This is a genomic window from Staphylococcus sp. HMSC056G08 (assembly GCF_001812305.1).
In the GTDB taxonomy this organism is placed as follows: domain Bacteria; phylum Bacillota; class Bacilli; order Staphylococcales; family Staphylococcaceae; genus Staphylococcus; species Staphylococcus simulans.
This window is the reverse complement of sequence record NZ_KV808449.1, coordinates 1-92093: the sequence shown is the minus strand read 5'-3', so window position 1 is coordinate 92093 and position 92093 is coordinate 1. Positions and strand designations below refer to the sequence as shown.

Here is a 92093-nt window from a genome sequence, read left to right as displayed (position 1 = left end):
GCTCACCAGTCCTATTTGACAGAGAGCCCTTTTTATTATGCTTGAGTATAACGTTTTAAATGTTTGGCAGTTAAGGTATCTGTTTGTAGGAAGTCTTTAGGCAAGCCGCTGAATAAGATTTGTCCTCCTTCTAAACCTGGACCTGGTCCGACATCAATGAGCCAATCCGCTTCACACATCATGGATAAGTTATGTTCAATCAGAATCACTGTATTCCCAGCTTCAATTAAATCATTGAAGCGATTCAATAATAGAGGAATGTCTTCTTCATGTAAACCTGTTGTCGGCTCATCAAAGATATAAACATAATCAGTTGTCGGTTCGACTAAATGCTGACTTAATTTAACGCGCTGAATCTCACCGCCAGATAAGGTGTCTAGCGGTTGACCGAGTGCCATATAATTTAATCCAGTTTGGCTTAATGACTCTAATGCATCTTCAATTTCTTGATGCCCTTTAAAGAATTCTAAACCTTCATCTACAGTTAAATTTAAAACATCCGCAATATTATAACCGTTAACTGTTGCTTCTAATACTTCAGGTTTATAGCGTTTACCATGACATACTTCACAAGTCTGAGAAAAATCAGCCATAAAGGCTAGTTCAGTTTTAATATACCCTTTACCGCCGCAATTGGGGCATGCGCCTTTAGAATTATAGCTGAACATCGCTTTGCTTAATCCGGTTTGTTGGCTGAAGAATTTTCGTACTTGATCAAAGACACCTAAATAAGTCAGTAGATTAGAACGGCTTGAACCTTGAACTGCTTTTTGATCAACAAAGATAGTGTGTTCATTATCTTCAAATCCTTTTTTGACCAAAGTACTCTTACCAGAACCTGCGACACCTGTCATAACCGTCATGACTTGTTTAGGTAAATCAACCGTGACATCTTTTAAATTATTTTCTGTAATTGGTCCGAGATGGAAATATCCTGCAGGTTGACGCACGTCATTTTTAAGGTGATGTGGTTTTCTTAACGCATGACCTGTCGCTGTATCAGATTCTAATAATGCTGGATAATCTCCTTCAAATGTAATTTCTCCACCATTCTTACCAGAACCTGGTCCCATATCAATGACATAATCCGCTTCTTTAATAACATCAGGATCATGTTCAACAATTAAAACAGTATTGCCTTTTTCTTTAAGTGATTGTAAAATAATATTGATTTTTTGTATATCTTCAGGATGCAAACCAACACTGGGTTCATCAATAATATAAACTAAATCAGATAAAGGACTATTCAAATGACGGATTAATTTAAGACGTTGTGCTTCTCCACCAGAAAGTGTTGTTGTGACACGGTCGAGTGTTAGATAGCTTAATCCTATGAAATCTAGGGCTTCAAGTTGTTTTCGAAGCGGCGCAATAATAAATTCTGCAGTTGGTTGATTCAATTGATCTAAAAAAGCCAAGTTCTCTTTAATTGTCATTTTAGTAAAATCAGAAATATTATAGCCATTGATTTTACAACTTAATACCTTTTGATTTAGTCTTTGTCCTTCACAAACAGGACATGTTTTAGTGGTAACGACGTGTTTTAAATGGCGTGCATAACGTTTTTTCGCAAAAGTTTTATCGCCTAAAAAGATACGGCTGAAACGCGGAATCAATCCCACATATTTCGCAGTTTTTCTCCATTCTTTCGGTGGATTTTTAAGCTTTGTCGGCTGTTGATATAAAAATAAATCAAGTTCTTCTTTGGTAAAGTCTTTTAACTTTTTGTCATTATCAAACAAACCGCTGTCGCGATATGCTTTTCCTCTTTCTTTATCCGGACCGAAAGAAGGGAAGTCGATGGCACCTTCATTTAATGACTTATCCCAATCTAACAATTCATCTAAATTAATTGATTCAATGTAACCTAAACCTTCACATTCTTTGCACATGCCTGATGGGCTGTTGAATGAAAAAACATCAGAATAACCTACAAAAGGTGTGCCGATACGTGACCATAATAAACGCACAGATGCGTATATGTCTGAAATTGTGCCGACTGTTGAGCGAGAGTTGCCGTTATAACGTTGTTGGCTGATTGTCATCGCAACAGGCAGATGGTCTATGTGATCGACGCTAGGTCTAGGTTGTTGATTAAGATGAAACTGTATGTAACTTGAATAAGTTTCGTTTAAAAGGTGTTCTGATTCAGCTGCGAGTGTATTAAAAACGAGTGAAGACTTTCCTGAACCAGAACGGCCTGTAAATACAGTTATGAAATGTTTCGGAATGTCTACATCGATGGATTTTAAATTATTCTGTGTCGCACCTTTGACACGGATATAATCTTGTTTCATCCTTTCATCCTCCTTGTTTGTATATGTGATACACATTCATTATGACATTGATTAATTGTATTCCCCAATATTCATTTATTACTACTTTTATTGCTTTTGATTTTTTGAATAGACAGTCATCCTATTAACCCAATTAACCTTAGTGAAAACTTTACATTCGTGATGACTGATTTCAACATTATGACGTTTACTATTTTGATTATTTTAGGAACAAAAATAGATTGTTATTTAATGAGAGTTGTAATAAAATTAGTTTATGTAGGGGCTTGCTTGAAATTATCAGAACAATTCACTAAACATCTTCGAAAAACATCAAGAAGGAGTGAATTTCACTATGAACAATAAAAACATAATTAATGATTTATCAAAATTCGTCACTGTAGCACAAAAAGTAAGAGAGGTCAGTGCTACAATTAAAAGTGAGTTTCAAATCACTTTTGAAGAACTCTTTATTTTAAACTACATTCACAGCAGTGAAAAAGAACGTACAGAGTTCAATGTAAAAGAAATCATTCAACTTTCCAACTTAAAACCATATTTTATTTCTAAAGCGATTCAAAAGCTTAAAGAGCGTAAACTCTTAACTAAAAAAAGAAATAAACATGATGAAAGAACCGTGATTTTAGTAGTTGATCCAGAGCAAAGAAAGGAAATCGAGGCTCTTTGTAAAGCGGTCAGCAAAGTATTTTAATCATAGGAGAAGTTGGGGAATTTAAGATTATTTCAACAGGCACAAAAAATTAGTAATAAAAAAGTGAGTTATTCATTGAGATAGCTCACTTTTTTATTTTTGTTTATTTTGTTCAATCGCATCTAACACTTGTTGAACACAAGCATCCATGTCCTTAAACACTTCATGTTTCTCCCAAAAACGTAAGACAGTATAACCCATTTCTTCTAATTTCTGATTCACTTCTTGATCTCTTTCCATATTGCGTTCTAATTTCGGTATCCAATATGAACGGTTCGTGTGGATTCTTTTTTGTTTAACATTTTCCCAATCATAACCATGCCAGAATTCCCCATCTACAAATACCATTACGTTATATTTAGTGATAGCGATATCTGGAGTGCCGGGTAACTTCTTATAATTCTTAAAATAACGGACACCTTGGTGCCATAAAGCTTTAGCAAGTTGTGTTTCAGCTTTGCCGCCTGTGCCTTTGATTTTAGACATCATCTTAGAACGATACGCTTTAGATTCAACCATATAAATTTACCTCATACATATAAGACGTTCTATATTGATATTCCCGAAAAAACCTGTTGTTATGCAGCATCACGCAGATAATAACATAAACATACAACGATGATATTTAATGCTTTTTCTAAAGGGTAGATACATAAAGTAAAGAAAATAATTATATGAAACAGAAGGAAGGGATAGTTTGAAACAACCATTCAAAGTTCTGAGAGATATTGTACATTTAATAACGCCGACAGCAGGGGGCACTTTGGTAGCAAAATATGCGACAAGCAATGCACGTCAAGTTTATCAAAAAGAAAAGAACCCGCCGTTTTCACCGCCAGGTATTACGTATCCCATTGTCTGGTCAGGTTTGTATCTTGCGATGGGCGTCGCATATATGATTGCACGTAACGCAAGTAAAGATAAATTTGTACCGATTTCACACTATACACAACTTGGTTTGAATTTCTTATGGTCTGTATTGTATTTCAAATATAAACTACGTGGAGCAGCAATGATTGAAAGTTATGCTTTATTCGCATCTGTTGTCGTCACGGCAGTCAATTTCTATAAAGCAGATAAACGCAGCGGCTTGTTAATGGTGCCTTATGCATTATGGTGTGCATTTGCGAGCTATCTTGCGACAGGAAGCTGGATTTTAAACAAAGATCAATAATTCATGTCATAATAAAAGTTGAAGGAAGTGAATCATATGGCAACAACATCAGTAATTTTAGGTGCCGGCGGTCAATTCGGCATGGCATGGGAAATCGGTTATTTAAGAGGTTTAGCTGAGAAAGGTTTAGACTTGAGAGATGCCGATGAATTTGTCGGAACATCTGCGGGTGCACAAGTGGGCACAGTTCTCGCATCAGAAGCAGACTGGGAAACAATATGGGAAGAACAACTAAACTATCAAAGAGAAGCTGAAAATCCATTAACGGATGATGATTTAGCAGATATCTTTGCGCAATTTGATCAATTAGAGAAAAATGCGCGTACTGTAGAAGAATGGATTGATGGTATGAGTCAGATGGCTATGCATCCTAAAGTAGATTTGCCTGAAACAGAACGACTCAATATGATCAGAAACAGCTTAGGCAATACGGTTTCGGGCTGGACACTTAAAATCAAAATTGTAGTGACAGAAGTAGAAACAAATCAACGTCGTGTATTTGATGAAAACTCTGATGTACCGTTAGTTAAAGCTATTGCGGCGAGTGGCGCATTCCAAGGGGCTTATCCGACGATTCAACTGCATGATAAACACTATTATGATGGCGGTTCTTATTCTATGGATAATCCAGATGTCAGTGAAGCGGATAAAGTTGTGGTATTAGCTGCGAATTTACCAGTGAAAACACCGTATGCATTATCTGGTTTAGTGGACCATATGCAAGAACGAGGTCAAAGTGTGTATACAGTCAAACCAGATAGCACTGTAATGAGTATTCTGGAAAAATATGATTATAATACAATGAATGGTGCATTACGTAAAGAAGTAGCTGAAGCTGCACGCCAACAAGGACATGAAGAAGCACAAGCGCTTAAAGCATTTTGGAACAAACTGTAACTTATAAAATTATGTATGTAAAAAGGACGGTTATCAAAGAATGAATAACCGTCCTTTAGTTTGCAATCAGGTGTATAACTTGATTGCTATTAATATTTTCTTAAGAAATCTACATCTCTGTCATAATATTTTCTGACAAGTTGTTGTTGCACGTCATTTAGAATATCTAAAATTAAATCAGTTTGATGTGCAAGAATACGGATAATGATACCATGTGTCGCAAGTTCAGTAATACCGATTCTGCAGTCTTCTTGTTTCGCATAAGGTGCCATAATCTCATAAAGTTCTTCAACTGTTTCTTTATTCGCATCTGGATGAATGAAATAGCAAGACCCTAGATGAGAATAACCTTCCATATAACCTAAAGCATCTACACGATTTTTATTTGGATCCAACAACAAGTTATCATAAACGACTAATTCACCGTCAACGAAAATTTCATTAAGCAGGTGAAGATAGTCATACGTAAAGTGCGCTTCATCTGGAGAATAACCAGGCGTTAAGATATCGGTATAAAACATTGCGCCGGTTTTAGCCAGATGATACTGATTATGCTGATAAAACTTTGCATCTTTATAAGCTATAATCGGATCGCCTACATATTCCATATAAGCGTTATCTTCAATCGTGAACGTTTGGTACTGTTCAACATGATCTTTCAATGTTTTGTAGATTTTTGTTGCACCTTGCGATGTGAGTGTCGTTGCCGCATTTTCTTTCACTTTAATATTTAAGCGATAACGGTCTCCATCTAAATAGCCGCCGCCGACATTAACAATATAGAATGTCGGGATATTTGAGCCATTTAAATAAATAGGGCGAATCACTTTTAATGCTTGTTCAAAAAAGATATCGCGTGCTACAGAACGTTCACCGTCATTAAAGACGGTGATATCTAACTGTCCTGTCCATTGCTTTTCTTCAGACATTACTCTAGTCCTTTAAGCAGCACATCACGTTCAATCCAGTTAATCACATTGTCTAAACCTTCTTCTGTTTTAAGGTTTGTGAATGTGAATGGACGATCACCACGGAAAGTACGTGTATCTTCAGCCATTTGGTCTAAAGATGCGCCGACATAAGGTGCTAAATCTGTTTTGTTGATGATGAAGAAATCAGATTTAATCATACCTTGTCCGCCTTTACGTGGGATTTTTTCACCTTGTGCAACGTCGATAATGTAAATTGAGAAATCTACAAGTTCTGGACTGAATGTCGCAGCTAAGTTGTCGCCGCCTGATTCTACGAAAATCAATTCAATATCTTCATGACGTTCAACTAATTCATCAATTGCCGCAAAGTTCATTGAAGCATCTTCACGAATTGCTGTATGAGGGCAACCGCCAGTTTCAACTCCGATGATACGATCTGCAGGAAGTACGCCAGAATTTACTAAGATTTTTTCGTCTTCTTTTGTATAAATATCATTTGTAATAACACCGATGCTTAATTCTTTAGAAAGATGTTTTACTACTTTTTCTACAAGTTCGGTTTTACCTGCGCCTACAGGGCCGCCGACTCCGATTTTAATAGGTTGAGTCATAAGTCTTGCCTCCTAAGAAATAAAGATTCGTACATTCACTTTTTCATGTTCCATTTGATTGATTTCAAGTCCTGGTGCAGTGATGCCGAATTCAGATGCTTTAAGCTCAAAAATATGGTCGCGTGTTTGTTTCATAAAAGGAATCATCTGCGTCACAATACGTTGACCTGCAGTTTGTCCTAATGGAATGGCTCTGACCGCATTTTGAGTTAAAGATGAAACGTTTTGATATAAATAATAATCGATAATCATTTCAATATCGACACCGAGATAATGACCAAGCATTGTAAAGCAGATTGCTGGATGCAATTTCGCTTGTTTTGCTTGATATTGTTCGTGATACCAATGAATCCATTCACTATCGTAAAGTTCATCAGCTAGTTTCACCATACGTGTTCCCATTTGTTTGGTACCGACACGTGTTTCTCTCGGCATATTTTGAACAAATAATAAACGATCTAATTCTAACACTCTTTTTTCATCATTCTGATTCAGTGCTTCGTAAACGAAGCGCATCGCTAATCCATCCGCATATGTGAGTTGTTCACTTAAAAACAGTTTCAACCATTCTTGGAAGGACTGTTCATCATGAACAGTCCCACTTTGGATATAAGTTTCTAATCCGAATGAATGGCTGAAAGCACCTGTAGGGAATTGCGAATCGCAAAATTGAAACAAGCGTAAAGACGCATGATCAATCATGTGAATGTCCTATATGACGGAAGGCTTTGTTTACTTTGCGATCCTCACGTGAGTGGGGGATGCCTAATGATTTTAATAAATCTTCAACTAAATAATCGTATTGTACCAACATTTCACTTTCTGTGAATTGTGCAGGTAAATGACGGTTACCAAGTTGATGGGCAATATCTCCCATTTCTTGCAGTGAACGTGGTTTGATAACCAAAATATCTTCAGAATTGACATCAATCACGATACGGTTGTTGTCATCTTCATATAAGATATCGCCATACTGCAAGTCTACAGGGTTTTTTAAGCGGATTCCGATTTCATTACCGTGGTCAGTTTTGACACGTTGGATGCGTTTAACTAAATCAGAGTTTTCTAGATACACTTTTTCAGTGTGCTTTTGTTTTTCTTCAGGTGATAAATTGGCGATATTGCCAAGAATTTCTTCTACTATCATGAAAGCTTGCCTCCTAGAATAAGAAGTAACGTTGTGTTAATGGCAACTCTTTAGCAGGTTCGCTTGTGATTTTTTCGCCATCTACAAACACTTCATACGTTTGTGGATCTACGTCTAATTTTGGTGTTGCTGTATTGTTTTTCATATCTGTTTTACGTAGGTTACGGATATTTTTAACTGGACGGATTAAACGATGCAAGTTCAATTGACGTTGAATATCGTTCATATAAGCAATGTTTGATACGAATGTCATGTTTGTACCTGTCATGTTACCGCCAAGTTGACCGTACATTTTACGGAATTTAAGAGGTTCTGAGATTGGGATAGAACCATTTGCATCACCGTTGATTGCTGTACTGATCATTCCGCCTTTTAAGACAACATCAGGTTTTACACCAAAGAATGCAGGCTCCCAAATTACAATATCCGCAAGTTTGCCAGGTTCAATTGAACCGACATATTCAGAGATACCGTGTGTAATCGCAGGGTTGATTGTGTATTTTGCGATATAACGTTTGATACGGTTGTTGTCATTGTATTCTGAGTCGCCATCTAAATAACCGCGTTGTTCTTTCATACGGTGTGCGACTTGCCATGTACGTGTGATAACTTCACCGACACGACCCATTGCTTGTGAGTCAGAGCTGACCATACTGAATACACCCATATCTTGTAATACGTCTTCCGCTGCAATTGTTTCTTTACGGATACGTGAATCAGCGAATGCTACGTCTTCAGGAATAGAAGCGTTCAAGTGGTGTGTAATCATAACCATATCTAAGTGCTCATCAATTGTATTTGTTGTGTAAGGTAGTGTTGGGTTAGTAGATGATGGAAGGACATTAGGATAGCTTGCTGATTTGATTAAGTCAGGCGCATGTCCGCCACCAGCACCTTCAGTGTGGTACATATGAATAACACGGTCTTTGATTGCTTTCATCGTATCTTCCATGAAGCCCGCTTCATTCAACGTATCTGCGTGTAATGCGATTTGAACATCATAATCATCAGCTACATCTAATGCATGACTTAGCGCAGATGGTGTTGCTCCCCAGTCCTCATGGACTTTCAAGCCGATTGCGCCAGCGTGGATTTGTTCAATTAATGCTGTGTGGTTGTGTGCTTGTCCTTTACCAGTGAAACCAACGTTGACTGGTAAAGCTTCCGCTGCTTCTAACATACGGTGCATATGCCATGGACCTGGAGCAACCGTAGTGGCTTTAGAACCTTCAGAAGCACCAGTACCGCCGCCGATATGTGTTGTAACACCACTTTCAAGCGCAACCCATGATTGTTCAGGGTTAATAAAGTGTACGTGTGTATCAATACCGCCAGATGTTACGATCTTACCTTCAGCTGAAATGATATCAGTGTTTGCACCGATAATGATATTAACGTTGTCCATAATATCAGGGTTACCAGCTTTACCATATCTCATGATATAGCCGTTTTTAATTCCGATATCTGCTTTGTATACTTTATCGTAATCAATAATAACTGCGTTTGTAATAACAGTATCTGCAACATTACGGTCATCACGTGTTACGTTAGGGTTTTGAGCCATACCGTCACGCACAGATTTACCGCCGCCGAAAGTAGCTTCATCCCCATATGACGCATAGTCTTTTTCTACTCGTGCAAACAAGTTTGTATCAGCTAATCGAATAGAATCGCCGACAGTCGGACCATATAAACTTGTATATTGAGATTGTGTCATTTTAAAGCTCATCGATCATACCCACTTTCTTTATTCGCATTTTTCATTCCTTCGTCGTCTTTAATACCAGCGTTCGGATGATTATCGTCTACACGGAAGACACGATCTTCATCAATCGGTCCATTAACCATTCCTCGGAATCCGTAAATACGACGATTACCGTTATATTCCACAAGTTGTACTTTCTTTTCATCCCCAGGTTCAAAGCGTACAGCTGCGCCAGCTGGAATATCTAAATGTTTACCATATGCTTTCTCTCTATCAAATTTTAAGCCATCATTTACTTCAAAAAAATGATAATGAGAACCGACTTGAATAGGGCGGTCTCCTATATTTTTAACAACGATTACTGTTTCAGTAGAATCAGTACCTTTATTTATTTCTATTTCAGTACGTTTTACTATAATTTCACCAGGTCTCATAATATATAATCCCCCTTTAAACAATCGGATGATGTATCGTAATTAATTTTGTGCCGTCAGGGAATGTAGCTTCAACTTCGATGTCTGTGATCATATCTGCTACACCTTCCATTACATCATCCTTATTTAAAATTTGTCTACCGTAACTCATAAGGTCGGCAACGCTCTTACCATCTCTTGCACCTTCTAACATTTCGTAACTGATGATAGCTACCGCTTCAGGATAGTTTAATTTTAAACCGCGTTTTTGACGTCTGCGTGCAACGTCATTCGCAATAACCAACATCAATTTATCTTGTTCACGTTGAGTAAAATGCAAAGTAATCCCTTCTTTCATATATGTTAAATAATACTAATCCATTGTAAGACTCGACTTATCGATATACAAGAAATATATATTTGTGGTGCCAAATATAATTGCAAATTAACAAGTTAAGGCTTGAATATACACTTTAATTAACCCAAGGGAGTTTTACCTTTTTTGGTACATTTTCAAACAAACGTTGTATTTTAATCTAAAAAAATTATAAATAGAGAGCAATAGGTTTTATTCACAATCCTATTTTGTTAAAATTATAACTGTTTATAAATTTTGAGAAATCAGGTGAAGGATCGATGCGTCAATTAGTCGACGTTGTATTAAAGAATATCTCACAAGTATTATTGTTAAATAATGCTTGGACAGGGCTATTCATTTTAGCAGGTTTATTTGTAGCAAATTGGAAAGTAGGGCTAGCAGCATTGCTTTCTAGTTTGATTGCTTATGTATTAGCACCTTATACAAATTATTCCAAAGAAGAAATCAAAGAGGGGCTGGCTGGTTTTAATCCAGTGCTGACAGGTGTGGCTTTAACCATATTCTTAGTGCCAGACATTAAAGGTATTGGTATGACAGCACTTGCGGTTGTATTGACATTACCGCTTGGTGCCGCATTTCGTCATTTATTATCGCGTTTTGACTTGCCGATGTTGACCATGCCGTATGTGTTTATCAGTTGGATGTTTTTATTTATGTCCTTCCAATTCGAACACGTCAATGCTGGAGTTAATATTTTACCTTCTACGGTACGTGAGATTACATTTTCACATCACGCGATTAACGGTGTGATGACTTTCTTAGATGGCTTTAGTGAAATTTTCTTGGTGAAAAGTACAGTAGGGGGCTTATTGATACTGATTGGTATCTTTATTGCTTCTAAACGTGCAGGTATCTTCTCAGTCGTCGCAAATATCATCGGCGTTTTTGTGGTAATGTTATTTGGGGCGAACCATGATGATATAAATACAGGATTATATGGCTATAATGTTATCTTAGTAATATTAGCTTTAGGTGTTACCTTTAAAGAAACTTCTGTGTTTAACAAATATTTAAGTATGTTATTTGGTATTTTTATCACAGTGGTTGTACATGCTGGTTTAGTGACTTGGTTAAAACCATTCGGCTTGCCAGTATTCACATTACCGTTCATCGTCGCAACATGGTTGATGTTGATGGCAGGTAAACCAAATGTGATGCCTGTTGAAAGCGAAACTGAAAATAAATAATCTATAAACAAAACGGCTTACACAACCTGTTTACTGTGTAAGCCGTTTTTTTCATATTATTTAGAAGCTGCTTGTTCGAGTTTTTCTTTTAAATCTTTACGCATGAATTCTAATGTGTAAGGGTCGTTGAACCAGTATGTTTTCGCATCTACTTTGATGACATGTCCTTCTTTAACTGCTGGTAGGTTTTTCCAAAGGTTTGTTTGAGTATAAGATGGTTCAGCTTTGCCGGCACGTGTTGATACAATATAGTCGCCTGCATATTCAGGGATTTTCTCTTGTTTGATTTCTGCCCAACCATCTTTTTTAACTAGTTCTTTTTGTTTTTCTGGCATTTGTAAGCCGAATGCTTGATAAATCACTTCACCGCCGCGGCCCCAGTTTGGACCGTACGTATAAAGTTTTTTGTCGAATTCATCTAATAATGAGATTGTTGAATCTTTACCGATTTTATTTTGAATCTCTTTACCATCTTTTTTAGTTTCTTTTTTCCAATCCTCTGTCCATTTTTTAGCTTCGTCTTCTTTACCTAACAATTTACCTAGTTCAATTTGTTGATCTAAGTACTTATGTTTTGCGTAGTCGAAAACTACAGTAGGAGCTGCTTTTTGATATTTCTTGATGTTTTTATCTGTTGAATAAACAATGATTAAATCTGGTTTTTGTTTGATTACTTTTTCAACATCTTCGCTGCCAGTGGCGCCGATTTTTTCAACACCTTTGAATTTTTCTTTTAAGATAGGGCTGTCATCGACTTGGCTGTTGACTGCTACAACGTTACCGCCTAATTTTTTTACACCGCCAGCGTATGTAGGTGCAACAACCGCAATACGTTTAGGTTCTTTCGGAATATCTACTTTCTTACCGTTATCCATTGTATATGAACGTGTTTCTTTTTTTGAATCTTTTTGATCACTGGATTGTTTACCGCATGCTGCAAGCACAAGGACTAACACAATCAGTGGGATGAGTAATTTTTTCATCTTTATATCTTCCTCCTAATTGAAAACGATTATCGTTTAGCGTTATTCAAAATTATAAAGGGTATTCGCAGAAAGCACAATATAAATTTCTAAATAAATCAACATTTATTATTTGTTTAAAATGAAAAACACTATGTTCGACTATTGAACATAGTGTTAAGTCACTAGAATAAGTTGAGTTCTGATTTGGCAATATTTGTGTAAGCCGCATCTTCCATTGGCGGATTATGCAGACCAGCACGCATGTCACGATAATAGCGTTGAAGCGGGCGATCCATTTCTAAACTTTTCGCACCGACAATGCGCATTGCTAAATCGATGACTTTCAAACCTTGATTCATTACTAAAATTTTACTTGCGGAAGTTTCATTCCAAACAGGTGCATCAGGGGCTTCATGATACATACGGGCTGTAGACCATAAAAAGGCACGTGCTGAAAGTAATAACGACTCCATTTCACCGATTGATTGTTGGACAGTCGGAAGATGTCCGATAGGGTAATCAATACTATTCGGCTGATGTGTTTTGGCGAAGTCTTTCGCATAATCTGTCGCAGCTTGTGCAATACCTAAATACACACTTGGGATATGCAGAATCCAACCGTTCGGTCCTTTTGAACCGCCCGCAACTTCTACAAAGTTTTCTTGTGGTATATGCACATCTTCTAATACCAGGTCATGGCTTTCAGTCGCACGCATGCCGACCACATTCCAAGTTTCAGCAACAGACACTCCAGGCGTTTCTTTTTCAACTAAGAAGAAACCGAATTGGTCTGTGGCTTCATTGTAGCCGCTGACTAAGAAATGGGTTAAAGCTGGCAACATTGAAGTAAAAGTTTTAACGCCGTTTAAAACATATTCTGAACCTGAGCGTTTAGCGTGTGTTGAAGGTTTGCCGCCACGTGTCGGACTTCCAGTATCCGCTTCACTCACCGCTCTATTAATCAACGCACCTTCTTGAATAGCTTGTGCTAATTGATCGAGTAGGTGAGGCTCCCATTTTTGTTCTTCAAATATTTGTCCTGCAGTACTTAAATGCCAACCGATAGATAAAGCTGTGGCACCATCAATAGAACCTAAATAACTTTGGATGATAACCATATCTTCAATTGTCGCACCTTCACCGCCATAAGCTTTCGGCAAGGTTAATAAGGTATAACCTTCTTTAACGAGCCAATCAATATTCTCGTGAGGGAAGCGGCTATGCGCATCATTGTATGCTGCATGTGCTTGAAATTCGTCTTTGACTGATTGTAATTTTGTTAACCATTTACGTTGAATCTCTGTATGAATTAATCCTGATTCTAACAATGTCATTCCTCCTGACGTTTGTTGCCTTGTTAAGTTTAGTGTATCACTCGGAATAGAGAGTTGGTAGTTTTTAGCGGTCTGCATTTGTTTTACGAGAAAAGCTAGACATCATACAATTAAATTTCTGGTTAAATGCTTACTTTACATTTGTTGTGAATTTCAATTTAATAAGTAATATACATAAATTTTGGAGGTAGAACATGAAACAAATATATTTCAACCACGATGGCGGTGTAGATGATTTAGTGTCTCTCTTTTTATTACTACAGATGGAAGATGTTGAATTAATCGGTGTCAGCGCAATTGGTGCTGACAGTTATGTAGAACCCGCAGTGAGTGCGTCTATTAAAATTATTAACCGCTTTTCAGATAGAGATTTAAAAGTTGCCGCATCATCACAAAGAGGGAAGAATCCATTTCCTAAAGAATGGCGTATGCATGCCTTCTTTGTAGATGCATTACCAGTATTGAATGAATCACGTACTGAACAACGAGCATCGCAATCAGAACTTGAAGCATATGAAGATATAATAGAAAAATTAGAAGCAAGTACACAACCAGTGACCTTGTTATTTACTGGTCCTCTAACAGATTTGGCTAAAGCATTAGAGGTTGCTCCGCATATCACAGAAAAAATTGAACGCTTAGTATGGATGGGAGGGACATTCTTAACGAAAGGCAATGTTGAAGAACCTGAACATGATGGAACTGCAGAATGGAATGCCTTTTGGGATCCAGAAGCAGTCGCAACGGTTTTTGATACAGATATTGCGATTGATATGGTTGCGTTAGAAAGTACAAATAAAGTGCCGTTAACAATTGATGTCAGACAAATGTGGGCAGATCAACGTGATATTTTAGGTGTAGATTTCTTAGGTGTTTGTTATGCTGCAGTTCCGCCATTAACGCATTTTGTGACGAACTCTACGTATTTCTTATGGGATGTCTTAACAACAGCTTCTGTCGGAAAACCTGAGTTAGTACATGTTGAAGAAGTACAAACAGAAGTGATTACAAAAGGACCGAGTCAAGGACGAACTAAACGTGTTCAAGAGGGCGGCCGTACAATCAGATTAGTCGATGATGTGCACAGAGATGCATTCTTTGACTACATGACAAACCTTGCCGCAAAGGTTCGTGTCTAGACGTGTAAAATTATACAAATAAATGTTAACTTATCGTAAATTAAAGTTAACATATGTGATATAATCTTCCATGTAAGATTTTGAGGAGGTTATATTATGACAACAAAACATATCACATTTACTGCGATTATGACAGCTATTATCGCATTGCTTGGTCTGATTCCACCTATTCCGCTTCCATTCATGCCAGTACCGATTGTCTTGCAGAATGTCGGTATTTTTCTAGCAGGTATTCTTTTAGGCAAAAAGTATGGTACATTAAGCGTAATTGTATTTTTAATTTTAGCAGCGTGCGGTTTACCTGTACTATCAGGCGGTCGTGGCGGTATAGGAGTTTTTGCTGGTCCATCAGCAGGTTTCTTATTCTTATATCCAGTCGTCGCTTTCTTAATTGGGTATGCGCGCGATAAATCTATAGAACGAATCAATTTCGGTCGTTTATTTTTACCTACATTAATTGCGGGTGTCTTATTATTAGACATTGTCGGCACATTAATTATGGGCGTGATTACACATATGCCATTATCAAAAGCATTCTTTTTATCATTTGTCTTTATGCCGGGGGATATTATTAAAGCGATTATCGCATGCTTAATCGGTGCAGCATTATTGAATCACACACGCTTTAAACAATTGATTCGTTTCTGAGGTAGCAGAAAGAGGGATAAAGATGGGGCCGCTATCCATGCGATTAATTGATCAACCTGGAACGATTGCTTATGAAGATGAACAAAAGACGATTTATTTAACACCACAAGAACCTTTAACGTATTATACGAACAAATGGGTATATCATGACATGCCGACGTTTGAAACTTGGTTAGAAGATGTCAAAACACAAACACACGCACATCTCAAACAAGAGAGTCGCCATTTGGCATTTACTTTTCCAGAAAACACACCTTTAGATTCCACGTTTCGTACATATTTTGAACGAGAGAATTTTGATGTTGTGTTGTTAGAAATGTATGCGATCGAAGCACATGAGCTTGCAGGTGACATTCCAGATGGTTTAGATATCCGTTTTGTCGATATTTATCATTTGGATGATTATTTGAAAATCTGTCGTTATTTTTCACTGGATTACGGTAAAGACTACGCAGACGAAGTGGTTAAAACTTTAAGACAACAATTTGACGGCGCAACGAATGTGAAGCGGGTGATTGCTTATAAAGATAATCAACCAGTCGGCACATTAGATATGATTGAATCAGAAGAAACGATTGAAATCGATAGTTTCGGTGTGATCAAAGAAATGCGTGGACAAGGAATCGGACGTGCTATGCAGGGATTTGTCGCAAATTATGCCAAGCATAAACCTTTGATTTTAATCGCAGACGGTGAAGATACTGCCAAGGAAATGTATATTAAACAAGGCTATACCTTCATCAGTTATTGTTATAGTGTGATAAAAGAGAATATATAAGCAAACAAAAAAGCTGTGTTTCACAAGTTAATCTTGTGAGGACACAGCTTTTATTCGTTCTGGGTGACTATAAATATTGAAGTTGCCATCTCTGATAAATCCAATGGCTGTTATGTTTAAGTCATTCGCAAGCGTCACAGCTAACGTAGTCGGTGCGGATTTAGAAAGAATAACACCAACTCCGATTTTAGCCGCTTTAATCAGAATTTCTGATGAAATACGACCGCTGAAAATTAATACTTTGTCTCGAACAGGAATATGACGTTCAATACAGAAACCATATAACTTATCGAGTGCGTTATGTCGACCGATATCTTGACGGTGTTCAAAGAAAGCATCTCCGTCGCTGATGGCTGCGTTATGCAATCCGCCTGTACGTTTGAACAGTTTACTTGCAGTTTGTAGTCTCGTCATCATATTGATGACCTGTTGAGGTGTGAGTGTGATATTCGACAATGACGTCTTAGCTACTGCCGCATCATTTTGGAAATAAAACTCACGACTTTTACCGCAACATGAAGCAATCATGCGCTTGGTTGAATACTCGAAACGATCCCCTAAGTCTTTCGTTAATTCAACATGTGCAAACCCCTTGCTGTCATCTATTTGAATCGATTTCAATTCACTGCGTTTTAAAATTGCACCTTCAGACGCTAAAAAGCCCAGCACCAATTCTTCCATGTGGTCTGGACTGCAGATGACGGTTGCAAATTCTTCGCCATTAACCATGACAGTTAATGGAAATTCTGTAACATAACTATCAGTTGTTTCAAATAATTCTCCATCTTCAAAGCGGACAATTGTCTGATTCGTTAAAACATCTTTATCTTTATTCATATGCATGACTCCTTAATTTAACAATATACTACATCACTTCAATTTACAAAAAAGATTTGCATGAAATGTTTCATTATTTAAAATGAAAAGTTGTACAAGTAAACAGAGCGTAGTAAACTTAAAGTAAACAAAAGAGAGGTGTCAATTATGGCAAGTATTAGAGATATCGCAAAACAAGCGGGTGTCAGTCCAGGTACAGTGTCACGTGTACTTAATGAAGATCCGACATTGTCTGTAGCCGACAGTACAAGAACTCGTATTTTAAATACCGCAAAAGAACTTGAATATCACAAAGCAGAACGTGTAAATCGCCAAGTTCAAATCATTACTTATGCGTCTCGTAGACGAGAAATGGCTGACCCATTTCATCGTGAATTGCGTTTAGCAATAGAGTCTGAAATTAAGAAATTAAATTTAACATTAAAGAAGACACTTAGAATTGAAACAGGATTTAAAAAACAAGATTTACAAGATGTGAAAAAAGCAGGTGCAGTGTTAGTCATCGGTAATTTCTCATTGGATGCTTTAAAAGAAATTTATCGCCATAACCCTAATATGGTGGTGATTAATAATAAGCAAGTTCCTGATTATATCGATGCAGTGTACTCTGATCTAGAACAAGCCATGTATCAGCTGCTGAATCAAATCAGGGACACTTATCATGATGCACATATCGCTTATTATGGAGGCATACGTGAAGAACGTAATTTAGATGGGAAAGAAGCATATGAAAATGATGCAAGATATCACGCATATCTTTCTTGGTGTCAACAACATGATGAGATACCGAATGGCAATTTAATCGGTTGGGAACGAGAAGATGGTTTTGAAGCGATAACAGAAGCAGACACTATCCCAGATGTGTTGATAGCGGGTAATGATATGGTCGCAATTGGTCTAATTCAAGGCCTCCAACAAAGAGGTGTCACAATCCCTAAAGATGCTGGAGTTATCGGATTTAATGACTTAGATGTAAATCAATATGTAACACCATCATTGACGAGTGTGCGTATTGATATCGAGCAGTTTGGTAAAAGTGCTGTCTTAATGGCAAAAGAACGTATTCAAAAAACACGTCAATCTGCCATGCATATTGTGATACAAACGAAACAAATAGAGCGACAATCTTTTTCTTTTAAGAACTAATGAAAGTGTTGACAAAACATTTAGTAAACAAATAAACTTTAATTGTGTTTACTAATAAATTTACCTTGTGAGAGGAGTTATATTATGTTGGCATCTATGCAAACGCAATTTGAAAAGCATTTTGAAACAAAGCCAGATGTTGCCGCATTCGCACCAGGACGTATTAATTTGATCGGAGAGCATACAGATTATAATGGCGGTTATGTATTCCCAGCTGCTATTGAATTAGGCACATACGGTTTAGCACGTAAACGTGAAGATCGTACGATTCGTTTTTACTCTTTGAACTTTGAGGAAAAAGGTATTATTTCATTTTCATTAGATGATTTAGATTTCAATGCTGACCATAGTTGGGCGAACTATCCAAAAGGCATGGTTAAGTTTTTAATTGAAGCGGGTTACAAAATTGACTCAGGCTTTGATGTCATCGTTGAAGGTAACATTCCAAACGGCGCAAGTTTATCTTCTTCAGCTTCTATTGAAATGCTGACAGGTTGGTTAATGAAACAACTCTTTAACTTAGATGTAGAGCGCTTAGAATTAATTCAACTTGGACGTAAAGTAGAAAATAAATTTATCGGTGTCAATTCAGGTATTATGGACCAGTTCATTGTGGGTATGGGTCAAAAGGATCAAGCGATTTTATTAGATACGCATACGTTAGAGTATCATTATGTTCCAACTGAATTCGGAGATTACACGATTTCTATTATGAATACGAATAAGCGTCGTGAATTAGCAGAATCTAAATATAATGAACGGTTAGAAGAATGTCAGAAAGCATTAGCGTTACTTCAACAAGAATTGGATATTGAAGCGTTAGGACATTTAGACGTTGAAACGTTCGAAAAATATGCGCATTTAATTGAAGATGAAACGATACGTCGTCGTGCACGTCACGCAGTTACTGAAAACGCACGTGTTAAAGAAGCGTATGATGCTTTAGCGCAATCAGACTTTGAACGCTTTGGTGAATTATTAAACCAAAGCCATGCTTCATTGAAGGATGATTATGAAGTGACGGGCAAAGAGCTAGATACTTTAGCAGAATCTGCACAAAATGTTGATGGAGTCCTTGGTGCACGTATGACAGGTGCAGGATTCGCAGGATGTGCGATTGCTTTAGTTCATCAATCAAAAGTTAAAGATTTAGAAGATGAAGTCTCTCGTATTTATACAGACAAGATTGGTTATGCGCCATCGTTTTACCATGTCAATATCGGTGACGGCGTGAAAACAATCGAACTTTAAGGAGGAAAATCATGTCAGTTTTAGTATTAGGCGGTGCCGGTTATATCGGCAGCCATGCAGCGCATCAATTGATAGATGCTGGTTATGATGTCGCAGTGGTGGATAATTTAGGAACAGGTCATAGAGGTGCCGTGCCTAAAGCAGCACGTTTTTATGAAGGAGATATCCGTGACAGCGAATTCTTAAATCAAGTGTTCGCAACGGAAAATGTTGAAGGTGTCTTCCATTTTTGTGCTTATTCATTAGTTGGAGAATCGGTAGAGAAACCTTTAGATTATTTCAATAATAACGTCTATGGTATGCAAGTGTTGCTTGAAGTGATGAAAGCACATGATGTGAATGATATTGTCTTTTCTTCAACAGCAGCAGTTTATGGTGAACCAGATGTTGTCCCGATTACAGAGGATGCGAAAAAAGCACCGACCAACCCTTATGGCGAAAGTAAATTGATGATGGAAAAAATGATGCATTGGTGTCATAACGCATATGGTATGAACTATGCAGCATTACGTTACTTCAACGTCGCAGGTGCACGTGAAGATGGTACGATTGGTGAAGATCATAATCCGGAAACACATTTAATTCCTATTGTATTAGAAGCAGCGTTAGGACAACGAGATGCGATTACGATATTCGGTGTAGATTATGATACAGAAGATGGTTCATGTGTCAGAGATTATTTACATGTCACAGATTTAATTGAAGCGCATATTTTAGCGTATCGTTACTTAAAAGATGGCGGTGAGAGCGGCGCATTCAACTTAGGCAGCAGTCAAGGTTATTCTGTTATTGAAATTGTGGAAGCAGCACGCCAAGCGACTGGTGAAAAGATTAAATCAGAAATCGGCAAACGTCGTGCAGGTGATCCAAGTAAATTAATCGCTTCAAGTGATAAAGCACGTAACGTGTTAGGCTGGGAGCCGAAACATGATGATATTCATGAAATTATTGAAACTGCTTGGCATTGGCACCGCGCACATCCGAATGGCTACGAAGATAAATAAAAAGGGAGGCCGTATCATGAAGCTGAATCAACAGCTGATACAACGCTTTATTTCATATGCAGTAGAATATGGGGACTTTGAAAAGGAAGATGCTTTCTATATTCAAAACCTAGTGCTAGAGATTACACAAGCAGAAGATATCGAACATGAGGAGAGAGATATCTCAGAACTTGATACACCGAATGCGATTGCACAACACTGGATTAATCGAATGATTGAACATCACTTAATAGAAGATGCGGTATATCAAAAAGAAATGGTTGAAACGAAACTATTAGATTTAATCACACCGAAACCTTCAACTATTAATCGCAACTTTAGACAGTTGTATCAAGACAGCCCGGAGAAAGCGACGCAATATTTATATGATATTTGTATGCGCAACCACTATATTAAGGCAGATGCCATCGCACAAAATATTCATTTCTATACACCAACGAACTATGGTGACTTAGAAATTACAATTAATATGTCTAAACCTGAAAAAGATGCGAAAGAAATTGCGGCAGCAAGAGAAGCAAAACAAACAAGTTATCCTTTATGTGCGTTATGTATGGAAAATGAAGGTTACCAAGGTTCTGTAACCCAAGCAGCACGTCGTAATCACCGAATTGCGCGTATTAAGTTAGATGGAGAAGACTGGGGATTCCAATTTTCACCATACGCTTATTTCCCAGAACATAGTATCGTATTATCTGCACAACATGTGCCAATGAAGATCGGACGACAAACTTTTGTGAATTTATTAGACTTTGTGAAGCAATTTCCGCACTATTTTGCGGGATCTAATGCGGACTTGCCGATTGTAGGCGGTTCAATCTTGTCTCACAACCATTACCAAACAGGGCGCCACACTTTCCCGATGGATAATGCGACAGAAATAGAACGTTTTACTATTGATGATTATCCTGAAGTAGAAGCGGTGTTGTTAGATTGGCCGATGAGTGTAATCCGTTTAAAAGGTAATAATCAAGCACAACTCATTGATGCGGCAGAACATATTTTCAATCAATGGAATGCGTACAGTGATGAAAGTGTTCAAGTCAAAGCACAAAGTGAGGAGGGCGAACGTCATCATACCATCACACCGATTGCACGTTACCGTCAAGAAACAGGTCGTTTTGAATTAGATTTAGTACTAAGAGACAATCAAACATCAGAAGATTATCCAGATGGTATTTTCCATCCGCACCAAGATGTACAACACATTAAAAAAGAAAACATCGGTTTAATCGAAGTGATGGGAACTGCGATTTTACCAGCACGTTTAAAACATGAGCTTAAACAAGTCGAACAATATGTTTTAGGTGAAACTGATATAGATTTAGGTGTGCATCAAGATTTCGCAGATGAACTAAAAGAGAAACATCAATTTACACCTGAAAATGCTGAAGGTATTGTTTTAGATGCTGTAGGTCAGAAATTCAAACGTGTCTTAGAAGATGCAGGTGTGTTTAAACGTGATACTGAAGGCTTAGAAGCCTTTAAACGTTTTGTTCAAACTTTATAATTATAATCAAAAGGTCAATGTCATATTGGCCTTTTTTCTTGTGCGAATACAAAAGATAATGGTTAAATTCAAATTGGAATTTATGGACCGAAAGCGTATAATCGAGAGTGGATTAATCATTTTTAGGAGGCTTCTTCAAGATGAAGTTGAAATACTTTGCGGTTATACTGTTGAGCGTCTGCTTAGTTGTTGTTGGATGTTCAAATGATAAAAAAGAAACAAACAGTAATCAAAAAGAAAATACTTTACATGTCGCAGCTGCCGCAAGTTTAACGGATGTGACGAAAGATTTAGAAACAGCATTTAAGAAAAAACATTCAGATGTTGATATTACATTTAACTACGGCGGATCAGGATCGTTAAGACAACAAATTGAAAAAGGTGCACCTGTTGATGTGTTTATGTCAGCCAACACAAAAGATGTCCAAGCGTTAAAAGATAAGAAGAAAGCTGATAACACTTATGATTATGCGCGAAATCAACTTGTATTAATTGGTGAACAAGGCACTGATTTAAAATCAGTCAAAGGTTTAAAAGATGGACAAAAACTTGCGATAGGCGAAGTGAACTCTGTACCTGCAGGTAAATACGCAGAAGGTTACTTAAAAGACAATGGATTATACAGCAGCGTTAAAGATCATCTTGTCTTTGCGAAAGATGTCCGTCAAGTCTTGAATTATGTGGAAAAAGGGAACGCGCAACTCGGTTTTGTTTATAAAACGGATTTATATAAAAACAAAACTAAAAATGATAAAGTAAAAGAAATCGAATCGGTGAAATTAAAACAACCGATTGTTTATGAAGCCGGAACAACATCTGATAATAAGACAGCGAAAGCTTGGATTGAGTTCTTAAAATCAGATGAAGCGAAACAAATCTTAAAAGATTATCAATTTGAAGCGTAGGAGGAGTGGAAATGCCTGATTTAACGCCATTTTGGATATCAATTGAAGTGGCTGTAATCAGCACGATTATTGTAACAGTACTTGGGATTTTAATTTCAAGACTGTTATATCGACGTCGTGGACGTATTGTGACACTTCTTGAGAGTATTATTATCCTGCCGATTGTGTTACCTCCGACAGTCATGGGGTTCTTATTATTAATTGTTTTCTCACCACGAAGCCCTGTAGGCGCATTTATGACAAATGTTTTACATATGCCTGTCATATTCACAATCACTGGTGCAATTATTGCCTCTGTGATTGTCAGTTTTCCGTTAATGTATCAACATACGATTCAAGGTTTTAGAGGTATTAATCATAAAATGTTGAATACAGCACGAACAATGGGTGCAAGTGAAAATAAAATTTTCTTCAGACTGATTTTACCGCTATCAAAGCGTGCTATTTTATCTGGTGTGATGATGGCATTTGCGCGTGCAATCGGTGAGTTCGGCGCAACCTTAATGGTAGCGGGTTATATTCCAAATAAAACCAATACGTTGCCTTTAGAGATTTATTTCTTAGTTGAACAAGGCAAAGAGAACCAAGCTTGGCTATGGGTATTAGTATTAGTCGCATTTGCGATTACTGTTATTGGTACGATTAACTTAATGAACAAAGATCGTTATTTGGAGGTGGATTAAGATGTTGACCATCCAAATTACACATCAATTAAAAGGACAGTTACTGAAGTTAGATATTCAAGATACAGTACCTAAAATTTATGCGATACGAGGACCTTCAGGAGTGGGGAAAACGACTGTTTTGAATATGATCGCAGGCTTAAGGGCTGCAGATAACGCTTATATCAAAGTCAACGAACGTGTGTTAACGGATACGCAATCATCTGTGAATGTTAAAATTCAAGAGCGTCATTTAGGCTATTTATTTCAGGACTATCAATTGTTTCCGAATATGACAGTTTTTCAAAATATCACGTTTATGGCGCAACCTTCTGAACATATTACAGCGTTGATGCATCAATTAAACATCAGTTATTTACAAAAACAATTTCCAGCTAGATTATCAGGCGGGGAAGCACAACGTGTCGCATTAGCACGTGCATTAAGCACACGTCCTGATTTACTTTTATTAGATGAACCATTTTCTAGTTTGGATGATGCGACGAAAGAAGAAAGTATGCGTTTAGTGAAACGACTCTTTGATGAATGGCAAATCCCGATTATTTTTGTGACACATTCTAATTACGAAGCAGAACAATTGGCGGATGAAATTATAACGTTAAGTTCTGTACCAGCTGAATAATAAAAAGTTTCAATCCGGTCTGTCTTCTATTGGCATGACCGGATTTTAGGTGACATACTACAATTCGAACGATTGTAACACGTCTCTATTCGTCTTATAATAAAGACAATGCACTTTAAGAAAGGAATCGAAAGATGTCAGAACGTTATTCCAGACAAATTTTGTTTAAACATATAGGCAGAGAAGGCCAAGAGAAAATTGCGCAAAAACATGCGCTGATAATCGGCATGGGTGCATTAGGAACACACATTGCGGACGGTTTAGTCAGAGCGGGCATCAAACAGTTAACGATTGTTGATCGTGACTACATCGAGTTCAGCAACTTACAACGTCAAATGTTGTTTACAGAACAAGATGCGACAGACGCGATGCCGAAAGTGATTGCGGCGAAAGAAAAGCTGCAGGAAATCCGAAGTGATGTCATCATTGAGGCGCATATCGCTCAAGTCAATCCCCAGTTTCTAGAAACGCATGGAACTGAGGTAGATTTAATTTTAGATGCGACAGATAATTTCGATACACGTTTATTAGTGAATGATTTTGCGTATAAATATAATATACCTTGGATATATGGCGGGGTTGTACAAAGTACATATATCGAAGCATCTTTCATTCCTGGACAAACTCCGTGTTTCAATTGTCTGATGCCGCAATTACCAGTCATTAACATGACGTGTGATACAGTAGGGGTAATTCAACCAGCGGTAACCATGACCACGAGTTTACAAACACGTGATGCGTTAAAAATCCTGACTGAAACACCTTTTACGCCTAAATTAACTTATGGTGATATTTGGGAAGGGACACACTATACATTCGGGTTCAGTCGTATGTTTAAAGCTGATTGTCATACGTGTAGTGAACATGCGACCTATCCGCATTTAAATCATACTGATTTACAGTTTGCGACATTATGCGGAAGAGATACAGTTCAATACAATAATGAGGATATTACCCAGGAAATGTTGAAGGAATATCTTGAAACGCATCATATTAAGTATCATGCGAACCCTTATATGATTCGCTTCGAATTCAACAATCATCGAATCGTCAGTTTCTCAGGCGGACGCATGTTGATACATGGCATGACGAAACCTGAAGAAGCGATTAAATTAATGAACCAATTACTCGGTTGAGTAAAACACATAGGAGGCCTAATGAATGAAAAATGAACACGTGAATGTCAAATTAGATAGAACCATCAACGCAGCAGTCTTAACTGTGTCTGATACAAGAACAAAAGAAACAGATAAAGGCGGTAATTTAGCTAAAGAATTATTATCAGAGATTAATGTGGAAATTGCAGATGATCATTACACAATTGTCAAAGATGATAAACAAGCGATTACTGAACAAGTACAACAATGGTTGAATGAAGATGTGGATGTCATTATTACGACGGGCGGTACAGGTATCGCACAACGTGATGTGACGATTGAAGCAGTAACTCCTTTATTAACAAAAGAAATTGAAGGTTTCGGAGAGTTATTCAGATATTTAAGTTATGCTGAAGATGTGGGAACACGTGCTTTATTATCACGTGCTGTCGGCGGTACAGTAGGTGAACAATTGATTTTCTCATTGCCAGGTTCATCTGGTGCGGTAAGATTAGCGATTGAAAAATTAATTAAACCTGAATTGAATCATCTCATTCATGAATTAACAAAATAAAAGGCAATAAGAAGCGGTTAGATTTTACTCAGGTAGAAGACTAACCGCTTCTTCACTGTACTGTTTGATTGAATAAGGGAAAACACTGAAGCCAATCACTGATTTCATAAGATTTCATCAGTTTTTTCATCCATTCAGCCTATTTAACTTAAAGAATTCGCATTATATAATAGGAGTAACATGAAAAAAACGGAACGATTGTACGTTGTGACAGTAAAATCACAACGTCAATGGTTCCGTAGTGCTGTTGTGAAGTTCATGTTTACGTATAAAAAGGGTAAAACATGAACAACAACAGTTTATGATCTGCGGTAATCCCCGGATTTCCCGCCAGATTTTGAGATAAGGTAAGTTTCGCCGATGACCATCCCTTTATCAAGTGCTTTGGTCATATCGTAAACGGTTAAAGCCGTTGCTGAAGCGGCTGTGAGAGCTTCCATTTCTACACCGGTTTTACCTGATGTAGAGACTGTAGCTTCAATATTAAGTGTATATGACGATGTTGTATCCCATTCAAAGGCAATATCGATACCCGTCAGTGAGAGCGGATGACACATAGGAATAATCGTAGAGGTATTCTTAGCTGCCATGATTCCCGCGATTTGGGCAGTATTCAGCACATTACCTTTCTTATTTGTATGTTCTACAATTTGCTTGTAAATCGCTTCGTTAACAGTAATGCTTGAATGTGCTGTCGCAACACGTTTTGTGATGTCTTTATCAGAAACGTCGACCATTTTCGCATTACCTTGAGCGTTGATATGAGTAAATTCAGACATGTTATTCCTCCTCGCTTAGACATTATAGCATGAAATAAAATAGATGTTAGGAGCAGATAGTTTATGCCAGTTGAAAAAAGAAATCCAATTGCGGTAAAAGAAGCAATCAAACGTGTGGTAGCACAAGAATTTCGTACAGAAACACAACAAGTGCCTTTAAATGACAGTTTAGGATATATACTGTCTGAAGATATCGTGGCAACGTATGAAATTCCACGTTTTAATAAATCACCTTATGACGGCTTTGCGTTAAGAAGTGAAGATACAAAAGGTGCAAGCGGTGACAACCGTATTGAATTTGAAGTCATTGATCACATCGGTGCAGGCAGTGTGTCAGACAAAACAGTCGGACCGAACCAAGCTGTCCGTATTATGACAGGGGCAGAAATTCCAGCAGGTGCAGATGCAGTTGTGATGTTAGAACAAACACGTGAAGGTGAACATTCATTTACGATTCGTAAAACCTTCGAACATAATGAAAATATTTCATTAAAAGGTGAGGAAACAGAAGTCGGAGATGTCGTATTAAAAGAAGGCCAACGTATTAATGCTGGGGCTATCGCAGTACTTGCGACCTTCGGTTATACAGAAGTGCCTGTACGTCGCTTACCATCTGCAGCTATTATTGCGACAGGCAGTGAGTTATTAGATGTCGGTGATGAATTAGAACCAGGTAAAATCCGTAATTCCAATGGACCGATGATTCAAGGCTTACTAAATCAATTCGGCTTAGACTGTGAAGTTTATAAAATTCAAGAAGATGATTTCGACAGCAGTTTAGCAGTCGTTAAAGAAGCACTCGCTTCTCATGATATGGTCATCACAACAGGCGGTGTATCTGTTGGTGACTTCGACTATTTACCAGCTATCTACAAAGAAATCGGTGCAGAAGTATTATTCAATAAAGTACAAATGCGTCCAGGCAGTGTCACAACAGTTGCTGTCGCAAATAACCAATATTTATTTGGTTTATCAGGGAATCCATCTGCGTGCTATACAGGATTTGAATTGTTCGTAAAACCAGCAGTCTTAAATATGATGGGCGCGATTGAACGTTTCCCTCAAGTTGTAAAAGCCACATTGATGGAAGACTTCAAAAAAGCCAATCCATTCACACGTTTCATTCGTGCAAAAGCTACATTAAATGGTTTACAAACAACAGTAGTGCCTTCTGGTTTCAACAAATCAGGTGCGGTTGTCGCGATTGCACACAGTAATGCGATGATTATGTTGCCGAGCGGTACACGCGGCTTTGAAAAAGGCTACACAGTGGATGTCATTCTGACTGAAACAGATACCTTTGAAGAGGAATTAGCACTATGATTTTACAAATTGTGGGATATAAAAATTCTGGCAAAACAACCTTGATGGCAGAAACAGTTAAGTTTCTGAAAGCGCAAGGTTATCGTGTAGTGACGATTAAACATCATGGACATGGTAGTGAAGATATTACCTTACAAGCAGCAGAAGTCGATCATATGAAACATTTTGAAGCAGGGGCAGACCAAAGCATTGTGCAAGGTCATGCGTTAAGAGAAACAGTCACACGTACAACAGAACAAACTTTATCCCACATTATTGAATCAGCAGTCACGATTGATTATGATGTGTTACTAGTTGAAGGCTTTAAACAAGCGGATTATGATAAAGTGATTATTTATAGAGATGAAGCGGAATTAGTTTCTTTATCTGAGCTGAGTCATGTACAATATAAGTTACCGTTTCAAAAAAATACAAAGTTAAGTCATTTTAAAAAGTGGTTATTAACTTTTATCGATAGAAAAAAGGATGAGTCAAAATGAAACAATTTGAAGTTGTGACTGAGCCGATTCAAACAGAACCTTATCGAGACTTTACACTGACACCGCATCAAGGTGCAGTAGTGGTCTTTACAGGTCATGTTAGAGAATGGACAAAAGGCATTCGTACAGAACATCTTGAGTACGAAGCTTATGTGCCAATGGCTGAAAAAAAATTAGCTCAAATCGGCGATGAAATCAACGAACAATGGCCTGGCACGATTGTCAGCATTGTTCACCGTATCGGACCATTGCATATTTCCGATATTGCGGTATTAATCGCAGTTTCTTCACCACATAGAAAAGATGCCTATGCAGCAAATGAATATGCGATTGATCGTATTAAAGAAGTAGTGCCGATTTGGAAGAAAGAAATATGGGAAGATGGCGCACAATGGATCGGTCATCAACGTGGTTACCATGAAGATGCCATTGAAAGGGGGCAAACAGAATGAAAGTCCTTTATTTTGCGGAGATTAAAGAAATCTTACAAAAAGGTACAGAAGAATTTGAACTAGAGAATGAAATGACAGTAGAGGCGTTTAAAAAATATTTATTTGAAACGTATCCAGAAATCAGCGGCAAACAATTCCAAATCGCCTTGAATGAAGAATTTGTGCCAAATGATGAAATGATTCAACCTTCTGATGTCGTTGCGTTGATTCCACCGGTAAGCGGAGGTTAAGAAAGTGAAAGCAATTATTTTAGCAGGCGGACGTTCAGAACGTTTCGGTTCGCCTAAGGCATTTGCGAGGCTCAATGATAAAATGTTTTATCAACATATTATCGAAGCCTTGAATGAAGCCAATATGTTTAATGAGATTATCATTAGTTCTAGTGCGGAATTGGCTGATCAATTTGAAGATGTCAAAGTGGTCGTAGATGATGAAGAACATCAAGCGAAAGGACCGCTTTCAGGCATCTACTCAGTAATGAAGCAAGATTTTGAAGCAGAACTATTCTTTGTGATTTCAGTAGATACACCGTTAATCACAGAAAAAGCTGTCAGCACGTTATATCAATTTATGGTTGAACATGTCATCGAAGATCAGTTAGATATTGCGGGGTATGAAGAAGAGGGGTATCCGATTCCTACTATCGCATTTTATAGTCCGACGTGTTTACCAGTCATTGCACGTGCACTAGAATCTGATGATTATAGTATGAAACATGTTTATAATCAAGTCGCTTCTGATTGGCTGGATGTTCATGAGGTTGATACAAGACCTGATTGGTACCAAAATATTAACTACCAAGATGATTTAGCCAGAGTCAGAGATCAATCGCTTTGATGAGATGTATCAAGCGATAAGAGAGAAAGAAAAGGGGGTCAAAAGATGGTAAAACAAATAACAGATAAATTAGGTCGCCCGATTCGTGACTTAAGATTATCCGTGACAGATCGCTGTAATTTCCGCTGTGATTATTGTATGCCTAAAGAAATTTTCGGCGATGACTTTGTCTTTTTACCCAAAGATGAATTATTGACTTTTAGTGAAATGGAAAGAATTGCTCGCGTATATACTCGCCTAGGTGTGAAGAAGATTCGTATCACTGGCGGGGAACCTTTAATGCGTAGAGATTTATATAAATTAATTGCCGCTCTTAATGAAATCGACGGTGTAGAAGATATTGGTCTGACTACCAATGGTCTATTGTTGAAAAAACATGGACAAAAACTTTATGATGCAGGATTAAGACGTATCAATGTCAGCTTAGATGCTATTGATAACGAATTATTCCAATCTATCAATAACCGTAATATCAAAGCAGATACCATCCTAGAACAAATTGATTATGCAGTATCAATCGGTTTTAAAGTGAAAGTGAACGTTGTTGTGCAAAAAGGTATCAATGATGACCAAATTATCCCAATGATTCAGTACTTCAAAGACAAAAATATTGTTGTAAGATTTATTGAGTTTATGGATGTCGGCAATGACAATGGTTGGGACTTCAGTAAGGTTGTCACAAAAGATGAAATGCTTGCGATGGTCGAAGATGAATTTGATATTGAAGCGGTTGAACCGAAATATTATGGTGAAGTCGCAAAATATTATCGTCATAAAGATAACGGAGCACAGTTCGGTTTAATTACGAGTGTTTCTCAGTCATTCTGTTCAACATGTACGAGAGCACGCTTATCTTCTGATGGTAAATTCTATGGCTGCTTATTCAGCACAGTCGATGGATTTAACGTCAAAGAATTTATGCGTTCTGGTAAAACGGACGATGAATTACAAGCGAAATTCGAAGAGTTATGGCATATTCGTGATGACAGATATTCAGATGAACGAACTGAACAAACGGTCGCAAATCGCAGACGTAAGAAAATTAATATGAACTATATCGGCGGTTAAGTCGAATGAAATATATAATAAAAAGCACGTCTTTCTGATTTTTTTCGGAAAGGCGTGCTTTTTCATAATGATTACTTTGCGAAGGTTTCAAATTCTTTGATGACAGATGCGACGAATTCACGTTGTGTCTTATCTAATAAATAAAAGACTTGGCGTTCATCAGTTTCTGAACGCTCTTTTGCGATCAGTTCTCTTTTATAAAGTTTTCTTATTAATACATCAATTTTACTCGTATTCCATTTCATGTCGTAATGGAGGGTATCCCTCAATACTTTACCTGTAATTTTGTCAGTACCATTGAAGCGGTATAAAATAATGAACTCCTCCATGGTAAGATGATGTTCTGCTTTTAGCCAATATTTAATCTGGCTAAGTTTACATTCTGTCTCAATTAAATGATCAATTGTCTTTGACATTGATATTCCTCCTCTTGCCCTTTCATAGTTGTATTCCCCCAGGAATAATAATTATTTTACTTATTATATTATATAACGAATTTCAATATAAATCTATTCTCTTTAATTTACTATAATAGTAAAAAAAGTGCGTTATCACGGAAATTATGAACCGAAATTGAATATGTTGAAAGAAAAGTTGATTCAAGTGCTAAAAGTATAAAACAAGAAAATGACAAATGTCATAGAGAATTTATGACAAACGTTACTATGTTTACAATTTTTAAAAATATATCATTAAATCAAGGAAATAAAGAGGTGATTAAATGATAAAAGTAAACGGTGTAACTAAATCATTCCACAATACTAAAGCAATAGATCATGTTTCATTTGAAATAAAAGAAGGAGAATGTATCGCTTTAATAGGCGTAAATGGAGCAGGTAAGTCCACATTGATTGATTTGATTTTAGGTAATTTAGTTCCAGATGAAGGGCGTATTGAAAGGGATTCTGCTATACAAAATAATATCGGCGTATTATTTCAAAAATCAATCTTTAATGAATGGGTCAAAGTAAAAGAACTCTATGCGTTTTATTCATCGGTTTATAAAAAAGCGTTAGATTACAACAAGTTTAAAACATTGACCCAGTTTACTGATAAACAATTAAATCAATACGCGACTAAATTATCTGGAGGTCAACAACGTTTATTAGATTTTATATTGATGTTAACAGGACAACCTTTATTAATATTTTTAGATGAGCCGACGTCTGCGATGGATGCTAAAACGAGACGTTATTTCTGGAACATCATAAATGATTTGAAGGCTCGAGGTATTACCATATTATATACGACGCATTATATTGAAGAAGTAGAGAAGGTTGCGGATCGCGTTATCGTATTGAAACAAGGAAAGATAATGAATGATAGTTCACCTTCACAATTAAAACACCTTGATAAAACATCAACGATATATCTACCTGAACAATTTGAGTCAATCATTCAAAATCAAACTCAATTAAGTTATCAAAAGGATCAAAGTGAACTTCAAATCAAAACAGATGAGGTTCAAAAAGTTTTACAACAATTGATTGAAATAGATATAGATTTAAATGAGTTAGAAATTAAGAAAAGTTCATTAGAAGATTATGTATTTGAAAGTGAAGGGGAGATTCTATCATGATTTTTAAATATTTGAAATTAGATTGGACAATCACTTTGCGACAAAAAATATATCTTATTCTTTCAGTAGGGATGCCGTTAGTATTTTTCTTGATTTTCACTTCATTAACTAAAGTACCACAATCAGAAGCCAATCAAATTTATAAAGAAAGTTTGATGAGTATGACGGTCTTTAGTTTAACTAGTTATTGTTTGTTGACCTTCCCTGTTGAATTAGTACAGGATAAACAAAACGGATGGCAGAAAAAACTTTTTGCGACACCGATGACACCCATTAAATATTATGTAGCTAAAGTATTCAAAATCATGAGTCTTTTTTTATTTTCAATTATTCTGATGTTTAGTGTTGGAGGAATGATTAGACACATTCATATGTCTCTTAATGAATGGTTAGTATCAGGATTATTATTATGGATTGGATCCAGTTTATTTTTGTCCATAGGGTTATTACTGGCACAACATAAAGATGTGAAGCAAGCAAGTAGTATAGGTAATTTATTGTATCTTGTTTTAGCGATTGTGGGTGGATTATGGTTTCCTATTAGCTTGTTTCCTCAATGGCTAGCTTCTATCTCTCGATATATGCCGACCTACCGATTAAAACAGCTAGGATTAGATTTTATTCAGCATCAAACGATTAATATAGCGGCACTTGGTTTTCTTTTGGGGTATTGTATACTATTTATAATCATTGCTTTAGTTATTCAAAAGAAATCGGACGTGATGTAATGTCTTTTTTGCTTAGAAAAATAAAAGGAAACCCAATGGGCGTTGCGAGTTTTATTTACTTGTTGTTTCCAATTATCGCTTTATTTTATCAAGACATCAAAGGACCTAAAGTAATTGCTGTTATAGTGATTGCTGTATTCATAATTAATTATGGTATTTTAATTTTATCTGATGTTTATCAGTTTAAAGTGAAGCGGTTGATTGTATGGATGATTTATTTGATCGGCACACTTTATTTTTGTTGGGCAATGGGCAGCACATTTATCATGTTTTTCTTTTTTTGGTTCTTATGTGTTGCCGTATGTTTATGAAGCGACTGTAAAGTCAGTGGAAAGTATACTATTTTATATTGCTTTACTCATCGCATCTGGTCTTTCATTATACTTACTTCCAAAAGCTTTACCAATAGTTATCGTACTGATTCTTGTTGTAATCATTTCGTTGTTCATTAACTTTAGATTTATCGAAAATAAAAAAGTAAGGGCGCAAATGAAAGAGAAAAATCGTCACATCAATTTATTGATTGCTGAACAAGAACGTCAAAGAATCGGCCAAGATTTACATGATACGTTAGGTCATGTATTTGCCAGCTTGAGCATAAAATCTGAGCTTGCTTCTAAATTGATAGATCAAAATCCAGAAAAAGCCAAAGAGGAAATGTTAGCAGTTAATCAACTTTCTAAAGAGGCATTAAATAAAGTCAGAACTATTGTAGAACACCTGAAATTTCAAGATTTTGAAGAAGAAGTGAAGTCTGTAGATCAACTATTAAAACAAGCAGATATTACTTTTGATTTTGAGGGACAATCCATTGCTAGAACATTAAATAAAGGACAACAGTCTATATTAGCTATGCTATTGAGAGAAGCGGTCAATAATATTATTAAACATGCACATGCGACAAAAGTAACTGGTACATTAAAAGAAGCGCAACACATCATTACGTTGATAATTAGTGATAATGGCAAAGGTATCAGTAAACCTGAAGCTACACTGCATAGTATAAGAGAGCGTGCAGCATTATTAGATGGTGAAGTTACAATAAAATCTGAACAAGGTGTTACATTAATGATTCGAATTCCACGAGGTGATAATTTATGATAAATGTTGTTCTAGCTGAAGACCAAGAAATGCTGAGAAAAGCGATGGTTCAACTTATAGAGATGGATGGAAATATAAACATTATTGCTGATACTTCAAGTGGAGCAGAGGCATGGCAAATGATTGAATCCAATCAGCCTGACATTGCAATTCTAGATATTGAAATGCCGGAATTAACAGGTTTAGAAGTATTGAATAAAATAAGAGAAGCAAAGTTAAATACAAAAGTCATTATTGTAACGACGTTCAAAAGACCAGGTTATTTTGAAAGAGCAGTCGCAAATGATGTAGATGCTTATGTATTAAAAGAACGGTCCGTAGAAGAACTGATTCAGACCATGCATAATGTTATGGCAGGACAAAAAGAATATAGTGAAACATTGATGACTACATATTTTAATGAGAAAAATCCATTAACGCCTTCAGAACAATTAATACTGAAAGAAATTGGCAATGGTTATTCAAGTAAAGAAATTGCACAAAAGCTTTTTCTTTCAAACGGGACAGTTCGTAATTATACTTCTGTCATTATTGATAAAATGGAGACAGAAAATCGTTTTGATGCGTGGAAAAAAGCTATTGAAAAAGGATGGATTATATAAAAAAGTGCAGACCGTTTTGATCTGCACTTTTATAATTAAGCACGTTCTAAATATTTTACTTTGCGGCCATGTAGGACATAGTAAAGTCCTGCGGTAATAATAGTTAATATAGCCATGAAGCCATAAAGTTGTGCATAAGTAATAGATGAAGTGAAGACACCTAATACAGAAGGGCCGAAGCCGATACCGAAATCAATACCGATAAAGAAAGTAGAAGTGGCTAGGCCATATTTTTCTGGTGTCGTAACTTTGATCGCAATAGCTTGCATAAGTGATGATAAGTTACCGTAACCTACACCTAACGCTGCACCTGCAAGTAATAACATCCAGCCTGAATGTGCAAAGAATAAAAGCACAAAGCTGATAAGTAAGAAGAAATAAGATGGATAAACTACAACGTTTTCGTTTTTGTTATCCATTAAACGACCTGTAATTGGACGTGTGACTAATGATGTTAAGGCATAGAAAATAAAGAAGTAACTTGAAACTGCGACTAGATTGCGCTCTTCTGCGAAGAATTTTAAGAATGTCAGAATAGATGAGTAAGTCACACCAGTTACTAAAATTACAATCGCAATCGGTACTGCATCTTTAGCGATAAATTGACTTAAGCTGAAACCTTTTGATGGTTGAGTTTCAGAAACTTTAGTTGTTTCAAAATTGATATGAATGAAGAATGATAAAGCTAAACCAATGATACCTAATACTAAGCATAAAGCGAATAAGACATCAATGGAGTATTGATTTGATAATAATAAACCAAAGAAAGGTCCGACAGCTGTTCCGAGAACTAAACTGAGAGAGAACATGCTGATACCTTCACTTTTACGTTCAGGTGGTGTGATGTATGCAGCTATTGTTCCTGTCGCAGTAGTCGCTACTGCTGTCGCAACACCATTAATTAATCTGGTAAACATTAAGAAACCTAATGAACCTTCTATAAAGTAAAGGGCTTGCGTTACGATAAGAAAAATCAATCCTATAATTAATGTACGTTTAGGTCCCATCGCATTGACATATTTTCCTGTAATAAAACGGCCGATTAATGAGCCGACAATAAATAATCCGGTTACTAATCCGGATAAACTATCTGAAGCGCCAAATTCGTTTTTACTGTAGCCTGCAATGACAACGATTAACAGATACATACAAAGATAAACGAAGAAGTTGACGATAAAGTTCATATTGAAACTTTTAGTCCATATTGGTGCGTGTTGAGAATGATCCACGCGAAATCCCTCCTTAAAACTGATGTTTGATAGCTTTGAGCGTTCGAATGGTTTGCTCGATATCATCTTGACTAAGACCTGCTTCTTCAACGATTTGTTGTTGAAGAGCTGTTACTTTTTCGATGACTTCGTGGTAAATCTGATTACCTTTGTCTGTCAGACTTAATAGTTTTTGTCTTTTATCTTCCCCTGGTGTAACAGTCAGCAAGTCGTGTTCATGTAACACTTTTAATAATTTACGTGTTGATGGTTTTTCAATACAACGACGTTTAGAAATTTCGACAAGTGTTGTCGGTTCATGTAAGTAAATATCCTTTAGAACTAAAAATTGAGCAGTATGTAGCTGATACTGATCAAGTAAAGGTTGAACGCTTTTTACATAAGGTCTATATAATTCAGTAAAGCTATTAAATAATTGATTGATTTCCATGTTGTAGCTCCTTAAATTAAGATAGAGGTTGAGACCTCAGTAAAACGTCACAACCTCATATATAAACGAAATCAGTTTGATTTTTTTGCAGGGTAATTGATTGATTTCGTTAAAAAGGTTAGCTAAGCTAACTAATTTACTTTACTATTGTAGAAAATTCTCAAATAAAAATCAAGAGATTTTTTGAAATTAGTCTTTCAAAAGGCAATTCGATTCATAATTTGATAAGATGAAGAAAAATGAAGAGAGGATGGTCTAAATGGTTCAGTTGAAATTTGATCATATCATCCATTATATCAAGCATATTGATGAGTTTGAGTATCCAGGAGAAGTAATGAAGTTATCACCAGGCGGCTTACACAATCGCTATGGTACATATAATAAATTGGTTTATACAGATTTGGCTTATATTGAAATTATCGGTGTAAACGATGAAGAAAAGTTGAAGAAGGTTATTAAATCGAATGAAGGACGTGTATCTTTCGTTGCGAAAATCGTACAAGATAATTTCGAACAAGGCTTTAAAGCAATCGCCTTACGCACAAATGATTTAGACAAACTTAAAGATGAGTTTGAAGCGAAAGGGTTAGATGTCGTAGGACCAATTGAAATGGGCCGAGAAAATAAAAAAGGTGAACAAACGTCTTGGCGTTTATTATATTTGAATCAGCCGGATGCGAAATTGAAACCGCCGTTCTTTATAGAGTGGAATAAGTCAGAAGAAGAACGTGTTGAGGCGTTAGAAAATAGATTTCAACCGCAATTCAAAATAAAAGCCATTGAAATTCAAACCACACAACAAGCGTTAGTGGTCAATCAATGGCGGGATTGGTTTGGTATGGAAGTGGTATCTGAAAATGAAGAAATCACAACTTTAAAATTGCCTGATGAAGCGATTGAATATCGTATTCAATCAGGACGCAAAGACAAGTATGCGATTGTTATTCAAGATACAACCGCCGAAACACCTTATCATATCGTGACACGCGGTGGGGCTTATCACTTCGAACCTTAAAGTTTAGTACACATAATGATAAACTGCGTTCGCAATCATAATCGCATAAGTTAAAGCGATTAAGAATAAGATAATTGCTAGCCACATATCAACACGTGATTTACGCAATAAGACAAGATAAACAGCAGTTACTATAGAAAATGCGGTAAAGAATACACGCAAGCTGAGATTGTCTATTTGAACATGGTTGACTAATGTTATACTAATCACAATGATATTTAAAATAATCATGATAATTAAAAAGATATTTCTCACACTTTTCACCTCTGAATCTTTATAGTTTATAGGGTTACGTGAGGATACGACATGAAAGTCACTTAGTTTCATTGTATAATAAGTAGATAGTGTAAGGAAAATAAAGGAGATTTTTATTTTATGGAAAAGATGAATATCACGAACCAAGAACATGATGCATTTGTTAAATCTCATCCCAATGGTGATTTGCTTCAACTCACACAATGGGCAGAAACGAAAAAGCTGACTGGTTGGTACTCTAGACGTGTCGCAGTAGGTGAAGATGGAAAAGTTAAAGGTGTCGGTCAATTATTATTCAAGAAAATACCGAAACTACCTTATACACTTTGTTATGTCTCTAGAGGGTTCGTCGCAGATTATGATGATAAAGCAGTCATCGAAGCCCTCCTTCAATACACAAAAGAAATTGCTGAAGATGAAAAAGCCTATGCGATTAAAATCGATCCAGATGTAGAAGTGGATAAAGCAGGGGATGCTTTAGGTAATTTAAGACAATTAGGATTCAAACATAAAGGATTCAAAGAAGGCTTATCAAAAGATTACATTCAACCACGTATGACAATGATTACACCGATTGATAAAACAGATGATGAATTGATTCAAAGCTTTGAACGTCGTAACCGTTCAAAAGTACGTTTATCATTAAAACGTGGAACGAAAGTAGAACGTGCAGGTCGCGATCAACTTAAAATCTTCGCAGACTTGATGCGTATTACTGGGGAACGTGATGGTTTCTTGACACGTGATATCAGCTACTTTGAAAATATTTACGATGCATTATATCCTGACGGCGACGCAGAGTTATTCTTGGTTAAATTAGAACCAAAACCTGTATTGGCAGAGTTAAAAGGTGAAAATGCAGAAGTTGAACAAGATATTGAACGTCTGAAACAAAAGAAACAAGATAAAAAGACGTTGAATAAAATCAAAGATGCTGAAGCTAAAATTGCGCGTAACCAAAAATTAATCGATCAAATGGAAGAACTATACCAACGTGAGCCAGAAGGTGTTTATTTATCAGGCGCACTGCTTATGTTCTGTGGCCACAAATCATATTACTTATATGGTGCATCTTCAAATGATTATCGTGATTTCTTGCCGAACCATCATATGCAGTTTGAAATGATGCGTTATGCGCGTGAAAAAGGCGCTACAACATATGATTTCGGCGGTACAGATAATGACCCGGATAAAGACTCAGAACATTATGGTTTATGGGCATTTAAGAAAACATGGGGTACGTATTTAAGTGAAAAAATCGGTGAGTTTGATTATGTCTTAAATAAACCATTGTATTATATGATTGAAAAAGCAAAACCAGCATTAACAAAAGCTAAAATCAAAGTTTCTCGCAAAATAAAAGGCAGAAAATAATACAGTTAGACAACATATTTTCATAAGTATAGATAAAGGGGTTGAGACTAAAATTAGTCTCAATCTTTTTTCTTGGAAAAACCTAAAATGTTGAGTGAAATCAACGACCTTTTAAGGCGGGGTGTGTTAAATTTAAAGTAACGAGAAATGAGGAGGAAAGAGCGCATGATTAATCGTTTGCTGAAGTTCTCTTTAGGCAATAAATTCGCTGTATTTTTAATGGTTGTATTAGTCATCTTGGGCGGTGTCTATTCCAGTGTAAAAATGCGTTTAGAATTATTGCCTGATGTAGAAGAACCGATGATATCTGTCAATACTGTCTTACCGGGTGCTACACCTCAGACAGTACAAGAGGATATCAGTGATAAAATAGATAATCAAATCAGAGGCATGGCGCATGTCGAAAATGTCAAAAGCCAATCGTTAGAAAATGTTTCTATGGTCCAAGTCAGCTATGAAGATGGTACAGATATGGATAAGGCTGAAGAAGCATTAAAGAAAGAAATTGATAAACTTAAACTCACAGAGGATGCAAGGGAACCTGAATTAATGAGGAACAGTATGAATGCATTCCCTGTAGTTGTTTATTCATTTTCAGATAAAAATGGAAATTTAGAGAAAGCGACGAAAGCGATTGAGAAACAACTCATTCCGAAATTAGAAACTGTTGACGGTGTTCAAAATGTACAAATGAACGGTCAAACTGCACGTCAAGCAACGATTAAATTCAAACAAAGCGAATTACAAAAACGTGGTATGAGTGCTAAAGGTGTGGAGGACTATATTAAAAATGCTTCTGGCAAAACACCTTTAGGTTTATTCCAATTCGGTAAAAAAGAAAAATCCATTGTAGTGAATGGAGAATTCACTTCAGCAGATGCATTGAAAAACTTTGTAATTCCTGTCAGCGCAGCACAAGGAGAACAAGGCCAATCTGGGTCAGATGAAAGTTCAATGATGTCACAAGGTTCACAAGGACCACAAAGTAATGACATGGTGAAACTTTCAGATATCGCCGATGTAAAAATCGGACAAGAACGTGAGTCAATCTCCAGAACGAACGGTAAAGATGCGATTGATGTTCAAATCGTAAAAGCACAAGATGCCAATACTGTTCAAGTGAAAAAAGATACAGATGCGAAAATTAAAGCGTTTGTGAAAGATAATAAAGATTTAGCACAAACTAAGATTATGGATACCGCAAAACCAATCCAAGATTCTATTTATACAATGCTTGAAAAAGCGATTCTTGGTACGATAGTTGCGATTATTGTCATCTTATTATTCTTACGTAATATCAGAACAACAGCAATTTCAGTCGTTTCAATTCCAATGTCGTTATTAATTGCGATGATTGCCTTGAAGTTATCAGATGTCTCATTGAACATCTTGACTTTAGGTGCATTAACCGTCGCAATCGGACGTGTAATTGATGACTCTATTGTTGTTATTGAGAATATATACAGACGGATGTCCGATCCGAAAGAGCGAGAGAGCGGAGACAACTTGGTTATCAGCGCGACAGCTGAAGTATTCAAACCGATTATGTCTTCTACACTTGTAACGATTGTCGTCTTCTTACCATTAGTCTTTGTGGCTGGTTCAGTCGGGGAGATGTTTAGACCATTCGCACTCGCAATTACATTTAGTTTATTAGCATCATTACTAGTGTCTATCACTATTGTGCCGGCATTAGCTTCAACATTCTTTAAAAATGGTATCAAACAAAAACGTCAACGTTCGTTAGGTGCAGTAGGCCGAGGATACAAAAAAGTATTGAATTGGTCGTTAAACCATAAATGGATTGTCTTAATTATAACGACTGTTATTTTAATCGGCAGTATCGGATTAGGTGCTGCGAAAATAGGAACGAGCTTTATTTCCACAGGTGAAGATAAATTCATGGCGTTGACTTATACACCAAAACCTGGTGAAACAAAAGAACAAGTACTAAAAAATGCTGAACAAGTTCAAAAATATCTTAACAGTAAAGATAAAGTGAAGAAAGTTCAGTATTCACTAGGTGGTGCATCACCAATTGATCCGACAGGCAGTACAAACAATATGGCTGTGATGATTGAATATGCGAGTGATACGAAAAACTTTGATACAGAACCAGACAGAGTATTAAAACATATCGCAGGCTTTAAACAAGAAGGCGAATGGAAATACTTAGACATGGGTACTGGTGGCGGCAATAATGAAATTGAAGTCAAAGTATCTGGTCCATCAGGTCATGAAATCAAAGACACAGTGAAAGCAATCGAAGATAAAATGAAACAAACATCAGGTGTAGTGAACGTTAAATCCGATTTAACTGAAGTCTATGACCAATACACAATTGATGTTGATAAAAACAAAGCAACCGAAAAAGGCTTGTCAGCGGGTCAATTAGCGATGGGCTTAAATCAAAACATTCCAGAAACAACACTGACAACGATTAATGAAAAAGGTCATAAAGTCGATGTAAAAGTTGAAAAAGAAAAACAAACGAACTGGACCAAAGAGAAATTAAACAATCTTGAAATTCCGACACCGACAGGAGAAATGGTTCAGCTGAAATATATCGCAACATTAAAATCAACACAAACACCAAGTAAGTTGATTAAAGAAGATGGCGACTATACTACAACTGTAACAGGTAAAATCAGCGGTAAAGATGTCGGCGGTATTTCAATGAAAGTGATGGATAAAGTAAATAAAGTCGATAAACCAGCGAATGTTAAAATCAATTCAGGCGGTGCGACAGATGACATTAATAGAGCGATGACGCAATTAAGTCTAGCAATGATTGCGGCAGTTGTAATTGTCTATCTTGTACTCGTATTAACATTCAAAGGCGGCTTAGCACCATTTACCATCCTATTCTCACTTCCTTACATTGTGATTGGTGTGGTGTTAGCTTTAGTATTCACAGGAGAAACACTTTCTGTACCAAGTATGATCGGGGTCTTAATGTTAATAGGTATTGTCGTAACCAATGCGATTGTACTCATAGACCGAGTTATCAATAATGAGCATAAAGGTATGGAAATGAAAGAAGCGTTGTTAGAAGCGGGCGGAACGAGAATACGTCCAATCTTAATGACTGCACTTGCGACAATTGGCGCACTTGTACCGATGTTATTCGGACAAGACAGCTCTATCTTGATTTCCAAAGGTTTAGCCGCAACTGTAATAGGCGGATTGGTTTCTTCTACTATTCTTACACTGATAGTAGTACCAGTTATTTATGAAATTCTATTTACGCTGAAAGATAAAGTAACACATATGTTTAGCTCAAAACGTAAAAAAGAGAATTAAGTTTAAAATTTAAATAGCTAATCAAAAAAGTCCCTCAGCTCGTATAATACGCAGCTGAGGGGCTTTTCTTTCTTAATATAATACAAATGTTAAAATAGTACTGATCACGAAAATTAAAAGGGTCATCACATTTAATAAGAAGACACCTTTTTGATCGCCTTTTGAATACTTGAAGGCTGTAATCTCCACATTACCTACAAGCATCACAATGACCGCAAACTCCCACCATGCTACTGGAGGAACTGTTAAGTTAATCATTGCGACAATAAGGATGAGTAATCCACCCATGACCATGCGTAAAACACTACTGTAGATTGTATTCATTTTATAAATACTGATATAACTTACAAATAAATACAAAACGGGTAGTAATAATAGATAGAGTTGCATCGCGTGTACTTCCTTTCTGATAATCGCAAAACACGTTGAATCATGGCGTGTTTCTATTCAAGATGTCGATTTTATTGCTGTTTTATTTGTGAACGGACGTGTGCGATTTCATGTTCGATTTGTTCAAGCTGTTTAATCAATGGATCGACTTCTTGACCTGTTGATTCACGCTTTTCCAAATCGTCTTGCAGACGTACGTAATCTTGTTTTAATTCTGCTAATTGACTTTCTAAATCCAAAAGATACACCACCTTATTGATTTTTATTATCAATAATAATAGTATATCATGGAAAGATTAGAGATGTAATTACCGAGAAATGACATTTCATGACGAATGAATGTCTCAATGATAATAGAGAAAGAAGGGTGACTTATGACAGGCAAATTCGCAGTCATTGTTATATTGATCGCGCTTGGGTATTTACTCAAACGTATCAATATTTTAAAAGAAGAAGATAACCAAGTACTGGCTAAATTAGTGCTGAATGTGACGTTACCTGCATTAGTCATCGTCAATTTAAACAAAGCTGAACTGGATATTTCACTATCTGTATTACCGGTTATGATGGTCATTTACGGTATCATTGCGAAAGTTATCGCTATCAGCTTTTTCTTAAAATATGACAATGAGATGCGAGGTACCATCGGCATGATGATGGCATCACTGAATATCGGCTTATTTGCTTACCCGCTAGTACAAGCGATTTGGCCGAAAGTCGGCATGATTTATTTCGGTATGGCAGATATCGGCGGTGCGATTGTCATGTTCGGTATCACTTATTTTATAGGCAATTATTTCAGCAGCAGCGGAAATAATACTTTTAATCTTAGATTCCTTATATTGAATTTATTACGTTCTATTCCATTGATGACTTATTTGATGATGTTTGGTTTAAATATGAGTAACCTGCATTTACCAGATCCTGTTATCAATTTCTTAGATGTATTGGCACAAGCGAATATGCCGTTATCTATGATTCTCTTAGGTTTAATGTTGAACTTTAGAGTAGAACGTCGTTATTTACCGATTGCCTTGAAATATTTGGCCATTCATTATGGCTTTGGACTCATAGCGGGCTTACTCGTTTATTTCTTTTTACCAGTCTCTGACCAAATGATAAAAACGACTTTAATGGTCATTTGGTTGTTGCCAATCGGCGTTGCGGTCATACCTTACTCCATTCAATTCCAATACCGTACATTGCCTTTGATTGGCATGACCACCAACATGACGATTGTGATCAGTATCGTCATACTCTATTACTTCCAAATGTTTTTCGTATAATAAAAAAGGGATTGTCAATCATTACTTAAGTGGCTGACAATCCCTTTAAAATTTCTATTATTTTCTTCAATATTTTATTAGAAAGCATTATGCTTTTAATCCGCCGAGAATGAAAGCTGCGACGACAATTAATACAATCCCTGCAGTAATTCCAAGCATTTGACGTTTATCTTTACGTTCTTTCAGTATAAAGATACCGCCGAGTGTTGAAACGATTACTAGTAATTGTGAGAATGAGAAACTTGTTGCGACGCCGACTTTAGGTTGTGAGTAGAACAAGAATAAGTTACCAATGGCCCAAATCACACCTGGCAACAGGTTACGTAACGTATAGCGTGTAGACGTTTGGTGTTTCGCTGATAATAAGAAACCACCGATTGCCATACCAATTGATTGGAAGAATAAGGCATCTAAGCCATTAACGCTAAAGATTTGCGCCACAACAACATATACGACATAGCCGACTGTTGAAATTAATAAAATCACAATTGCTTTACCTAATTTAGATTGGCCTTCGCTCGATTCATTTTTACCTTTAAGTGAAGTCAATGCGATACCGCCCACTAATAAAATCATCGCTAATAGACCTAAAACGACTTGTGTTCCTGTACTCCATTCCCCTAGGAATATTGCGCTGAATAATGTAGTACCAACCAGCTGCATTCCTGTAGAAATCGGCATAGTTTTAGAAACACCGATTAAATCAACAGAGCGTAGTTGGTAACCTTGACCTAATGCCCAGAATGCACCAGAGATCAAACCGACAATAATGACTTTAGGTTCAAAACTAGAATGTCCTGTTAATAAGAGAACAATACCTACAATCAATGCGCCGAGTGTCGTGCCTCGGATTTGATTGTAAGGTCCGCCTCCAACAAGAACGTTAATTAAAACAACACTACCCCAAAAGAGGGCAGGCAGTAATGCGATAAGTAAATCCATCTTCTATCTTTTCCTTTCTATATTTAAACTTACCCCTTAATAAAATAAGAATAAAACAAAGACAAATAAATGGAAAATAAAACGTTTGCTATGAAGGTTAACCTCATAACAAACGCTTATATTATTTGATATATTTGAATTTTTTACGTTCTGAACGAATGTCGAAACCGAGTTCACTGAAGCGGTCTACTAATTGATCATTTTTACTACGTATTTTGAAATAGACTTTATTAATATCATCATATTTAAAAGCAAAGTTAATCGCATGACTTAATAAATTAAAAGCAATTCCTTCATAACGATAATCCGTATGAGATGAGAAATATTTAATTTCTGCTTTATTTTTATCAGGTTTGACTTGCAGATATAAGTAGCCTTTTAAAATACCTTCGCTGACAAAAAAGAATAAATGATTGTTCTCATCTAGTGTATTGACAATTTCAGAAGCAGACATTGCTTCACGACGGAAGTTTTTCTGATGTAAGCGATCGAAATGTGCGAAAAAAGCTTTGTGATATGGAATGATTTGACGTTCAGCCGCAGGACTTGTTTCAATTGTGTGATCAGTTGAAAGATAATAGTCAGTGAACGTATAGTGTGCATCAATGGATTTCATCAATGAACTTTTATAGTCGTCTGTAATATCAAATGAAAAATTGAAATGAGATTGATCAGGTTGATCTGCAATTAAAGTTTCAAAAAGGCTTTTAAAAGCTTGTGCATCTAATTGATCATTTGAATTGATGAACGGCCCAACCATTTTAAAATGGTTAGTATCATAGGAGAATCCACCCATCAGCATACGGACTTTGTCACTTTCGTCAATGAGCGCGTAGACGCCTGTGTCTTGTTTTAAAGCCTCAATACTTTGTGTCAATGAAACGTTTTTTTCGTGAAGCTTATAAATATAGGAACAATAGGATGTATCGGCTTGGTGAATAATACTTTGGATGTCTTGAACAGCTTCAATTTTAACGGCTTTCATAAGAACCTCCTTGGTTGTTATATAAAGAACACCTTTTTATTTATTATACTTTGTTTTGTGTTGAGATAAAAGCAAAGGTACGAGAAACAAGCACAATAAATCATGTTACAATAGAAATACGATTTTGAGAAAGGAAAATGAAGATGAAATCATTAATTCTAGCAGAGAAACCTTCTGTGGCCCGTGATATTGCGAACGCATTGAATGTACATCAAAAGCGCAATGGCTATTTTGAAAACAATCAATATATTGTGACATGGGCTTTAGGTCATCTGGTAACGAATGCAACTCCAGAACAATATGATTCGAAGTTTAAAACATGGGATTTGCAAGAACTGCCAATTATCCCAAAATATATGAAAACAGTCGTTATTCCAAAAACAAAGAAACAATTCAATACAGTCAAATCATTGATGTTAAAAGATGTAGTTAAAGAAATTATCATTGCGACTGATGCTGGAAGAGAAGGGGAGCTCGTTGCACGTTTGATTTTAGATAAGGTGCATAATAAGAAACCGATTAAACGTTTATGGATCAGTTCGATTACAGCCAAAGCGATTCGTAACGGGTTCAAACATTTAAAAGATGGTAAAGCATACTTGCCATTATATCGTGCAGCATTAGCACGTAGTGAGGCAGACTGGATTGTTGGGATTAATGCGACGCGCGCATTAACAACGAAGTATGATGCGCAGTTATCATTAGGTCGTGTTCAAACACCGACGATTCAACTTGTTCAAATGCGCCAAGATGAAATCAGACATTTTAGACCATCTAAATATTATACGTTTGAAGCACAAGTGGATGGACAAAACTTTAAGTTGATTTCAAAACAACGTATCTATGACAAACAAGTATTCACAGATATGGTTCAACAATTAGAACAACAAACGGGCATTGTTGAATCAGTAACATCAAAACGAAAGAAACAATATCCTGCGAAGTTGTTCAGTTTAACTGATTTACAACAAGAAGCTTATCAACGTTATCGTATGGGTGCGAAAGAAACACTGAATACACTTCAAAACTTATATGAACGTCATAAGTTGGTTACGTATCCAAGAACAGATTCGAACTATTTAACGGATGATATGGTAGAAACATTTAAAGAACGTTTACAAGCATTGCTTGCGACTGAGTATAAAGAAGCGGTGCGTCCATTAGTCAATAAACAGTTCAGTGCTAAAATGGGTATCGTAAATAATCAGAAGGTATCAGATCATCATGCGATTATTCCAACAGAAATTCGTCCTAACATGAATGACTTAAGCCAACGTGAACAAAAGGTCTATTTAATGATTGCAGAACGATTTATAGAGAACTTGTTGCCGCCGTATGAGTATGAAGCGGTCAAAGTTATCTTGAAGGTCGGTAAGCAGACCTTTGAATTGCAAGATAAAGTAACCTTGCAACTTGGTTTCAAACAATTACTAAATGAATCAACCACACAATCAGAACCAATACAATTTAAACAAGGTGCAACTTATAAAGTTCAACGTTTCCATATTCAAGAACATGAAACAACACCGCCGCCATACTTTAACGAGGGAACATTGTTAAAAGCAATGGAAAGTCCTCAAAAGTTCTTTGAACTAAAAAATAAAAAACATTCACAAACTCTGAAACAAACAGGCGGTATTGGTACGGTAGCAACACGTGCAGATATAATCGAAAAGTTGTTTAATATGAATACGATTGAAGCAAGAGATGGTCATATTAAAGTTACGTCTAAAGGACGCCAAATTTTAGAACTCGCACCACAATCACTTACTTCACCATTGCTTACAGCAGAATGGGAAGAAAAATTAACGCAAATTGAACAAGGTAAATATGATGCACGTCAGTTCATAAAAGAGATGAAACATTTTACTGAAACTATTGTGAATGAAATCAAAAACAGTGAACAGAAATATAAACATGATAACTTGACCACTACAGAATGTCCGACATGCGGTAAATTCATGATTAAAGTCAAAACAAAAAATGGTCAAATGCTTGTATGCCAAGACCCAGCATGTAAGACAAAGAAAAATGTACAACGTAAAACGAATGCACGTTGTCCAAACTGTCATAAGAAAATGACATTATTCGGTAAAGGTAAAAAAGCGACATATCGTTGTGTTTGCGGTCACTCTGAAACACAAGAACAAATGGATCAAAGACATAAGAATAAAGGTAAAGGCAAAGTATCTAAACGTGAGATGAAGAAATATATGGGTAAAGAAGAAATGAACAATAATCCATTCCAAGATGCTTTGAAGAATTTGAAACTTTAATTAGAAGACACACTCATTAACGAATTTTAACGAACAATATTTAAAAATATAGTGTTGAAATCGTTCGAAAATGAGTGTGTTTTTCAAATTTCTATTAAAATTGTTTGGTTTTTTCTTAAATCTTCATTGTATTTTCTTTGAATAGGGATTAGAATATTAAGGTATTTCATTTAAGGAGACTTTAAAGTGAAAAAATATTTCCAATTTGATAAGTATCAAACGAATTATCGTCGTGAGATTTTAGGCGGTTTAACAACTTTCTTATCTATGGCTTACATATTAGCTGTTAACCCGCAGATTTTAAGTTTAGCAGGTGTAAAAGGTATCCCAGATGATATGAAGATGGATCAGGGCGCAGTATTTGTTGCGACAGCCTTAGCTGCATTTGTGGGTTCATTATTTATGGGACTCATTGCTAGATATCCAATCGCATTAGCACCAGGTATGGGACTGAATGCATTCTTCGCATTTACTGTTGTGTTAACAATGGGGATTCCATGGCAAATCGGTTTAACAGGTGTGTTATGTTCAGGTATCTTCTTTGCGATATTAACCGTAACAGGACTCCGGGAGACCATTATTAACGCCATACCGTATGAGATGAAAATGGCTGTAACAGCGGGTATCGGTTTGTTTATTACCTTTGTTGGTTTACAAGGTGCAGGTATTATTGTGAATAATGATTCTACGCTTGTAACTTTAGGCCATATTACAGACGGTAAAGTATTATTAGCAGTATTTGGTATCATCGTAACGGTTGTACTTTATGCTAAAAAAGTACCGGGTGCTATCTTTATCGGTATGATTTTAACGTCAGCCGGCGGATTATTAACTGGTTTAATTCAAATGCCACATGCAGTAGTAGGAAAGATTCCAAGTATTGCGCCAACATTCGGTGCAGCATTTGAAGCATTTAAAGACCCAGGTCAATTATTTACAGTACAATTTTTAATTGTTATTTTAACGTTCTTGTTCATTGATTTCTTTGATACAGCAGGAACATTAGTGGCAGTGGCTTCACAAGCAGGTATGATGAAAGATAATAAATTACCTCGTGCAGGTCGTGCGTTATTCTCAGATTCTATCGCTACAATCGTAGGTTCTATTTTCGGTACAACAACAACGACTTCATACATTGAATCAACATCGGGTGTTGCTGTAGGTGCAAGAACTGGTTTTGCGAGTATTGTAACAGGTGTCTGTTTCTTATTAGCATTATTCTTCAGTCCATTAATGGCTGTTGTTACGAGTGCAGTCACAGCTCCAGCATTAATTGTAGTAGGGGTATTAATGGCAGGAAACTTATCACAAATTGATTGGAAGAAATTTGAATTGGCTGTTCCAGCGTTCATTACAATTATTATGATGCCACTATCTTATTCAATTGCGACAGGTATCGCATGTGGTTTCATCTTCTATCCAATTACAATGTTAGTGACGAAACGTCATAAAGAAGTACATCCAATTATGTATGTATTAATGGTGTTATTCATTTTATACTTCGTATTCGTACACGGTTAAAACAAACGATTAAGCAAGCTCATGAGATATGGGCTTGTTTTTTTATATATCAAAAAAAGACACTTGCACAATTCGCAAGTGTCTTACTGCAAGAGATAATATTAACCTTTACCACCCATGAACGCAGGGTAATTCGTCATACCGCCATCAACATAAATTGTTGTGCCGTGAATATAACTTGCTGCATCAGATGCTAAGAATAAAGCAACGTTAGCCACTTGCTCTGTTTCGCCAATTTCTCTTGCAGGAATCATTTTAAGGGTTTCTTCACGTGTTTCAGGATCAGAGAATTTCTCTTTCGTATGCTCTGTAACGACTGCACCTGGTGAAATGTTATTAATGCGGATACCGTATTGTGCATATTCCATAGACATTGTTTCCATCATACTTTTTAGGCCAGCTTTACTTGCTGAATAATTTACATAGTAAGGCCATGGAATGATGTCATGCACACTCGCTGTATTAATGATTACTCCTTTTTTATCTTCTTTAAGGAAGTATTTAACAGCTTCTCTTGAACCGATGAATGCACCTGTTAAGTTAACATCAAGTGCTTTTTGGAACTCTTCAACAGACATTTCATGTGAAGCAACAGGATTTTCAAATCCAGCGTTATTAATCATAATGTCTAAAGTGCCAAAATGTTTGATGGCTTGTTCTACAAGGCTGATGATATCTTCTTCGTTTGTAACATCACCTTGGACTGGTAAAGCTTGTCCACCGTGATCTTCGATTTCTTTTTTGAGTTTTTCTAACTCAGGTTCGTGTTTAGAAGAACGGTAATTTAAAACAACTTTCGCTTTTGCTTTACCAAACGCTTCAGCGTAAGCTTTACCAATTCCGCTGCCACTACCTGTGACAATAACTACTTTATTTTCTAAATCTTGATACATATCTCTTTCTCCTTTTATCTATATCATGCTTTATTTCTATTCAATATAGTTAAAAAGCAATATGTTTCATCGTTATTATGAACTCTATCAATATACCCGCTTCTAAAAATTAATAATCCAAACACCTTTAACTTCTAAAATAAATATAAATAGAAGCGTTTACATTACAATAGGAAGAAACTCATAAAATTACTTGTAAATATAAAAAGATACCGACAGATCTGCCGGTATTTATCTATAACTTATTTAATTCGACGTCCATGTTCATCATAAACAGCTCTCGCATTTCGATTTGGCATATAAATAGGAGTGCTCATGACAATAAACAAGAAGAACAACATTAAGAAGAATAAAATCCAATGTACAATCATTCCGACAAAAGGAACAATTGCGATAAACGAACCAGCGATTCCTAATAAAGGAATAATGACCATAGGACGAATTGTACTTTGGCTGTCAGCTAATAATGCGATAACGAGTAATAAATAGAAGAAAGCATTAATGATTAATGGCTGCCAACCAAATGAAACGATGATAGAACCTCCTAAGAAAGGAATGCCATATAAAAGTTCAGAGAGCAGCAAGATAATGCTTATAATGATTAATGCGATTCTTGTACTATGTTTCACTTTTAATCACCACCATTCATTTACTATTATATAGGATGTGAGTCGATTGAAAAAATATGAAGACTTAGAGAAAAAAATCTTTATACGGGTTGAAGTGTGCAATCATTTGCAGTAAAATATACTGGTATGTGTTAGAGAAAAAGTCTAACATAAAAAAAGTTACATGAAATGGTTGCAACTAAGCGCTGATTCGTGTAACATATCTAATGTTGGACTTTGAATACGCGATGAAGCGAAAGGTTACTGACACACCCGGCCGCTTTGCCATGGCGTTGTGTGAGATAGTTTTCGTGGAGAAGTCTATCACTAAATGTAGACGATATAAGGAGGGAAAATTATGGCAAAACAAAAAATCAGAATCAGATTAAAAGCTTATGATCACAGAGTAATTGATCAATCAGCTGAGAAAATTGTTGAAACAGCAAAACGTTCTGGTGCAGAAGTTTCTGGACCAATTCCATTACCAACTGAAAAATCAATTTACACTATCATCCGTGCGGTGCATAAGTACAAAGATTCTCGTGAGCAATTCGAACAACGTACTCATAAACGTTTAATCGACATTGTTAACCCTACACCAAAAACTGTTGATGCTCTTATGGGCTTAAACTTACCATCAGGTGTAGACATCGAAATTAAATTATAATAGAAAATCATAGGAGGTGGACTTTCGATGACCAAAGGAATCTTAGGAAGAAAAATCGGGATGACACAAGTATTCGGTGAAAACGGAGACTTAATCCCAGTAACTGTAGTAGAAGCAGGACAAAACGTAGTATTACAAAAGAAAACTGAAGAGGTAGACGGTTACAACGCTATCCAAGTAGGTTTTGAAGACAAACAAGCATACAAAAAAGACAGCAAGTCAAATAAATATGCTAATAAACCAGCTGAAGGTCACGCTAAAAAAGCTGACACAGCTCCTAAGCGCTTCATTCGTGAATTCAGAAACATCAATGTTGATGAATACGAAGTAGGTCAAGAAGTCTCAGTTGATACATTTGAAGCTGGGGACATCATTGACGTAACTGGAGTATCTAAAGGTAAAGGTTTCCAAGGCAATATCAAACGTCATGGCCACGGTCGTGGACCAATGTCTCACGGTTCTCATTTCCACAGAGCGCCAGGTTCTGTAGGTATGGCATCTGACGCATCTAAAGTATTTAAAGGTCACAAAATGCCAGGTCGTATGGGTGGCAACACAGTGACAGTACAAAACTTAGAAGTTGTACAAATCGATACAGAAAACAACGTTATCTTAGTTAAAGGTAATGTGCCTGGTCCTAAAAAAGGATTAGTAGAAATCAAAACTTCAATTAAAAAAGGTAACAAATAATTAATTAACGAAAGGAGGAAAATGCATAATGGCAAATTATGATGTATTAAAAGTAGACGGATCAAAAGCAGGTTCAGTTGAATTAAGCGATGCTGTATTCGCAATTGAACCAAACAAAGATGTTCTTTTCGAAGCAATTAACTTACAACGTGCTTCATTACGCCAAGGTACGCATTCGGTAAAAAACCGTTCAGCAGTACGCGGCGGTGGACGTAAACCATGGAGACAAAAAGGTACAGGACGTGCGCGTCAAGGTACTATCCGTGCTCCACAATGGCGTGGTGGCGGTATCGTATTCGGACCGACTCCAAGAAGCTATGCATACAAAATGCCTAAGAAAATGCGTCGTTTAGCATTACGTTCTGCATTATCTTTCAAAGTACAAGAAAATGAATTCAAAATTATTGATGCTTTCGGTTTAGAAGCACCAAAAACTAAAGAATTCACTAAAGTATTATCAAACTTAGAATTACCTAAAAAAGTTTTAGTAGTTACTGAATCAGAAGATGTAAATGTTGAATTATCAGCACGTAACATTCCTGGTGTTCAAATCACTACTGTAACTGGTTTAAACGTATTAGACATCACTAGCGCTGACAGTGTATTAATTACAGAAGCAGCTGCTAAAAAAGTTGAGGAGGTGCTCGGATAATGGAAGCAAGAGACGTTCTTAAGCGCCCCGTAATCACAGAAAAATCTTCAGAAGCAATGGCTGAAGACAAATACACTTTTGATGTAGATACACGTGCGAATAAAACACAAGTTAAAATTGCAGTTGAAGAAATTTTCGATGTTAAAGTAGACAAAGTAAATATCGTCAACTACAAAGCTAAGAAAAAACGTATGGGCCGTTACCAAGGCTATACAAACAGAAGACGCAAAGCGATCGTTACACTTAAAGAAGGATCAATCGATCTATTCAACTAAAAAATAAAATTACCAATAAGGAGGTAAGCGACAATGGCTCTTAAACATTATAAGCCGATTACAAATGGTCGTCGTAATATGACTTCATTGGATTTCGCTGAAATCACAAAAACGACTCCAGAAAAGTCATTATTACAACCGCTACCGAAAAAAGCGGGACGCAACAACCAAGGTAAAATGACAGTACGCCATCATGGTGGCGGACACAAACGTCAATACCGTGTTATTGATTTCAAACGTAACAAAGATGGGATCCCAGCAAAAGTTGATTCTATCCAATACGATCCAAACCGTTCAGCTAACATTGCATTGTTAGTATATGCAGATGGTGAAAAACGTTACATCATCGCTCCAAAAGGTTTGGTTGTAGGACAAACAGTAGAAAATGGTGAAGAAGCTGACATTAAAGTAGGTAACGCTTTACCATTAGCTAACATTCCAGTAGGTACTGTAGTTCACAATATCGAATTAAAACCTGGCCGTGGCGGACAAATCGCACGTTCAGCAGGTGCAAGTGCTCAAGTACTTGGTAAAGAAGGTAAATACGTATTAGTAAGACTTCGCTCAGGTGAGGTTCGTATGATTCTTTCAACTTGCCGTGCAACTGTAGGTCAAGTTGGTAACTTACAACATGAACTTGTTAACGTTGGTAAAGCCGGACGTTCTCGTTGGAAAGGTATCCGTCCAACAGTTCGTGGTTCTGTAATGAACCCTAACGATCACCCACACGGTGGTGGTGAAGGTCGTGCTCCAATCGGTATGCCATCACCAATGTCACCATGGGGTAAACCAACTCTTGGTAAGAAAACTCGTCGCGGTAAAAAATCATCAGATAAACTTATCGTACGTAGACGTAAAAGAAAATAATAACAACTTATTTGGGTGTGCGGCGTAATCGCTGCACGCACATAATAAGAAGGGAGGCGCCATAATGGCTCGTAGTATTAAAAAAGGACCTTTCGTCGATGACCACTTGATGAAAAAAGTGGAAGCGCAAGAAGGTAATCAGAAAAAAACTGTGATTAAAACTTGGTCACGTCGTTCAACTATTTTCCCTAACTTCATCGGTATTACTTTTGCAGTATACGATGGACGTAAACATGTACCTGTTTATGTAACTGAAGATATGGTTGGTCACAAATTAGGTGAATTTGCTCCAACTCGTACATTCAAAGGACATGCTGCAGACGACAAAAAAACAAGAAGATAAATACTTTCTATTAAGTAGAGGAGGAAGACCAAATGGAAGCAAAAGCGGTTGCTAGAACTATCAGAATCGCACCTCGTAAAGTCAGATTAGTTTTAGACTTAATCAGAGGCAAAAACGTTGGTGAAGCTGTTGCTATTTTAAAATTAACTAACAAAGCATCATCACCAGTTGTTGAAAAATTATTAATGTCCGCTTTAGCTAATGCAGAGCACAACTATGACATGAATACAGATGAATTAGTTGTTAAAGAAGCATATGCTAACGAAGGACCAACTTTAAAACGTTTCCGTCCACGTGCTCAAGGACGCGCAAGTGCAATTAACAAACGTACAAGCCACATTACAATTGTCGTAAGTGACGGCAAAGAAGAAGCTAAAGAAGCTTAATAAACTATCTAAGGAGGGAATACTGTGGGTCAAAAAATTAATCCAATCGGACTTCGTGTTGGTGTTATCCGTGATTGGGACGCTAAATGGTATGCTGAAAAAGATTTCGCTACTTTATTACATGAAGATTTAAAAATCCGTAAGTTCATCGATAACGAATTAAAAGAAGCATCAGTTTCTCACGTAGAAATCGAACGTGCTGCTAACCGTATCAATATTGCAATCCACACTGGTAAACCAGGTATGGTAATTGGTAAAGGCGGTTCAGAAATTGAAAAACTTCGTAACAAATTAAATAACTTAACTAACAAACGTGTACACATTAACGTGATCGAAATCAAAAAAGTTGATTTAGATGCTCGTTTAGTTGCTGAGAACATCGCTCGTCAATTAGAAAACCGTGCATCATTCCGTCGTGTACAAAAACAAGCTATTCAAAGAGCTATGAAACTAGGAGCTTTAGGTGTTAAAACTCAAGTTTCAGGTCGTTTAGGCGGAGCTGACATCGCTCGTGCTGAACAATATTCAGAAGGAACTGTTCCACTTCACACATTACGTGCTGACATTGACTACGCACATGCTGAAGCTGATACAACATACGGTAAACTTGGAGTTAAAGTATGGATCTATCGTGGAGAAGTTCTTCCTACTAAGAACAATAGTGAAGGAGGAAAATAATAATGTTGCTACCAAAACGCGTTAAATATCGTCGTCAACATCGTCCAAACACAAAAGGACGTTCTAAAGGCGGTAACTTTGTAACATTTGGTGAGTATGGATTACAAGCTACTACAACTTCTTGGATCACATCTCGTCAAATCGAATCTGCTCGTATTGCGATGACTCGTTATATGAAACGTGGCGGGAAAGTTTGGATTAAAATCTTCCCTCATACACCATATACTAAAAAACCTTTAGAAGTACGTATGGGTGCTGGTAAAGGTGCAGTAGAAGGCTGGATCGCAGTAGTTAAACCAGGTAGAATCTTATTTGAAGTTGCAGGCGTGTCAGAAGAAGTTGCACGCGAAGCATTACGTTTAGCAAGTCACAAACTTCCAGTTAAATCTAAGTTTGTAAAACGTGAAGAATTGGGTGGTGAATCAAATGAAAGCTAAGGAAATTAGAGACTTAACCACTTCAGAAATCGAAGAGCAAATCAAATCTTCAAAAGAAGAACTTTTTAACCTACGCTTTCAGTTAGCTACAGGACAATTAGAGGAAACTGCACGTATTCGTACAGTAAGAAAAACGATTGCACGTCTAAAAACTGTTGCTCGTGAAAGAGAAATTGAACAAAGTAAGGCTAATCAATAATAATTGAAAGAGGAGGTTACAAAAGTGAGCGAAAGAAATGATCGTAAAGTTTATGTAGGTAGAGTCGTATCAGACAAAATGGATAAAACTGTAACTGTACTTGTAGAGACTTACAAAACTCATAAATTATATGGTAAACGAGTAAAATATTCTAAAAAATATAAAACTCATGATGAAAACAATTCAGCTAAATTAGGAGACATCGTTAAGATTCAAGAAACTCGTCCTTTATCAGCAACAAAACGTTTTCGTTTAGTAGAAATTGTTGAAGAATCAGTTATTATTTAATCATTTAAAGATAAGGGAGGTTTAATTCATGATCCAACAAGAAACACGCTTGAAAGTAGCTGACAACTCAGGTGCTCGTGAAGTTCTAACAATCAAAGTATTAGGCGGATCTGGTCGTAAAACAGCGAACATCGGCGACGTAATTGTGTGTACTGTTAAAAATGCTACACCAGGAGGCGTTGTTAAAAAAGGTGAAGTTGTTAAAGCTGTTGTAGTACGTACTAAATCAGGAGTACGTCGTAAAGACGGTTCTTACATCAAATTTGATGAAAATGCATGTGTAGTTATTCGTGACGACAAGAGTCCACGCGGTACTCGTATCTTCGGACCAGTAGCTCGTGAATTACGTGACAGCAACTACATGAAAATTATTTCATTAGCACCAGAAGTACTATAATTTTAATAAATAAAATCTAAGGAGGTGCCCACATGCATATCAAAAAAGGTGACAACGTAATCGTTATCTCAGGTAAAGATAAAGGTAAAACAGGTGTTGTACAAGCAACAGAACCTAAAAAAGACCGTGTCGTTGTGGAAGGTGTGAACATCATTAAAAAGCACCAAAAACCGACTCAATTTAATCCAGAAGGTGGAATCTTAGAAACTGAAGCAGCTATTCATGTTTCTAACGTACAATTATTGGACCCAAAAACAAATGAACCAACTCGTGTAGGTTACAAATTTGTTGATGGTAAAAAAGTTCGTATCGCTAAAAAATCAGGCGAAGAAATCAAATCTAATAATTAATAACTAGTTGAAAGGAGGATCCACTTTGAGCCGTTTAAAAGAAAAATTCAATACAGAAGTTACTGAGAACTTAATGAAAGAATTCAACTATAGTTCAGTAATGGAAGTACCTAAAATCGATAAAATCGTTGTGAACATGGGTGTAGGTGACGCTGTTCAAAACTCTAAAGTATTAGACAATGCTGTTGAAGAGTTAACATTAATTACAGGTCAAAAACCATTAATCACAAAAGCTAAAAAATCAGTAGCAACATTCCGTTTACGTGAAGGTATGCCAATCGGAGCAAAAGTTACTCTTCGCGGAGAAAGAATGTATGAATTCCTTGATAAATTAATCTCAGTATCATTACCACGTGTACGTGACTTCCATGGTGTTTCTAAAAAAGCATTCGACGGTCGCGGTAACTACACATTAGGTATCAAAGAACAATTAATTTTCCCAGAAATCGATTATGATAAAGTAAGTAAAGTAAGAGGAATGGATATCGTTATTGTTACAACTGCTAACACTGACGAAGAAGCCCGTGCATTGTTAACTCAATTCGGTATGCCATTTCAAAAGTAAGCTCTAATATAAAGGAGGCTAATTAAGTGGCTAAAAAATCAATGGTTGTAAAACAAGCTAAAAAGCAAAAATTCCCAGTGCGCGAATACACTCGTTGTGAACGCTGTGGACGCCCACATTCTGTATACCGCAAATTTAAATTATGCCGTATCTGTTTCCGTGAATTAGCTTATAAAGGTCAAATCCCTGGCGTTCGTAAAGCTAGCTGGTAATTAAAGAGAGTCTTGAAAGGAGGCAACAATCTATGACAATGTCAGATCCAATCGCAGATATGCTAACTCGTGTAAGAAACGCAAACATGGTGCGTCATGAAAAAATCGAGTTGCCTGCGTCAAATATTAAAAAACAAATTGCTGAAATCCTTAAAAATGAAGGTTTCATTAAAAACGTTGAGTTCGTAGAAGATGATAAACAAGGTGTTTTACGTTTATTCCTTAAATATGGTCAAAACAACGAACGCGTTATCACAGGCTTAAAACGTATTTCTAAACCAGGTTTACGTGTCTATGCTAAAGCTGACGAAGTACCTAAAGTATTAAACGGTTTAGGTATCGCATTAGTTTCAACATCTGAAGGTATCGTAACTGACAGAGAAGCAAGAAAACGTAACGTAGGCGGAGAAGTATTAGCATACGTTTGGTAATAAATAATTAAGGAGGTGCCCGTAAATGAGCCGTGTAGGTAAGAAAATTATTGAAATTCCTAGCGATGTTACAGTAGACATCAAAGGTAATACAGTTACAGTAAAAGGTCCTAAAGGTGAATTATCACGTACTATGGATTCTAGCATGACTTACAAATTAGAAGACAACACATTAGAAGTTGTACGTCCATCTGATTCTCAAAAAGACAGAACAGTTCATGGAACAACTCGTGCGTTAATTAACAATATGGTACAAGGTGTAGCTAAAGGTTTCGAAAAAACTTTAGAACTTATCGGTGTTGGTTACCGTGCACAATTGCAAGGTAGCAACTTAGTACTTAACGTTGGTTATTCTCACCCAGTTGAATTCAAACCAGAAGATGGTATCACATTCACAGTTGAGAAAAACACAACAGTTAAAGTTGAAGGTATTTCTAAAGAATTAGTTGGTGCTACAGCATCTAAAATCCGTGCCGTAAGACCACCAGAACCTTATAAAGGTAAAGGTATCCGTTACCAAGGCGAATATGTTCGTCGTAAAGAAGGTAAAACTGGTAAATAATAAATAACTCTCTAATGAAAGGAGAATAAAGCATGATCAGCAAAATTGATAAAAATAAAGTACGCTTAAAAAGACATGCACGTGTACGTACTAACTTAACTGGTACTTCTGAAAAACCACGTTTAAACGTATATCGTTCTAACAAACACATCTATGCACAAATCATTGATGATACTAAAGGCGTAACTTTAGCTCAAGCATCAACTCAAGATAAAGATTTCGAAAATGAAACTGGTTCAAAAGTTGAATTATCAGCCAAAGTGGGCGAAGTAATCGCTAAGAAAGCAGTTGATAAAGGTATCACTGCAATCGTCTTCGACCGTGGAGGTTACTTATACCATGGACGTGTTAAAGCATTAGCAGATGCAGCACGTGAAAATGGCTTAGAATTTTAATCATAAAAGGAGGGACAAATAATGGCTCGCAGAGATGAAGAAAACAAAGAATTTGAAGAACGCGTTGTTACGATTAACCGTGTTGCGAAAGTTGTAAAAGGTGGACGTCGTTTCCGTTTCACTGCATTAGTAGTAGTTGGAGACAAAAATGGTCGTGTTGGATTCGGTACAGGTAAAGCACAAGAGGTACCAGAAGCGATCAAAAAAGCGGTAGAAGCTGCTAAAAAAGAATTAGTATCTGTAAACCGTGTTGAAGGTACAACACCACACACAATCACTGGCCGTTTCGGTTCAGGAAGTGTATTATTGAAACCAGCAGCACCTGGTACTGGGGTTATCGCCGGTGGACCAGTTCGTGCCGTATTAGAGTTAGCAGGTATCACTGATATCTTAAGTAAGTCATTAGGTTCTAACACACCAATTAACATGGTTCGTGCTACAATCAATGGTTTAGAAAATCTAAAAAGTGCTGAAGAAGTTGCGAAATTACGCGGCAAATCAGTAGAAGAATTATACAATTAAGGAGGGAAAATGAATAATGGCTAAATTACAAATTACCCTCACACGTAGTGTTATTGGTCGTCCAGAAACACAACGTAAAACTGTTGAAGCATTAGGTTTGAAAAAAACTAACTCTACAGTAGTTGTAGAAGACAACCCAGCTATCCGTGGACAAGTGAACAAAGTAAGTCACTTGCTAAAAGTTGAAGAATTAGACGCATAATTAGATAATATATAAGGAGGTGCCGTAATGAAATTACATGATTTACATCCAGCAGAAGGATCACGTAAAGAACGCAACCGCGTAGGTCGTGGTGCTGCTACAGGTAATGGTAAAACAAGTGGACGTGGTCAAAAAGGTCAAAAAGCACGTTCAGGTGGTAAAGTAAGACCAGGTTTCGAAGGTGGTCAATTACCATTATTCCGTCGTATCCCTAAACGCGGTTTCACAAACATCAACCGTAAAGAATACGCAGTTGTGAATTTAGACCAATTAAACCGTTTTGAAGAAGGTACAGAAGTTACTCCTGAACTTTTAATCGAAACAGGCGTAGTTAAAAACGCAAAAGCGGGTATCAAAGTATTAGGTAATGGTTCTCTAGAGAAAAAATTAACAGTAAAAGCACATAAATTCTCTGCATCTGCAGCTGAAGCAATTGATGCTAAAGGTGGAGCACACGAGGTGATCTAATGTTTGACACATTCGTAAACTTCTTTAAAACAAAAGAAGTGCGAAACAAGATCTTTTTTACGCTCGCAATGCTAGTTATTTTTAAAATAGGTACTTATATACCAGCGCCTGGAGTCAATCCAGCAGCGTTTGAAAGTCAACAAGGTTCTCAAGGTGTCACTGATCTATTGAATACATTCGGTGGGGGAGCCTTGAAGAACTTTTCCATTTTTGCAATGGGTATTATGCCCTACATCACTGCTTCAATCGTTATGCAGTTATTGCAAATGGATATAGTTCCTAAGTTTACAGAATGGGCCAAACAAGGTGACGTTGGTCGTAAGAAACTAAACAACGTTACGCGCTATTTTGCGATACTTTTGGCATTCATCCAATCAATAGGGATGGCATTCCAATTCAATAACTATCTTAAAGGTGCATTGATTGTTGATCCTTCACCTATGAGTTATTTGTTGATTGCAATTGTATTAACAGCAGGAACAGCTTTCTTATTATGGTTAGGTGAACAGATAACACAATATGGTGTAGGTAATGGTATTTCCATTATTATCTTCGCCGGTATCTTGTCTACTTTGCCATCATCACTGATTCAGTTCTATCAACAAGCCTTTGTAGGGCAAAGTGATACAACAATCGCATGGTTGCAAGTAGCAGGGCTAGTTATTGGTTTGATTTTACTAACAATGGGTGCTGTGTACGTATTACAAGCTGTTCGTAAGATACCTATTCAATATGCGAAAAAACAATCCGCTCAGCGTTTAGGACGAAATGCAACGTATTTGCCGTTGAAAGTTAACTCAGCAGGGGTTATCCCGGTTATCTTTGCTATGGCATTCTTCTTGTTACCGAGAACATTAACAATGTTCTTCCCTAAAGCTGACTGGGCGCAGCAAATTGCCAATACAGCCAATCCATCAAGTAACATCGGAATGGTAATTTATATTATCTTGATCATTGCATTCACTTATTTCTATGCATTTGTTCAAGTTAATCCAGAAAAAATGGCTGACAACCTTAAGAAACAAGGCAGTTATGTACCGGGTATCAGACCTGGTGAAAAAACTAAAAAGTATATTACCAAAGTTTTATATCGTTTAACTTTTGTAGGTTCTATCTTCTTAGCAGTTATCGCTATTTTACCGATTCTTGCTACTAAATTTATGAACTTACCGCAATCGATTCAAGTCGGCGGTACAAGCTTATTGATCGTTATCGGTGTTGCAATCGAAACTATGAAGAGCTTGGAAGCACAAGTTAACCAAAAAGAATATAAAGGCTTTGGTGGTAGATAATTTGTAGGAGGGCAATATGAATATCATCTTAATGGGTTTACCTGGCGCAGGTAAAGGAACTCAAGCGAGTGAAATTGTTAAGAAATTCCCTATTCCGCATATATCTACAGGTGATATGTTTAGAAAAGCTATCAAAGATGAAACTGAATTAGGTAAAGAAGCTAAGTCTTATATGGACCGTGGCGAACTTGTACCTGATGAAGTAACTGTGGGTATCGTTAAAGAAAGACTTTCTGAAGACGATGCGAAAAAAGGATTTTTATTAGATGGTTTCCCACGTACACTTGAACAAGCAGAAGCATTAAGTAAAATCATGACAGAACTTGGCAGAAAGATTGATGCAGTTATTAATATTGAAGTTCCGGAAGAAGAACTCATGAATCGTTTGACTGGACGTCGCGTTTGTGAAGTTTGCGGAACAACTTATCATCTTGTGTTCAATCCTCCAAAAGTGGATGGTGTTTGTGATCTTGATGGCGGTAAATTATACCAACGTGAAGATGACAATCCAGAAACAGTTGCAAAACGTTTAGAAGTTAACGTAAAACAGTCTAAACCTATCTTAGAATACTATGATAAAGAAGGCGTTTTGAAAAACGTTGACGGTTCTAAAGATATCCAAGAAGTAACTGGCTCAGTTATCGATATCTTGGAAGATCTTAAGTAATTCAACATTGCTGCTTGTATGTTGAATGAAGGCAGTCTGATATTGTTTGTCTCTCAGCCTAACGAATTATGAGTGACAGCATAACGATAATGATTCCCGATTTTTGTTCAACGTAATGATACAAGGGCAGTATGTCTAACATTTTCCAATAGACATTAACTAATAATGCAAAAGGGGGAATTGTTCTAATGGCAAAACAAGATGTAATTGAATTAGAAGGTACAGTAACAGATACTTTACCAAATGCAATGTTTAAAGTAGAATTAGAAAATGGTCATGAAATTTTAGCACATGTGAGTGGTAAAATTAGAATGAATTATATTCGTATTCTACCTGGCGACAAAGTAACAGTAGAAATGTCTCCGTATGATTTAACTCGCGGAAGAATCACTTATCGTTATAAATAATTCGTCACTCCATTATTACAGGGAGGTATTAAAATGAAAGTAAGACCATCAGTAAAACCTATTTGCGAAAAATGTAAAGTCATTAAACGTAAAGGTAAAGTAATGATCATTTGTGAAAATCCGAAACACAAACAAAGACAAGGTTAATAAAAGAGAGGTGTAAAATAATATGGCACGTATTGCAGGAGTCGATATTCCACGCGAAAAACGCGTTGTAATTTCATTAACTTATATTTACGGTATTGGTAAATCAACTGCTGAAAAAATCGTAGCAGAAGCTGGAGTTTCTCCACAAACTCGTACTAACGAATTAACTGACGATGAATTAGGTCGTCTTCGTGAAGTTGTAGACAGCTACAAAGTAGAAGGTGACTTACGTCGTGAGCAAAACTTAAACATCAAACGTTTAATGGAAATCTCATCTTACCGTGGTATCCGTCACCGTCGTGGCTTACCAGTTCGCGGTCAAAAAACTAAAAACAATGCTCGTACACGTAAAGGCCCAGTTAAAACTGTAGCTAACAAGAAAAAATAATAGGTAAAGGAGGAAAATATTAATGGCACGTAAACAAGTATCTCGTAAACGCAGAGTGAAAAAGAATGTTGAAAACGGTGTGGCTCACATTCGTTCAACTTTCAACAATACAATCGTAACAATCACTGATGAATTTGGTAACGCATTATCATGGTCATCAGCAGGTGCGCTTGGTTTCAAAGGTTCTAAAAAATCTACACCATTCGCAGCACAAATGGCTTCAGAAACTGCTTCAAAAGCAGCTATGGAACATGGCTTAAAATCTGTAGAAGTAACAGTAAAAGGACCTGGTCCAGGCCGTGAATCAGCTATCCGTGCATTGCAATCAGCAGGCTTAGAAGTAACAGCTATTAGAGACGTTACTCCAGTACCTCATAACGGTTGCCGTCCGCCAAAACGTCGTCGCGTATAATATTATTGTCAAGAAATAGTTATTTTCCGCAGATCACTAAGATAAACTGTATCTTATAAGTCGACGTAACCAAGGAGGATATGTAAATAATGATAGAAATTGAAAAACCTAGAATTGAGACAATTGAAATTAGTGAAGATGCTAAATTCGGTAAGTTTGTTGTTGAACCACTAGAACGTGGCTATGGCACTACGCTAGGAAACTCCTTACGTCGTATCCTACTATCTTCATTACCAGGTGCAGCCGTTAAGTACATCGAAATTGAGGGAGTTCTACACGAATTCTCAGCAATTGAAAATGTGGTTGAAGACGTATCTACAATCATTATGAATATTAAGAAACTAGCTCTTAAAATTTATTCTGAAGAAGATAAAACATTAGAAATCGATGTTAAAGATGAAGGCGAAGTAACTGCAGCTGACATTACTCATGATAGTGATGTTGAAATTTTAAACCCAGAGCTTAAAATTGCTACAGTTGCTAAAGGTGGACATTTAAAAATCCGTCTTGTTGCGAATAAGGGTAGAGGTTACGCATTAGCTGAACAAAATAATACTAGTGATTTACCAATTGGTGTTATACCAGTAGACTCTTTATACTCACCAGTAGAAAGAGTTAACTATACAGTAGAAAATACTCGTGTAGGTCAAAGCAGTGACTTTGATAAATTAACATTAGATGTATGGACTGATGGATCAATCACTCCACAAGAATCAGTTTCATTAGCAGCAAAAATTATGACTGAACACTTGAACATCTTTGTTGGACTCACTGATGAAGCGAAAAACGCTGAAATCATGATTGAGAAAGAAGAAGATCAAAAAGAAAAAGTACTTGAAATGTCTATCGAAGAATTAGACTTATCAGTACGTTCTTATAACTGTCTAAAACGTGCAGGCATCAACAGCGTTCAAGAATTGGCTGACAAATCTGAAGCAGATATGATGAAAGTACGTAATTTAGGTCGTAAATCTTTAGAAGAAGTAAAATACAAACTTGAAGACTTAGGTTTAGGTCTAAGAAAAGAAGATTGATAAAGGTAAAGGAGGTTAACTCATGGGTTACAGAAAATTAGGTCGTACATCTGATCAACGTAAAGCAATGTTACGTGACTTAGCTACTTCATTAATCGTTAATGAGCGTATTGAAACAACTGAAGCTCGCGCTAAAGAATTACGCGGTGTGGTTGATAAATTAATCACTTTAGGTAAAAAAGGAGATTTAGCTTCACGTCGTCAAGCAGCTAGAATCGTTCGTGATGTTGAAATCTTAAACGAAGATGAAACTACACAAACAGCTTTACAAAAATTATTCGGTGAAATTGCTCCTCGTTACACAGAACGCCAAGGCGGATACACTCGTGTACTTAAAGTAGGTCCTCGTCGCGGAGACGGTGCTGAAGCAGCAATTATCGAATTCGTTTAATTCCAACTTTAACTTGTAACAAAGCAACGATGATAAGTAGAAGCACACGATGGTGATGACATTGTGCGCTTATCATTGTACAAGTAAACACACTGAACTTATGAATATATAAAGCAAATGAGTGCAACGATAATGTTTGCCACATACAAATATTGTCTAGCTCAGAGTACCCCATTCACAGAACTTAATATTTTTTAAAGCGTGAACTCAATTATTGAATGGGGTGCGCGCTTTTTTATTTCGAAGCCCCTTTACTCTCTTTAGGTACAGGGGCTTTTGATACATAGTCTTGGATATACACATATCGTATATTCATGTACAATAAGTAGAGTGAAAATAAACAGAAGGGACAGAGTCATATTGAACACAGAGAACATTATTGAATTTAATGACGTGTCATTTCAATACCAAGGCGACGAATGGTTCACATTAAAAAATCTATCATTTAATATCCCTAAAGGTAAATGGACCTCTATTGTCGGTCATAATGGTTCAGGTAAATCTACCATCGCAAAACTGATGATGGGTATGATGCCGTTTCAAAAAGGGGAAATTCTTGTAAACGGTCAACCAATGACAGCTGATAATTTAGCAGAGATTCGTCAACACCTAGGCATAGTCTTTCAAAATCCTGAGAACCAATTTGTGGGCTCTACAGTTCAATATGATGTCGCATTCGGTTTAGAAAATTTCGAAGTCCCTTATGAAGAAATGCATCAAGCTGTCCCGCAAGTATTAAAAGAAGTTGAAATGTATGCGCAACGCAATCATGAACCACAAGCCTTATCAGGCGGACAAAAACAACGTGTTGCGATTGCTGGTGTATTAGTTTTAAGTCCTGATGTGATTATTTTAGATGAAGCCACATCTATGTTAGATCCTGAAGGCAAACAATCGCTGATGCAGCTGGTCAGACATTTGAACACTGAAAAAAATGTAACGATTATTTCGATTACACATGATTTAACTGAAACATTAGATTCAGATTATATGATTGTGATGAATCGTGGAGAGGTGTATGAAAAAGGTACACCAGAAGCAATTTTTGAGAAAGGAGCATCATTAACAGAAATAGGTTTAGATTTACCATTTCCAATGCGCATTAATTCATTGCTTGGTAACCCGTCTGAGTTTCTGACATATGATGCACTGGTGGCACGTTTATGAGTATAAAATTTAACGACGTCACATATGTGTACCAAAAAGGCACACCTTTTGAATATGAAGCATTACATCAAATCAATACAGAGTTTGAACCAGGACATTATTATGCGATTATTGGTCAGACAGGTTCAGGCAAATCTACATTAATCCAACATTTTAATGGCTTGTTAAAGCCCTCTTACGGCACCGTAGCGCTTGATGATTTAATTCTGAAGGCAAAGACTAAGGATAAAGCGATTCGCCCTATGAGACAACGTGTAGGGCTTGTCTTTCAATTTCCAGAATCACAACTCTTTGAAGATAGTGTAGAGCGTGAGATTCTGTTCGGTCCCAAAAATTTCAATATGAACTTAGACAAGGTAAAGGACTATGCATATCGCTTACTGATGAAATTAGGTTTTGATCGCGATGTGATGAACAAATCACCCTTTCAAATGTCTGGAGGACAAATGCGTAAAATTGCGATTGTTTCAATTCTTGCGATGGATCCAGACATCATTGTGTTAGATGAACCGACAGCAGGCTTAGATCCACACAGTCGAAAGCAAGTGATGGGTTTACTAAAACAGTTGCAGCAGGAAGGAAAGACTATCGTATTGGTAACTCATGACATGAATGACGTTGCACAATATGCAGATCGTATTAAAGTCTTACAAAAAGGAACGCTTGTATATGAGGGGACACCAAGAGCATTATTCAGTGATTCCGAGCGTATTAATGATTATTCATTGGATTTACCAGACATTGTGCAACTACAAAGAGACTTTGAACACAAACATCAGACTAAACTATCTGATACAGCATTAACTGACGAAGAGTTTATTGAACTCTATAGGGAGTGGCAGCGAAATGAAAAATAAATTTATCATTGGTCGCTATTTACCTCTGGATTCGATAGTACATCGTATGGATCCTAGAGCTAAATTAGCATTTGTCTTTTTCTATATTGTCTTAGTCTTTTTCTGTCATAGCTTCCCGATGTATGGGTGGATGTTGTTAGTGTTATTGATATTTATGTATTGTGGTAAAATCAAGCTGTTTTATTTATTAAAAGGCTTAACCCCAATACTGTTCTTTTTAATTTTTACGTTTTTAATGCATTTGTTTTTAACTAAAGGCGGAACGACGTTGTTCAGCTGGAAATTTATTTCGATTGATTCAGGTGGTATCAAAGAAGGGATCTTTATATCTATGCGGTTGATGTTCATTATGATGGCTTCAACGATTATGACTTTAACAACGAATCCGATCGCATTAACAGATGCCTTTGATAAAATTTTATCGCCGCTTAAAGTTGTAAAAGTCCCTGTACAACAATTAAGCATGATGATGTCCATTGCGCTACGTTTCATCCCAACGTTAATGGAAGAGTTAGATAAAATTATTTTAGCGCAAAAATCACGAGGATCTGAAATCAGTTCAGGTTCAATGGGACAAAGAATCAAAGCATTTATTCCATTACTGATTCCACTATTTATTTCTGCCTTTCAACGTGCAGAAGATTTAGCAATTGCGATGGAAGTACGTGGATATGATGTAAAATCAAAACGTACAAGTTTCCGTAAATTAGAATGGCATTGGAAAGATACTTTGCTTATCGGTTCATTGATTCCAATTGCGGTTATATTATTTGTATTAAAATATTTAGGAGTGTAGACGTGTGCGTATTTTAGTTAATATAGCGTATCAAGGAAGCAACTTCTTAGGCTTTCAGATTCAACAGCACGGTAGAACCGTGCAACAACAATTTGAGAAGATTTTAAAACGTATGCATAAGCGTCATGTACGTATCCATCCTTCAAGCAGAACAGATAGAGGGGTGCATGCGATGGAACAATATTTCCATTTTGATACAGAACTAGATATCGCACCTAAGCAATGGCAATATGCGATGAATAGCGCACTGCCTGACGACATTTATGTCAAAGAGGTATCAATCGTCGATGACGACTTTCATTGCCGCTATGACTGCGTAGGAAAGCGATATCGTTATATGGTGTATCAAGGTGCGCATCGCGATGTTTTTATGAGCGGTTTAAAAACTTATAATGATTATGACTTAGATTTAGATAAAATGAATCAAGCAGCACAACAATTTATCGGTACGCATGATTTTACAGGATTTTGTTCACAAAAGACCGAAGTAGAAAGTAAAGAGCGTACGCTTTATCAAAGTGAAATTATTAAAACAAAAAATGGCTTTGACTATGTTGTGACTGGCTCTGGTTTTCTATATAATATGGTACGTGTGTTAGTCGCGTTTTTAATCGAAGTCGGTAAAGGTAAGCGATCACCAGACGAAGTTCCAGGCTTATTAGAAGCGAAAGATCGTAATCAAGTACCGTTCACTGCACCCGCAGAAGGATTGTATTTAGAAAAGATATATTTATCACCAGAATCACTGATACAAGATTTTGGTTCAGATATAAAAATTCATCGCAAAAAATCATTGCAAAATGACTGATTCGTATTGACAAATACACTAATAAATTATACGATTATATGCGGTATTGTTTTATATCACCCCACGATAAGCCCCGGAAACTTATTGTGTTACTAGATATAGAAGCAAAGTCGAAACGAAATCAACAATCTGAAATTATCTGAGCTTTGAATCGTAACATTGATTTTTTAAAAAGCAACTCAACACGCAGTTATTATTAGGAGGACAATTATTATGCGTCAAACATTTATGGCTAATGAATCAAACATTGAGCGCAAATGGTATGTTATTGATGCGGCTGGCCAAACACTAGGTCGTTTATCATCAGAAGTAGCAACTATTTTACGCGGAAAACATAAAGTAACTTACACACCACACGTTGATAACGGTGACTATGTAATCATCATCAACGCTGGACAAATCGAAATGACTGGTAAAAAAGAATCTGACAAAGTTTACTACCGTCACTCAAACTACCCAGGTGGTATTAAATCAATCACAGCTGGTGAATTAAAAGAGAAAAACCCAGCACGTTTACTTGAAATTTCAATTAAAGGTATGTTACCAAGCAACCGTTTAGGTGAAAAACAAGGTAAAAAATTATTTGTATATGGTGGCGCTGAACATCCACACGCTGCACAACAACCAGAAAACTACGAGTTACGTGGTTAATTAGAAGGAGGAAATTACATTGGCACAAGTTGAATATAGAGGCACAGGCCGTCGTAAACACTCAGTAGCACGTGTACGTTTAGTACCAGGCGAAGGTAACATCACTGTAAACGGTGTTGACGTACGTGAATATTTACCATTCGAATCATTAATCTTAGACTTAAACCAACCATTCGAAGTTACAGAAACTCAAGGTAACTACGACGTTTTAGTTAACGTTAACGGTGGCGGTTTCACAGGTCAAGCACAAGCTATCCGTCACGGTATCGCTCGTGCATTATTAGAAGCAGATCCTGAATACAGAAGTTCTTTAAAACGCGCTGGATTACTTACTCGTGACCCACGTATGAAAGAACGTAAAAAACCAGGTCTTAAAAAAGCACGTCGTTCACCACAATTCTCAAAACGTTAATTGTTGGACAAACGATTACTATTATTCAAACACTTCCCAAGTTTGGGGAGTGTTTTTTTATGCCTGTAAAAGTTATTTACATATCGACCTTTTAGAAATTTTTTCATTTCTGGTATACTTTCATATCATTAATTCGCTGGTGCTTTCAATTCTAATTAATTAGTTGTGTGTGATATGATTATTTTAAAAGAAGGAGGCGGTAACATTGCATGAAAAAGTAGATATTTTAGTAACGCTAAATGAAAACTATTTGAAACCATTAAAGGTTATGTTGTTATCATTACATGATACGAATCCCCATTTATCATTTAAAGTTTGGTTGGTTCATGAGAAGATACCACAAAGTAAACTAATGCAGTTAGAAGAATTATTGTCATCATTTAATATGGAATTAGAAGAAGTTAAAGTACCGCCCAATTATTTTGGCAATGCGAAAACAGTTGAACGTTATCCTCAAGAAATGTACTTTAGATTAGCGTGTGGTGAATTACTGCCTGAATCAGTGACAAAAGTACTTTATTTAGATCCAGATATTTTAGTGATTAATACAATAGACGATTTATGGAATCTGAATTTAGAAAGGAATATATTTGCGGCAGCAACACATGAAGGATTTACAAAATTTTCACAAGGCATGAATAATCTACGTTTAGGTACGAAACAAGGTCAAGTATATTTCAATTCAGGAGTTATGTTGATTGATGTAGAAAAAGCAAGACAAGAAATAAGCATGGATGATATTTTTAATTTTATAGAGAAAAATAATCAATACTTATTATTACCTGATCAAGACGTTATGAATAGTTTGTATGGTGATAAGATTAAAGAAATACCGGAAGAAATTTGGAATTATGACACAAGACAAGCAAATATGTATTATACAAAAAGTGTAGGTAAGTACGATACACATTGGGTTGCCTATCATACTGTGTTCTTACATTTTTGTGGTCGTCCAAAACCTTGGGATAACAAAAGCAACAGTAGATTTACCATGTTATATCTTCAGTATCAAAAAAGATTAGAACAACTTGAAAACTTAAATGATTAAATAAAACTCAATACTTGAAAGAAGGGGACATCATGAAAAAAATCATCAGAAGTATTGCGAAATGTAAAATGTGCGGAGATATTATTGAATCTACACATAGACATGAAATGGTCAATTGTAAATGTGGTTGTATCTTTTTGGATGGAGGAACAGATTACCAAAGAGTACTGTGGAATCCTCAAGAAGGTAAAGGTAGTAAAATGGAAGATTATATTGATTTGAGTTTAACAATTTATGAAGAAGAGGATGAGGAGGACGAGAATAAAAAAGAATGAAAATATACTTTGTCAGACATTCATTAAGAGATAATAGTGTGAAAGAAGATGTCATTGCACCCTTAACTAAAGAAGGGCTGAATAAAGCAGAAGCATTGGCATCTTTTTTTGACGATAAAAACATTGAACAAATATACGCCAGTCCTTATCGTCGTGTGATGCAAACGATATTGCCAACTTCACAAAGGTTAAAGTTACCAATTCATAAAGAAGAAGGATTGCGTGAAAGAAAAATAGGACATTGGGTAGAAGACTTTTATGAATTTGCGGAAAAGCAGTGGCGAGATTTTGACTACAAGTTGGAAAATGGTGAGTCTTTAAATGAAGTACAAAATCGTATCGTTCAAACCTATGATCAAATTATAAAGAATAGTAATGTATCTACATTATTAATATGTGGACATGGCACCGCAATGTCACTGTTATTTAATCATTTAACTAAAGGCAAGTTTCAATATGAAGATTTCCTTCAGATGAAAATGCCTGCGATCTATGAATGGGATACGCAAACACAAATATTAACACATATTCAGTGATTAATCTGATAAAATTCAGTGAATATGCTAATATCGTCACTGATATTAAACAGTTATACTAGAAGAGATGAAATATAAGAATTGCAGGTGTTTGTGATGTTTAATATTAGTTCAGTTTCAAATGAGGTTAAAGAAGAAGTTAAAGGACTCATTGATCAACATATACATCAAGAAGATATTACTGACATGTTAATAGAACTCTCTCAAAACGAATCAAGCAGTAAAATAACAGAAGCACTTAGACAGCTTTACTTTATTGAAAAATTTACGTCTATGTATGAAATAGAACGTTTTGTCTCAACATATGAAAAGGTGACAAAACAATCACTGACAGAAATCACACTTTCAAATGATAAAACGCATCCACTGAATATCTTCAAACAAGAAATTAATATATTTAAGTCATTGCTTCAAGAAACAAGCGCTTTGTTAGATCAAGTAAAGGTGAATGAAACAGAAGCGATTGAATTATTTAAATGGAAAGTTCAAACACTTTCAGGTTTAATTCCACATTTTAATCGTAAAGAAAAGATTATCTTTCCTGTCATAGAACGAAGAGGAGAGTATATCTTACCGAGAAAAATGTGGGCTGATGATGATGTGATTCGTTTTGCGTTGAATAAACTACAAAAACGTGTAGCTAAACTTGAAGAAGTAGATTGGCGACATATTCAAAATGCTTATACTGAATTAGAAAGCAGTTTAACGGACATATTACGCCAAGAAGAGATACTATTCATCCCACTAATGCAGGAAGACATCAGTGCAGTTGAGTGGCAACAAATTGCGCAAGAAAGCAGTGCTTTTGGCTATGCGATAGAAGTTCCTGAGATATGGCACGATTCTGAAATAGAATTAACTTCTATTGACGCAAAATATGATGCAAAACAAGGGCAACAGAATTTGCGCTTTGGTGGAGGTTTCTTAACGACAAAAGAAGCGGACCTTATTTTAAATAACTTGCCAGTAGAAATTACGTTTGTAGATAAAAATGGCACTTTTAAGTATTTCAATGATTTAGTTGAAGCGTCTGACATGATGTTTATCCGTACACCTATCTCTATTGGAAGAAATGTGGCTAATTGTCATCCACCAAAAAGTTTAAGCAAAGTGATGCAGATTATTCGTGATTTGAAAACAAAACAAAAAAAGTCTGAATCCATGTGGTTTAAAAAAGGTAACCAATTCATTCACGTCACATACAAAGCTTTATTTGATGAAAAAGATGAATATATTGGTATTTTAGAATATGTACAAGATATTCAACCATTCTTTGAGTTACCACAAAAGTTCAAACGAGATGCGACTAAACAATAAACGTTAATTAATAATAAAATGAACAACCCACGAGTCCAATATTGATTCGTGGGTTGTTCATTTATCACAGTCGTTTTAAAGAAACGGTAAGAATTTTGACCAATAAGTAATCAAGTATAGCGGGAAATTCATACAGATATGAATTAATATCAGTAAGTAGATATTTCGATATTTGGCCCAGAAAAAGCCAAGGAATATCCCCGCAAGCGCATGTGTGACCAATGCTTGTGCTGACAAATCCAAAAGATTTCCTTGTCCTTGGATGCCCGCATGCCATAAAGACCAAAGTACTGTGCTGATACATACAGAAGACACTATACCCAAATGTTCTAAACGTGTTTGTAGCCACACACGGTAAAACACTTCTTCTAATACAGCATTCATTAATATTGAAATGATCGCAAATATCAGTACGAAAAGATAAGGTTCATCATAAGAGATATGAGATAAGTTGTTCAAAGGACTAAAATAGAGCACTAACCAAATTACATAGACAATAGGCGCAAGAGACCAATCAATCACTGGATTAGCTTTAGAGAGTATGGACAGTTTTTCTCGCTTAATAATCCATAAAGGAATCAACAACAATAATACAAATTTATAAATATAAAAGAGCTCAAAGTAGGGTTTAGGTGTAAGAAACACAAGTACGATATATAAAATACCTAATATGAGTAAAATACGTTCTGACTTCAAAGGTTTCTGAATAAGGGGTTGAAACTTAAAGTGTAAAGGTAAAACAAATAGCAAAACAAGTGGAATTAAATAGATCAACCAAATATTCATAAAATGAGTTTTATCCTTGGTATCTGCGCTCGTTTGAATCAAACCGTTTTGTGTAGTTTGTACATATAAGGCTGAAACCAAAATTAATAATAAAGTGACAATAGGAATCAATAAACGTAATTTATTTCTCTGCATGGCGTTCTCCTTAATATTAAATTGTAAAAGCATTTAAATAATAATACCCAATTTTATTTAATTTTGGTCCTTTAAACGTAAAAAATCCTCAAACCAATTTGATTTGAGGATTAAAGCAATATACGAATGTCGTTAGTAGAAAAAATTATTTTTTAAAGTTTGCTTGAAGATACTCATAAATTGCATCTGTATCAGTCAATTTAAAGAACTTTTCTAATTCAGCTTTATCTTGTTTTTCAAAGAACACGATAAGGTCTGATAATAAATGTACTTGAATTGCTTTTGTACCGTTTAAAATCACAAATAAGAATTCTACTGGTAAATCTTTATGAGGTGAACTCATATTTTGGAATACGATAGGGTTAGTTAATTTAACAGGTACAATTTTAGTTGTGTTTACAAATTCAGGTTCAGTATGTGGTACTGCCACATTAGGGTATGTTTCACTGATATTTGATAAGCTTAGGGCTGTTGGGTAATTTTTTTCACGATCTAAAACATGTTCTAAGAAATTGTCTTTTACATAACCTGCTTTTACTAATGCTTCTGATACTTCTGTTAGTACCGCTTCTTTACTATCCGCATTTGATACAAAAACGCTATCTTTTGAAAATAATTGAGTCATAAGTTGCTCCTTCTTCGTTAGTAAGTATTTTAATATTTATCTGGTCAATTAAAGTATAGGTAAATGAATAGATAGATGTCAATGTATTATGTGTTTTATACCACAATACATCCCACAATTTTAAAATATTTGTCATAAATAAACATCGATGTAAGACACCTACGTTTATTTTGATTATTATTTTATTTACCTTGTTCTTCGTAAATTTTATTTCGTTTTTTCATTTCAAATGCATACCAGATGAAAGCAAGTAAGTAGATTGCAAGTGCAACGATAGCGTAAACAATAAACATACCGCCACCATGTACTGCATGACCTACTAAATAACTTAAGAATTTTTCTAGTGGACCTTCCATAGTAGTGTGTGAAATTAATGTATCACTGCTTAATCCTTTAGGGAAAGCACCTGCTTTTTTAGCTGTCTCAGTTACGAATTCAGCTATTAATGTACCTGCCCATAAGAATAATGGTAATTCGATTGCGCCAATAATAATCATACGTAATAATTTACCTCGAGTAATAACAAGTAAAGCAGGGGTAACGCCCATTGCGATAATACCACCAAGTGGTAAAAGTTTATTACCTGGTAAAATCATTGCTTCTAATAACATGATAGGAGCTAATACGTTAGCTGCTGCCCAGATTTCTGCACGACCAGCAATGAATGGCCAGTCTAAACCGATGTTTAATTGGCGTCCTTTTAATTTACTGTTAGCAAAGTTTGAAATACCTTGAGATAAAGGTTCTACAGATGCGATGAACCAAGATCCGATTAAAGAGAATAACTCTAATGCAACAGCAGCAGTAAATGCTAAGGCAAAGATTTGAGTAGGTGATTGTCCTGCAAGTAAACCAACAAATACACCTAAATATAAACCAATGGCAAATTTAGAACCCCAGAAACCAATTTTGTTGTTCAATTTTGCAGCATCAAAATCATATTTATCTAACCAAGGGAAAACTTTATCAAAGATTTTATCCATGATTAACAAGAATGGGTTCATCATATAGTTCATATGAGTAGATGTCATAGGGTTTGATGATGGTACATTTAATAAGTCATTAAATGTCGGTTTCATTAAATCAGAGTTAATGATTTTCATAACGCCGATAAAGATAACTAATAGTGTTGCGACAAATAAATTTGCTCCGCAGTAAATCGCAAATAATCCTACAATAGATAAGTGCCAGATGTTAAAAATATCAACATCTAAAGTGTTAGTACGGTTAATGAATAATAAAACGATATTCACAATAACCATTACTGCTAAGAAATATAATGTGTAAGGGGAGCCCCAAGTAATAGTTGCTAATGGTGCCCAACCTACGTCAGTAATACTAAGAGATAATCCAGTACGTTCAACGAAATCTGTCATGGCTTGTGAGAATGCTGTTGTTAAGATCCCGATGATTGCACCGATACCTGTTAAAGCGATACCTAATTTCAAACCGCCTTCAAGAGATTTAGAAAGTTTTTTAGTGAAAATGAAGGTGATAATTGCAAGAATCACAGTCATTAATGGAGCAGCTCCTAAATCAATTAAAGGTTTGAATATGGTGTTGGCTAAATCAATAAGCGAGTTCATTTTATCCTCTCCTTGGTGATTGTTCTAAGTGGTTAAAATTATGAATTCTTATTTTTGAATAGATTTAATCGCATCTTCCATTGCTTGATAAACAGGTTCTGCCATAGCTGGCACACGATAAAGAATAGCACCTGCGTCAACAACCGGAATTGTAATAGGGAAGCTGAAATCAGTGTTAGCAATTTGAGCAAAGATGTCATATCCACTTAATAAGTCTTCGTTAACATCTTTAATCATTACTGCATCACAGCTAACTTGATAACCTCTTTTTGTTAATTCTTCTTCTAGTGCTGCTTTAATTTGGTGGCTTGAGTTAACACCTGCGCCACATGCTGCTAAAATTTTAATCATGATGTCTTCACTCCTAATTATTTAAAGTTTTTATCTAAGTAGTTATAGATGTCTGTTGAGTTATTAAAGTTGAAGAATTTAAGCATATCTTCTTCTTTTTGAGAATTGATAAAATCCATGATTCTAGCAAGTAACTGTGTTTGTTTAGCTTTATCGCTATTTAAGATAATGAATAAAAAAGATACTTCCAGATCATTGTGTGGTGAAATCATGTTTTTGAAATGAACAGGATGGTTCAATTTTACAGGTACGATTTTTGTAGTATTTACGTATTCTGATTCAGTATGTGGAATTGCAATATTGGCATACTTACCATTTAACAATGATAAATCCATGCCAGTAGGGTAGTTATGTTCTCTTTCGATTACATGTTCAAAGAAACTATCTTTTACATCTCCTTGTTTAACAAGAGCTTCTGATACCTCTTTGAAAATTTCTTCTTTTGAGTCTGCATCACTTACGAAAACAGTGTCCTCAAAAAATAGTTTAGTCATTTAGATGCACCTTCTTTGTTGGTTTGTGTTTCTTTATGTTTCCTTTTGTTCACTTAAAGTATAAAACCGCTTACTTGAAGCGTCAATACTTTTTAAAAGATGTAGGAAAGTTGCCATTATTAGTACATTTAAATTTAAATTTGAACAAAAAAAGACCCACAACATAGTGTTGTGAGTCCTTGAAAATTCATTAACTTTCCTCAATTTCCTTTAGTGCCAATTTAATATGTTCTAGATGATGGTTACCATGCCAAGCCATTTTAGCTACAAGATCTGCAAGTCTACCTTCACCTTCTTCAGGATGGTAGAACGTACGGTCAAATGCTTCGATAGGCAGGTCACGTAATAAGATGGCCCAACGTTTATGCATGCCGTCAATCAGTTCTAGTGAGTATTCTAAGGGTGCTTGATTGTCTGGAGCTTCAGCCCAAGCATCTTGTAGGAATGATGTGACAAATGGATGGTCTTCAGTCAATGTTTGTTTCGTACGAATAAAACCGTGCATGTGGCTATCAGCAATATGGTGAATTAAAGTTTGAACATCGAAACTGCCTTCACGATAGGTCGCATGACGTTCTTCTGCAGATGCGTTCGTTGTGAGTGTTGTGAGTATATCTGGCAATTCTTCAATCGCATCAATCCACGTGTTTAAATCTTCTACACTATAACGATCTGGTTTTTGGAACTTACCGATTGGAAATTGATTTTTCAGCATGGTTAATCACCTTTCATCAAATATTGAATGAAGTGCTAGTATATCACACGTGAATTTAAATAGATAATTGACTTATTTTACTTTAATATTCTGTATGAAAGACTAAGCTACTTGTAAGACACTATACCCTAATTGTTCTATTGTTTCGCTGATTTGTTCAGAAGAGATGATTGTGTCCTCATATTTAACTTTGACTTTACTGCTGTTGAATAAGACTTTTGCTGATTCAACACCTTCTGTTTTATTTAAAGCACCTTCAATTTTCTTGATACAAGTAGGGCATGTCAGGGTTTCTAATTGTAGTTTGAGTTGTTTCATTTAAATCTTCTCCTTTAATTTTAAATTTGATTAAACGCATAGCGTTGAATATTACAACTAAGACACTTGCTTCATGGATAAACATTCCAATCGCTAGGTTCACACCGCCGAGGAGTACACCGATGAGCAGTGCGAATACTGTCAGCATCGCAATCCAGATATTTTGTTTAATATTACGGTGTGTGGCTTTAGCTAATAAGAATGCATGAGCATATTGTTTTAAACGATCCGCCATTAATACGATATCTGCGGTTTCCATTGAAATATCTGTACCGCCATCTCCCATAGCTAAGCCGATATCTGCAGTCGCAATCGCAGGGGCATCGTTAATACCATCACCAGCCATCGCAACATGATAACCTTGATTTTGTAGTTGTTTAACGTAAGCTGTTTTATCTTCCGGTAATAAGCCTGCTTCAACCTCATCTATATCTAACTGTTCTGCTATCACACGTGCAGTATGTGCATTATCACCCGTTAACATAATGGTACGTTTCACACCATGTTGTTTCATTAGGTCAATGGCTTGTTTCGCATCTTCACGTACTTCATCTTTAATCGATAAAACAGCTGCTAGTTTTCCGTTAATTGCCGCAAAGACTAAAGTATGACCGGTTTGTTCTTCGTATAAGGCATCTTGTTCAGCTTGTGAAATATCAATATGGTGATCCTGCATCAAAGCACGGTTACCGACGATTAATTGTTGATGATCAACTTGACCTGCAATGCCTTTTCCTTTAATCGGCGTTGTTGATTCTACAACATAATCCGTCAACACATGATGTTGTTCAGCGTAACTTGTTATCGCATGGGCTAAGTGATGTTCAGAGGTTTGTTCTAAAGTACCGATTAAACCTAATAAATCATGAGGTGGATTATTATAAGTTTGTACACGTAAGAGTTCTGGTTGTCCTTTAGTCAATGTACCTGTTTTATCAAAGACCATCACATCAATATGTGCTAAGGTCTCCATAATGTCACTGCCTTTGATCAAAGCACCATGTTTTGCGCCATTACCTATACCCGCAACACTTGAAACAGGAGCACCGATAATTAATGCACCTGGGCATGCGATAACGAGGAAAGTAATTGCGAGATGCAAGTTCCAAGTGATAAGCCCAACAATAGCGGCTAATACAATGACAGCGGGTGTATACCATTTAGCGAAGCGGTCTAAGAAACGTTCGGTGTTAGATTTAGTTTCTTGAGCTTCTTCAATCAAATCAATAATCTTCGCAAACGCAGTATCTTCTCCGATTTTATCTGCAATCATTTCAACATAGCCAGATTCTAATATCGTACTGCTGTATAACGTATCTTGTTGACACTTTGTCAGTGGAACCGATTCACCTGTAATAGAAGCTTCGTTAAATGTACCTTCACCTTCAATGATGTGACCATCAACAGGTACACGGCTGCCTGCTGTTAATATAATGCGATCACCTCTTGAAACTTCTTCGATTGATACTAAAGTACGTGATCCATCTGCTTGTTTAATTAAGGCTTCTTCAGGTGATAATTCCGTTAAAGATTGAATGGAGCGACGTGTCCGTTCTAATGTCTTTTTCTCTAAATAACTTCCAAATAAGAATAGAAACGTTACAACAGCTGCCTCGATAAATTCACCAATAAAGAGTGCACCGATGACTGCGATACTAATCAGCAGTTCAATGCTGAACATTTTAAATCGTAGTGCCTGTATCGCACGTAATCCGATAGGCAACATCGCAATAGCAGTCGCAAAGATAAGCAAAGCATCTCCAATTACAGCAATATCTTTTAGAAAGATACGTATCAAGATGCCAGCTACAATGGCAATGAATGCGACTAATGTCAATGTTTGTTCATAACGATAAATCCATTTTGTAAACATCAAAAAACTCCTCCTCTCATATGAAGTGATGTCTGCTTTCACTTTTAATGATACGAGAGAAGGAGAGAAATAAAATTGACCTAGATCAATTTTTCAGTACTTTATAGGTATTGTGATTGATTTTGTCTAAAATACCTTCTTGTTCCAGTTGTTTGAAGGTACGATTTAGTGTTTCTGGCTGCATGCTTAAATAAGTCGCTAAATTCTTTTTAGTCATTGAAAGCTTTAATAAACCGTCTGTTGTCTCTAGTTGGATGTATTCCAGTAAACACTCTTTACTGCTCATCAATGCGATTTGTGTCGTCATCGTTTCAGATTGATTCAATCGTTCTGCCAAACCTTCAATCATTTTAATTCCGATTTCAGGATAATCTGTCATTAATTGATGAATAGAGGAATGGTTAATCGTACAAACATCACTGTCCTCTAACGCTTCTGCATACGTATTAGCACTATCTGATGCATTAAATAAAGTCAACTCACCTGTAAAATCACTATGTTCTAAAATACGGATTAATTGTTCATCCCCTTCATCCGTCAGTCTATAGATGCGTACTTTGCCGGAATGAATCACAAATAAAGTATGCACATCATCTCCAGCCATAAAGAGGTAATCGCCTTTACGTACTTTTGTCGCATGAACTTTTGAAAAGACATGTTCTAATGCTTCTGTATCTAAATTTTGGAATAAGGGTACCTTACTGACACATAATTCATAACCTTTCATTATAGATGCTCCTTTAATCTTCTTATCTTTAGCTTAATTCATTTAATTAAAAGGGTAAATAACATTGCTTTTAACTAAAATGTAACGAATTAGTGAAATATTTAACAAATTAATTGAAACAATTGTATGTTTTTAATTGTCAAAGCGTTTTCAGTATGACATACTATAAACTGATTAGTATGACACATTGATAAAAATAGATGAGGTGATCTACAAATGACAAAATATATTTATGCATTTGAAGAAGGTAGTCAATCCATGAAGGATTTGCTTGGCGGTAAAGGTGCAAACTTAGCTGAAATGATGCGCTTAGGTTTACCAGTACCAGATGGCTTTACGATAACTACAGAAGCATGTATTGAATATTTGAAACAAGGCGCAACATTATCTGACGAGTTAAAAGAGGAATTACATACACAACTCAAAGCTTTCTCAGAACGTACTGGGAAATCTTTTTCATCTGACGACAACTTGTTGTTAGTTTCTGTCCGTAGTGGTGCGAAAATTTCAATGCCGGGTATGATGGACACGATTTTAAACTTAGGTTTAAATGATGAAAATGTTGAGAAGTTAGCTGAAAAAACAAATGATGCACGCTTTGCGTATGATTGTTATCGTCGCTTGCTTCAAATGTTTGGACAAGTTGTATACGGTATCAACATGACAGCATTTGATCGCTACTTCGACAAATATAAAGAAGATAATGGTTATGAAACTGATGCTGAAATTCCAGCAGAAGGTTTAAAAGTCATCAGTGCACGTTTCAAAGAAATTTATGAAGAAGAAGTTTATAAACCATTCCCGCAAGATCCATTTACACAATTGACTGAAGCAGTTGAAGCGGTATTTAAATCTTGGGATAACGACCGTGCGCGTGTATACCGTGATTTAAATGATATCCCGCACGATATCGGTACAGGTGTCAACATCCAAGAAATGGTCTTCGGTAATAGTGGAGACCGCAGTGGTACAGGTGTTGCTTTTACAAGAAACCCTGTGACAGGTGATAACCATGTCTTTGGTGAGTACTTATTAAATGCACAAGGTGAAGACGTTGTGGCAGGTATTCGTACACCAAAAGAAATTGAAACACTGGCACAACAAATGCCTGAGGTATATCAAGAGTTCGTAGATGTGACTGAGAAATTAGAAGCACATTATAAAGATATGCAAGATATCGAATTCACAATTGAAAACGGTAAACTTTATATTTTACAAACAAGAAATGGGAAACGTACAGCCAAAGCAGCAATGAAAATTGCGGTTGATTTAGTAGATGAAGGGGTTATCACTAAAGAAGAGGCGCTAACAAAGGTAGATGTAAAATCAATTGATACATTATTGCATCCGACGTTCAAACCAGAAGCGATTGAAGCGGCAGAAGCAATTTCTGATGCAGGTCTTCCCGCAAGTCCGGGTGCATCAACAGGTAAAGTAGTCTTCTCAGCAGAAGATGCGAAAGTACAAGCGGATCAAGGTGAAAAAGTAATTTTAATGCGACCTGAAACATCACCTGAAGATATTGAAGGTATGGTCGCAAGTGAAGCGATTGTGACAACGCATGGCGGTATGACATCTCATGCGGCAGTTGTTGCTCGCGGTATGGGTAAATGTTGTGTAACGGGCTGTTCAAACTTAAATATCGATACTGAAAATAAAGTTGTAACATATCATGGCCAAACGTTAAATGAAGGTGACATCATTTCAGTTGATGGTTCAACAGGTAACATTTATTTAGGCGATATTGAAAAAACAGATGCTGACCACAGTGAAGACTTTGATCGCTTCATGCAATGGACACAAGAAACTGCACGTTTAAATGTACGCATGAACGCTGAAACGCCTCAAGACATCGCATCAGGTTACCAATTTGATGCAGCAGGTATCGGCTTAGTCAGAACTGAGCATATGTTCTTCGGTGCAGAACGTTTAGTTCAAATGCGTCGTTTCATCTTAGCTTCTTCACAAGAAGAACGAATCGAAGCATTAAATGAAATCCGTAAATATCAAATTGAAGACTTCGAACAGATTTTCAGATTATCTAATGGCCGTCCGACAATTGTACGTTTACTGGATCCGCCATTACATGAATTCTTACCGAAAACAAATGATGAAATTCAATTAGTTTCACAACAATTAAATGTTGATAAAGACGTGCTGCGTAAACGTATTGTTGACTTGCATGAAACTAACCCAATGCTTGGTCACCGTGGCTGCCGTTTAGCAGTAACTTATCCAGAACTTGCTGAAATGCAGACTGAAGCGATTATCGGCAGTGTGTTAAAATTAAAAAATGAGGGTATCGAAAGTCAACCTGAAATTATGATACCGCTTGTATCTACAGTAGAAGAATTCAAAACATTAAAAGACACAATCCAAGCGACAGCTGAAAGCATGTTAGCAAAAGACAATACGTCGATCGATTACTTAATCGGAACAATGATTGAAACACCAAGAGCTTGCTTGATTGCAGGGCAACTTGCGAAAGAATCAGAGTTCTTCAGTTTCGGTACGAATGACTTAACACAATTAACATTTGGATTCTCTCGTGATGATGCAGGTAAATTTATCAGTGAATATATCAACAGAGGCTTACTTGAAGTCGACCCATTCCAAACATTGGATGTTGATGGTGTAGGTCAGTTGATTAAAACAGCAGTAGAGCAAGCTAAAGCTGCAAATCCAAACATCAAAATTGGGGTTTGTGGTGAACTCGGCGGTGATCCGAAATCAATTCATTACTTCAATAACTTAGCGATTGATTATGTCTCATGCTCACCATTCAGAGTTCCTGGCGCAATGTTGGCTGCTGCTCAAAGCCAAGCAGAAAGTGAGAGAGCAATCGGTGCAAAACAATAACGAACATTTAGCATTATATATAGTGTCAGATTCTATCGGAGAAACTGCGCAGCGTATGATTCATGCGACATTAACGCAGTTTCCTGATATAGAAGATGACGTAGAAATTAAGAAATTCCCCTTCATTAAAAATGAAGAAGAATTTCTAACGATTTTAAAATTAGCAAAGCAGCGTGATGCGATTGTCATCACAACGCTCGTGAATCCAAAATTTAATCAAATCGGTCAAGCTTATGCTGAAGAGCAAGGTATCCTTTATGTAGATTATATGACAGATTTGCTTAATTTAATTGAAAACAAAACACATAAAAAAGCCTTACGCGAAAGCGGTGCCTTACGCAAAATGGATCAGCACTATTTTGAACGTATTGAGGCAATGGAATTCTCAGTCAAATATGATGACGGCAAAGTTTTTACCGGTATTGAAGAAGCAGATGCGGTGATTCTAGGTGTGTCCCGAACATCTAAAACACCTCTTAGTATGTATCTTGCGAACAAAGGTTATAAAATCGCCAATATTCCATTAGTGCCTGAAGCACCGATTCCTGAAGAAGTCTTCAACAAGAAAATGTTAGTATTCGGCTTAACCGCAAGTCCCGATTATATTATGAATATCCGTACAGAACGCATCCGTGTACTGGGTATGAAAGGTTCAGCCAACTACAACAGTTTACATCGCATTAAAAAAGAATTAAGTTATGCGGAAGAAGTCTTTGATAAATTTAATGCCATTGTCATTAACACGGAATATAAATCTATCGAAGAATCTGCATTTTACATTGAAAAATACCTGAACAAATAACAACCATTCTATTCATCCATTAAACATAATAGAAAATTCCTTAATAACTTCTCACAAATATAAACGAAGCCGTAACTGCCTCCATTCAGTTACGGCTTTTTAAGTTGCTTATATTGAACTCTATGCATTTCACATTTAATTTAGAAGTATAAGTAAAAAAAGGAGCGGTTAAAATGGAAAATGAACAAATTGTCTTCGCACAATTTCCAGACGGATTACCAGATGAACAAACGTTTCGTTATGAACCAGCTGAAATCATAGAGCCAAAACAAGGTGAAGTGTTATTAGAAACAGCATACCTATCAATTGATCCTTATTTTCGTAATGGCATGATTAAAGGGGCTTCTTATGTGACAGCCTTCAAAATTGATCAACCAATATGGGGAAGAGGGCTCGCAAAAGTAATTCAATCAAAAGACAATACAGTCAAAGAAGGAGACATTGTCAGAGGTCTGTTTGAATGGAAACGTTATAATACAATGCCGGCAGAAGATTTAGAAGTGCTAAATGTCGATGATGATATACCAGTGCATTGGTATTTAGGTGCTTTAGGTGCAACGGGTCAAACGGCTTATCATGGTTTGTTAGAAATTGGCCAACCAAAAGCTGGTGAAACGGTTGTTGTTTCAGCAGCATCAGGTGCTGTCGGTTCAGTCGTCGGTCAAATTGCGAAAATCAAAGGTTGCTATGTAGTAGGTATTGCCGGAGGTAAAGCTAAAACACAATACCTCATAGATGAACTTGGATTTGATGACGCAGTCGACTACAAAAAAGAGGATTATGCTGAAGCATTAGCTAAAGCAGTACCAAATGGTGTCGATGTATACTATGAAAATGTCGGCGGTACAGTTGCGAATGAAGTATTTAAGCATTTAAATTCATTTGCGCGAATACCTGTGTGTGGTTCAATCTCTAACTATAATGATAAAGAAATATCATATGAACCCGCTGTTCAACCAATGTTGATTAAAAATCAAGCATTGATGCAAGGCTTTTTAGCTTCTCAATTTAAAGATGATTTTGAACGTGCTGAAAAAGACTTAGCACAATGGATCAAAGATGGAAAACTCAAAACAAAAACGTCATTAGTAAAAGGCTTCGGCAACATCCCAAGTGCATTCAGATCTCTCTTTACAGGTAAAGAAATTGGCAAACAAATCGTTCAAGTTTCTTCCGTATTAGATTAATCATTTAGGCATTCTAAAGGTGATACACCACTTTTAGAATGCCTATTTTTCATTGCAGTCCTTTAAAGAAACCTCTATACTTAAGTGAAAATATACAATCAGCAGGAAAGAACGAGGGGATAGAGATGGAGAAACAAAATCAACCTGATGCGAAAACGATTAGAATTATCGCCATAATTGCGATTGTTTTAGGCGTACTAGGTATTGTTAAGTATATATGGGCTGAATATCACCCGACGAATCCGTTAGATAAAGAAACAAAAATCAATACACCTACAATTTTTATGCATGGTTATGGCGGCAGTGTGAATTCATTACGCTTCTTTGAAACACAGGCACAAAAAGAAGGCTATACGAAAAAGCCGGTCGTCGCGACAGTAGGGGCAAATGGCCATGTCACTTTAAAAGGTAAATTTGATACGAAAGATAAACACCCGATTGTTTTAGTTAATTTGAAGGATAACGAAAATGGTGACATGAAACTGAATGCATTTTGGATTAAAAATGTACTTGAAGCGTTACAACAAGATTATCAATTTAAACAATTCAACATTGTGACACATTCTATGAGTAATATGTCGTTTGCGAAGTACATGTTAGACAATAGTAATAATCCAGACTTGCCGACTTTACATAAACAAGTCAATATCGCAGGTATCTTTAATGGCATCATCGGTATGGGAGATGAACCAGGAAAAGTAACATTAGATAAAAATGGGAAGCCTGATCAAATGACAGATGGTTATGTAGAAATATTGAAGTTGAAAAAAGATCCTGCCTATAAAAATGTAGAAATCTTAAATATTTATGGAGATATCCAAGATGGTACACACAGTGATGGTCGTGTGACAAATGCTTCTTCTAAATCTTTAAAATATATTATGATAGATCATGCGAAAAGTTATCGTGAACTTTTGATAGAAGGTAAACAAGGTCAACATAGTCAACTTCATGAGAGTGGTAAAGTTGCGAAAAACATCTTTAAGTTCTTATGGGGCAGTAAGCAAGGTTAGAAAAATCTCAATTCGGCAATACTAATAATATAATGACAAATAGATTGGAGCGGATGAAATGACACAAAATGAACAAATTGTGTTAGCACAATATCCAGAAGGATTGCCTAAAGCAGAGGACTTTCGCTTTGAAACGATTGATATTGCTTCACCTGAAGAAGGAGAAGTCACAATTGAAACAGCTTATATTTCAGCTGATCCTTATATGCGTAATCGTATGAAGCCGAATACGAATTCTTATATCGGCGGTTTTGAATTAGACCAGCCGATTGTAGGTTTAGCAGTAGGACAAGTAACAGAATCCAATCATTCTGACTTTAAAAAAGGTGACACAGTGTCTGGTATGTTGCCATGGCAAAAATACAGTACAGTGAAAGCTGATGATTTAATGCATTTGCCAGATTTAGATGTACCACCTTATTTATTCTTAGGTGTTTTAGGCATGACTGGTCAAACAGCTTATCACGGCTTGTTAGATATCGGTCAACCAAAAGCTGGTGAAACAGTCGTGGTTTCAGCGGCTTCTGGCGCAGTCGGTGCAGTGGTTGGCCAAATCGCAAAAATCAAAGGTGCCCGTGTTGTCGGTATTGCAGGCGGAGATCAGAAAACAAGCTATCTTATTGATGAACTAGGCTTTGATGAAGCGGTGGATTATAAGAAAGAAGATTATGCAGAAGCCTTAGCTCAAGCAGTACCGGACGGCGTAGATGTCTACTTTGAAAACGTTGGCGGAACTGTCGCAAATGAAGTATTTAAACACTTAAATACATTCGCACGTATACCGGTATGCGGTTCTATTTCTAAATATAATGATAAAGAAGTTTCTTACGAACCCGCAGTGCAACCGATGTTAATTAAACATCAAGCATTGATGCAAGGTTTCTTAGTGCATCAATTTAAAGATGACTTTGCGCGTGCAGGTCAAGAATTAGCACAATGGGTTAAAGAAGGTAAGATTAAAACGAAAACATCTGTAGCAGAAGGTTTTGACCAAGTCCCTAAAGCCTTCAATAATCTTTTCACAGGTGAGAATTTTGGTAAACAAGTGATAAAAATTTCTGATGTATTAGATAAATGAGGTGTATAGATGATGAAAGCAATTGGAGCAGATCGTGCCTTTCAATTATCAGAGGGCAATTTATTTTATGAATTTGATAAAGAAAAACCAACGCCAAAAGATAGAGAATTATTAATTAAAGTTAAAGCAATCAGCGCAAACCCGATTGACACTAAACAACGTCAAAGACCTATTGAACAACCGCCTAGAATTTTAGGATATGATGCAGTAGGTGTTGTTGAAGCAACAGGAGATAACTGTGAACTTTACCAAGTTGGCGATGAAGTCTTTTATTCCGGTTCATTGAAATTTGATGGTTCTAATGCCGAATATCAAACGATGGATGAGCGTTATGTGGCGACCAAACCTAGCAATGTATCTTATACAGAAGCGGCAAGTCTTCCATTAACTTCTATTACGGCGTATGAAGTTCTTTTCGATATTTTCAATATCTCTACGAACCCTGATAATAATAAAGGGAAAACCTTATTAATTATCAATGGTGCAGGCGGTGTCGGCAGTATTGCGACACAAATCGCTAAAGCATACGGACTTAAAGTCGTTACGACAGCAGGCAGAGAAGAAACTAAAGCCTGGTCAGAAAAAATGGGTGCAGATTTAGTAATCAATTATAAAGAAGATATGAAAGCACAACTTGAAGCTAACAATGTTAAAGACATTGACTTTATTTTCTGCACGTTCGATACAGATTTATATTATGAAGCAATGATTGATCTCGTAAAAGCACGCGGTACACTTGCGACGATTGTCGCATTCAATGAAAAACAAGATTTGAACTTGTTGAAAGGTAAAAGTTTAACATTTGGACATGAAAATATGTTTGCACGTTCATTGAATAATACAGATGTGATTCAATATCACCGTTATTTAACAGACGTTTCTAAAAAAGTAGAAGCGGGTGTTTATCAACCGACAGTGACGAAAGTCTTCGATGAATTAACGCCAGAAACGCTATTTGAAGCGCATCAATTACTAGAAGACCATGTGATGAAAGGTAAAATTGTGTTTGATATGGAATCATAATTAAAATATAAATGACACTAGAAGCATGCTGACAAAGCGAAATTCTAGTGTCATTTTTTATAAGACGGAAAAATTGCTTATTCATATCGGTCATTCTATGATAAGGGCACAAACATATAAAGAAAGGAACGATATAAATGAAAGCAATCGGTGCAGATCGAGGATTTGAATTATCTGAAGGTAATTTATTCTATGAATTTGATAAAACGAAGCCTGAACCAAAAGGCAATGAATTATTAGTAAAAGTCAAAGCCATCAGTGTTAATCCTGTAGATACTAAAATTCGCCAAGCGCCTGTTGAAAAAGCACCACGGATTTTAGGGTTTGATGCGGCAGGTGTGGTAGAAGCAACAGGACCAGATTGTGAATTATTTAAAGTCGGCGATGAAGTTTACTATTCAGGTGCGAGCTTTTATGATGGCTCAAATGAAGAGTACCAAGTGATGGATGAACGTTATGTAAGTAAAAAACCAAGTAACTTAACATTTACAGAAGCAGCTAGCTTACCGTTAACAGCACTAACAGCGTATGAAGTGTTATTCGATACGTTCAACATTTCATCTAATCCTGAAAATAATAAAGGCAAATCATTATTCATTATTAACGGTGCAGGCGGTGTCGGCAGTATCGCAACACAAATTGCGAAAGCTTATGGATTAGAAGTAGTGACAACTGCTGGACGTGAAGAAACAAAAGCTTGGTCAGAAAAAATGGGTGCTGACTTAGTGATTAATCATAAAGAAGATATCAAAGCACAATTAGATGAACATCAAGTTGCGCCATTTGATTATGTTTTCTGTACGTATGACACGGATGGCTATTATGAATTAATGATTGATTTAGTTAAAGCACGTGGTCATATTGTCACAATTGTGGCCTTTGATGAAAAACAAGATTTAAACTTATTGAAAGGTAAGAGCGTGACATTCACACATGATTATATGTTTGGTCGTGCGGACTATGGTTTAAATGTGATTACGTTCCATCGTCATTTGACAGATTTGACTAAGAAGGTAGAAGCGGGTACGTATCAACACACGAAAACGAAAGAAATACAAAGGTTAACTACAGAAACACTATATGAAGCGCATCAACTATTAGAAAATCAATCCATGATTGGTAAGTTAGTGATTAATATGGAAAACGAATAATTATTTTTGAAGCACTGGGAATCATTTTCTCAGTGCTTCTAATTTTAGTGCATAATAAATTTGATAAGTTTTTTTATGAGAAGAAAAATAATTGTATAAATGAGATTGAAAAGCGTCATAGCGGGTAATTACATGTTATCAACAAATTTAGGAAGGGATTATTGGTATGAAAGAGAAAAAGATTACCAAAGTGTTTTGGTTTGCGCTCGTCATTTGTACATTATTTGTAATCTATGGTGCGATTTTCCCAAAACAACTTGAAGCAGGGACACAACAAATTACAACTTTCATCGCTAAATACTTTACATGGTATTATCTGATTTTATTATTAGTGATATTGATTGTATATATTTACTTACTCTTCTCACGTTATTCAAATATCACTTTGGGAGAAGAAGGAGAAGATCCAGAGTTTTCACTGCAATCATGGTTTGCGATGTTATTTAGTGCAGGTATGGGTATCGGTTTAGTTTTCTGGACAACAGCTGAACCTATCAGTCATGCATTTACTCAAACGCCGATACATAAAGCTGGAACTCAAGCAGCCATTGATGACGCGATGCAGTTTGCGTTCTTCCACTGGGGCGTTCATGCTTGGGCCGTATACGGTATTGTTGCGTTAGTATTCGCTTATTTCAGTTTCCATCGTGGTTATGCAGGTTTAGTGAGTGCAACGTTGGTACCGTTATTAGGTGAAAAACGTATGAATGGACCGCTTGGCGGTACCATTGATGTATTAGCAATTATTGCGACAGTAACAGGTGTTGCGGCAACACTTGGGTTTGGTGCGTTGCAAATTAACGAAGGATTAAACTATTTATTCAAAGTACCATCTAACTTCGGCATGCAAGTTATTATCGTGATTATTGCGACGTTCTTATTTACATGGAGTGCATGGTCAGGTATCGATAAAGGGATTAAAACTTTAAGTAATATTAATATGATTTTAGCATTTATCGTTTTAATCGTATTATTCGCAGTCGGACCGACACTCTTTACTTTAAATAATTTTACAAACTCACTAGGTAATTATATTTACAATTTCTTTGGGATGAGTTTACGTATTCCGCAAAACGGCGGAGAAAAATTCCAATGGATGCAGAACTGGACAGTCTTCTATTGGGCATGGTGGATTTCATGGGCACCATTCGTAGGAATCTTTATTGCGCGTGTGTCACGCGGTCGTACTATTAAAGAGTTTATTTTAGGTGTTTTATTTGTACCAGCCTTAGTTTGTTTCTTCTTCTTTGCAGTCTTCGGATCAGCTGCAATCTATTTACAGAAAAACGGTATTGCGGATATTGCGAAAGAAGCAACAGAAACAGCTACCTTCGCAACTTTACAACACTATCCGCTCGGCTTTTTATTAAGTCTGGTTTCGTTAGTAGTTATCATGATTTTCTTCGTCACTTCAGCAGACTCAGCAACTTATGTGCTTGGTATGTTAAGTGCAAAAGGAAGTATCCACCCAGCTTCAGCAATTAAAGTATCTTGGGGTGTGATTTTAGCACTCTTTGCGTTGATCATGATTTATACAGGCGGAACACAAGCGATTCAAAACTTATTAATTATCGCAGCACTGCCATTCTCAATCGTTATTATTTTAATGATGTGGTCGTTGTTTAGAGCATTAGGTGAAGAAAAGCCACGGTACCAACAACCCAGATATAAACATTCGGAAGTTTTATCGCATAAAAGTAACAGGGAAGAAATAGAAGAATAGTTAAAAAAATGAAGGCATAAGTTGCTTTATCATAAGATAAACAAACTTATGCTTTTATTTTTTACAATAAAATTT

Annotated in this window: 112 protein-coding genes; 80 read left to right on the top strand and 32 right to left on the bottom strand. The window is 36.4% G+C overall.

Going from position 1 to position 92093, the window contains the following annotated elements; all coding sequences use genetic code 11:
• Nucleotides 1-35: 35 nt before the first annotated feature.
• Entirely contained in the window at nt 36-2297 is a 2262-nt protein-coding gene (locus tag HMPREF2846_RS03885) for an ATP-binding cassette domain-containing protein (protein WP_060803648.1), read from the bottom strand.
• 334 nt (nt 2298-2631) lie between these two features.
• Here HMPREF2846_RS03885 and HMPREF2846_RS03880 point away from each other — a divergent pair, with 334 nt between their 5' ends.
• A complete protein-coding gene (locus HMPREF2846_RS03880) occupies nt 2632-2988 on the top strand; it encodes a transcriptional regulator, SarA/Rot family (RefSeq protein ID WP_002479629.1) in 357 nt (118 codons plus the stop codon).
• Nucleotides 2989-3081: 93 nt separating this feature from the next.
• On the opposite strand, the gene HMPREF2846_RS03875 is transcribed toward HMPREF2846_RS03880, so the two are convergent.
• A complete protein-coding gene (locus tag HMPREF2846_RS03875; protein ID WP_070625789.1) occupies nt 3082-3507 on the bottom strand; it encodes a very short patch repair endonuclease in 426 nt (141 codons plus the stop codon).
• A 178-nt stretch (nt 3508-3685) separates the two neighbouring features.
• On the opposite strand from HMPREF2846_RS03875, the gene HMPREF2846_RS03870 reads away from it, so the two are divergent.
• Both HMPREF2846_RS03870 and HMPREF2846_RS03865 read left to right on the top strand, forming a co-directional pair.
• The gene (locus HMPREF2846_RS03870; protein ID WP_070625787.1) at nt 3686-4162 is read left to right on the top strand and encodes a TspO/MBR family protein; all 477 of its coding nucleotides are present in this window, start codon (nt 3686-3688) and stop codon (nt 4160-4162) included.
• A 36-nt stretch (nt 4163-4198) separates the two neighbouring features.
• A complete protein-coding gene (locus HMPREF2846_RS03865) occupies nt 4199-5059 on the top strand; it encodes a patatin-like phospholipase family protein (protein ID WP_070625785.1) in 861 nt (286 codons plus the stop codon).
• A gap of 89 nt (nt 5060-5148) precedes the next feature.
• On the opposite strand, the gene HMPREF2846_RS03860 is transcribed toward HMPREF2846_RS03865, so the two are convergent.
• The 7 genes from HMPREF2846_RS03860 to HMPREF2846_RS03830 are packed head-to-tail and all read right to left on the bottom strand — an operon-like array spanning nt 5149 to nt 10207.
• Nucleotides 5149-5988, bottom strand: coding sequence for an urease accessory protein UreD (locus HMPREF2846_RS03860; protein WP_070625783.1), 840 nt, complete (start codon nt 5986-5988; stop codon nt 5149-5151).
• Entirely contained in the window at nt 5988-6602 is a 615-nt protein-coding gene (gene ureG / locus HMPREF2846_RS03855) for an urease accessory protein UreG (RefSeq protein WP_002479624.1), read from the bottom strand. Before ureG ends, HMPREF2846_RS03860 begins: the two co-directional genes overlap by 1 nt.
• 12 nt (nt 6603-6614) lie before the next feature.
• Nucleotides 6615-7304, bottom strand: a complete 690-nt coding sequence (locus HMPREF2846_RS03850; protein ID WP_070625781.1) for an urease accessory protein UreF — start codon at nt 7302-7304, stop codon at nt 6615-6617.
• Nucleotides 7297-7749, bottom strand: coding sequence for an urease accessory protein UreE (ureE, locus tag HMPREF2846_RS03845; RefSeq protein ID WP_070625779.1), 453 nt, complete (start codon nt 7747-7749; stop codon nt 7297-7299). The genes HMPREF2846_RS03850 and ureE overlap by 8 nt, the downstream gene beginning before the upstream one ends.
• Nucleotides 7750-7762: 13 nt before the next feature.
• Nucleotides 7763-9478 (bottom strand): urease subunit alpha, encoded by a 1716-nt coding sequence (gene ureC, locus HMPREF2846_RS03840; RefSeq protein ID WP_070625777.1) that lies wholly within the window; start codon nt 9476-9478, stop codon nt 7763-7765.
• Complete coding sequence (locus HMPREF2846_RS03835) at nt 9475-9888, bottom strand: urease subunit beta (protein WP_057509904.1); 414 nt, start codon at nt 9886-9888, stop codon at nt 9475-9477. The genes ureC and HMPREF2846_RS03835 overlap by 4 nt, the downstream gene beginning before the upstream one ends.
• A 16-nt stretch (nt 9889-9904) precedes the next feature.
• Nucleotides 9905-10207: an urease subunit gamma gene (locus HMPREF2846_RS03830; protein ID WP_002479619.1), complete on the bottom strand. Its 303-nt coding sequence runs from the start codon at nt 10205-10207 to the stop codon at nt 9905-9907.
• A 296-nt stretch (nt 10208-10503) separates the two neighbouring features.
• On the opposite strand from HMPREF2846_RS03830, the gene yut reads away from it, so the two are divergent.
• A complete protein-coding gene (yut, locus tag HMPREF2846_RS03825) occupies nt 10504-11433 on the top strand; it encodes an urea transporter (RefSeq protein WP_002479618.1) in 930 nt (309 codons plus the stop codon).
• A gap of 56 nt (nt 11434-11489) precedes the next feature.
• Here the strand turns inward: yut and HMPREF2846_RS03820 are convergent, their stop codons facing one another.
• Together HMPREF2846_RS03820 and HMPREF2846_RS03815 are read right to left on the bottom strand one after the other, a co-directional pair.
• Nucleotides 11490-12416, bottom strand: a complete 927-nt coding sequence (locus tag HMPREF2846_RS03820; RefSeq protein ID WP_070625776.1) for an iron-hydroxamate ABC transporter substrate-binding protein — start codon at nt 12414-12416, stop codon at nt 11490-11492.
• A gap of 164 nt (nt 12417-12580) precedes the next feature.
• Nucleotides 12581-13732, bottom strand: a complete 1152-nt coding sequence (locus HMPREF2846_RS03815) for an acyl-CoA dehydrogenase family protein (protein ID WP_070625774.1) — start codon at nt 13730-13732, stop codon at nt 12581-12583.
• A gap of 194 nt (nt 13733-13926) precedes the next feature.
• On the opposite strand from HMPREF2846_RS03815, the gene HMPREF2846_RS03810 reads away from it, so the two are divergent.
• The 3 genes from HMPREF2846_RS03810 to HMPREF2846_RS03800 all read left to right on the top strand — a co-directional run bounded on the left by HMPREF2846_RS03810 (nt 13927) and on the right by HMPREF2846_RS03800 (nt 16297).
• A complete protein-coding gene (locus HMPREF2846_RS03810) occupies nt 13927-14871 on the top strand; it encodes a nucleoside hydrolase (RefSeq protein ID WP_070625773.1) in 945 nt (314 codons plus the stop codon).
• A 96-nt stretch (nt 14872-14967) separates the two neighbouring features.
• Nucleotides 14968-15519 carry a biotin transporter BioY gene (locus HMPREF2846_RS03805; RefSeq protein WP_002479614.1) on the top strand — a complete coding sequence of 184 codons (552 nt, stop codon included), beginning with the start codon at nt 14968-14970 and terminating at the stop codon, nt 15517-15519.
• A 22-nt stretch (nt 15520-15541) separates the two neighbouring features.
• Nucleotides 15542-16297: a GNAT family N-acetyltransferase gene (locus HMPREF2846_RS03800; protein ID WP_070625771.1), complete on the top strand. Its 756-nt coding sequence runs from the start codon at nt 15542-15544 to the stop codon at nt 16295-16297.
• A 27-nt stretch (nt 16298-16324) separates the two neighbouring features.
• Here the strand turns inward: HMPREF2846_RS03800 and fdhD are convergent, their stop codons facing one another.
• Complete coding sequence (fdhD, locus tag HMPREF2846_RS03795; RefSeq protein WP_023014998.1) at nt 16325-17134, bottom strand: formate dehydrogenase accessory sulfurtransferase FdhD; 810 nt, start codon at nt 17132-17134, stop codon at nt 16325-16327.
• Between the two features lie 147 nt (nt 17135-17281).
• On the opposite strand from fdhD, the gene HMPREF2846_RS03790 reads away from it, so the two are divergent.
• The 9 genes from HMPREF2846_RS03790 (at nt 17282) to HMPREF2846_RS03750 (ending at nt 25926) form a co-directional block, all read left to right on the top strand.
• The gene (locus tag HMPREF2846_RS03790; RefSeq protein WP_070625768.1) at nt 17282-18280 is read left to right on the top strand and encodes a LacI family DNA-binding transcriptional regulator; all 999 of its coding nucleotides are present in this window, start codon (nt 17282-17284) and stop codon (nt 18278-18280) included.
• A gap of 84 nt (nt 18281-18364) precedes the next feature.
• The gene (locus HMPREF2846_RS03785) at nt 18365-19531 is read left to right on the top strand and encodes a galactokinase (RefSeq protein WP_070625767.1); all 1167 of its coding nucleotides are present in this window, start codon (nt 18365-18367) and stop codon (nt 19529-19531) included.
• 11 nt (nt 19532-19542) lie between these two features.
• Nucleotides 19543-20535, top strand: coding sequence for a UDP-glucose 4-epimerase GalE (galE, locus tag HMPREF2846_RS03780; protein ID WP_023014996.1), 993 nt, complete (start codon nt 19543-19545; stop codon nt 20533-20535).
• A gap of 16 nt (nt 20536-20551) precedes the next feature.
• Nucleotides 20552-22045 carry a UDP-glucose--hexose-1-phosphate uridylyltransferase gene (gene galT, locus HMPREF2846_RS03775; protein WP_070625765.1) on the top strand — a complete coding sequence of 498 codons (1494 nt, stop codon included), beginning with the start codon at nt 20552-20554 and terminating at the stop codon, nt 22043-22045.
• Nucleotides 22046-22185: 140 nt separating this feature from the next.
• A complete protein-coding gene (gene modA / locus HMPREF2846_RS03770) occupies nt 22186-22950 on the top strand; it encodes a molybdate ABC transporter substrate-binding protein (RefSeq protein ID WP_070625762.1) in 765 nt (254 codons plus the stop codon).
• An 11-nt stretch (nt 22951-22961) separates the two neighbouring features.
• Nucleotides 22962-23633: a molybdate ABC transporter permease subunit gene (gene modB / locus HMPREF2846_RS03765; RefSeq protein WP_002479606.1), complete on the top strand. Its 672-nt coding sequence runs from the start codon at nt 22962-22964 to the stop codon at nt 23631-23633.
• 1 nt (nt 23634) lies between these two features.
• On the top strand, nt 23635-24255 hold the full coding sequence (locus HMPREF2846_RS03760; RefSeq protein ID WP_070625760.1) for an ATP-binding cassette domain-containing protein: 621 nt from the start codon (nt 23635-23637) through the stop codon (nt 24253-24255).
• 134 nt (nt 24256-24389) lie between these two features.
• Complete coding sequence (locus tag HMPREF2846_RS03755) at nt 24390-25391, top strand: ThiF family adenylyltransferase (protein WP_070625757.1); 1002 nt, start codon at nt 24390-24392, stop codon at nt 25389-25391.
• A 25-nt stretch (nt 25392-25416) separates the two neighbouring features.
• Nucleotides 25417-25926 carry a MogA/MoaB family molybdenum cofactor biosynthesis protein gene (locus HMPREF2846_RS03750; protein WP_070625755.1) on the top strand — a complete coding sequence of 170 codons (510 nt, stop codon included), beginning with the start codon at nt 25417-25419 and terminating at the stop codon, nt 25924-25926.
• A gap of 299 nt (nt 25927-26225) precedes the next feature.
• Here the strand turns inward: HMPREF2846_RS03750 and moaC are convergent, their stop codons facing one another.
• Entirely contained in the window at nt 26226-26705 is a 480-nt protein-coding gene (moaC, locus tag HMPREF2846_RS03745) for a cyclic pyranopterin monophosphate synthase MoaC (protein WP_002479601.1), read from the bottom strand.
• 63 nt (nt 26706-26768) lie between these two features.
• Between moaC and glp the strand changes: the two genes are divergently transcribed.
• From glp to moaA, 6 genes are read left to right on the top strand one after another with little or no spacing between them, the layout of a single operon-like run.
• Nucleotides 26769-28028: a molybdopterin molybdotransferase MoeA gene (gene glp / locus HMPREF2846_RS03740; protein ID WP_023014991.1), complete on the top strand. Its 1260-nt coding sequence runs from the start codon at nt 26769-26771 to the stop codon at nt 28026-28028.
• Nucleotides 28025-28507 carry a molybdopterin-guanine dinucleotide biosynthesis protein B gene (mobB, locus tag HMPREF2846_RS03735; RefSeq protein ID WP_057509892.1) on the top strand — a complete coding sequence of 161 codons (483 nt, stop codon included), beginning with the start codon at nt 28025-28027 and terminating at the stop codon, nt 28505-28507. The genes glp and mobB overlap by 4 nt, the downstream gene beginning before the upstream one ends.
• Complete coding sequence (locus HMPREF2846_RS03730) at nt 28504-28959, top strand: molybdenum cofactor biosynthesis protein MoaE (RefSeq protein WP_002479598.1); 456 nt, start codon at nt 28504-28506, stop codon at nt 28957-28959. The genes mobB and HMPREF2846_RS03730 overlap by 4 nt, the downstream gene beginning before the upstream one ends.
• Nucleotides 28956-29189, top strand: a complete 234-nt coding sequence (moaD, locus tag HMPREF2846_RS03725) for a molybdopterin converting factor subunit 1 (protein WP_002479597.1) — start codon at nt 28956-28958, stop codon at nt 29187-29189. The genes HMPREF2846_RS03730 and moaD overlap by 4 nt, the downstream gene beginning before the upstream one ends.
• A 4-nt stretch (nt 29190-29193) precedes the next feature.
• Nucleotides 29194-29796: a molybdenum cofactor guanylyltransferase MobA gene (gene mobA / locus HMPREF2846_RS03720; RefSeq protein WP_070625753.1), complete on the top strand. Its 603-nt coding sequence runs from the start codon at nt 29194-29196 to the stop codon at nt 29794-29796.
• A 45-nt stretch (nt 29797-29841) separates the two neighbouring features.
• Nucleotides 29842-30864, top strand: a complete 1023-nt coding sequence (gene moaA / locus HMPREF2846_RS03715; protein WP_023014989.1) for a GTP 3',8-cyclase MoaA — start codon at nt 29842-29844, stop codon at nt 30862-30864.
• A 71-nt stretch (nt 30865-30935) separates the two neighbouring features.
• Here the strand turns inward: moaA and HMPREF2846_RS03710 are convergent, their stop codons facing one another.
• Complete coding sequence (locus tag HMPREF2846_RS03710; protein ID WP_002479594.1) at nt 30936-31280, bottom strand: transcriptional regulator, SarA/Rot family; 345 nt, start codon at nt 31278-31280, stop codon at nt 30936-30938.
• 305 nt (nt 31281-31585) lie between these two features.
• Here HMPREF2846_RS03710 and HMPREF2846_RS03705 point away from each other — a divergent pair, with 305 nt between their 5' ends.
• From HMPREF2846_RS03705 to HMPREF2846_RS03690, 5 genes are read left to right on the top strand one after another with little or no spacing between them, the layout of a single operon-like run.
• Nucleotides 31586-32443 carry an ABC transporter ATP-binding protein gene (locus HMPREF2846_RS03705; protein WP_002479593.1) on the top strand — a complete coding sequence of 286 codons (858 nt, stop codon included), beginning with the start codon at nt 31586-31588 and terminating at the stop codon, nt 32441-32443.
• Nucleotides 32440-33171 carry an ABC transporter permease gene (locus tag HMPREF2846_RS03700; protein ID WP_070625751.1) on the top strand — a complete coding sequence of 244 codons (732 nt, stop codon included), beginning with the start codon at nt 32440-32442 and terminating at the stop codon, nt 33169-33171. The genes HMPREF2846_RS03705 and HMPREF2846_RS03700 overlap by 4 nt, the downstream gene beginning before the upstream one ends.
• Nucleotides 33171-33482, top strand: coding sequence for a hypothetical protein (locus HMPREF2846_RS13835; RefSeq protein WP_141751858.1), 312 nt, complete (start codon nt 33171-33173; stop codon nt 33480-33482). Before HMPREF2846_RS03700 ends, HMPREF2846_RS13835 begins: the two co-directional genes overlap by 1 nt.
• A complete protein-coding gene (locus HMPREF2846_RS03695) occupies nt 33466-34272 on the top strand; it encodes a sensor histidine kinase (protein WP_218086515.1) in 807 nt (268 codons plus the stop codon). Before HMPREF2846_RS13835 ends, HMPREF2846_RS03695 begins: the two co-directional genes overlap by 17 nt.
• Nucleotides 34269-34874, top strand: a complete 606-nt coding sequence (locus tag HMPREF2846_RS03690; RefSeq protein ID WP_023014986.1) for a response regulator transcription factor — start codon at nt 34269-34271, stop codon at nt 34872-34874. Before HMPREF2846_RS03695 ends, HMPREF2846_RS03690 begins: the two co-directional genes overlap by 4 nt.
• 35 nt (nt 34875-34909) lie before the next feature.
• On the opposite strand, the gene HMPREF2846_RS03685 is transcribed toward HMPREF2846_RS03690, so the two are convergent.
• Both HMPREF2846_RS03685 and HMPREF2846_RS03680 read right to left on the bottom strand, forming a co-directional pair.
• The gene (locus HMPREF2846_RS03685; protein WP_052032787.1) at nt 34910-36058 is read right to left on the bottom strand and encodes an MFS transporter; all 1149 of its coding nucleotides are present in this window, start codon (nt 36056-36058) and stop codon (nt 34910-34912) included.
• A 58-nt stretch (nt 36059-36116) separates the two neighbouring features.
• Nucleotides 36117-36533, bottom strand: a complete 417-nt coding sequence (locus HMPREF2846_RS03680; protein ID WP_070625749.1) for a MarR family winged helix-turn-helix transcriptional regulator — start codon at nt 36531-36533, stop codon at nt 36117-36119.
• A 259-nt stretch (nt 36534-36792) separates the two neighbouring features.
• Here HMPREF2846_RS03680 and HMPREF2846_RS03675 point away from each other — a divergent pair, with 259 nt between their 5' ends.
• A complete protein-coding gene (locus HMPREF2846_RS03675) occupies nt 36793-37548 on the top strand; it encodes a VOC family protein (protein ID WP_023014983.1) in 756 nt (251 codons plus the stop codon).
• A gap of 3 nt (nt 37549-37551) precedes the next feature.
• Here HMPREF2846_RS03675 and HMPREF2846_RS03670 read toward each other — a convergent pair whose 3' ends face one another.
• A complete protein-coding gene (locus tag HMPREF2846_RS03670; RefSeq protein ID WP_023014982.1) occupies nt 37552-37803 on the bottom strand; it encodes a hypothetical protein in 252 nt (83 codons plus the stop codon).
• Between the two features lie 120 nt (nt 37804-37923).
• Between HMPREF2846_RS03670 and HMPREF2846_RS03665 the strand changes: the two genes are divergently transcribed.
• Both HMPREF2846_RS03665 and HMPREF2846_RS03660 read left to right on the top strand, forming a co-directional pair.
• Nucleotides 37924-39177 (top strand): lipid II:glycine glycyltransferase FemX, encoded by a 1254-nt coding sequence (locus tag HMPREF2846_RS03665; RefSeq protein ID WP_070625747.1) that lies wholly within the window; start codon nt 37924-37926, stop codon nt 39175-39177.
• Nucleotides 39178-39342: 165 nt separating this feature from the next.
• Nucleotides 39343-42480 carry an efflux RND transporter permease subunit gene (locus HMPREF2846_RS03660; protein WP_070625745.1) on the top strand — a complete coding sequence of 1046 codons (3138 nt, stop codon included), beginning with the start codon at nt 39343-39345 and terminating at the stop codon, nt 42478-42480.
• Between the two features lie 72 nt (nt 42481-42552).
• Here HMPREF2846_RS03660 and mspA read toward each other — a convergent pair whose 3' ends face one another.
• Both mspA and HMPREF2846_RS14345 read right to left on the bottom strand, forming a co-directional pair.
• Nucleotides 42553-42870 carry a membrane stabilizing protein MspA gene (gene mspA / locus HMPREF2846_RS03655; protein ID WP_002479581.1) on the bottom strand — a complete coding sequence of 106 codons (318 nt, stop codon included), beginning with the start codon at nt 42868-42870 and terminating at the stop codon, nt 42553-42555.
• 71 nt (nt 42871-42941) lie between these two features.
• A complete protein-coding gene (locus tag HMPREF2846_RS14345; RefSeq protein WP_002479580.1) occupies nt 42942-43109 on the bottom strand; it encodes an SE1832 family protein in 168 nt (55 codons plus the stop codon).
• A gap of 135 nt (nt 43110-43244) precedes the next feature.
• Between HMPREF2846_RS14345 and HMPREF2846_RS03650 the strand changes: the two genes are divergently transcribed.
• Nucleotides 43245-44156 (top strand): AEC family transporter, encoded by a 912-nt coding sequence (locus HMPREF2846_RS03650; RefSeq protein WP_002479579.1) that lies wholly within the window; start codon nt 43245-43247, stop codon nt 44154-44156.
• 87 nt (nt 44157-44243) lie between these two features.
• Here HMPREF2846_RS03650 and HMPREF2846_RS03645 read toward each other — a convergent pair whose 3' ends face one another.
• A complete protein-coding gene (locus tag HMPREF2846_RS03645; protein ID WP_002479578.1) occupies nt 44244-45098 on the bottom strand; it encodes a GRP family sugar transporter in 855 nt (284 codons plus the stop codon).
• A 121-nt stretch (nt 45099-45219) separates the two neighbouring features.
• Complete coding sequence (locus HMPREF2846_RS03640; RefSeq protein ID WP_070625743.1) at nt 45220-46083, bottom strand: GNAT family N-acetyltransferase; 864 nt, start codon at nt 46081-46083, stop codon at nt 45220-45222.
• 143 nt (nt 46084-46226) lie between these two features.
• Here HMPREF2846_RS03640 and HMPREF2846_RS03635 point away from each other — a divergent pair, with 143 nt between their 5' ends.
• Together HMPREF2846_RS03635 and HMPREF2846_RS03630 are read left to right on the top strand one after the other, a co-directional pair.
• A complete protein-coding gene (locus tag HMPREF2846_RS03635) occupies nt 46227-48359 on the top strand; it encodes a DNA topoisomerase III (protein WP_070625741.1) in 2133 nt (710 codons plus the stop codon).
• A gap of 186 nt (nt 48360-48545) precedes the next feature.
• Nucleotides 48546-49880, top strand: a complete 1335-nt coding sequence (locus HMPREF2846_RS03630) for an NCS2 family permease (RefSeq protein WP_002479575.1) — start codon at nt 48546-48548, stop codon at nt 49878-49880.
• Nucleotides 49881-49981: 101 nt separating this feature from the next.
• On the opposite strand, the gene HMPREF2846_RS03625 is transcribed toward HMPREF2846_RS03630, so the two are convergent.
• Both HMPREF2846_RS03625 and HMPREF2846_RS03620 read right to left on the bottom strand, forming a co-directional pair.
• Complete coding sequence (locus HMPREF2846_RS03625) at nt 49982-50773, bottom strand: glucose 1-dehydrogenase (protein WP_070625739.1); 792 nt, start codon at nt 50771-50773, stop codon at nt 49982-49984.
• Nucleotides 50774-51015: 242 nt separating this feature from the next.
• Nucleotides 51016-51402: a hypothetical protein gene (locus tag HMPREF2846_RS03620; RefSeq protein ID WP_002479573.1), complete on the bottom strand. Its 387-nt coding sequence runs from the start codon at nt 51400-51402 to the stop codon at nt 51016-51018.
• 337 nt (nt 51403-51739) lie between these two features.
• Between HMPREF2846_RS03620 and rpsJ the strand changes: the two genes are divergently transcribed.
• The 39 genes from rpsJ to HMPREF2846_RS03425 all read left to right on the top strand — a co-directional run bounded on the left by rpsJ (nt 51740) and on the right by HMPREF2846_RS03425 (nt 73572).
• Nucleotides 51740-52048 (top strand): 30S ribosomal protein S10, encoded by a 309-nt coding sequence (rpsJ, locus tag HMPREF2846_RS03615; RefSeq protein WP_002479572.1) that lies wholly within the window; start codon nt 51740-51742, stop codon nt 52046-52048.
• 27 nt (nt 52049-52075) lie between these two features.
• The gene (rplC, locus tag HMPREF2846_RS03610; protein ID WP_023014975.1) at nt 52076-52738 is read left to right on the top strand and encodes a 50S ribosomal protein L3; all 663 of its coding nucleotides are present in this window, start codon (nt 52076-52078) and stop codon (nt 52736-52738) included.
• 28 nt (nt 52739-52766) lie between these two features.
• Nucleotides 52767-53390, top strand: coding sequence for a 50S ribosomal protein L4 (gene rplD, locus HMPREF2846_RS03605; RefSeq protein WP_002479570.1), 624 nt, complete (start codon nt 52767-52769; stop codon nt 53388-53390).
• Nucleotides 53390-53665 carry a 50S ribosomal protein L23 gene (gene rplW, locus HMPREF2846_RS03600; protein ID WP_002479569.1) on the top strand — a complete coding sequence of 92 codons (276 nt, stop codon included), beginning with the start codon at nt 53390-53392 and terminating at the stop codon, nt 53663-53665. The genes rplD and rplW overlap by 1 nt, the downstream gene beginning before the upstream one ends.
• A 33-nt stretch (nt 53666-53698) precedes the next feature.
• Nucleotides 53699-54532 (top strand): 50S ribosomal protein L2, encoded by an 834-nt coding sequence (gene rplB, locus HMPREF2846_RS03595; RefSeq protein WP_002479568.1) that lies wholly within the window; start codon nt 53699-53701, stop codon nt 54530-54532.
• 64 nt (nt 54533-54596) lie between these two features.
• Nucleotides 54597-54875, top strand: coding sequence for a 30S ribosomal protein S19 (gene rpsS / locus HMPREF2846_RS03590; protein ID WP_002479567.1), 279 nt, complete (start codon nt 54597-54599; stop codon nt 54873-54875).
• A 32-nt stretch (nt 54876-54907) separates the two neighbouring features.
• Complete coding sequence (gene rplV, locus HMPREF2846_RS03585) at nt 54908-55261, top strand: 50S ribosomal protein L22 (RefSeq protein WP_002479566.1); 354 nt, start codon at nt 54908-54910, stop codon at nt 55259-55261.
• A 24-nt stretch (nt 55262-55285) separates the two neighbouring features.
• Nucleotides 55286-55939: a 30S ribosomal protein S3 gene (gene rpsC, locus HMPREF2846_RS03580; protein ID WP_002479565.1), complete on the top strand. Its 654-nt coding sequence runs from the start codon at nt 55286-55288 to the stop codon at nt 55937-55939.
• Between the two features lie 2 nt (nt 55940-55941).
• A complete protein-coding gene (rplP, locus tag HMPREF2846_RS03575) occupies nt 55942-56376 on the top strand; it encodes a 50S ribosomal protein L16 (RefSeq protein WP_002479564.1) in 435 nt (144 codons plus the stop codon).
• Nucleotides 56366-56575, top strand: coding sequence for a 50S ribosomal protein L29 (gene rpmC, locus HMPREF2846_RS03570; protein ID WP_000644737.1), 210 nt, complete (start codon nt 56366-56368; stop codon nt 56573-56575). Before rplP ends, rpmC begins: the two co-directional genes overlap by 11 nt.
• Nucleotides 56576-56599: 24 nt before the next feature.
• On the top strand, nt 56600-56863 hold the full coding sequence (rpsQ, locus tag HMPREF2846_RS03565; protein WP_001829723.1) for a 30S ribosomal protein S17: 264 nt from the start codon (nt 56600-56602) through the stop codon (nt 56861-56863).
• Nucleotides 56864-56891: 28 nt separating this feature from the next.
• Nucleotides 56892-57260: a 50S ribosomal protein L14 gene (rplN, locus tag HMPREF2846_RS03560; protein WP_002479563.1), complete on the top strand. Its 369-nt coding sequence runs from the start codon at nt 56892-56894 to the stop codon at nt 57258-57260.
• Nucleotides 57261-57292: 32 nt separating this feature from the next.
• Entirely contained in the window at nt 57293-57610 is a 318-nt protein-coding gene (gene rplX / locus HMPREF2846_RS03555; RefSeq protein WP_002479562.1) for a 50S ribosomal protein L24, read from the top strand.
• Nucleotides 57611-57635: 25 nt separating this feature from the next.
• Nucleotides 57636-58175 carry a 50S ribosomal protein L5 gene (gene rplE, locus HMPREF2846_RS03550; protein WP_002479561.1) on the top strand — a complete coding sequence of 180 codons (540 nt, stop codon included), beginning with the start codon at nt 57636-57638 and terminating at the stop codon, nt 58173-58175.
• 26 nt (nt 58176-58201) lie between these two features.
• On the top strand, nt 58202-58387 hold the full coding sequence (locus tag HMPREF2846_RS03545) for a type Z 30S ribosomal protein S14 (RefSeq protein WP_002479560.1): 186 nt from the start codon (nt 58202-58204) through the stop codon (nt 58385-58387).
• A 32-nt stretch (nt 58388-58419) separates the two neighbouring features.
• On the top strand, nt 58420-58818 hold the full coding sequence (rpsH, locus tag HMPREF2846_RS03540; protein ID WP_002479559.1) for a 30S ribosomal protein S8: 399 nt from the start codon (nt 58420-58422) through the stop codon (nt 58816-58818).
• Between the two features lie 25 nt (nt 58819-58843).
• A complete protein-coding gene (gene rplF, locus HMPREF2846_RS03535; RefSeq protein ID WP_070625738.1) occupies nt 58844-59380 on the top strand; it encodes a 50S ribosomal protein L6 in 537 nt (178 codons plus the stop codon).
• A 32-nt stretch (nt 59381-59412) separates the two neighbouring features.
• Nucleotides 59413-59775, top strand: a complete 363-nt coding sequence (rplR, locus tag HMPREF2846_RS03530; RefSeq protein WP_002479557.1) for a 50S ribosomal protein L18 — start codon at nt 59413-59415, stop codon at nt 59773-59775.
• A gap of 21 nt (nt 59776-59796) precedes the next feature.
• Entirely contained in the window at nt 59797-60297 is a 501-nt protein-coding gene (rpsE, locus tag HMPREF2846_RS03525) for a 30S ribosomal protein S5 (RefSeq protein WP_002479556.1), read from the top strand.
• A 16-nt stretch (nt 60298-60313) separates the two neighbouring features.
• Complete coding sequence (gene rpmD / locus HMPREF2846_RS03520) at nt 60314-60499, top strand: 50S ribosomal protein L30 (protein ID WP_002479555.1); 186 nt, start codon at nt 60314-60316, stop codon at nt 60497-60499.
• Nucleotides 60500-60526: 27 nt separating this feature from the next.
• Entirely contained in the window at nt 60527-60967 is a 441-nt protein-coding gene (gene rplO, locus HMPREF2846_RS03515; protein ID WP_002479554.1) for a 50S ribosomal protein L15, read from the top strand.
• Nucleotides 60967-62259 carry a preprotein translocase subunit SecY gene (gene secY, locus HMPREF2846_RS03510; RefSeq protein ID WP_002479553.1) on the top strand — a complete coding sequence of 431 codons (1293 nt, stop codon included), beginning with the start codon at nt 60967-60969 and terminating at the stop codon, nt 62257-62259. The genes rplO and secY overlap by 1 nt, the downstream gene beginning before the upstream one ends.
• A gap of 16 nt (nt 62260-62275) precedes the next feature.
• Nucleotides 62276-62926, top strand: coding sequence for an adenylate kinase (locus HMPREF2846_RS03505; RefSeq protein WP_002479552.1), 651 nt, complete (start codon nt 62276-62278; stop codon nt 62924-62926).
• A gap of 188 nt (nt 62927-63114) precedes the next feature.
• Nucleotides 63115-63333, top strand: a complete 219-nt coding sequence (infA, locus tag HMPREF2846_RS03500) for a translation initiation factor IF-1 (protein ID WP_002479551.1) — start codon at nt 63115-63117, stop codon at nt 63331-63333.
• Between the two features lie 33 nt (nt 63334-63366).
• The gene (rpmJ, locus tag HMPREF2846_RS03495) at nt 63367-63480 is read left to right on the top strand and encodes a 50S ribosomal protein L36 (RefSeq protein WP_002479550.1); all 114 of its coding nucleotides are present in this window, start codon (nt 63367-63369) and stop codon (nt 63478-63480) included.
• A gap of 22 nt (nt 63481-63502) precedes the next feature.
• Nucleotides 63503-63868, top strand: coding sequence for a 30S ribosomal protein S13 (gene rpsM, locus HMPREF2846_RS03490; protein ID WP_002479549.1), 366 nt, complete (start codon nt 63503-63505; stop codon nt 63866-63868).
• A gap of 22 nt (nt 63869-63890) precedes the next feature.
• Complete coding sequence (rpsK, locus tag HMPREF2846_RS03485) at nt 63891-64280, top strand: 30S ribosomal protein S11 (RefSeq protein ID WP_002479548.1); 390 nt, start codon at nt 63891-63893, stop codon at nt 64278-64280.
• 89 nt (nt 64281-64369) lie between these two features.
• A complete protein-coding gene (locus HMPREF2846_RS03480) occupies nt 64370-65314 on the top strand; it encodes a DNA-directed RNA polymerase subunit alpha (RefSeq protein WP_002479547.1) in 945 nt (314 codons plus the stop codon).
• A gap of 22 nt (nt 65315-65336) precedes the next feature.
• On the top strand, nt 65337-65705 hold the full coding sequence (gene rplQ, locus HMPREF2846_RS03475; protein WP_002479546.1) for a 50S ribosomal protein L17: 369 nt from the start codon (nt 65337-65339) through the stop codon (nt 65703-65705).
• A gap of 357 nt (nt 65706-66062) precedes the next feature.
• Nucleotides 66063-66872, top strand: a complete 810-nt coding sequence (locus HMPREF2846_RS03470) for an energy-coupling factor transporter ATPase (RefSeq protein WP_031262423.1) — start codon at nt 66063-66065, stop codon at nt 66870-66872.
• A complete protein-coding gene (locus tag HMPREF2846_RS03465; protein ID WP_070625736.1) occupies nt 66869-67729 on the top strand; it encodes an energy-coupling factor transporter ATPase in 861 nt (286 codons plus the stop codon). The genes HMPREF2846_RS03470 and HMPREF2846_RS03465 overlap by 4 nt, the downstream gene beginning before the upstream one ends.
• Nucleotides 67719-68525, top strand: coding sequence for an energy-coupling factor transporter transmembrane component T family protein (locus tag HMPREF2846_RS03460; protein ID WP_002479543.1), 807 nt, complete (start codon nt 67719-67721; stop codon nt 68523-68525). Before HMPREF2846_RS03465 ends, HMPREF2846_RS03460 begins: the two co-directional genes overlap by 11 nt.
• Before the next feature lie 4 nt (nt 68526-68529).
• Nucleotides 68530-69333: a tRNA pseudouridine(38-40) synthase TruA gene (gene truA, locus HMPREF2846_RS03455; protein ID WP_002479542.1), complete on the top strand. Its 804-nt coding sequence runs from the start codon at nt 68530-68532 to the stop codon at nt 69331-69333.
• A 213-nt stretch (nt 69334-69546) separates the two neighbouring features.
• Nucleotides 69547-69984 (top strand): 50S ribosomal protein L13, encoded by a 438-nt coding sequence (gene rplM / locus HMPREF2846_RS03450; RefSeq protein ID WP_002479541.1) that lies wholly within the window; start codon nt 69547-69549, stop codon nt 69982-69984.
• 19 nt (nt 69985-70003) lie between these two features.
• Complete coding sequence (rpsI, locus tag HMPREF2846_RS03445) at nt 70004-70396, top strand: 30S ribosomal protein S9 (protein ID WP_002479540.1); 393 nt, start codon at nt 70004-70006, stop codon at nt 70394-70396.
• 205 nt (nt 70397-70601) lie between these two features.
• Nucleotides 70602-71444 (top strand): glycosyltransferase family 8 protein, encoded by an 843-nt coding sequence (locus tag HMPREF2846_RS03440; RefSeq protein WP_070625735.1) that lies wholly within the window; start codon nt 70602-70604, stop codon nt 71442-71444.
• A gap of 32 nt (nt 71445-71476) precedes the next feature.
• Nucleotides 71477-71719: a DUF7695 domain-containing protein gene (locus tag HMPREF2846_RS03435; protein ID WP_023014969.1), complete on the top strand. Its 243-nt coding sequence runs from the start codon at nt 71477-71479 to the stop codon at nt 71717-71719.
• Nucleotides 71716-72255 carry a histidine phosphatase family protein gene (locus HMPREF2846_RS03430; RefSeq protein WP_070625734.1) on the top strand — a complete coding sequence of 180 codons (540 nt, stop codon included), beginning with the start codon at nt 71716-71718 and terminating at the stop codon, nt 72253-72255. The genes HMPREF2846_RS03435 and HMPREF2846_RS03430 overlap by 4 nt, the downstream gene beginning before the upstream one ends.
• Nucleotides 72256-72351: 96 nt before the next feature.
• Entirely contained in the window at nt 72352-73572 is a 1221-nt protein-coding gene (locus tag HMPREF2846_RS03425; protein ID WP_070625732.1) for a PAS domain-containing protein, read from the top strand.
• A gap of 75 nt (nt 73573-73647) precedes the next feature.
• Here HMPREF2846_RS03425 and HMPREF2846_RS03420 read toward each other — a convergent pair whose 3' ends face one another.
• The 9 genes from HMPREF2846_RS03420 to HMPREF2846_RS03380 form a co-directional block, all read right to left on the bottom strand.
• Nucleotides 73648-74493: a CPBP family intramembrane glutamic endopeptidase gene (locus HMPREF2846_RS03420; protein ID WP_070625730.1), complete on the bottom strand. Its 846-nt coding sequence runs from the start codon at nt 74491-74493 to the stop codon at nt 73648-73650.
• 145 nt (nt 74494-74638) lie between these two features.
• Nucleotides 74639-75118, bottom strand: coding sequence for a PTS sugar transporter subunit IIA (locus HMPREF2846_RS03415; protein ID WP_070625728.1), 480 nt, complete (start codon nt 75116-75118; stop codon nt 74639-74641).
• Between the two features lie 182 nt (nt 75119-75300).
• Nucleotides 75301-76704 (bottom strand): PTS galactitol transporter subunit IIC, encoded by a 1404-nt coding sequence (locus HMPREF2846_RS03410; RefSeq protein ID WP_070625726.1) that lies wholly within the window; start codon nt 76702-76704, stop codon nt 75301-75303.
• 48 nt (nt 76705-76752) lie between these two features.
• Entirely contained in the window at nt 76753-77055 is a 303-nt protein-coding gene (locus HMPREF2846_RS03405; RefSeq protein WP_070625724.1) for a PTS sugar transporter subunit IIB, read from the bottom strand.
• Between the two features lie 17 nt (nt 77056-77072).
• Nucleotides 77073-77549, bottom strand: a complete 477-nt coding sequence (locus HMPREF2846_RS03400; protein ID WP_070625722.1) for a PTS sugar transporter subunit IIA — start codon at nt 77547-77549, stop codon at nt 77073-77075.
• A 190-nt stretch (nt 77550-77739) separates the two neighbouring features.
• A complete protein-coding gene (locus tag HMPREF2846_RS03395) occupies nt 77740-78264 on the bottom strand; it encodes a YfiT family bacillithiol transferase (RefSeq protein WP_060803675.1) in 525 nt (174 codons plus the stop codon).
• Between the two features lie 102 nt (nt 78265-78366).
• Nucleotides 78367-78582, bottom strand: a complete 216-nt coding sequence (locus tag HMPREF2846_RS03390; protein WP_057509872.1) for a heavy-metal-associated domain-containing protein — start codon at nt 78580-78582, stop codon at nt 78367-78369.
• The gene (locus HMPREF2846_RS03385; protein WP_070625720.1) at nt 78521-80455 is read right to left on the bottom strand and encodes a heavy metal translocating P-type ATPase; all 1935 of its coding nucleotides are present in this window, start codon (nt 80453-80455) and stop codon (nt 78521-78523) included. Before HMPREF2846_RS03385 ends, HMPREF2846_RS03390 begins: the two co-directional genes overlap by 62 nt.
• 85 nt (nt 80456-80540) lie before the next feature.
• A complete protein-coding gene (locus HMPREF2846_RS03380; protein ID WP_070625717.1) occupies nt 80541-81182 on the bottom strand; it encodes a Crp/Fnr family transcriptional regulator in 642 nt (213 codons plus the stop codon).
• A gap of 216 nt (nt 81183-81398) precedes the next feature.
• Between HMPREF2846_RS03380 and ppdK the strand changes: the two genes are divergently transcribed.
• The 8 genes from ppdK (at nt 81399) to HMPREF2846_RS03340 (ending at nt 92018) form a co-directional block, all read left to right on the top strand.
• Entirely contained in the window at nt 81399-84041 is a 2643-nt protein-coding gene (ppdK, locus tag HMPREF2846_RS03375; RefSeq protein WP_057509869.1) for a pyruvate, phosphate dikinase, read from the top strand.
• Nucleotides 84028-84843, top strand: a complete 816-nt coding sequence (locus HMPREF2846_RS03370) for a pyruvate, water dikinase regulatory protein (protein ID WP_002479528.1) — start codon at nt 84028-84030, stop codon at nt 84841-84843. The genes ppdK and HMPREF2846_RS03370 overlap by 14 nt, the downstream gene beginning before the upstream one ends.
• Nucleotides 84844-85016: 173 nt before the next feature.
• Nucleotides 85017-86030 (top strand): NADP-dependent oxidoreductase, encoded by a 1014-nt coding sequence (locus HMPREF2846_RS03365; protein WP_070625716.1) that lies wholly within the window; start codon nt 85017-85019, stop codon nt 86028-86030.
• A gap of 125 nt (nt 86031-86155) precedes the next feature.
• Nucleotides 86156-87043, top strand: coding sequence for an alpha/beta hydrolase (locus HMPREF2846_RS03360; protein WP_070625714.1), 888 nt, complete (start codon nt 86156-86158; stop codon nt 87041-87043).
• Nucleotides 87044-87101: 58 nt separating this feature from the next.
• On the top strand, nt 87102-88121 hold the full coding sequence (locus HMPREF2846_RS03355; RefSeq protein ID WP_070625712.1) for an NADP-dependent oxidoreductase: 1020 nt from the start codon (nt 87102-87104) through the stop codon (nt 88119-88121).
• Between the two features lie 12 nt (nt 88122-88133).
• Nucleotides 88134-89144: a zinc-binding alcohol dehydrogenase family protein gene (locus HMPREF2846_RS03350; RefSeq protein ID WP_070625791.1), complete on the top strand. Its 1011-nt coding sequence runs from the start codon at nt 88134-88136 to the stop codon at nt 89142-89144.
• Nucleotides 89145-89281: 137 nt separating this feature from the next.
• Nucleotides 89282-90295 (top strand): zinc-binding alcohol dehydrogenase family protein, encoded by a 1014-nt coding sequence (locus HMPREF2846_RS03345; protein ID WP_070625710.1) that lies wholly within the window; start codon nt 89282-89284, stop codon nt 90293-90295.
• 166 nt (nt 90296-90461) lie between these two features.
• Entirely contained in the window at nt 90462-92018 is a 1557-nt protein-coding gene (locus tag HMPREF2846_RS03340) for a BCCT family transporter (protein ID WP_070625708.1), read from the top strand.
• Nucleotides 92019-92093: the final 75 nt, after the last annotated feature.

Excerpts from the sequence above, each read along its gene's own strand:
- galE (WP_023014996.1), top strand. The coding sequence starts at position 19,543 with ATGTCAGTTTTAGTATTAGGCGGTGCCGGTTATATCGGCAGCCATGCA.
- HMPREF2846_RS03675 (WP_023014983.1), top strand. The coding sequence starts at position 36,793 with ATGGTTCAGTTGAAATTTGATCATATCATCCATTATATCAAGCATATT.
- HMPREF2846_RS03815 (WP_070625774.1), bottom strand. The coding sequence starts at position 13,732 with ATGACATTGTTAGAATCAGGATTAATTCATACAGAGATTCAACGTAAA.
- HMPREF2846_RS03415 (WP_070625728.1), bottom strand. The coding sequence starts at position 75,118 with ATGACTCAATTATTTTCAAAAGATAGCGTTTTTGTATCAAATGCGGAT.
- HMPREF2846_RS03365 (WP_070625716.1), top strand. The coding sequence starts at position 85,017 with ATGGAAAATGAACAAATTGTCTTCGCACAATTTCCAGACGGATTACCA.
- HMPREF2846_RS03640 (WP_070625743.1), bottom strand. The coding sequence starts at position 46,083 with ATGAAAGCCGTTAAAATTGAAGCTGTTCAAGACATCCAAAGTATTATT.
- HMPREF2846_RS03645 (WP_002479578.1), bottom strand. The coding sequence starts at position 45,098 with ATGGATTTACTTATCGCATTACTGCCTGCCCTCTTTTGGGGTAGTGTT.
- HMPREF2846_RS03685 (WP_052032787.1), bottom strand. The coding sequence starts at position 36,058 with ATGAACTTTATCGTCAACTTCTTCGTTTATCTTTGTATGTATCTGTTA.
- rplR (WP_002479557.1), top strand. The coding sequence starts at position 59,413 with ATGATCAGCAAAATTGATAAAAATAAAGTACGCTTAAAAAGACATGCA.
- moaC (WP_002479601.1), bottom strand. The coding sequence starts at position 26,705 with ATGTCTGAATTTACTCATATCAACGCTCAAGGTAATGCGAAAATGGTC.
- HMPREF2846_RS03420 (WP_070625730.1), bottom strand. The coding sequence starts at position 74,493 with ATGCAGAGAAATAAATTACGTTTATTGATTCCTATTGTCACTTTATTA.
- HMPREF2846_RS03385 (WP_070625720.1), bottom strand. The coding sequence starts at position 80,455 with ATGTTTACAAAATGGATTTATCGTTATGAACAAACATTGACATTAGTC.
- rpsH (WP_002479559.1), top strand. The coding sequence starts at position 58,420 with ATGACAATGTCAGATCCAATCGCAGATATGCTAACTCGTGTAAGAAAC.
- rplW (WP_002479569.1), top strand. The coding sequence starts at position 53,390 with ATGGAAGCAAGAGACGTTCTTAAGCGCCCCGTAATCACAGAAAAATCT.
- rpsJ (WP_002479572.1), top strand. The coding sequence starts at position 51,740 with ATGGCAAAACAAAAAATCAGAATCAGATTAAAAGCTTATGATCACAGA.
- ureC (WP_070625777.1), bottom strand. The coding sequence starts at position 9,478 with ATGAGCTTTAAAATGACACAATCTCAATATACAAGTTTATATGGTCCG.
- HMPREF2846_RS03665 (WP_070625747.1), top strand. The coding sequence starts at position 37,924 with ATGGAAAAGATGAATATCACGAACCAAGAACATGATGCATTTGTTAAA.
- HMPREF2846_RS03410 (WP_070625726.1), bottom strand. The coding sequence starts at position 76,704 with ATGAACTCGCTTATTGATTTAGCCAACACCATATTCAAACCTTTAATT.
- HMPREF2846_RS03360 (WP_070625714.1), top strand. The coding sequence starts at position 86,156 with ATGGAGAAACAAAATCAACCTGATGCGAAAACGATTAGAATTATCGCC.
- HMPREF2846_RS03460 (WP_002479543.1), top strand. The coding sequence starts at position 67,719 with ATGAAAAATAAATTTATCATTGGTCGCTATTTACCTCTGGATTCGATA.
- rplF (WP_070625738.1), top strand. The coding sequence starts at position 58,844 with ATGAGCCGTGTAGGTAAGAAAATTATTGAAATTCCTAGCGATGTTACA.
- moaA (WP_023014989.1), top strand. The coding sequence starts at position 29,842 with ATGGTAAAACAAATAACAGATAAATTAGGTCGCCCGATTCGTGACTTA.
- rplX (WP_002479562.1), top strand. The coding sequence starts at position 57,293 with ATGCATATCAAAAAAGGTGACAACGTAATCGTTATCTCAGGTAAAGAT.
- ppdK (WP_057509869.1), top strand. The coding sequence starts at position 81,399 with ATGACAAAATATATTTATGCATTTGAAGAAGGTAGTCAATCCATGAAG.
- HMPREF2846_RS03390 (WP_057509872.1), bottom strand. The coding sequence starts at position 78,582 with ATGAAACAACTCAAACTACAATTAGAAACCCTGACATGCCCTACTTGT.
- rplV (WP_002479566.1), top strand. The coding sequence starts at position 54,908 with ATGGAAGCAAAAGCGGTTGCTAGAACTATCAGAATCGCACCTCGTAAA.
- HMPREF2846_RS03750 (WP_070625755.1), top strand. The coding sequence starts at position 25,417 with ATGAAAAATGAACACGTGAATGTCAAATTAGATAGAACCATCAACGCA.
- HMPREF2846_RS03700 (WP_070625751.1), top strand. The coding sequence starts at position 32,440 with ATGATTTTTAAATATTTGAAATTAGATTGGACAATCACTTTGCGACAA.
- HMPREF2846_RS03885 (WP_060803648.1), bottom strand. The coding sequence starts at position 2,297 with ATGAAACAAGATTATATCCGTGTCAAAGGTGCGACACAGAATAATTTA.
- rplP (WP_002479564.1), top strand. The coding sequence starts at position 55,942 with ATGTTGCTACCAAAACGCGTTAAATATCGTCGTCAACATCGTCCAAAC.
- HMPREF2846_RS03395 (WP_060803675.1), bottom strand. The coding sequence starts at position 78,264 with ATGCTGAAAAATCAATTTCCAATCGGTAAGTTCCAAAAACCAGATCGT.
- HMPREF2846_RS03660 (WP_070625745.1), top strand. The coding sequence starts at position 39,343 with ATGATTAATCGTTTGCTGAAGTTCTCTTTAGGCAATAAATTCGCTGTA.
- HMPREF2846_RS03480 (WP_002479547.1), top strand. The coding sequence starts at position 64,370 with ATGATAGAAATTGAAAAACCTAGAATTGAGACAATTGAAATTAGTGAA.
- HMPREF2846_RS03345 (WP_070625710.1), top strand. The coding sequence starts at position 89,282 with ATGAAAGCAATCGGTGCAGATCGAGGATTTGAATTATCTGAAGGTAAT.
- HMPREF2846_RS03435 (WP_023014969.1), top strand. The coding sequence starts at position 71,477 with ATGAAAAAAATCATCAGAAGTATTGCGAAATGTAAAATGTGCGGAGAT.
- rplC (WP_023014975.1), top strand. The coding sequence starts at position 52,076 with ATGACCAAAGGAATCTTAGGAAGAAAAATCGGGATGACACAAGTATTC.
- rpmJ (WP_002479550.1), top strand. The coding sequence starts at position 63,367 with ATGAAAGTAAGACCATCAGTAAAACCTATTTGCGAAAAATGTAAAGTC.
- HMPREF2846_RS03625 (WP_070625739.1), bottom strand. The coding sequence starts at position 50,773 with ATGTATCAAGATTTAGAAAATAAAGTAGTTATTGTCACAGGTAGTGGC.
- HMPREF2846_RS03705 (WP_002479593.1), top strand. The coding sequence starts at position 31,586 with ATGATAAAAGTAAACGGTGTAACTAAATCATTCCACAATACTAAAGCA.
- HMPREF2846_RS03690 (WP_023014986.1), top strand. The coding sequence starts at position 34,269 with ATGATAAATGTTGTTCTAGCTGAAGACCAAGAAATGCTGAGAAAAGCG.
- HMPREF2846_RS03790 (WP_070625768.1), top strand. The coding sequence starts at position 17,282 with ATGGCAAGTATTAGAGATATCGCAAAACAAGCGGGTGTCAGTCCAGGT.
- HMPREF2846_RS03820 (WP_070625776.1), bottom strand. The coding sequence starts at position 12,416 with ATGAAAAAATTACTCATCCCACTGATTGTGTTAGTCCTTGTGCTTGCA.
- HMPREF2846_RS03850 (WP_070625781.1), bottom strand. The coding sequence starts at position 7,304 with ATGATTGATCATGCGTCTTTACGCTTGTTTCAATTTTGCGATTCGCAA.
- rplQ (WP_002479546.1), top strand. The coding sequence starts at position 65,337 with ATGGGTTACAGAAAATTAGGTCGTACATCTGATCAACGTAAAGCAATG.
- mobB (WP_057509892.1), top strand. The coding sequence starts at position 28,025 with ATGATTTTACAAATTGTGGGATATAAAAATTCTGGCAAAACAACCTTG.
- rpmD (WP_002479555.1), top strand. The coding sequence starts at position 60,314 with ATGGCTAAATTACAAATTACCCTCACACGTAGTGTTATTGGTCGTCCA.
- HMPREF2846_RS03350 (WP_070625791.1), top strand. The coding sequence starts at position 88,134 with ATGAAAGCAATTGGAGCAGATCGTGCCTTTCAATTATCAGAGGGCAAT.
- ureG (WP_002479624.1), bottom strand. The coding sequence starts at position 6,602 with ATGACTCAACCTATTAAAATCGGAGTCGGCGGCCCTGTAGGCGCAGGT.
- yut (WP_002479618.1), top strand. The coding sequence starts at position 10,504 with ATGCGTCAATTAGTCGACGTTGTATTAAAGAATATCTCACAAGTATTA.
- HMPREF2846_RS03430 (WP_070625734.1), top strand. The coding sequence starts at position 71,716 with ATGAAAATATACTTTGTCAGACATTCATTAAGAGATAATAGTGTGAAA.
- HMPREF2846_RS03810 (WP_070625773.1), top strand. The coding sequence starts at position 13,927 with ATGAAACAAATATATTTCAACCACGATGGCGGTGTAGATGATTTAGTG.
- HMPREF2846_RS13835 (WP_141751858.1), top strand. The coding sequence starts at position 33,171 with ATGTCTTTTTTGCTTAGAAAAATAAAAGGAAACCCAATGGGCGTTGCG.
- rpsS (WP_002479567.1), top strand. The coding sequence starts at position 54,597 with ATGGCTCGTAGTATTAAAAAAGGACCTTTCGTCGATGACCACTTGATG.
- rplO (WP_002479554.1), top strand. The coding sequence starts at position 60,527 with ATGAAATTACATGATTTACATCCAGCAGAAGGATCACGTAAAGAACGC.
- HMPREF2846_RS03505 (WP_002479552.1), top strand. The coding sequence starts at position 62,276 with ATGAATATCATCTTAATGGGTTTACCTGGCGCAGGTAAAGGAACTCAA.
- HMPREF2846_RS03860 (WP_070625783.1), bottom strand. The coding sequence starts at position 5,988 with ATGTCTGAAGAAAAGCAATGGACAGGACAGTTAGATATCACCGTCTTT.
- HMPREF2846_RS03405 (WP_070625724.1), bottom strand. The coding sequence starts at position 77,055 with ATGATTAAAATTTTAGCAGCATGTGGCGCAGGTGTTAACTCAAGCCAC.
- rplN (WP_002479563.1), top strand. The coding sequence starts at position 56,892 with ATGATCCAACAAGAAACACGCTTGAAAGTAGCTGACAACTCAGGTGCT.
- HMPREF2846_RS03465 (WP_070625736.1), top strand. The coding sequence starts at position 66,869 with ATGAGTATAAAATTTAACGACGTCACATATGTGTACCAAAAAGGCACA.
- HMPREF2846_RS03800 (WP_070625771.1), top strand. The coding sequence starts at position 15,542 with ATGGGGCCGCTATCCATGCGATTAATTGATCAACCTGGAACGATTGCT.
- rpsE (WP_002479556.1), top strand. The coding sequence starts at position 59,797 with ATGGCTCGCAGAGATGAAGAAAACAAAGAATTTGAAGAACGCGTTGTT.
- HMPREF2846_RS03425 (WP_070625732.1), top strand. The coding sequence starts at position 72,352 with ATGTTTAATATTAGTTCAGTTTCAAATGAGGTTAAAGAAGAAGTTAAA.
- ureE (WP_070625779.1), bottom strand. The coding sequence starts at position 7,749 with ATGATAGTAGAAGAAATTCTTGGCAATATCGCCAATTTATCACCTGAA.
- HMPREF2846_RS03880 (WP_002479629.1), top strand. The coding sequence starts at position 2,632 with ATGAACAATAAAAACATAATTAATGATTTATCAAAATTCGTCACTGTA.
- rpsK (WP_002479548.1), top strand. The coding sequence starts at position 63,891 with ATGGCACGTAAACAAGTATCTCGTAAACGCAGAGTGAAAAAGAATGTT.
- moaD (WP_002479597.1), top strand. The coding sequence starts at position 28,956 with ATGAAAGTCCTTTATTTTGCGGAGATTAAAGAAATCTTACAAAAAGGT.
- HMPREF2846_RS03865 (WP_070625785.1), top strand. The coding sequence starts at position 4,199 with ATGGCAACAACATCAGTAATTTTAGGTGCCGGCGGTCAATTCGGCATG.
- HMPREF2846_RS03730 (WP_002479598.1), top strand. The coding sequence starts at position 28,504 with ATGAAACAATTTGAAGTTGTGACTGAGCCGATTCAAACAGAACCTTAT.
- rplM (WP_002479541.1), top strand. The coding sequence starts at position 69,547 with ATGCGTCAAACATTTATGGCTAATGAATCAAACATTGAGCGCAAATGG.
- fdhD (WP_023014998.1), bottom strand. The coding sequence starts at position 17,134 with ATGAATAAAGATAAAGATGTTTTAACGAATCAGACAATTGTCCGCTTT.
- rplB (WP_002479568.1), top strand. The coding sequence starts at position 53,699 with ATGGCTCTTAAACATTATAAGCCGATTACAAATGGTCGTCGTAATATG.
- HMPREF2846_RS03785 (WP_070625767.1), top strand. The coding sequence starts at position 18,365 with ATGTTGGCATCTATGCAAACGCAATTTGAAAAGCATTTTGAAACAAAG.
- glp (WP_023014991.1), top strand. The coding sequence starts at position 26,769 with ATGCCAGTTGAAAAAAGAAATCCAATTGCGGTAAAAGAAGCAATCAAA.
- mspA (WP_002479581.1), bottom strand. The coding sequence starts at position 42,870 with ATGCAACTCTATCTATTATTACTACCCGTTTTGTATTTATTTGTAAGT.
- HMPREF2846_RS03710 (WP_002479594.1), bottom strand. The coding sequence starts at position 31,280 with ATGTCAAAGACAATTGATCATTTAATTGAGACAGAATGTAAACTTAGC.
- rplD (WP_002479570.1), top strand. The coding sequence starts at position 52,767 with ATGGCAAATTATGATGTATTAAAAGTAGACGGATCAAAAGCAGGTTCA.
- rpmC (WP_000644737.1), top strand. The coding sequence starts at position 56,366 with ATGAAAGCTAAGGAAATTAGAGACTTAACCACTTCAGAAATCGAAGAG.
- HMPREF2846_RS03805 (WP_002479614.1), top strand. The coding sequence starts at position 14,968 with ATGACAACAAAACATATCACATTTACTGCGATTATGACAGCTATTATC.
- galT (WP_070625765.1), top strand. The coding sequence starts at position 20,552 with ATGAAGCTGAATCAACAGCTGATACAACGCTTTATTTCATATGCAGTA.
- HMPREF2846_RS03340 (WP_070625708.1), top strand. The coding sequence starts at position 90,462 with ATGAAAGAGAAAAAGATTACCAAAGTGTTTTGGTTTGCGCTCGTCATT.
- HMPREF2846_RS03680 (WP_070625749.1), bottom strand. The coding sequence starts at position 36,533 with ATGGAAATCAATCAATTATTTAATAGCTTTACTGAATTATATAGACCT.
- HMPREF2846_RS03835 (WP_057509904.1), bottom strand. The coding sequence starts at position 9,888 with ATGAGACCTGGTGAAATTATAGTAAAACGTACTGAAATAGAAATAAAT.
- infA (WP_002479551.1), top strand. The coding sequence starts at position 63,115 with ATGGCAAAACAAGATGTAATTGAATTAGAAGGTACAGTAACAGATACT.
- HMPREF2846_RS03755 (WP_070625757.1), top strand. The coding sequence starts at position 24,390 with ATGTCAGAACGTTATTCCAGACAAATTTTGTTTAAACATATAGGCAGA.
- HMPREF2846_RS03760 (WP_070625760.1), top strand. The coding sequence starts at position 23,635 with ATGTTGACCATCCAAATTACACATCAATTAAAAGGACAGTTACTGAAG.
- modB (WP_002479606.1), top strand. The coding sequence starts at position 22,962 with ATGCCTGATTTAACGCCATTTTGGATATCAATTGAAGTGGCTGTAATC.
- HMPREF2846_RS03635 (WP_070625741.1), top strand. The coding sequence starts at position 46,227 with ATGAAATCATTAATTCTAGCAGAGAAACCTTCTGTGGCCCGTGATATT.
- secY (WP_002479553.1), top strand. The coding sequence starts at position 60,967 with ATGTTTGACACATTCGTAAACTTCTTTAAAACAAAAGAAGTGCGAAAC.
- HMPREF2846_RS03380 (WP_070625717.1), bottom strand. The coding sequence starts at position 81,182 with ATGAAAGGTTATGAATTATGTGTCAGTAAGGTACCCTTATTCCAAAAT.
- HMPREF2846_RS03355 (WP_070625712.1), top strand. The coding sequence starts at position 87,102 with ATGACACAAAATGAACAAATTGTGTTAGCACAATATCCAGAAGGATTG.
- modA (WP_070625762.1), top strand. The coding sequence starts at position 22,186 with ATGAAGTTGAAATACTTTGCGGTTATACTGTTGAGCGTCTGCTTAGTT.
- HMPREF2846_RS03875 (WP_070625789.1), bottom strand. The coding sequence starts at position 3,507 with ATGGTTGAATCTAAAGCGTATCGTTCTAAGATGATGTCTAAAATCAAA.
- HMPREF2846_RS03650 (WP_002479579.1), top strand. The coding sequence starts at position 43,245 with ATGACAGGCAAATTCGCAGTCATTGTTATATTGATCGCGCTTGGGTAT.
- rpsM (WP_002479549.1), top strand. The coding sequence starts at position 63,503 with ATGGCACGTATTGCAGGAGTCGATATTCCACGCGAAAAACGCGTTGTA.
- HMPREF2846_RS03400 (WP_070625722.1), bottom strand. The coding sequence starts at position 77,549 with ATGACTAAACTATTTTTTGAGGACACTGTTTTCGTAAGTGATGCAGAC.